This is a genomic window from Arthrobacter oryzae (assembly GCF_003634095.1).
Lineage (GTDB): Bacteria > Actinomycetota > Actinomycetes > Actinomycetales > Micrococcaceae > Arthrobacter > Arthrobacter oryzae.
The window spans coordinates 57,672-142,810 of the sequence record NZ_RBIR01000010.1 but is presented as its reverse complement, the minus strand read 5'-3'; the positions used below and the strand labels follow the sequence as shown (position 1 = coordinate 142,810).

General features: G+C 67.4%; 80 protein-coding genes, 1 tRNA gene and 2 riboswitches (1 of these 83 only partly in view). Of the genes, 56 read left to right on the top strand and 25 right to left on the bottom strand.

The features are described 5' to 3' along the window. Positions 1 to 448: 448 nt before the first annotated feature. The gene (locus C8D78_RS17770) at positions 449 to 949 is read left to right on the top strand and encodes an SRPBCC domain-containing protein (protein WP_120955190.1); all 501 of its coding nucleotides are present in this window, start codon (positions 449 to 451) and stop codon (positions 947 to 949) included. Between the two features lie 939 nt (positions 950 to 1,888). Here the strand turns inward: C8D78_RS17770 and C8D78_RS17765 are convergent. Next, positions 1,889 to 2,920, bottom strand: a complete 1,032-nt coding sequence (locus C8D78_RS17765) for a LacI family DNA-binding transcriptional regulator (RefSeq protein WP_120955189.1) — start codon at positions 2,918 to 2,920, stop codon at positions 1,889 to 1,891. Positions 2,921 to 2,922: 2 nt separating this feature from the next. After that, the gene (locus tag C8D78_RS17760; RefSeq protein WP_120955188.1) at positions 2,923 to 4,701 is read right to left on the bottom strand and encodes a glycoside hydrolase family 13 protein; all 1,779 of its coding nucleotides are present in this window, start codon (positions 4,699 to 4,701) and stop codon (positions 2,923 to 2,925) included. 338 nt (positions 4,702 to 5,039) lie between these two features. Between C8D78_RS17760 and C8D78_RS17755 the strand changes: the two genes are divergently transcribed. From C8D78_RS17755 to C8D78_RS17735, 5 genes are all read left to right on the top strand, one after another. Next, the gene (locus tag C8D78_RS17755; RefSeq protein ID WP_120955187.1) at positions 5,040 to 6,338 is read left to right on the top strand and encodes a sugar ABC transporter substrate-binding protein; all 1,299 of its coding nucleotides are present in this window, start codon (positions 5,040 to 5,042) and stop codon (positions 6,336 to 6,338) included. A 124-nt stretch (positions 6,339 to 6,462) separates the two neighbouring features. Then, a complete protein-coding gene (locus C8D78_RS17750) occupies positions 6,463 to 8,115 on the top strand; it encodes an ABC transporter permease subunit (RefSeq protein ID WP_120955186.1) in 1,653 nt (550 codons plus the stop codon). After that, the gene (locus C8D78_RS17745) at positions 8,112 to 9,098 is read left to right on the top strand and encodes a sugar ABC transporter permease (protein WP_244208468.1); all 987 of its coding nucleotides are present in this window, start codon (positions 8,112 to 8,114) and stop codon (positions 9,096 to 9,098) included. The genes C8D78_RS17750 and C8D78_RS17745 overlap by 4 nt, the downstream gene beginning before the upstream one ends. Positions 9,099 to 9,100: 2 nt before the next feature. Further along, a complete protein-coding gene (locus tag C8D78_RS17740; RefSeq protein WP_120955185.1) occupies positions 9,101 to 11,098 on the top strand; it encodes a glycoside hydrolase family 13 protein in 1,998 nt (665 codons plus the stop codon). 34 nt (positions 11,099 to 11,132) lie between these two features. Next, a complete protein-coding gene (locus C8D78_RS17735) occupies positions 11,133 to 12,503 on the top strand; it encodes an FAD-binding oxidoreductase (RefSeq protein ID WP_120955184.1) in 1,371 nt (456 codons plus the stop codon). A gap of 32 nt (positions 12,504 to 12,535) precedes the next feature. On the opposite strand, the gene C8D78_RS17730 is transcribed toward C8D78_RS17735, so the two are convergent. Further along, the gene (locus C8D78_RS17730; RefSeq protein WP_120955183.1) at positions 12,536 to 13,951 is read right to left on the bottom strand and encodes a DUF4032 domain-containing protein; all 1,416 of its coding nucleotides are present in this window, start codon (positions 13,949 to 13,951) and stop codon (positions 12,536 to 12,538) included. Positions 13,952 to 14,077: 126 nt separating this feature from the next. Next, positions 14,078 to 15,160, bottom strand: coding sequence for an ABC transporter ATP-binding protein (locus C8D78_RS17725; protein WP_120955182.1), 1,083 nt, complete (start codon positions 15,158 to 15,160; stop codon positions 14,078 to 14,080). A gap of 261 nt (positions 15,161 to 15,421) precedes the next feature. Between C8D78_RS17725 and C8D78_RS17720 the strand changes: the two genes are divergently transcribed. After that, positions 15,422 to 15,832, top strand: coding sequence for a VOC family protein (locus C8D78_RS17720; RefSeq protein WP_120955199.1), 411 nt, complete (start codon positions 15,422 to 15,424; stop codon positions 15,830 to 15,832). Positions 15,833 to 15,848: 16 nt separating this feature from the next. On the opposite strand, the gene otsB is transcribed toward C8D78_RS17720, so the two are convergent. Then, positions 15,849 to 16,667 (bottom strand): trehalose-phosphatase, encoded by an 819-nt coding sequence (gene otsB / locus C8D78_RS17715; RefSeq protein WP_120955181.1) that lies wholly within the window; start codon positions 16,665 to 16,667, stop codon positions 15,849 to 15,851. Continuing rightward, entirely contained in the window at positions 16,657 to 18,177 is a 1,521-nt protein-coding gene (locus tag C8D78_RS17710; protein ID WP_120955180.1) for an alpha,alpha-trehalose-phosphate synthase (UDP-forming), read from the bottom strand. Before C8D78_RS17710 ends, otsB begins: the two co-directional genes overlap by 11 nt. Positions 18,178 to 18,359: 182 nt before the next feature. Between C8D78_RS17710 and C8D78_RS17705 the strand changes: the two genes are divergently transcribed. Further along, positions 18,360 to 19,250: a DsbA family protein gene (locus tag C8D78_RS17705; RefSeq protein ID WP_120955179.1), complete on the top strand. Its 891-nt coding sequence runs from the start codon at positions 18,360 to 18,362 to the stop codon at positions 19,248 to 19,250. Between the two features lie 180 nt (positions 19,251 to 19,430). After that, positions 19,431 to 19,507: transfer RNA gene (locus C8D78_RS17700), tRNA-Thr, on the top strand. A gap of 141 nt (positions 19,508 to 19,648) precedes the next feature. Here C8D78_RS17700 and C8D78_RS17695 read toward each other — a convergent pair. From C8D78_RS17695 to C8D78_RS17685, 3 genes are read right to left on the bottom strand one after another with little or no spacing between them, the layout of a single operon-like run. Further along, positions 19,649 to 21,217 carry an APC family permease gene (locus C8D78_RS17695; RefSeq protein WP_120955178.1) on the bottom strand — a complete coding sequence of 523 codons (1,569 nt, stop codon included), beginning with the start codon at positions 21,215 to 21,217 and terminating at the stop codon, positions 19,649 to 19,651. Beyond that, the gene (locus C8D78_RS17690) at positions 21,214 to 22,257 is read right to left on the bottom strand and encodes an agmatine deiminase family protein (RefSeq protein WP_120955177.1); all 1,044 of its coding nucleotides are present in this window, start codon (positions 22,255 to 22,257) and stop codon (positions 21,214 to 21,216) included. Before C8D78_RS17690 ends, C8D78_RS17695 begins: the two co-directional genes overlap by 4 nt. Next, entirely contained in the window at positions 22,254 to 23,336 is a 1,083-nt protein-coding gene (locus C8D78_RS17685; protein ID WP_244208467.1) for a nitrilase-related carbon-nitrogen hydrolase, read from the bottom strand. Before C8D78_RS17685 ends, C8D78_RS17690 begins: the two co-directional genes overlap by 4 nt. Before the next feature lie 224 nt (positions 23,337 to 23,560). Here C8D78_RS17685 and C8D78_RS17680 point away from each other — a divergent pair, with 224 nt between their 5' ends. Next, positions 23,561 to 24,052, top strand: coding sequence for a GyrI-like domain-containing protein (locus tag C8D78_RS17680; RefSeq protein WP_244208466.1), 492 nt, complete (start codon positions 23,561 to 23,563; stop codon positions 24,050 to 24,052). 170 nt (positions 24,053 to 24,222) lie between these two features. After that, a complete protein-coding gene (locus C8D78_RS17675) occupies positions 24,223 to 24,528 on the top strand; it encodes a DUF4193 domain-containing protein (protein ID WP_120955175.1) in 306 nt (101 codons plus the stop codon). Between the two features lie 93 nt (positions 24,529 to 24,621). On the opposite strand, the gene fliW is transcribed toward C8D78_RS17675, so the two are convergent. From fliW to C8D78_RS17655, 4 genes are read right to left on the bottom strand one after another with little or no spacing between them, the layout of a single operon-like run. Continuing rightward, on the bottom strand, positions 24,622 to 25,026 hold the full coding sequence (gene fliW, locus C8D78_RS17670) for a flagellar assembly protein FliW (protein ID WP_120955174.1): 405 nt from the start codon (positions 25,024 to 25,026) through the stop codon (positions 24,622 to 24,624). Further along, positions 25,023 to 25,910: a flagellar hook-associated protein FlgL gene (gene flgL, locus C8D78_RS17665; protein WP_120955173.1), complete on the bottom strand. Its 888-nt coding sequence runs from the start codon at positions 25,908 to 25,910 to the stop codon at positions 25,023 to 25,025. The genes fliW and flgL overlap by 4 nt, the downstream gene beginning before the upstream one ends. Before the next feature lie 2 nt (positions 25,911 to 25,912). Beyond that, a complete protein-coding gene (gene flgK, locus C8D78_RS17660; protein WP_120955172.1) occupies positions 25,913 to 27,340 on the bottom strand; it encodes a flagellar hook-associated protein FlgK in 1,428 nt (475 codons plus the stop codon). 10 nt (positions 27,341 to 27,350) lie between these two features. Next, positions 27,351 to 27,839 (bottom strand): flagellar protein FlgN, encoded by a 489-nt coding sequence (locus tag C8D78_RS17655; RefSeq protein WP_120955171.1) that lies wholly within the window; start codon positions 27,837 to 27,839, stop codon positions 27,351 to 27,353. Between the two features lie 283 nt (positions 27,840 to 28,122). Between C8D78_RS17655 and C8D78_RS17650 the strand changes: the two genes are divergently transcribed. The 16 genes from C8D78_RS17650 (at position 28,123) to C8D78_RS17575 (ending at position 41,829) form a co-directional block, all read left to right on the top strand. Further along, entirely contained in the window at positions 28,123 to 28,986 is an 864-nt protein-coding gene (locus tag C8D78_RS17650; protein ID WP_120955170.1) for a flagellin N-terminal helical domain-containing protein, read from the top strand. Positions 28,987 to 29,182: 196 nt separating this feature from the next. Next, positions 29,183 to 30,511, top strand: a complete 1,329-nt coding sequence (gene fliD, locus C8D78_RS17645) for a flagellar filament capping protein FliD (RefSeq protein WP_120955169.1) — start codon at positions 29,183 to 29,185, stop codon at positions 30,509 to 30,511. Further along, positions 30,511 to 31,050 carry a flagellar export chaperone FliS gene (fliS, locus tag C8D78_RS17640; protein WP_120955168.1) on the top strand — a complete coding sequence of 180 codons (540 nt, stop codon included), beginning with the start codon at positions 30,511 to 30,513 and terminating at the stop codon, positions 31,048 to 31,050. The genes fliD and fliS overlap by 1 nt, the downstream gene beginning before the upstream one ends. Continuing rightward, on the top strand, positions 31,043 to 31,468 hold the full coding sequence (locus C8D78_RS17635) for a hypothetical protein (protein ID WP_147429637.1): 426 nt from the start codon (positions 31,043 to 31,045) through the stop codon (positions 31,466 to 31,468). Before fliS ends, C8D78_RS17635 begins: the two co-directional genes overlap by 8 nt. A 146-nt stretch (positions 31,469 to 31,614) precedes the next feature. Then, a complete protein-coding gene (gene flgB / locus C8D78_RS17630; RefSeq protein ID WP_120955166.1) occupies positions 31,615 to 31,956 on the top strand; it encodes a flagellar basal body rod protein FlgB in 342 nt (113 codons plus the stop codon). Continuing rightward, the gene (locus tag C8D78_RS17625; protein ID WP_120955165.1) at positions 31,956 to 32,348 is read left to right on the top strand and encodes a flagellar basal body rod protein FlgC; all 393 of its coding nucleotides are present in this window, start codon (positions 31,956 to 31,958) and stop codon (positions 32,346 to 32,348) included. Before flgB ends, C8D78_RS17625 begins: the two co-directional genes overlap by 1 nt. Next, complete coding sequence (gene fliE / locus C8D78_RS17620) at positions 32,348 to 32,653, top strand: flagellar hook-basal body complex protein FliE (protein ID WP_120955164.1); 306 nt, start codon at positions 32,348 to 32,350, stop codon at positions 32,651 to 32,653. The genes C8D78_RS17625 and fliE overlap by 1 nt, the downstream gene beginning before the upstream one ends. Next, positions 32,653 to 34,263 carry a flagellar basal-body MS-ring/collar protein FliF gene (fliF, locus tag C8D78_RS17615; protein ID WP_120955163.1) on the top strand — a complete coding sequence of 537 codons (1,611 nt, stop codon included), beginning with the start codon at positions 32,653 to 32,655 and terminating at the stop codon, positions 34,261 to 34,263. Before fliE ends, fliF begins: the two co-directional genes overlap by 1 nt. Beyond that, complete coding sequence (fliG, locus tag C8D78_RS17610) at positions 34,260 to 35,276, top strand: flagellar motor switch protein FliG (RefSeq protein ID WP_120955162.1); 1,017 nt, start codon at positions 34,260 to 34,262, stop codon at positions 35,274 to 35,276. The genes fliF and fliG overlap by 4 nt, the downstream gene beginning before the upstream one ends. Then, a complete protein-coding gene (locus C8D78_RS17605; protein ID WP_120955161.1) occupies positions 35,266 to 35,955 on the top strand; it encodes a FliH/SctL family protein in 690 nt (229 codons plus the stop codon). Before fliG ends, C8D78_RS17605 begins: the two co-directional genes overlap by 11 nt. Continuing rightward, the gene (locus tag C8D78_RS17600) at positions 35,952 to 37,280 is read left to right on the top strand and encodes a FliI/YscN family ATPase (RefSeq protein ID WP_120955160.1); all 1,329 of its coding nucleotides are present in this window, start codon (positions 35,952 to 35,954) and stop codon (positions 37,278 to 37,280) included. Before C8D78_RS17605 ends, C8D78_RS17600 begins: the two co-directional genes overlap by 4 nt. Continuing rightward, a complete protein-coding gene (locus C8D78_RS17595) occupies positions 37,277 to 37,711 on the top strand; it encodes a flagellar FliJ family protein (protein WP_120955159.1) in 435 nt (144 codons plus the stop codon). Before C8D78_RS17600 ends, C8D78_RS17595 begins: the two co-directional genes overlap by 4 nt. Beyond that, on the top strand, positions 37,708 to 38,472 hold the full coding sequence (locus C8D78_RS17590; RefSeq protein ID WP_120955158.1) for a C40 family peptidase: 765 nt from the start codon (positions 37,708 to 37,710) through the stop codon (positions 38,470 to 38,472). The genes C8D78_RS17595 and C8D78_RS17590 overlap by 4 nt, the downstream gene beginning before the upstream one ends. Continuing rightward, a complete protein-coding gene (locus C8D78_RS17585) occupies positions 38,469 to 40,139 on the top strand; it encodes a flagellar hook-length control protein FliK (protein ID WP_120955157.1) in 1,671 nt (556 codons plus the stop codon). The genes C8D78_RS17590 and C8D78_RS17585 overlap by 4 nt, the downstream gene beginning before the upstream one ends. Positions 40,140 to 40,157: 18 nt before the next feature. Then, positions 40,158 to 40,622 carry a flagellar hook assembly protein FlgD gene (locus C8D78_RS17580; protein WP_120955156.1) on the top strand — a complete coding sequence of 155 codons (465 nt, stop codon included), beginning with the start codon at positions 40,158 to 40,160 and terminating at the stop codon, positions 40,620 to 40,622. 31 nt (positions 40,623 to 40,653) lie between these two features. Then, a complete protein-coding gene (locus C8D78_RS17575) occupies positions 40,654 to 41,829 on the top strand; it encodes a flagellar hook protein FlgE (protein ID WP_120955155.1) in 1,176 nt (391 codons plus the stop codon). 105 nt (positions 41,830 to 41,934) lie between these two features. Here the strand turns inward: C8D78_RS17575 and C8D78_RS17570 are convergent, their stop codons facing one another. Next, on the bottom strand, positions 41,935 to 42,852 hold the full coding sequence (locus tag C8D78_RS17570) for a DUF559 domain-containing protein (RefSeq protein WP_120955198.1): 918 nt from the start codon (positions 42,850 to 42,852) through the stop codon (positions 41,935 to 41,937). Positions 42,853 to 43,012: 160 nt separating this feature from the next. Next, complete coding sequence (locus tag C8D78_RS17565) at positions 43,013 to 44,179, bottom strand: cytochrome P450 (RefSeq protein ID WP_120955154.1); 1,167 nt, start codon at positions 44,177 to 44,179, stop codon at positions 43,013 to 43,015. A gap of 296 nt (positions 44,180 to 44,475) precedes the next feature. Here C8D78_RS17565 and C8D78_RS17560 point away from each other — a divergent pair, with 296 nt between their 5' ends. The 13 genes from C8D78_RS17560 (at position 44,476) to C8D78_RS17500 (ending at position 55,434) form a co-directional block, all read left to right on the top strand. Beyond that, positions 44,476 to 44,787: a flagellar FlbD family protein gene (locus C8D78_RS17560; protein WP_120955153.1), complete on the top strand. Its 312-nt coding sequence runs from the start codon at positions 44,476 to 44,478 to the stop codon at positions 44,785 to 44,787. 2 nt (positions 44,788 to 44,789) lie between these two features. Further along, the gene (locus C8D78_RS17555; protein ID WP_120955152.1) at positions 44,790 to 45,608 is read left to right on the top strand and encodes a motility protein A; all 819 of its coding nucleotides are present in this window, start codon (positions 44,790 to 44,792) and stop codon (positions 45,606 to 45,608) included. Next, positions 45,605 to 46,429: an OmpA/MotB family protein gene (locus tag C8D78_RS17550; protein WP_120955151.1), complete on the top strand. Its 825-nt coding sequence runs from the start codon at positions 45,605 to 45,607 to the stop codon at positions 46,427 to 46,429. The genes C8D78_RS17555 and C8D78_RS17550 overlap by 4 nt, the downstream gene beginning before the upstream one ends. A gap of 109 nt (positions 46,430 to 46,538) precedes the next feature. Then, positions 46,539 to 47,435, top strand: coding sequence for a flagellar motor switch protein FliM (locus C8D78_RS17545; protein ID WP_244208464.1), 897 nt, complete (start codon positions 46,539 to 46,541; stop codon positions 47,433 to 47,435). Continuing rightward, on the top strand, positions 47,432 to 48,154 hold the full coding sequence (fliN, locus tag C8D78_RS17540) for a flagellar motor switch protein FliN (protein ID WP_120955149.1): 723 nt from the start codon (positions 47,432 to 47,434) through the stop codon (positions 48,152 to 48,154). Before C8D78_RS17545 ends, fliN begins: the two co-directional genes overlap by 4 nt. Then, positions 48,155 to 48,802: a flagellar biosynthetic protein FliO gene (gene fliO, locus C8D78_RS17535; protein ID WP_120955148.1), complete on the top strand. Its 648-nt coding sequence runs from the start codon at positions 48,155 to 48,157 to the stop codon at positions 48,800 to 48,802. Continuing rightward, positions 48,799 to 49,665, top strand: a complete 867-nt coding sequence (fliP, locus tag C8D78_RS17530; RefSeq protein ID WP_425266718.1) for a flagellar type III secretion system pore protein FliP — start codon at positions 48,799 to 48,801, stop codon at positions 49,663 to 49,665. Before fliO ends, fliP begins: the two co-directional genes overlap by 4 nt. Then, positions 49,662 to 49,937, top strand: a complete 276-nt coding sequence (gene fliQ / locus C8D78_RS17525; protein WP_120955147.1) for a flagellar biosynthesis protein FliQ — start codon at positions 49,662 to 49,664, stop codon at positions 49,935 to 49,937. The genes fliP and fliQ overlap by 4 nt, the downstream gene beginning before the upstream one ends. A gap of 1 nt (position 49,938) precedes the next feature. After that, positions 49,939 to 50,697: a flagellar biosynthetic protein FliR gene (locus C8D78_RS17520; RefSeq protein ID WP_120955146.1), complete on the top strand. Its 759-nt coding sequence runs from the start codon at positions 49,939 to 49,941 to the stop codon at positions 50,695 to 50,697. Further along, positions 50,697 to 51,782 carry an EscU/YscU/HrcU family type III secretion system export apparatus switch protein gene (locus C8D78_RS17515; protein ID WP_120955145.1) on the top strand — a complete coding sequence of 362 codons (1,086 nt, stop codon included), beginning with the start codon at positions 50,697 to 50,699 and terminating at the stop codon, positions 51,780 to 51,782. Before C8D78_RS17520 ends, C8D78_RS17515 begins: the two co-directional genes overlap by 1 nt. Positions 51,783 to 51,878: 96 nt before the next feature. Continuing rightward, positions 51,879 to 53,927, top strand: a complete 2,049-nt coding sequence (locus C8D78_RS17510) for a flagellar biosynthesis protein FlhA (RefSeq protein ID WP_120955144.1) — start codon at positions 51,879 to 51,881, stop codon at positions 53,925 to 53,927. After that, the gene (locus tag C8D78_RS17505; RefSeq protein ID WP_120955143.1) at positions 53,905 to 55,158 is read left to right on the top strand and encodes a hypothetical protein; all 1,254 of its coding nucleotides are present in this window, start codon (positions 53,905 to 53,907) and stop codon (positions 55,156 to 55,158) included. Before C8D78_RS17510 ends, C8D78_RS17505 begins: the two co-directional genes overlap by 23 nt. Before the next feature lie 9 nt (positions 55,159 to 55,167). Next, positions 55,168 to 55,434: a carbon storage regulator gene (locus tag C8D78_RS17500; RefSeq protein ID WP_120955142.1), complete on the top strand. Its 267-nt coding sequence runs from the start codon at positions 55,168 to 55,170 to the stop codon at positions 55,432 to 55,434. A 15-nt stretch (positions 55,435 to 55,449) separates the two neighbouring features. Here C8D78_RS17500 and flgN read toward each other — a convergent pair whose 3' ends face one another. Continuing rightward, positions 55,450 to 55,965, bottom strand: a complete 516-nt coding sequence (flgN, locus tag C8D78_RS17495; protein ID WP_167467948.1) for a flagellar export chaperone FlgN — start codon at positions 55,963 to 55,965, stop codon at positions 55,450 to 55,452. Positions 55,966 to 56,242: 277 nt separating this feature from the next. Here flgN and C8D78_RS17490 point away from each other — a divergent pair, with 277 nt between their 5' ends. Next, on the top strand, positions 56,243 to 57,052 hold the full coding sequence (locus C8D78_RS17490) for a sigma-70 family RNA polymerase sigma factor (RefSeq protein ID WP_120955140.1): 810 nt from the start codon (positions 56,243 to 56,245) through the stop codon (positions 57,050 to 57,052). Positions 57,053 to 57,217: 165 nt separating this feature from the next. Continuing rightward, positions 57,218 to 57,697, top strand: coding sequence for a Dps family protein (locus C8D78_RS17485; protein WP_120955139.1), 480 nt, complete (start codon positions 57,218 to 57,220; stop codon positions 57,695 to 57,697). 207 nt (positions 57,698 to 57,904) lie between these two features. Here the strand turns inward: C8D78_RS17485 and C8D78_RS17480 are convergent, their stop codons facing one another. Next, positions 57,905 to 59,515 carry an MFS transporter gene (locus C8D78_RS17480; RefSeq protein WP_120955138.1) on the bottom strand — a complete coding sequence of 537 codons (1,611 nt, stop codon included), beginning with the start codon at positions 59,513 to 59,515 and terminating at the stop codon, positions 57,905 to 57,907. Between the two features lie 67 nt (positions 59,516 to 59,582). Here C8D78_RS17480 and C8D78_RS17475 point away from each other — a divergent pair, with 67 nt between their 5' ends. The 6 genes from C8D78_RS17475 (at position 59,583) to C8D78_RS17450 (ending at position 68,594) form a co-directional block, all read left to right on the top strand. Next, on the top strand, positions 59,583 to 60,122 hold the full coding sequence (locus C8D78_RS17475) for a TetR/AcrR family transcriptional regulator (RefSeq protein WP_120955137.1): 540 nt from the start codon (positions 59,583 to 59,585) through the stop codon (positions 60,120 to 60,122). A gap of 289 nt (positions 60,123 to 60,411) precedes the next feature. Beyond that, positions 60,412 to 60,510, top strand: a riboswitch (glycine riboswitch). 1 nt (position 60,511) lies between these two features. Next, positions 60,512 to 60,622, top strand: a riboswitch (glycine riboswitch). 39 nt (positions 60,623 to 60,661) lie between these two features. Next, positions 60,662 to 63,559, top strand: a complete 2,898-nt coding sequence (gcvP, locus tag C8D78_RS17470) for an aminomethyl-transferring glycine dehydrogenase (RefSeq protein WP_208642000.1) — start codon at positions 60,662 to 60,664, stop codon at positions 63,557 to 63,559. A 12-nt stretch (positions 63,560 to 63,571) separates the two neighbouring features. Further along, positions 63,572 to 64,720: a glycine cleavage system aminomethyltransferase GcvT gene (gcvT, locus tag C8D78_RS17465; protein WP_120955136.1), complete on the top strand. Its 1,149-nt coding sequence runs from the start codon at positions 63,572 to 63,574 to the stop codon at positions 64,718 to 64,720. Between the two features lie 592 nt (positions 64,721 to 65,312). Further along, complete coding sequence (gene gcvH, locus C8D78_RS17460) at positions 65,313 to 65,696, top strand: glycine cleavage system protein GcvH (RefSeq protein ID WP_120955135.1); 384 nt, start codon at positions 65,313 to 65,315, stop codon at positions 65,694 to 65,696. After that, positions 65,693 to 67,021 (top strand): serine hydroxymethyltransferase, encoded by a 1,329-nt coding sequence (gene glyA, locus C8D78_RS17455; RefSeq protein ID WP_120955134.1) that lies wholly within the window; start codon positions 65,693 to 65,695, stop codon positions 67,019 to 67,021. Before gcvH ends, glyA begins: the two co-directional genes overlap by 4 nt. 160 nt (positions 67,022 to 67,181) lie before the next feature. Beyond that, positions 67,182 to 68,594: an L-serine ammonia-lyase gene (locus C8D78_RS17450; RefSeq protein ID WP_120955133.1), complete on the top strand. Its 1,413-nt coding sequence runs from the start codon at positions 67,182 to 67,184 to the stop codon at positions 68,592 to 68,594. Positions 68,595 to 68,639: 45 nt separating this feature from the next. On the opposite strand, the gene C8D78_RS17445 is transcribed toward C8D78_RS17450, so the two are convergent. Then, entirely contained in the window at positions 68,640 to 69,194 is a 555-nt protein-coding gene (locus C8D78_RS17445) for a TspO/MBR family protein (RefSeq protein WP_120955132.1), read from the bottom strand. 114 nt (positions 69,195 to 69,308) lie between these two features. On the opposite strand from C8D78_RS17445, the gene C8D78_RS17440 reads away from it, so the two are divergent. Both C8D78_RS17440 and C8D78_RS17435 read left to right on the top strand, forming a co-directional pair. Beyond that, entirely contained in the window at positions 69,309 to 70,382 is a 1,074-nt protein-coding gene (locus C8D78_RS17440; RefSeq protein ID WP_120955131.1) for a lipid II:glycine glycyltransferase FemX, read from the top strand. A 30-nt stretch (positions 70,383 to 70,412) separates the two neighbouring features. Continuing rightward, on the top strand, positions 70,413 to 71,909 hold the full coding sequence (locus C8D78_RS17435) for a threonine/serine exporter family protein (protein ID WP_120955130.1): 1,497 nt from the start codon (positions 70,413 to 70,415) through the stop codon (positions 71,907 to 71,909). 222 nt (positions 71,910 to 72,131) lie between these two features. Here the strand turns inward: C8D78_RS17435 and C8D78_RS17430 are convergent, their stop codons facing one another. Continuing rightward, a complete protein-coding gene (locus C8D78_RS17430; protein ID WP_120955129.1) occupies positions 72,132 to 72,971 on the bottom strand; it encodes a siderophore-interacting protein in 840 nt (279 codons plus the stop codon). 50 nt (positions 72,972 to 73,021) lie between these two features. After that, a complete protein-coding gene (locus tag C8D78_RS17425) occupies positions 73,022 to 73,804 on the bottom strand; it encodes a uracil-DNA glycosylase (protein ID WP_120955128.1) in 783 nt (260 codons plus the stop codon). 136 nt (positions 73,805 to 73,940) lie between these two features. Between C8D78_RS17425 and C8D78_RS17420 the strand changes: the two genes are divergently transcribed. From C8D78_RS17420 to C8D78_RS17395, 6 genes are all read left to right on the top strand, one after another. After that, positions 73,941 to 74,282 carry a DUF3263 domain-containing protein gene (locus tag C8D78_RS17420; RefSeq protein ID WP_120955195.1) on the top strand — a complete coding sequence of 114 codons (342 nt, stop codon included), beginning with the start codon at positions 73,941 to 73,943 and terminating at the stop codon, positions 74,280 to 74,282. A gap of 93 nt (positions 74,283 to 74,375) precedes the next feature. Continuing rightward, positions 74,376 to 74,993, top strand: a complete 618-nt coding sequence (locus tag C8D78_RS17415; RefSeq protein WP_120955127.1) for a LytR C-terminal domain-containing protein — start codon at positions 74,376 to 74,378, stop codon at positions 74,991 to 74,993. A gap of 158 nt (positions 74,994 to 75,151) precedes the next feature. After that, the gene (locus C8D78_RS17410) at positions 75,152 to 75,355 is read left to right on the top strand and encodes a cold-shock protein (RefSeq protein WP_147429635.1); all 204 of its coding nucleotides are present in this window, start codon (positions 75,152 to 75,154) and stop codon (positions 75,353 to 75,355) included. 17 nt (positions 75,356 to 75,372) lie between these two features. Then, positions 75,373 to 76,689 (top strand): ABC transporter substrate-binding protein, encoded by a 1,317-nt coding sequence (locus C8D78_RS17405; RefSeq protein WP_244208463.1) that lies wholly within the window; start codon positions 75,373 to 75,375, stop codon positions 76,687 to 76,689. Positions 76,690 to 76,984: 295 nt separating this feature from the next. Then, positions 76,985 to 78,622 carry a chaperonin GroEL gene (groL, locus tag C8D78_RS17400; RefSeq protein ID WP_120955124.1) on the top strand — a complete coding sequence of 546 codons (1,638 nt, stop codon included), beginning with the start codon at positions 76,985 to 76,987 and terminating at the stop codon, positions 78,620 to 78,622. Positions 78,623 to 78,884: 262 nt separating this feature from the next. Then, entirely contained in the window at positions 78,885 to 79,994 is a 1,110-nt protein-coding gene (locus C8D78_RS17395; RefSeq protein WP_120955123.1) for a ribonuclease HI family protein, read from the top strand. 13 nt (positions 79,995 to 80,007) lie between these two features. On the opposite strand, the gene C8D78_RS17390 is transcribed toward C8D78_RS17395, so the two are convergent. The 5 genes from C8D78_RS17390 to C8D78_RS17370 form a co-directional block, all read right to left on the bottom strand. Then, positions 80,008 to 80,295 carry a WXG100 family type VII secretion target gene (locus C8D78_RS17390; protein ID WP_120955122.1) on the bottom strand — a complete coding sequence of 96 codons (288 nt, stop codon included), beginning with the start codon at positions 80,293 to 80,295 and terminating at the stop codon, positions 80,008 to 80,010. Positions 80,296 to 80,485: 190 nt separating this feature from the next. Then, positions 80,486 to 81,952 carry a sensor histidine kinase gene (locus C8D78_RS17385; protein ID WP_120955121.1) on the bottom strand — a complete coding sequence of 489 codons (1,467 nt, stop codon included), beginning with the start codon at positions 81,950 to 81,952 and terminating at the stop codon, positions 80,486 to 80,488. Positions 81,953 to 81,954: 2 nt separating this feature from the next. Beyond that, complete coding sequence (locus C8D78_RS17380) at positions 81,955 to 82,665, bottom strand: response regulator transcription factor (protein WP_120955120.1); 711 nt, start codon at positions 82,663 to 82,665, stop codon at positions 81,955 to 81,957. Between the two features lie 118 nt (positions 82,666 to 82,783). Beyond that, the gene (locus tag C8D78_RS17375; RefSeq protein WP_120955119.1) at positions 82,784 to 84,430 is read right to left on the bottom strand and encodes a DNA repair helicase XPB; all 1,647 of its coding nucleotides are present in this window, start codon (positions 84,428 to 84,430) and stop codon (positions 82,784 to 82,786) included. Then, positions 84,427 to 85,139, bottom strand: partial view of a helicase-associated domain-containing protein gene (locus C8D78_RS17370; RefSeq protein WP_120955194.1) — the final stretch only. The gene runs 1,786 nt beyond the window's last position; only the last 713 of its 2,499 coding nucleotides appear in the window; its start codon lies beyond the right edge, outside the window; the stop codon is at positions 84,427 to 84,429. The genes C8D78_RS17375 and C8D78_RS17370 overlap by 4 nt, the downstream gene beginning before the upstream one ends.

The following is an 85,139-nucleotide window of genomic DNA, read 5'->3' as shown; positions in this document are numbered from 1 at the left end:
CACCCGGGAGGGTGTGGGAGAGTAGGTCACCGCCGGAACATCATTACACGGTCGAGGACCCCCAACCACGTTGGGGGTCCTCCCGCATTTAACCCCAAAACCACAAACCGGGCCGCCAGGCGCGCAGCCGCCACCGGCAACGACGGTGCGACGGACCCCGCCGGCCAGGTCCCGCAGCAGACCGGCCCGCGCCGGACCGGTCCGCGCCGGCCCCCCACGGCAGGGAAACCCGGCCGCGGACCCGGCCCATGATCAGACGGGAAGCCCGGCCGACGACGCCGGAAAGACCCGGCCATGGACCCGGGCCCAAGCCCCCGGCCGGGGCCGCGGTCCCGCCCGCTTGGCTGACCTAGCAGCGCGCCAGCCTCACGGGTAAGTGCAGCGGTCCCGCCTTTGTGGATTGCGCCCCGATGATCCGTCCGTTCTGGCGCGGGTAGAGTTGATGCCCATGGACAATCTCTTCAGCCACGCTCCTGCCGACCCTTCCGATGTTCCCGAAGCGGAAGCCTCGGATGCTTTGGAGCCGGTTGTCTTCACGGTCGTCGTCCCCGGCGCTGTTGCCCGGGCCTTCGTGGGTTTCACCGAGCATACGCACCTCTGGTGGCCTCTGGAGGATCACAGCGTCTATGGCGCAGGCTCTTACGTCGAATTCGAGGAGAACCTGATTCTGGAGACAGCTGATGACGGGAGGACCGCGACTTGGGGCTCCATTGATGACTGGCAGCCGCCGCTGTCCTTCCACGCCAGTTGGCACCCGGGGAGCTCCGCCGTGTGGTCAACGGAGCTCCGTGTAGCCTTCCGTGCAGTCGATGGCGGCACGGAGCTGCGCCTGGTGCACAGCGGCTGGGAGGGTGCCGAGGATCCGGCGGCCGCGCGGGCGGAGTATTTGGCAGGTTGGCCCGGTGTGCTGGATCGTTTCCTGCGCTTCATGGGCGGTGCCGGCGCCTGAGTCTGGGCCGGAGCGTGCGGCTGACCTTGCCCGGCCTGTGGCCCGCATCGCGGCGTTCCTTCCCAGTTGCTTGGAGGACCGGGGCGGAGAACGCGCGGGCTTCCCCGGCATTCCGGGCCCTTATGCGCGGGCGGCCGCGAATAGAGGCAAGAAACCGGGCAGGAATGCAGCCAAGGAGAGCCTAGCCAGCAATTTACGGACCCGGGCGCGGAACAGGACAGGAATGCGGCCAAGGAGAGCCTAGCCAGCATTTAACGGACCTGGGCGCGGAACAGGACAGGAATGCGGCCAAGGAGAGCCTAGCCAGCAATTAGCGGATCCAGACCAGGGGGCGCGGAACCCGCGGGCTGACCCGGCGTGCTGGATCGTCTCGTCCGCTTCATGGGCGGCGTCGGTGCCTGAGCCTGAGCTTGCCCGGCCTGTAGCCCGCATCGCGGCGTTCCTTCCCAGTTGCTTGGAGGACCGGGGCGCGGAACCCGCCGGCTTCCCGGCATTCCGGGCTGTTCTGCGCGGACGGCCGGCAATGGAGGCGCGGAACCGGGAAGGAACGCGGCCACGGAGAGCCTAGCCGGCAATTAACGGACCCCGGCGTGGGACCGGGCAGGAATGCAGCCAAGGAGAGCGCAGCCAGCAATTAACGGATCCGGACCAGGGGGCGCGGAACCCGCGGGCTGGCCCGGCGTGCTGGATCGTTTCGTGCGCTTCAGGGGCGTCGGTGCCTGAGCTTGCTTGGCCTGGGACCCGCATCGCGGCGTTCCTTCCCAGTTGCTTGGACGACCGGGGCGCCGACCCCGCGGGCTTCCCCGGCATTCCGGGCCCCTATGCGCGGACGCCCGGGCAATAAAGCGAGGAACCGGGCAGGAACGCGGCCACTGAGTGCCTAGCCAACAATTAACGGAACCGGGCAGGAACGCGGGGCGCGGAGAACGCAGCCAGCGATTAGCGGATCGGGGCGGCGTCCACCGGCGGAACAGCGGTGCTGGAACGGATTATGAAGCGGGTGGGGTATTCGGTGTCCGTGGCCGCGGGGTCGGAGCCGCCGTCGAGCCCCGCCAGCAGGCGCCGGACCGCCAGGGCGCCCTGGCCGCGCGCGTCCTGGTCGATCGTGGTCAGCCCGAAGACTTCGCCCAGCTCATGGCCGTCGATGCCGATGACTGAAAGGTCCTGCGGCACCCGAAGGCCGAAATCCCTGGCTGCGAGGATGGTCCCGATCGCCATCTCGTCGGAGGCGGCGAACACGGCCGTGGGGCGTTCGGGTGAGCTGCCGAGGAGCTGCCGGGCGCTGGCATAGGCGCCCTGGATGGTGAAATCTGCGGAGAGCTGCCACTCTGACCGGACGTCCAGCCCCGCCTCGCGCATGGCTTTCTTGAAGCCCGCCTGACGGGTTCCGGGCAGGCGGAAGTCCTTCTCGTAAGCGGCATCGCCGGTCATGTGCGCGATTCTGCTGTGGCCTAGCTGGATCAGGTGCCGGGCCGCTGCCTCGGCGATGCCCGAGTCGTTGATGCGGATGGTCGAAGCCCCCGGCAGCGGTCCGCCGATCCCGACGATCGGGCGGTGGATGGCCAGCAGCTGGGCAATCTCAGCCTCGGACAGCTCCAGGGAGACCGCGATCACGGCATCCACGCGCTTGCGCAGCAGGAAGTCGTTTAGAACGCTGTGCCGGCGCTCCTGCCCCTCGCTGACGTTGTACAACGTGAGGTCGTAGCCGGCGTCCAGCAACGTCGCCGAGACGCCTTCGACCACCGAGGAAAAGAACCAGCGGTGGACCGACGGGACAACGACACCAACGTTGTGATTGCGCCCGGAGGCCAAGCTGGAAGCGTGATAGGAGAGGACGAAACCCAGCTCTGCGGCGGCGGCCCGGGCGCGTTCGCGGCTGCGCGGGGAAACATTGCCCTTGCCACTCAAGGCGCGCGAAACGGTTGCTATGGAGAGGCCGGCCCGTTCCGCGACGTCCTTGATGCCGGGCATGCCTACCCCTCCGTGTCCTCAATGTAGATTTCAAGCCAAACAGTTTCACCTGAGCTTAACTGATCCCCGGCACTGGACATGTCCACGGCCGCGTAACCTGCGCCGGGTGACGTTGAGCTGCGCAGAAGTACCCGACCGGCAGGCATCTGCAGGGGTTCGGATCCGGTATTCAGCAGCACCAGCGTGGTGCCGTTGAGGAAGGCGATGCTCGTGTCCGTGCACAGGTCCTCGTACCAGGACAGCGATCCGCGGCCGAGTTCCAGCACGCGGCGCAGGTCCAGCATGCGCTTGTAGAGGCTCAGGTGCGACGACGGCGACGCGGCCTGCACGTCCCGGGCCAGCCGGGCGAAGCTCTCCGGCTGCGGCAGCCAGGGATCCTGCCCGTCGCCGAATCCCGCGTGGAGTTCGCCGGCCCGCCAGGGCAGGGGAACGCGGCAGCCGTCGCGGCCGAGCCGCGCGCCGCCGGTGCGGGCAAAGGTGGGGTCCTGACGCCGGTCGTCCGGGATGTCGATCCCGTCCGGGAGCCCGAGTTCCTCGCCCTGGTAGAGGTAAGCGCCGCCGGGAAGTCCCAGCATGAACATGGAGGCCGCGGCCGCACGGGACCGTCCCAGGTCCTCGTCCGGCTGCTGGTCCGCCGTGCCGATTCCGTCACCGTCGCGCGGCGCCTGCCCGTCGTATCCGAAGCGGGTGGCGTGGCGGACGACGTCGTGGTTGGACAGCACCCAGGTGCTGGGAGCGGCGACTGAGTCCAGCGCCGTCAGCGATTCGGTGATGACGCTGCGCATCCGGTGCACGTCAAGGCCGGCATGCAGATAAGGAAAGTTGAAGGCCTGGTGCATTTCGTCCGGGCGGACCCAGTCGGCGAGCCGGGGGAGCGGGTCCACGTTCGCCTCGGCGCAGAGGATCCGGTCCGGGCCGTACTCGGCCAGAATCCGCCGCCAGTGGCGGTAGATGTCATGCAGGGCAGGCTGGCCGAACATCGGAGCATCGTGGCCGGGGAAGCCGTCGCAGCTGTTGCCGTCCGCGCGGCCACCCCACTCCGGCAGGCCGGGGGCCTTTACCAGCGCGTGTGCCACGTCCACCCGGAAACCGGAGACCCCGCGGTCCAGCCAGAAGCGCAGGACCCGCTCGAATTCCTCATGGACGGCAAGGTTGTCCCAGTTGAAGTCCGGCTGGGAGGAGTCGAAGAGGTGCAGGTACCACTGGCCGGGCGCTCCGTCCGGTTCGGTGATCCGGGTCCAGGCCGACCCGCCGAAGTGGGACTGCCAGTTGTTGGGCGGCTCTTCGCCGAATGTTCCGCGGCCATCGCGGAAGATGAACATGTCCCGCTCCGGGCTGCCGGCCGGCGCTGCCAGGGCGGCCTGGAAGGCCTGATGCTGGTCTGAGCAGTGGTTGGGCACCAGGTCCACAATCATCCGCAGTCCCAGCCGCGTGGCCTCGGCAACCATGGCGTCGAAGTCGTTCAGCGTGCCGAACAGGGGGTCGACGTCGCAGTAGTCGCTGACGTCGTAGCCGGCATCGCGCTGCGGGGACCGGTAGAACGGGGAGAGCCAGACGGCGTCGATGTCGAGATCGGCAAGCCGGGGCAGCTCCGCGGTGATTCCGGCGAGATCCCCGATGCCGTCGCCGTTCAGGTCCCGGAACGAGCGCGGATAGACCTGGTAGATGACGGCCGAACGCCACCACCCGGGAACGTCGTCTGCGGCGTGCACCGGGGTCAGCGGACCCGTCAGGGGGCCGGCCTGCGCGGCGGGGGAGAAGAGAACTGTATCAACGGACATGCCGGTAATCGTAAGTCTCAATCACGAAAAATGAAAACGCTTCCAGTCACAATTGAACCGGAGGCTTCCACCAGCGATTGGACTATCCCCGGCCGCGCGTCCGGCTCACTTGCCGGACTCGGCGGCCAATGTCGCGCGGCGGGCAAGTGGCCGGGCGCGCCCTGCCCACAATCGGCATCTTCGCTACCCGCCGGTACGTTGACTTTTCAAAGCGGCACCCAGCGTGTACTTTGGAAGCGCTTGCAGCTGTGAGCCACATCACCGACGATGCCACCGGGCTCTGGAACGGACTTCCAGGGCCCTCTGCGTGGACGCAGGAATTTATGAAAGGGACACCAATGAAGGTGCAGAACACCCTCACGAACGGAACGAGCCGCCGCGTATTCACCGCGGGCGCGATTTCCGTAGTGGCCGCGCTGGCCCTCAGCGCGTGCGGCGGCGCCGCAGCCACCGCACCCGCCACCGCAACGGCCAAGCCTGACCTGAAGGCCTCCGGTGCCAGCACGATCACCATGTGGGTCGATGCCGAGCGCGCCCCCGCGCTGAAGGACATCACGGCCAAGTTCCAGACCGATACCGGCATCGCGGTCAAGCTCGTCGTGAAGGACTTCGCCGCTGTCCGCGACGACTTCATCACCCAGGTCCCGACCGGCAAGGGCCCGGACCTGATCGTCGGCCCGCACGACTGGGTCGGCAAGTTCGTCCAGAACGGCGTGATCGCGCCGGTGGAGCTCGGGGACAAGAAATCCGAGTTCCAGGACTCGTCCATCAAGGCCATGACCTACAACGGTTCCGTCTACGGCGTCCCGTACGCGATCGAGAACATCGCCCTGCTCCGCAACACGGACCTCGTGCCCCAGAGCGCAAAGACCTTGGACGAGGTCGTCGCCAACGGCAAAAAGGCCGTGGCTGACGGCAAGGCGAAGTTCCCGTTCCTCGTCGGCATGGATCCGAAGCAGGGCGATCCGTACCACCTCTACCCGCTGCAGGCTTCCATGGGCTCGCAGGTCTTCGGCAAGGCAGCCGACGGCGGCTACGACCCCAAGCAGCTCCTGATCGGCGACGCCTCCGGCGTCGCGTTTGCCAAGAAGCTGGCCGCCTGGGGCGACAAGGGCGAAAAGATCATCAACTCCAACATCACCGGTGACATCGCCAAGGAGAAGTTCCTCGCCGGCGAGTCCCCGTACTACCTGACCGGCCCGTGGAACGTGCCGGACGTGCAGAAGAAGGGCATCAAGTTCGCTGTTGACGAGCTGCCGACCACCGGCGACCAGCCGGCCCAGCCGTTCATCGGCGTCAACGGCTTCTTCATCAGCGCCAAGAGCGCCAACGCCCTGGCCACCAACGAGTTCGTCACCAACTACCTGACCTCCGAGGCAGCCCAGGACTCCATGTACAAGGCCGGCGGCCGCCCGCCGGCACTGAAGGCCTCCTTCGACAAGGCAGCAAGCGACCCGGTTGTCGCCGCCTTCGGCAAGATCGGCGCCAACGGCGTCCCGATGCCGGCCATTCCCGAAATGAGCGCCGTCTGGGCTGACTGGGGAGCCACCGAGCTCGCCCTGATCAAGGGCCAGGGCGACCCGGCCGCTGACTGGGCCAAGATGGCAGCCAGCATCAAGAGCAAAATCAAGGGTTAGTCCCCGCGCCGGTTCCTGACGCTTCCCTACGCGCCAGGAACCGGCAGCACCGGGCCGGGCGGCCGCCAGGCTGCCCGGCCCGTTCCTGCATCACCCCAGCTTCTCCCAAGGACCGTAGACAGCCATGTCAGATACCGAACTCCGCGAGGACACAGACCCCGCACAGTCGTCCGCCCTGGACGCCGCCCCCACACCCTCCGGCCGGTTGGCCGGCAGCGCCCGCCCACGGCGGAGCGGCCCCGAGGGGGTGAAGGGAACCATCGCCAAGATCGTGCTGCTGGGCCTCGTGGACGCCCTAGCTGTCTACGTCCTGATGATGCTTTTCCTGAGCCAGTCCTGGCTGGCGCTGGGAGTCTCCGCCGCCGTCGTGCTGGTGATCAACTGGATCTACCTGCGCAAGGGCGGCCTGCCCGCCAAGTACCTGGCCCCGGGCGTACTCTTCCTGCTGGTGTTCCAGGTCTTCGTGGTCATGTTCAGCGGCTACATCGCGTTCACCAACTACGGCGACGGCCACAACAGCACCAAGGACGACGCGATCGCCGCCATCCAGCTCACCGCCCAGAAACGGGTGCCCGACTCGCCGGCCTACAAGGCCGCCGTGCTCACCAAGGACAACACCTTCTACCTGCTCTTCACCGACCCGCAGGGCAAGGCATCGCTCGGGAACACCGAGACGCCGCTTGCGGAAGCCCCCGGCGCCGGCAAGGACTCCACCGGCAAGGCCAACGCCCTGGCCGGCTACCGGACCCTGAACTTCCAGGAGATCGTCGCCAACCAGCAGAGCATCCTGGACATGACCGTCCCGGTGTCAGCCAACCCGGCCGACGGCACGCTGCGCACCGCGGACGGCAGCAACGCATACCAGTTCAAGCCGTCGCTGAAGTACGACGCCGCAGCGGACACGTTCACGGACACCACCTCTGGCGCCGTCTACCGGGACAACGGGAAGGGCGCCTTTGCGGCGGATAACGGCGAGACGCTCTCCACCGGCTGGAAGATCGACGTCGGGATGGAAAACTTCGCCCGCGCCTTCACCGACCCCAGCCTGCGCGGCCCGCTGCTCGGCGTCATCCTCTGGACCTTCACCTTTGCCCTGGCATCCGTCGCGCTGACCTTCGCGCTGGGACTGTTCCTTGCCATCACGTTCAACCGCGAGGACCTCAAGGGCAAGAAGGTCTACCGGATCCTGATGATCCTGCCGTACGCATTCCCCGCCTTCCTCACCGGCCTGGTTTGGTCCGGCATCCTCAACCCGGAATTCGGCTGGCTCAACCAGAACCTGTTCGGCGGTGCCCCGATCGGCTGGCTCTCCGACCCCTTCCTGGCCAAGATCAGCGTGCTGGTGGTCAACCTCTGGCTGGGCTTCCCCTACATGTTCCTGGTCTGCACCGGCGCGCTCCAGTCGCTGCCCAGCGAACTGGACGAGGCCGCCCGGATGGACGGCGCTGGCCCCTGGCGGGTATTCCGCTCCATCAAGCTGCCGCTGCTGCTGGTCTCGATCGCGCCGCTGCTGATCTCCTCCTTCGCCTTCAACTTCAACAACTTCAACGTGATCTTCATGCTCACCGGCGGCGGCCCGCGGTTCGCGGACACCGACCGCGACATCGGGGCAACGGACATTCTGATCACCCTGGTTTACAAGGTGGCGTTCGGGCAGGGCACCGGCCGTGACTACGGCCTGGCCAGCGCATTGGCGATCATCATCTTCATCATCGTGGCCACTGTCTCGGCCATCAGTTTCAAGCAGACCAAGGCACTCGAGGAAGTGAACTCATGAACGGGTCAGCACCGCTCACCGCCGCTCCGGCGGACAAAACCCGGCAGGGTGGAGGGACCGGCATCGCCCCGGAAACCACCACCGGCGGGACCGACGTCGAATACCTGAAGTCGCTGCAGCGCCGGCGCCCGTTCGGTGTCTGGTTCAAGGACAAAGGATGGCGCCACCTGGTGGGGTGCATCGTGACGGTCTTCGCTGTCTTCCCGCTGCTCTACGTGCTCTCCGCAGCACTCAACTCCACCGGCACGCTGGTTGGCTCCAACGCGCTGTTCAGCAAGATCGACTTCGGCAACTTCACCGCTCTGTTCGATATGCCCTCGCGGCCCTTCGCCCGGTGGTTCGGCAACACCATGGTGGTGGGCGGCGTGACCTCGGCGGCCACGGTGTTCCTCGGGGCGATGGCCGCGTACGCCTTCTCCCGCATGCGCTTCACCGGCCGCCGCGTCGGCCTGCTGACCCTGCTGCTGCTGCAGATGTTCCCGCAGCTGCTCGCCGTCGTCGCCATCTTCCTGCTCCTGAGCGGCATCTCTGAGGTCATTCCAGCGCTCGGCCTGGGCAGCCAGCTGGGCCTGATCATGGTGTACCTCGGCGGAGCGCTGGGCGTGAACACCTACCTCATGTACGGCTTCTTCAACACCGTGCCGCAGTCCCTGGATGAGGCGGCGAAGATCGACGGCGCCAGCCACGCGCAGATCTTCTTCGGCATCATCATGCGGCTTGTCACGCCCATCCTGGCGGTGGTGGGCCTGCTGACCTTCATCGGCATCTCCGGCGAGTTCGTGATCGCCAGCGTGGTTCTCACGGACCCGGACAGCCAGACCCTCGCCGTCGGACTGTACTCCTTCGTCGCGCAGCAGCGTTCGGAGAACTGGGGCGTCTTCGCCGCCGGAGCGGTGCTGTCCGCCGTGCCCGTGATGGCCCTCTTCCTCTACCTGCAGCGCTACATCGTCAGCGGCCTCAGTGCGGGCGCGGTGAAGGGCTAGGCATGATCCTGCCAGGTAGCGCCGGCCCCCTGCCGCACCACGACGGCTCCGCGCTCCACGCGCCCCGGCATGTGGAACCGGGGGCGGAAGTCCGTCTGCGGCTCCGCGTGCCGGCCGTCTGGGGGCGGGCCGCCCGGGTGTGGCTCCGGTCCATCCACGACGGCGAACCCCGCTACGATCCCGCCAGTGACCTTGGGGAAGCCGACGGCTGGGTCTGGTGGGAGGCCGCCACGGTGGTGACCAACCCGGTGGCCCGGTACCGCTTCCTCCTGGAAGTCGCGGACGAAGCCGGCGGTGACGGCACCTTGCGGTATTGGAGCCTGAACGCGCAGGGACTGTTCGGCCGCGACGTGTCAGACTACGCCGACTTCCGGCTCACCACGTTCCGGCCCGCCCCCGAATGGCTGCGCCGGGGCACGATGTACCAGATCTTCCCGGACCGCTTCGCCCGCTCCGCGACGTCCAACGCGTCCCCGAATGGCGCGGTCCCGAAAGGTGCGGTCCCGGACTGGGCCGTGCCGTGCAGCTGGGACACCACCGAGGTGGAGGGCTCCGGCCCGCAGACCCCGTACCAGTATTACGGCGGGGACCTCCGGGGCATCACCGAGCGGCTGGACCACATTCAGGCGCTCGGGGCCGACGTCATCTACCTGACGCCGTTCTTCCCGGCCCGCTCCAACCACCGCTACGACGCCGCCACCTTCGCCTGCGTGGATCCGCTGCTGGGCGGGGACGAGGCCCTCGTGGACCTCGTCGAGGCCGCCCACGCCCGCGGCCTGCGGGTGATGGGCGATCTCACGGCCAACCACTCCGGCGATGCTCACGAATGGTTCCAGCGCGCCCTGGCGGACCCGGCCTCCGAGGAAGCCGGCTACTACTACTTCAACGCCGGCCACACGGAGTACGAGTCCTGGTACGGTGTCCGGTCGCTGCCCAAGTTCAACTGGGCATCGCCGGGCCTGCGCGAGAAGTTCGTCCTGGCTGACGATTCCCCAGTGGCGCGCTGGCTCCGGCCGCCCTTCAATCTGGACGGATGGCGGATCGACGTCGGCAACATGACCGGCCGGCTCGGCGGCACCGACCTCAACCATGACGTCGCACGGCTGATCGCGGACCGGGTCCGCTCAATCAACCCCCAGGCCGCGCTGCTCGCCGAGGCCACGAACGACGCCGCCCCCGACTTCAGCGGCGAGCACTGGCACGGCGCCATGACCTACTCCAACTTCACCCGCCCGCTGTGGTCCTGGCTGGCAGGGGCGGCGGGACAGGTCAATTTCTTCGGAACACCGCTGCCCGGGCCCAACCGGACGGCCGCCGAGGACTTCCTGGCCACACACCTGGACCTCGCTTCCGCGTTCAGCTGGGAAGTCCGGCAGCAGAACATGAACGCCCTGAACAGCCACGACACCGCGCGGGCGGCCACAGTCATGATCGACGGCGGCCAGCGGCTCGGCGCGCTGCTGATGTTCACCCTGCCGGGTGTTCCCGTGGTCTTCGCCGGCGACGAGTTCGGACTCAAGGGCGACAACGGGGAGTCGTCCCGGACGCCCATGCCCTGGAACGACCCCGGCCGGGTGCTCGCCGACCTGACCGCGGACTACGCTGCCCTCACCGCGCTGCGCCGGGAAGAGCCCGCACTGACCGGCGGCGGCGTGCGCTGGCTGTACGCCCGCGGGGACGTCCTGGCGTTCGTGCGCGAGACAGCGCAGAGCGCCGTGCTGGTGGTGGTGGCCCGGGCCGGAGCCGAGGCGGAGCTGGCTCCGGGAACCCTGTCCGAGACCCAGTTCGCGGCCCTGGCGGGGCGGCCCGCCTACGCGACGGGCGAGCTCGTTGCGGAGCTGAGCCCGGCGCCGGCCAGCCAGCCGGGGCCTTCGCCGGACGCCTCTGCCGGGCAGATCAGGGCGGATGTGCCCGCCCCATCCGCCCGGATCTGCACCCAAGGCCCCGCCGCCGCCGCGTGGGTGCTGCCCGGGACTCGACTGCCGGTGCCGCAGCCTTAGACTGGGAGCCGGATTCGACCGAACTGGAGACCGCATGCGCAGCATCATCGACGAGCTGACCACCGTCCTGGGCCCGGAGAAAATTGCCGCGGACCCCGCAACCCTGGCCACCTACGCTGTGGACCAGGCTCCAGTCCTGGACTATCAGCTCCCGCAGGCGGTGGTCCGCGCCGAATCGGTGGCAGACGTCCAGGCAACCGTGAGCGCCTGCGCCGCACGGGGGATCGCGGTCGTGGCGCGTGGGGCCGGCACCGGTGTTTCGGGCGGCGCCCACGCCAGCGAGGGCTGCGTGGTGCTCAGCCTCGAGCGGATGAACCGCATCCTGGATCTCAACCCGGATGACGAGACCGCCGTCGTGGAACCCGGCGTCATCAACGCGGACCTCAATGCCGCCGCCGCCGTGCACGGGCTGATGTACGCCCCGGATCCCGCAAGCTTCAAGATGTCCACCATCGGCGGCAATGTGGCTACCAACGCCGGCGGACTGCGGTGCGCGAAGTACGGGGTGACCCGGGACTCGGTGCTGGCCCTCGACGTCGTGCTCGCCGACGGTTCGCTCATCCACACCGGCCACCAGACCTTCAAGGGCGTCGCCGGTTACGACCTCACCGGGCTGTTCGTCGGCTCGGAAGGGACCCTGGGAATCGTGGTGGGAGTGACCGTGCGGCTGAAGTACCTGCCGCGCGAGGTGCACACCATCGCCGCCTTCTACCCGGACTTCCGCAGTGCCGCGGCCGGCGTCCTCGCCGTGGGCAGGGCCCGCGTGCAGCCGGCCATAATGGAACTGCTCGACGGCGGTTCACTCGCCCAGCTCGATGACATCCACGGCTCGGACCTGGCCGTGCGCGGGGCGTCCCTGCTGCTGATCCAGACCGACGGCTTCGGCGCGGCGGCGGAGGCCGCGGCCATCCGCCCCGTCCTCGCCGCGGGGGGAGCGGTGGTCAGCATGGAAGCCAGTGCGGAGGCCGAGCAGCTCGTCGAGCTGCGGCGCAACAGCCGCGGGACCGAGGTGGACGACGAATACCGGGTGGGCGAGGACGTGGCGGTGCCGCGCTCGCGGCTGGTGGACTACGTGGCCGAGCTGGAGGCCATGGCGGCGGAATACCGGGTCAAGCTCAAAGTCGTGGCCCATGCCGGCGACGGCAACCTGCACCCCACCTTCTGGATTGACCGGGTGGACAACACCGTGGACCCCGATGCCATGGAGCGCCTCGGCGCGGCCCTGGACAGGTCCATTGCCGTGGCGCTGGCCATGGGCGGCACCATCACCGGCGAACACGGGGTCGGCCAGTACAAGCTGCGCTGGCTGGGCCTGGAGCAGAAGGAACCGGTGCGCGAACTGCAGCGCCGGATCAAGGAGCTGTTTGACCCGGCCGGAATCCTGAACCCCGGAAAGGCGATTTAGCCCGCCCGTGCCACAACGCCCGGGCCTGCCGCTTAGTCGTCGACGTCCGGGTATTCGTCCTCGGATTCGTCGGCGCCGTAGCGTGATTCCTCGGTTTCGACCTCGAGGATTTTGAGCAGCCCCGTGTCCGGGTTGAGCATGATGGCCGCCTCGTCGCGGCGGTGGCGGAGCTCGTTGTCGATGTAGGACTGGACGGCCTCGGCCAACGGGATGTGCCGGTTCTCCTTCTCGGACATGTACCAGCGGTGTTCCAGGACCTCGTGCACCGCCTCGGCGGGCTCGAGCTTGCCTGAGAGATCGCGGGGGATGGCCCGCACGATCGGCTCGAAGATTTGGCTGACCCACAGGTGCGCGCTGTATTCCTCATCCATGGCCGGGTTGTTGTCCGCCCGGAAGGAGTCCATATCGTTCAGCAGCCGGCGGGCCTGGTTTTCTTGGGCGTCCAGTCCGGTGAGGCGCAACAGCCGGCGCTGGTGGTGCCCGGCGTCGACCACCTTCGGCTGGAGCTGGATCGTGGAGCCGTTCTGCGTGGTCTTGATGGCGTATTCCTCGACGTCGAACCCGAGTTCGTTGAGCCGCCGGATCCGGGCGGCCACCCGCCAGCGTTCGCCGATCTCAAACGACTCCTTCGCCGTCAGCTCGGTCCACAGCCGCCGGTAGCTGTCCATGATGAGCTCGCTGGTGGCCACAGGGTCGACCTTTTCCTCGATCAGGCCGCCGTCCAGAAGGTCCATGAGCTCCCCGGCGATGTTGACCCGGGCGATTTCGAGGTCGTACTCGCGCTGGCCGGTGGACAGATCCGGATAGAGCTCGCCGGTCTCGGCATCCACGAGGTAGGCGGCAAAGGCGCCGGCGTCGCGGCGGAACAAAGTGTTGGAGAGGGAAACATCGCCCCAGTAGAAGCCGATCAGGTGCAGCCGGACGAGCAGCAGCGCCTGGGCGTCGATAAGCCGGGTCAGGGTGTCCTTGCGGAGCATCTGGGAGAAGAGCGCACGGTAGGGCATGGAAAATTTCAGGTGCCGGGTGACTAGCACGGGGTTCAGCGGCCTGCCCTCGGGGGTGGCGCGCCCCGTGATGACGGCCACCGGCTCCACGCAGGGCACGTCCAGCCGGGCGAGTTTGCGGAGCATGTGGTATTCATGGCGGGCGACGTGCTCCGAGGTTTCCTTGATCGCAATGACCGATCCGCCAAGGTGGGCGAAGCGCACGATGTGCCGCGAGATGCCGCGCGGCAGTGCCGCCAAGTACTCTGCCGGCCAGTCCTCGAGGGCAATGTGCCAGGGCAGGTCGAGGAGTTCGGGCTCGGTGGCGGCGGCCGTGATGCTCAGCGAGCTGGCCAGGGAGGCCTTCTCGTCGTTGGCGCTGGCGGCCTCGAACCGAGGCAACTTCCCAATCTGACCGTAGTCGGTGGGCTCGTCGTGCCACTGGGCACTGTTTTCCTCGGTCATGGGTTTTCCTCGGTCATGGATCAATTCTGCCGTGTATGTGGGGCCGCGCCTAAAGCGGGGCAGTTAAAGCCCGACGGCGGCCCTCCAGTGGGGGAGGACCGCCGTCGGTTACAACCTAGCTGGGGCTCAGTCGCCGAGGCGCAGGCCCGTCTTGGTGTCGAACAGGTGCACGTGTCCGGACTGCGGGCGGACGTAGATGGATTCGCCCTTCATCGGGGGGCGGCGGCCATCGACGCGTGCCACGATGTCGTGGCTCTTGCCGTCCAGCGTGGTGTGGCCGTAGACGTAGGCGTCGGCGCCGAGTTCTTCGACGACGTCGACCTCAACCTGGAGGCCTTCGCCTGCGGCGACCTGCTCCAGGTCCTCCGGACGTGAGCCCAGGGTCACGGTCTGGCCGTGGGCCTCTTCGAGGACATCGCGCGGAACCGGGTAGACGGTCCCGCCGAACTGCACGCCGCCGTCGACGACCGGCAGTTCGAGCAGGTTCATGGCGGGGGAGCCGATGAAGCCGGCCACGAAGACGTTCTTCGGCTTGTCGTACAGGTTGCGCGGGGTGTCGACCTGCATCAGCAGCCCGTCCTTGAGCACGGCGACGCGGTCACCCATCGTCATGGCCTCGACCTGGTCGTGGGTCACGTAGACAGTGGTGACGCCAAGACGGCGGGTCAGTGACGCGATCTGGGTGCGGGTCTGAACGCGCAGCTTGGCGTCAAGGTTGGACAGCGGCTCGTCCATGAGGAAGACCTGCGGGTTACGCACGATTGCGCGGCCCATGGCAACACGCTGGCGCTGGCCGCCGGAGAGTGCCTTCGGCTTGCGGTCCAGGTACGGTTCGAGGTCCAGCAGCTTGGCGGCCTCACGGACGCGCTCGGCGCGCTCTTCCTTGCTGACGCCGGCGATCTTCAGCGCAAAGCCCATGTTGTCCGCCACGGTCATGTGCGGGTACAGGGCGTAGTTCTGGAACACCATGGCGATGTCGCGATCCTTCGGCGGAACGTCCGTGACGTCACGGTCGCCAATGAGGATGCGGCCGGAGTTGACGTCCTCAAGACCTGCGAGCATGCGCAGGGAGGTCGACTTTCCGCAGCCGGAGGGTCCAACGAGGACCAGGAATTCGCCATCGGCGATATCGATGTTGAGCTTGTCAACAGCGGGCTTATCGGTGCCCGGGTACAGGCGTGTTGCATTGTCAAAAGTAACTGTAGCCACAGTTATCAATCCCTTCACCGGCAGGTACGTGCCGGACGATCCGTAGTGAATGGTCTTTTTATGCAGTTGTTAATTCAGTTATCCGTCATCATGCGCATACTCCTCGGCCGAAGCCGAGGAGTATCCAGTGACGCCGCACGGTAGTTGTGCGCCACATCACAACCAGAGTATGTCAGATTTATGGCATTAGGGCCAAAAAGTTACGGATGTCACACGTGGGATCCGTCACATGGCGCCAGCGCGGCTATGTATGCTGTGCGCATGACGGCACTGCAGATCTATGTCAGTTTCCCCGGCACGGCACGTGAAGCACTTGGCTTCTACGCTGACGTCTTCGGCGGAGAGCTTGCCTTGTTCACGTACGAGCAGTTCAACCGCAGCGACGGACCGCCGGATGCCATTGCCCACGGGCAGCTCAACGGCGCAGTCGCTTTGGCGGGCTCGGATGCGGCAGCGGGTGAGAAAAGCGTCCGGTTCGAAGGCCTCATGCTCTCGCTGCTGGGGACCGCCGAACCGACAGTTCTCCACGAGTGGTTCGACAAGCTCGCCGTCGACGGCCGGGTGATCGACCCCCTTACCCCGAAGCCCTGGGGCGCGACAGATGGCCAGGTCGTCGACCGTCACGGACTGCACTGGTTGATCGGCTACGAACCGTCGGCCTCGCCGGGTTAGCCGGGGCGCGGGGTGGTTAGCCGTTGACGGCCTTCTTCCGCTCCCTCAGGAGGGCTTCGAGCAGTTCGCAGACATGAACGGGAGACTCCACCCGGAACTCGGCCCGGGTGAAATCAAGCCCCACTTTCACGCCGAGATCGCCCGGGAGGAGGCTGGCCAGGGCGTCCTCGTCGGTGGTGTCATCGCCGGCGAAGGCCACCGCGGTGGCCCCGGCGGCCTGCCGCAGGAAGGCAATGCCCTCACCCTTGGAGGCTTGGACCACGGAGGTCTCCAGGACGCGGTTGCCGGTCTTGAGGAACACACCGGGGCGGTCCTGCAGGACCGCCCGGGCCGCGGCGACGGCGTCCTCGGCTACGTCATCGGCCGCGAGCCGCGTGTGCAGGACGACGCCGGCCGGCTTGTCCTCCAGAAGCGTCCCGGGGGCCTGCTCCACGATCCCCGCGAGTTCCTTGCGGACCTCCGCCAGGAGTTCGCGCTGGGCGTCGTCGAGCATCAGCTGCGAGGAACCGGGCCCCATCCAGACTTCTGCGCCGTGGCTGCCGATCAGAAGCGTTTGCTCCGGCGGGGAGGCGACCGCCCGCAGGCTGTCCAGCGCCCGGCCGGAGATGAGCGCCGTCGTGGTCCGGGGAAGTTCCGTCAGCGCCGCGAAGGCGGCCGCGGAGCGCGGCAGCGCGCGGGCGTCGGCCGCGTGATCCACGAGCGGTGCCATGGTGCCGTCGAAGTCCATGGCCACGAGCAGCTGCTCGGTGCCCGCGACGCTCCGCACGGCCTCCAGCAGTTCGGGAGAGAGCGAGAGCGGCGCTGTGTCTGAATCGTTGGTGGTATCAGGAGTCATCGCGGATAACCTTTTCAGCAAGGGCGGCCAGGAAGTCAGAGGACCAAAGATCGACGTCGTGGTCCAGAATCTGTTTGCGCATGGCCCGCATGCGCCGGGACGCCTCGGCCGGCTGAATGTTGACCGCCCGCATGATGGTGTCTTTGAGGCCGTCGATGTCGTGCGGGTTCATCAGCAGGGCCTGCTTGAGCTGGTCCGCGGCGCCGGCAAATTCGCTGAGCACCAGCGCGCCGTCGTTGTTCGTCCGGGCGGTGACATATTCCTTGGCGACGAGGTTCATGCCGTCGCGCAGGGCCGTGACCAGCATGACGTCCGCGGCCAGATACAGCGCCACCATCTCCTCGATGGGGTAGCTGTGGTGCAGGTAGCGGACGGCGGTGCTCTCCATCGTGTCGAAGGTGCCGTTGATGTGACCGACGGTGCCCTCGACCTCCTCGCGGAGCAGGCGGTACTGTTCCACCCGTTCCCGGCTGGGGCTGGCCACCTGGATCAGGGTCGCGTCCTCGACCGTGACCTTGCCGTCCTGCAGCAGTTCCTCGTAGGCCTTGAGCCGGTGCCTGATGCCCTTGGTGTAGTCGAGGCGGTCGACGCCGAGCAGGATGGTCTTGGGGTTGCCGAGGTCCCGGCGGATCTGCTGTGCGCGCTCAATGACTTCCGGTTTCTTGGCCAGCTCGCTGATCTGTTTGACGTCGATGGAGATGGGGAACGCCTGGGCCCGGGCAATGTGGGTGGGTTCGCCATCGGCGCCCCGGACGTGGACCTGCTGCTGCTTGACGCTGGCACCCAGGAAGCGCCGGGCCGAGCGCATGAAGTTTCCGGCGTCGCTGCTGCGCTGGAAGCCGACCAGGTCCGCGCCGAGCAGGCCGTCGATGATCGCGCGGCGCCACGGGAGCTGGGCGAAGATCTCCGGCGGCGGGAACGGGATGTGGTTGAAGAACCCGATCTTCAGGTCCGGCCGGGCTTCCCGGAGCATCTTCGGGACCAGCTGAAGCTGGTAGTCCTGCACCCACACGGTGGCGCCCTCGGCCGCGTGGCGGATGGTGGCGTCGGCAAACCGGCGGTTCACCTTCCGGTATGAGTCCCACCAGGCGCGGTGGAACTCCGGCGGGGCGATCACGTCGTGGTACAGCGGCCACAGCGTGGCGTTGGAGAATCCCTCGTAAAAGAGTTCGATGTCCTCCGTGCTCAGCTGGACGGGGACGAGGTCAATGCCGCCGTGGCTGAAGGGCTTAACGGTCTCATCAGGTGCGCCGTGCCAGCCCACCCAGGCGCCGTCGGTCTTGGTCATCATGGGGGCCAGCGCAGTCACTAGTCCGCCGGGGGAGCGGCGCCAGCCGTCCTCGCAGCCGGTCTCGTCGGCGGAGCAGCGGTCAACGGGCAACCGGTTGGACACCACAATGAAGTCGAACTGATCCCCCGCCCCGGTGCCCTCTGCGGCGCCGTCCGTGGCTGTCAGTGCAGCTTTAGTAGTCTCGTGTGCGCCGTGGCTGGCGCGGTCTGTTGCTTCCATTGGTGCCCCCTTGGGGTCGCTCGTGGCTCTCCGTCAACCCTAGCCGCACGGAATCTTCCGGGCTATTCGTCCGTTGGGCAGGCTGAAGGGAAACTTGAAAGCGCAAGTTCTCGGGTTTCTCCCCTAAAATGATGAAGTTGCCACTGAGTGGACCGTCCCTGGCCGAACGACCCGAGGAACCAATGAGCCCCGCAAACGAACCCCGACAGTCTAAGGCAGAGCGCACTGCCGCGGCGCGCGAGAAAGCACGTGAGATCCGCGAGGCGCAGCTGAAGAAGGACAAGCGCAACAAGCTGCTGATCGGCTGGGGCATTGTTGCCGCCGTCGTCGCCATCATCGTGATCGTGGCCCTGGTTGTCACTTCAAACATCAAGAACAACGCCCCGGTTGCCGACGAGGGGCCCACCCCGGCCAACGGCAACATCCACGGCGGCGTCACCTTGCTGGCGAATAACGCGGTTGCCAAGACCGATCCCGCGACCGTGAAGATTTCCGACCTCCCGGCCGCTCCGGCCACCCCGCCGTCTCCGGTCACGGCACCGGGCGCTCAGGCCGAGGCCGGCAAGCCGGTCAAGGTGGTCCTCTATGTCGACTTCATCTGCCCCGTCTGCAAGAACTTCGAGGCTCAGTACAACGAGAGCCTCACCAAGCTTCGCAACGAGGGCAAGATCACGGTGGAATACCGCCCGCTCGGCTTCCTCGACAGCCGGTCCACCACCAACTACTCCTCGCGCGCGGCCAACGCCGCGGCCTGCGTGGTGAATGAATCCCCGGAGAAGTATTCGGCCTTCTTCGACCAGCTGTACGCGAAGCAGCCGGCTGAAGGCAGCGCCGGACTCTCCGATGCGGAGCTGAAGACGATGGCCACCGATGTCGGGGCCAAGAGCATTGACCAGTGCGTGGACAACAAGACGTACCGTCCATACGTGAAGCACACCACCCAGGAAGCGGCGGTGATCGGCGTGACCGGCACGCCCACCGTGTTTGTCGAAGGCAAGCAGTGGGGTGTCGGCGACAGCGCCCAGACCCCGTTCGACAAGTTCCTGCAGTCCGCGATCGACGCCAAGAAGTAAACCGCGCAGCATCCATGCCGTTGAAGGCCCCTGTCCTGGATTTTCCGGGGCAGGGGCCTTGCTGTTGCTGGCCCGCCGGCGTTCTTGCCACGGTTTTTACCACCGGCCATCCGTGGGCTAACCTTATCTAGCGTCCAGGCGCCGGCCATATTGTGGACGGGTGCCTGGCGGCACAGGAATGCCTCCTTAGCTCAGTTGGCCAGAGCACCGCTCTTGTAAAGCGGGGGTCGTCGGTTCGAGTCCGACAGGGGGCCCCACGAACCCCTCCGTTCCGGCGATTTTGCCGGGACGGAGGGGTTTTTTGTACCCAGGCATCGGAACGAATTTCCGGGCATAAAGACGTGCGGCCCTGCCCCCGGAATCCGGGAGCAGGGCCGCGCGGGCAACGAAACCGAGTGTTACTCCGGAACCACCAGGGCCGGGGTGTCCTTCCGGATGGTCTCACCGCGGAAGAAGCCCGGGTGCAGTTTCGCGGCGACCAGCATGATCACGAGCCCAAGGGCGAGGATGCCGATGCCCAGGATAAACACCAGGCCCACGCCGAAGACCTCCGAGCCGCTGCCGAATTCGGGCGCCCAGCTGTCCACTGCGGTCTGGAAGAAGACCACGGTGAGGACCAGGCCGCCCAGGACCGGGAACAGCAGCCGCATGAAGAAGTTGCGGACGCTGGAGAACAGGCTGTGCCGGAAGTACCAGGTGCAGGCGAACGCGGTCAGGCCGTAGTAGAAGCAGATCATCAGGCCCAGAGCCATGATGGTGTCGTTGAGGACGTTCTCGCTGACCACCTTCATGACGGCGTAGAAACCGCCGGAGATCACGCCGGCAATCACCGTGGCGAAGCCCGGGGACCCGAAGCGCTTGCTGACGGAGGCGAAGCGCGACGGCAGGGCGCCGTAGTGGCCCATCGCCAGCAGGCTGCGGGCGGGGGAAGCCATGGTGGACTGCAGCGAGGACGCGGTGCCTGAGAGCACGGCCAGCGACATGAGGATGGCCAGCGGACCCATGACCGGGGAGGCCAGTGCCGCGAAGATGTTCGACTGGTTGTCCGGGTTGTTCAGGCCGATGCCGTCGGCGCCGGTGCCGGCAACCATCATGGTGGCCACGATCGCGACGAGGTAGAGGGCCAGGACGGCGACCGCCGTCGTGGTTCCTGCCCGGCCCGCGGTGCCCTTGCCGCCCTTGGTTTCCTCGTTCACGGTGAGGCAGACGTCCCAGCCCCAGTAGACGAAGACGGCCAGTGACATGCCGGCGGCGAACTGCTCGAAGCTGCCGATCTTCATCGGGTTGAACCAGTCCCAGCTGAAGGCGATCGAGGTGCCCGCGTCACCCGAGGCGGCATGGGTGAGCGCCATGACGACGAAGATGCCCAGTACCAGCACCTGGAACCCGACCATGGTGTACTGCACGAGCTTGGTGGCGTGCAGGCCGCGGTAGCTGACCCACACGGCCAGGGCCACGAATACCAGGCACGTAATGATGTTCACGGCCGTGTTGGAGGTCAGGTTCGCGAGATCGGGGTTGTTGAATACCTGGGCCAGGAAGAGGTAGAAGAAGTCCACCGCGACGCCGGCGAGGTTGGACAGGACAATGATGTTGGCGGCCAGCAGCCCCCAGCCTCCCATCCAGCCGACGAACGGACCGAACGCCTTGGTGGCCCAGGTGAAGGTGGTGCCGCTGTCCGGGGAATCGGCGTTGAGCTCCCGGTAGGCGAAGGCCACCAGGATCATGGGGATGAACGCGACGATGAAGATCGCCGGCAGCTGCAGGCCGACGGCGCCGACGGCCGGTCCCAGCGAGCTGGTGAGGCTGTAGGCGGGTGCCACGGAGGAAATACCGAGGACCACGACGGCGAGCAGCCCCAGCTGGCCGCCCTTGAGCCCCTTGCCCGTGATTCCGTGTTTAGAACCGGCCGGATCGACGACGTCGTGCGTGATGGGGCCGTCTTTGCGGCCGATAGTCTGACTCATTGCTGACCTTTTTTCTGGGGGACGGACGGTTGCTGTTGGGTGATGCAGTGGATGCCGCCGCCGCGGGCGAAGAGCTCGCGGGCGTCGATGCCGACCACCGTTCGGCCGGGATAGGCGTCGCTGAGGATGCGCAACGCCTTCTCGTCCATCGGGTCGCCGAACGTGCACGCGATGACGCCGCCGTTGACCACCAGGTGGTTGATGTAGCTGTAGTCGACGAAGCCTTCCCCGTCGCTCAGGATCTCCGGGGCCGGGACCTCGATGATGTTCCATTCCCGGCCGGCCGCGTCCCGGGTGGTGGCGAGGTGGCTGATGATGTCCCGGCTGACCTCGAAGTCCGGGTGGGCCGGGTTCTGCTGGGAATGGACCAGCAGGGTGCCGGGGGAGGGGATGGCCGCGACGATGTCGACGTGGCCGCGGGTGCCGAACCGTTCCGAATCGCGCGTCAGCCCGCGGGGAAGCCAGACGACGTGGCTGGTGCCGAGGGTCCGGGCCAGTTCCGCCTCGACATCGGCCTTGGTGAGACCGGGGTTGCGGCCCGGATCCAGCTGCACGGTCTCGGTGACGAGGACCGTACCTTCACCGTCCACGTGAATTCCGCCGCCTTCGTTAACCAAGGGCGAGACGATGTGGCGGGCCCCCGAGCGCGCCGCGACCTCGGCCGCCACGAGCGAGTCCTTGTCCCAGGCCGCCCAGTCCTGGCCGCCCCAGCCGTTGAACACCCAGTCCACGGCGCCGAGCCGGCCGGCGTCGTCCAAGACGAACGTGGGGCCGATGTCCCGCATCCACGCGTCGTTCAGCGCGGCGGGAACCACCTCAATCTCCGGGCGGAGGTAGCGGGCGGCGGTCTGCGCATCGTCCGGTGCTACCAGCATGGTGACCGGTTCGAAATCCACGACGGCGTTCGCGACGGCGGCCCAGACGGAGCGGGCTGCGTGGGCCTCGTCCTCTGTCTCGCCCAGGGTGTAGCCGCCGGTGGGAAACGCCATCCATACGCGGTCCTGGGGCGCCGTCTCGGACGGCATCCGCCAGGTGCTCATGCGAAGGCCTCCTGTGCAGTGGATTTCTGTGCGGTGGACTTCTGTGAGGTGGACTCCTGTGCAGTGGTCTCGTCCGCGGGGGCGCCGAGCGGGGCGTCGGACCGCACCGGCTCGGTCAGCCGGGCATAGGTGTCCGGGCGGCGGGTGGCCAGGAAGGGGAAGAGCGTGAGCCAGTCCCGGCGCTGGTCCAGATCCAGGTCAGCGACGATCACGGCGGACTCATCCCGCGGCGCCTGGGCGAGGATCCGGCCGTAAGGATCGGAGATGAAGGAGGAGCCGTAGAAGTTCAGCGTGCCCTCGCTGCCGTAGCGGTTGGGGGCCACCATGAACAGCCCGTTGGCAATGCCGTTGCCCACAATGACCTGCTGCCACAAGGGCTGGGTGTCGAAGTCCGGGTGGTCCGGCTCGGAACCGATGGCGGTGGGGTAGACCAGGATTTCGGCTCCGCCAAGGGAGTAAATCCGCGCCAGCTCGGGGAACCACTCGTCCCAGCACGTGGGCATGCCCAGCCGTGCTCCGCCGAGTTCGGCCGGGGAGTGGACCTCGTAGGCGTCCTCGCCGTCGGGGCCCTGGCGGAAGAACTTGTCTTCGTAGTACCCGGCCGTGACCGGGATATGCAGCTTGTGGGTGCGTCCCAGGAGTTTTCCCTCGGGAGATACCAGGATGGCGGTGTTCAGGCCCAGGCCGTCATCGGAGCCGTCCGGGTTTTCCGCCTTCTGGTAGAGCGAGGCGTGGACGCAGATGCCGTGCCGGCGGGCGGCGTCGGCCGCGAAGCGGAACGTGGGGCCCGTGAAAAGGTCCTCGGCGATGTCCGAGGGCCGCGGGCGGGTGCTGCCGCCGTCGGTGTTGTTTTCCGGGGGCGTGTCGGCGGGATAGCGGGACAGCGTGAGCTCGGGCAGGAAGACGACAGTGGCTCCCAGCAGGGCGGCCCGAGCGATCCCTTCGTCCAGTTCGGCACGCAGCGCCGCGGCGTCAGGATGCCAGCGGTGCTGCACGACGCCGACCCGCAGCGCCGGACGGCTGGACGGCGACGTGCGGGCCAGGGAGGGCGGGGCGTCGAGGGAAGTGATTTCGATCATGGCTACTCCAGTGAGACGGGCGTCACATAAATGAACAGTGTTCATTTAGTATTGGGGTGATCGGCGTGCGGGGCAAGACCTAATATGAATAAAGTTCATTTATTTATTCGCTGCAGGTCTGTGTTGCCGCCCGGGCCCGCCCGCCTGGGCGCCCCCGGCACGCTCTCCTGGCGTGGGCCGTAAGGCCCTAGACCCGCTCATTGGCCACGGCAGAGTCTGGGCGTATGACTGAAGCGAACCCCGGAATGCCGGACATCAAGCCCGCTCAACTCAAGGAACAGCCGACGGCGGTGGTGCGCGAGACCGTCCCGATGCAGGCGCTGAGAGATTTCTTCGGCCGCGCCTTCGGCACCGTTATGGGTGCGGTGCAGGAGCAGCACGTCCAATTGGCCGGCCCCCCGTTCGCGCTGTATCGCGGAATGCCGACCGACGTCGTGGACGTTGAAGCAGGGTTCCCCCTCGCAGCGCCTTTCACGCACGCGGGCGGCGGGGCCACCAAGGTTGTCGCCGGGACCTTGCCCTCGGGCCGGGCGTATGAGGCGATGCACGTCGGCCCCTACGAATCGCTGCAGCAAACGTATGGAGCGATCGTGGCGCGGATGCAGGAGGACGGCGAAAGTCCGGGGGACGCGATGTGGGAGTACTACCTCACTGATCCCGGTGTCGAGCCGGACCCGGCGAAGTGGCAGACCCTGGTGGTCTGGCCGGTTGCGTAAAAAGCGTGAAAAGTATGACTTGATTGCCGCGATTTGCCGTTTTCATGTACCCGGGCGACGCATAGTGTCGCTTTGGCCACACTATTCTCCAACTCCATGCATAATGTCCTAAACTGCTTCACTGAGGTGCCTGAAATGGCGCTGCGCAGCAACGAAAGTGAACCCCCGCTATGGCTACCGATTACGACGCCCCACGCAACAAACCAGAAGAAGAATCTACCGCTGAGTCTCTGGAAGCCCTTCAGGCGTCCCGCGGAGGTGGCGCCCAGACTGCAGTGATCGACGTCGATGAGAACGACACGGCGGAGGGCATCGATCTTCCCGGGGCGGATCTGTCCGGCGAAGAGCTCACGGTCATTGTCGTCCCGGAGCAGTCCGATGAATTCACGTGTTCCTCCTGCTTCCTGGTCCGTCACAGGTCCCAGGTGGCCCGTGAAAAGAACGGCATGAAGTACTGCCGCGACTGCGAAGGCTAAAGACTCGCAGCTGATGGCGCACTAAGGCCACTTGAAGCGCCGGACCCGCGAGGGTGCCGGCGCTTCGCCGTTTCCGGCTTGCGGGGCGGCCCGTTAGAGCGAGTGGAGCTCGGCCCGCAGCGGGTAGTCCCTGCCGTCCAGGACCAACTGCGTGCAGCGGCCGGTGAAACGGTTGAGCACGATCGGCGCCATGAGGTTGACTGTGGTGGAGCCGGGAGCGTGGTTGAGCACGATCAGCACCTGGGGTGCTTCCCGCTCGTCGAGTCCGAGGGCGTCCAGCGAGGCGGCCGGAACTGGCGGAGCGTAGCTCGGCGCGAACACGGCGGCGTCGGCAAGGAACAACCGCACCGGTGTGGAGCCTGCTTCCAGTGCGTACAGTCCGGTTGCACCTTCGACGCTGCGCAGCGTGAAGTCGTGCAGCTCCTCGAAGCCCGGCATGGGGGCGGTGAACGTGAGCGGCAGGCTTGCGACGGGGGTGTCCATGACCGGGGTGCTCACCGCAGGAAGTCCATCAGGGTGGGCTGGAGAACCTTCGCCGTGGCGGCCAGGGCCACCTGATAGTTGGTCTCCTGCAGCTTCAGGTCCATGATCACGCCGCCAAGATCGGCCTTCTCGATTCCCGTCTTCTGTGCATCCAAGGAAGCCTCCAAGTCTGTATTAGCGTTGCCGGCGCGTTCCAATTGTGCCTGCCTTGTTCCAATTTCAGAACGGCCGTTGACGATGTTTTTGAAAGCAGCGTCGACCTGGCCGATCCGAGGCGTAGTGTCTGTCCCGGTACGGAGATCGGCTGCCATCTGACTGACCGTGTCAAACACCGATCCCGCACCGCTTCCGAAAATTGCTCCACCGTCGGCGTCGACCCGAACGGTTTGGGTGGCGCTGATGCGCCGCTCAACCGCGCTGATCCCAGCCCCGTTGAAGGTCGGCGGGACGGGGCCGCTGAAGGCCTCTACGGCGTCCGAGCTCCCGGCGAAGAGGTTGCGGCCCAGGTGCTTGGTGTTGGCGATCGAGACCAGGTCCTTGTTCAGGGAGTCCAATTCGTTGGCGATCGCGTCCTTGCCGGACTGCGGCAGGGAGGCGTTCCCGGCTTGAATGCTCAGATCCTTGATCCGCTGCATCACGTTGGTGGCCTGTTCCAACGCGGAATCGGCTGCGGTGAGCCAGGTGTTGCCGTCGTCGATGTTCCGGCCGTACTGGGCGTTGGCGGCGAGGAGGGAGCGGGTCTCCAGTGCCTGTGCTGTTGCAGCGGGATCGTCCGAGGGACGGGAGATCTTGTTGAGCGTGGTCGCTTTGTCCTGCAGCTCGGCCAGCTTGGACTGCTGGAACTGCAAGGTTCGCTGGGCGTTCGTGCTCATGGTCAGGTTTGTTACCCGGTTCAGCATGGCTACCTTCCTACCAGTCCGGTGCGGTTGATCAGGACGTCAAGGGCCTCATCGACGGCGGTCATGACGCGTGCCGCCGCCTGGTAGGCGTGCTGGTTGGTGAGCAGGCTGACGTTTTCCTCATCCAAGCTCACCGACGCCTGGGACGCCCGGCTGGTCAGCGCCGAGACCTGCGCCGCCGCGGTGAGGGACTCATGTTGCTGGGCGCCCCGTGATTGGACGCCGATGTTTGTGACGATGCCTGACCAGATCTTGTCCGGGGATCCCGCTCCGGTGCCGAGCTGTGAGATGCGGTCCGCGATGCCGGTGTCCAGGGCGCCCGAGTTGGGGAGCTTGATGGCAATGCCAGTGATGTCGGCGGGGCCCTTGATGCTGAGTGCGGCGGGACCGGCGCCGGTGGTGAAGAAGTCCTGCCCCGTCGCTCCAGGATTGCCGGCGGGGTCGTTGGGGAGTTGGCCGACCCTATGGACGGTGTTGACAATTCCCGCCAGTTTGGTCGCGAAGTCATTGTAGGACTCTGCCGCCTCGGCGATCGCTCCGCCGGATCCGCCTGAGGCGGGCGCCAGCACGGACAAAGCGCCTGCGATTTCGCCGCCGTCGATGGGAACGGCGACGCCGCTCCGATCTGTCCATTCAAGTTGTACGGGCGATCCCATTCGATCCGACGAGGATCCGGAAAGAGCCAGGACGCGGACTGAGCCGGCCGTCACCAGGGCGTTACCGCCGACAATGACATCGACCGTTCCGTCGGGCTGCTCCCGGACAGTGCCGCCGACGAGGCTGGCGATCTTGTCAGTGACCTTTGCGCGCGCATCGATCAGCTCGTTGGCCGATCCGCCGGCGGCGAGGGTGGAACGAATGGCGGTGTTGTATGAGGCCACCTGGGTGGCGGCGGCGTTGACCGCAGTCACTTTGTCCGAGGCCTGGGCGCGGACGCTGGTCCACTGGGAGTCGAGGGCCTGATAGCCGGAGGATATTTTGTCCGTCACGGAGTTCGCGGCGTTCAGGAGGAGCCCCTTCGGGCCGTCTTCCGAGGGCTGGTTGGCTGCGGCTTGCCAAGCGGACCAGAAGCCCTGCAAAGCCGTTGAGATGCCGTTTTCACCGGGTTCCTGCAGCACGCCTTCGATGCCCTGCAGCGCCGAGGAACGGGCACTCGCGTAGCCGGCCTGGGCGCCGGCCGAGCGGACGCTGCCGTCGAGGAAGCTGTTGCCGAGGCGTGCAATGGCGTCCACCGAAACGCCCTGACCGGGCTGCAATGCACCGCCGCTGAAGAGCCCGCGGGCAGGGGCGGCCAGCGAGGACTGCTCCACACGCTGACGGGTGTACCCCTCCGTGGCGGCATTGGCGATGTTCTGTCCTGCCACGTTCATGCCCTGCTGGGCGGCGGTCAGCCCACGGTACGCGGTGTTCAGGGCGCCGAAAGTGCTCATGGTCGCTTCCTTAGAATTCCTGGTCGAAGATGCGGGAACCGGCCGCTTGCCCGGTCCTGCCATGGGCGTCGTAGGTGCCGGCGGCAGCGGCGGGGTTGAGGTCGGCAAGCGACTCCTGCGTGGAGCGGACCGCGGTGCGCAGGTACTGCTCGTTGGAATCCCGAAGTTCCTTGATCAGGGCGGTCTGGCGGGTCAGCGCGGTCAGGTGCGCGTTGAGGACCTCGGCCCAGGCGCCCTCGGGGGCAGCGGCGGCAAGTTCGGCCAGGGAGGCATCGGTGGGGAGCCCCCAGACCTCGGCGACGACGGCGGCCTCGATGGTGCGGGCCAGGCTCGCCTGGGAGAGATGCGCCAGTACCTGTTCCACTTCCTTGGTCCCGTGGGGCAGCCAGCGGGACTTACCTGAGGTCAGCAGCAGTTGCTCCTCCTCAAGCTTGAAAGTCAGAACGTCCAGGAGTTCACGCTCCCGCCACAGCAGGGCTGAAAGTTCGTGGATGGCCATGGTCCGGACGGCTCCCTCATGAGTGTGAATGATGCGGTGCTGCCGAGGCGCCGAAAGCATCGTGCGGACGATGCGGCCTGCAGCAGGGTTCGTACAAACTATCGGCAGGATTTCCGCAGCCGTTAGCAGTAAAAAGACTGGTAGCAGGCGGAATTCGCCGCAGCGGAGTTCCGAAAAACATTTTTGGGATTTTTCCTTACCCATGAAACCTAAATGGCGATAACTACTCCTGAAGGCCCACGGATGGGCCATCGCTTACAGTCCCAATCACGGAGGAAATACCATGGGCTTCGTTATCAACAACAACCTTGCGGCAAACAACTCTTACCGCAACCTGAACTCCACCCAGACCGATCTCTCCAAGTCCCTGGAGAAGCTGTCCACCGGCCTGCGCATCAACCGCGCCGGCGATGACGCAGCAGGCCTGTCCATCTCGGAGGGCCTGAAGGCTCAGGTCACCGGCTCGGCCCAGGCCGCCCGCAACGCCCAGGACGGCATCTCGGTCATCCAGACCACTGAAGGCGCCCTGACCGAGGTTCACTCCATCCTGCAGCGTATGCGCGATCTTGCTGTCCAGGGTGCGAACGATACCAACAACGCCGACGCCCGTACCGCCATCAAGAACGAAGGCGACTCCCTGGGTAAGGAACTGGACCGCCTGACGCAGGGCACCAACTTCAACGGCATCGACCTGCTCAAGGGCACCGGCGGCACCGGCGTTTCCGCCACCGGCACCCTGAGCATCCAGGTTGGCACCGGTGGAACCGCCAACGACAAGATTGACGTCAAGGTTGGCGACGTGACCACAGCTGTGGGCGCGCTGTCCAGCGCAACGACCGCTGGCGACTTCCTCGTGGACACCGCAACCAACGCGCAGACCACGATCGGCAAGATCGACACCGCCATCAAGAACATCTCCGCACAGCGTGCCGACCTGGGTGCCAACCAGAACCGCCTGGAGCACACCATCAAGTCGCTGAACGTTGCCGGCGAGAACCTGCAGGCTGCCCAGTCGCGTATCGCCGACGTCGACATGGCTTCGGAAATGGTCAAGTTCACCAAGGCGAACATCCTGTCCCAGGCAGGCACCGCAATGCTCGCCCAGGCCAACCAGTCCAGCCAGGGCGTTCTCTCCCTCCTGCGCTAGGCCTGATCCGGCAGACCGGCAGTCATAGAGCCAGCCTGCCACCCTGATCGGACGAAGAGACACCCCCGATCACTGCGAAAGGGCCGGATGATGGCAAAACCATCGTCCGGCCCTTACGCGCAGCCAGTTAGACGCCGGCAAACGCACCACCATTTAGGTTCCAAACAGCAGGATTCGACAGCAAGGAGAGGCAGCGATGGGAATTTCACTCGACGGACTGGCCAGCGGGCTGGACACCACCGCGCTCATCAGCTCCATCATGCAGTCCGAAGCCCTGCCGCAGACCCTGCTCAAGAACAAGTCCTACGACGTCCAGACCATGGTGTCGGCCCTGCAGGGGCTCAATGGCAAGGTTGCCGCGCTCGCCACGCAGGCCACGGCCGCCGCCAAGCCCGGCGCCCTTGACCTCTACACCGCGACCACGAGCAGCGACAAGGTGGCCGCGACGACGAGCGCCGCGGCCAAACCGGGATCGCTCGACTTCCAGGTCACCCAGCTGGCCCAGACCCAGGTCACCGTCACCCCCAAGGTCAATGGCGTGACCGGCTGGCCCTACACCACCCTGACCATTAACACCGGCGGCGCCAACTACACCGTCACGCCGGCGTCCAGCAGCCTCGATGACCTGGTCTCCGCCGTCAACGCCTCCGGCTCCGGAGTCACCGCCAGCAAAGTCGATGTTGGCGGCGGCGACTTCCGGATCCAGTTCACCGCGGCCAAGTCCGGCAGCGCGGGCGCCTTCACCATCAGCGATGCCGGCACCACCTACACCGATGTCAAGGCAGCGCAGGACGCGCAGGTCTCCCTCTGGCCCGGCACCACTGCCGCGCAGACAGTGACCTCGTCCACGAATACCTTCACCAACCTGCTTCCCGGTGTCTCCATCACCGCCAAGGACGTCACCGCGGGGACTGCCACGCTGACGGTGGCGCGCGATGACGCCGGCATCACCAAGGTCGCCTCCGACCTGGTGGACGGGGTCAACGGCATCTTCGCGCTGGTTGCCAGCAGAACCGCCGTCACCACCAGCACCACGACCACCGGCACCACCACGTCTGCAGGCGTCTTCGCCGGTGACAGCACGGTCCGAACGGTGAACCAGGACATTCTCTCCGCCGCATCTTTGCCTGTGGGAACCCCGCCGCGGTCGCCCTCTGAAATCGGCATCAGCATCACAAAGACCGGCACGATGGAGTTCGACGCCACCAAGTTCGGTGCCGCACTGGCCGCCGATCCCGCCGGTACGGCAGCCAAAGTCCAGGAAATCGCCGGCCGCATCGCGTCCGCAGCCAGCGCGGCCTCGGACCCGTATTCGGGCACGCTGACCACCACAATCAAAGGCCAGCAGTCCGAGGTCAGTGACCTGGCCGACCAGATCAGCAACTGGGACACCCGGCTCGCAGACCGCCAAGCGACCCTGAAGAGCACCTATTCGGCTCTTGAAGTGGCAATGAGCAACATGAAGGCGCAACAAACCTGGCTGTCCTCGCAGCTCGCAGGCCTCTCCAGCGGGAGCGCCAAGTAATGATCAGCACACCCTTCGGCAGCGGCTACGGCACAGGTGGCTTCGGCGCCGCCCAGCGGAACCAGTACCTCGAAGACTCCGTCCTCTCGGCTCCGCCTGCGCGGCTCCTCACCATGCTCTACGACCGGCTCCTGCTGGACCTAGGCCGCGCGGAGACCGCACAGCAGGCCGCCAACTGGCCGGTCGCCTCGGAAAACCTCCTGCACGCGCAGGCGATCATCGCCGAACTCATCTCTTCCCTGAAGACCGACGCCTGGGATGGGGCCGACGGGCTGCTCGGGCTGTATAACTACGCCTTCACTGCCCTGGTCAACGCCAACATCCAGCGCGATCCCGCACTCACCCGCGAAGCTATCGAACTGCTGGAACCCCTGCGCCAGGCCTGGCACGAGGCTGCCGGCGCCGTGCCGGCGGCTGCCACCGCAGGTCCCAGAAGCGCCGCGGCTAGCCCCGCCGCAGCCTTCACCTCCGGCGTCCCGGGCGCCGGGGCATGGAACGCTCAGTCCGGAGCAGGCACAGGGAGCCTGGGTTTTGGGTAACCCAACCGATCTGGAACCGGACTTAGGGGGAACCGGACCCAACAATGCCGCATCACCCCTTCCCGGCACTATCCCGCAGGACACCACTTTGGCCGCGTGGCTGGCTGTCCTGGATGTTCTTGAAATGGCCGTCCAGGCCGCCGAGCGCACCCTGAAGGATCCTCTGGGACCGCTGTCCGTCCCCGCGGGAACCGTCGCGGAGCCCCGGCCGGAAAAACGCTGGTCACCGCCGTCTATGCCCGGGCAGTTGCCGGCGGCCGCACGGCGCCGTGCCGTAGCACTGGCTGAGGCCCAGGAACGCGTGTCCCGCCGGCTGGAAGAAGTCCGGCAGGACGTGGCACGTCAGCTCCAGGCGGTGTCCTCGGTGCCCGGCGTCGGAGCCCCGTCCCGTGCGATCTACCTCGACGTGAACGGCTGAAGTTCCCTCCGCTCAAATCTTTGGAAGAACTGTCGTATTTTCCCCTAACGCGGCGCTGAGCAGTGCCGATAACCACTGTAAGAGCACGGATCGCTCGTTTCCCGGCCACGGATCGGCCACCCCCCACCTTTCCCAGGCAGGACTCTGTGCTCGAATCCGTGACTTCCGCCGCCCTGGCCAGTGCCATGGACGGGCTGGCTTTGCGCCAGCGGACCATCGCGAACAACATCGCGAACGTCAACACACCGAACTACCACGCTAAGCGCGTCAGCTTTGAGGACGCCCTGGCCCAATCGGTGCAGGCCGGCGACGGCAGCGTCCAGGCAACGACGGCGGATTCCCTGGAGCCCACCCAGCTGAACGGCAACAACGTCAACCTGGACACCGAGACCCTGTCCAACATCGACACCGTGCTCCGGTTCCAGTTCGCCGCCCAGGCCGCCGGCAACGAGTTCACCGCTATTCGTGCCGCACTGAGGACCAGCTAATGACTTTCGACATGATCGGCATCGCCGGATCCGCCCTGACCGTCCACCGCAAGTGGCTCGACGCCGTCTCGGACAACCTCGCCAACATGAACAACGCCTCGGCCACGTCCGGGCCGGCCTTCCAGGCCCGCTACGTCGAGGCCGCAGCGGGCTCGGGGACCTCCGGCGTGTACGTCCAAGGCACCCAGCTCGGCAGCGCCGCGGGCCGGATCGTCTACCAGCCGGACCACCCGCTGGCCGACGCCAACGGCAACGTGAAGTACCCGGACATCGACATGGCCGAACAGATGGGCGCGCTCATCATCGCCCAGCGCGGCTACCAGGCCAATGCGCAGGTTGTGGACCGCGCCCGCGAAACCTACACGGCTGCCCTTCAGATTGGACGCTCCTAATGACTGTTGCCCCCATCGCCCCAGTCCAGGGTGTGCTGCCCACAAGCTACGTCGGCGGTACTTCGGCAGCCGCCGGCACGGACGGCTCCGCCTTTGCAACCTCACTCACCGGCGCCGTGGACAACCTCCAGCAGCTGCAGTCGACGTCGAACCAGCTGGCCGTCTCCGCGGTCACCGGGAACCTGGACGACATCCACAACGCCACGCTCGCCGCCACCCGCGCCCAGGTCACGCTGGAGCTCATGTCCACCATGCGCAACAAGGGCGTTGACGCCTTCAACGAGATCATGAGGATGCAGGCCTGATGCCGCCGCAGATAAACGTCTTCTTCCAGCGCTTCGGCGCGGGCCTGAAGAGCTTCACCGCCGGCCAGCGCACCCTGGCCGTGCTCGGTGCTGCCCTGCTGGTGGTGGGCATCGTGGCCCTGTCCGCCTGGCTCACCCGCCCCGCCCTGACCCCACTGTTCTCCGGCCTGAAAAGCACCGACGCCAGCGGAATCGTGGACCAGCTCAAAAAGGACAACGTCGCCTACGAGCTGAGCGACGGCGGCTCCACCATCCTCGTCCCGCAGGACAAGGTTTACGACGAGCGGCTCAAGGCGGCCTCCGCCGGCCTGCCGACGGCCGCAGCCACCGGCTACTCCCTGCTGGACAAAATGGGTGTGACATCCTCGGAATTCCAGCAGTCCGTCACCTACAAGCGCGCCCTCGAAGGCGAACTCGCCAGCACAATCGAAGCCATGGACGGCGTCAAGACCGCCGCCGTCCGCCTGGCCATCCCGGACAAGAGCGTCTTTGTGTCCAAGACTCCCGACACCACGGCCTCGGTCTTTATTGATACCGCCGCCGGAGCCACGCTCTCCAGCGACAAGGTGCAGGCAATCGTGCACCTCACCTCCGCCGCCATTGAAAACCTCAAACCGGACAACGTCTCGGTGGTCGACTCCCAGGGCAACGTGCTCTCCACAGTCGGCGGCGGGGCGACGGGTTCGACCTCCAAGCAGGCCTCCGATTACGAGAACCGCACGTCCGACGCCGTGAAGGCGGTCCTGGACCGCGTGGTGGGCCCGGGCAACTCCACCGTCGCGGTGGCCGCCGACGTCACCGGAGAATCCGCGCAGCAGAAGAGCGAGACCTTCTCCAACACCGCCGGCGCGTTGCCGCTCAGCGAGTCCTCCAAGACCGAGAAGTACACCGGAACCGGGGGAGGGGCCGCGGGTGTGCTGGGTCCGGACAACATCGCTGTCCCCAGCGGCACGAGCGGGAACGGCAACTTCGATTCCACCACCGCCACCAAGAACAATGCCGTCAACAAGGTCACCGAGGACCGGCTCATCCCGGCCGGGGCCGTGAAGCGGCAGACGATTTCCGTAGGGGTCAGCCAGGCCGCCGCCGGCGGCCTGAACCTCGCCTCGCTGAAGAACCTCGTCACCTCCGCAGCCGGCGTGGACACCACGCGGGGCGACGTCGTCACCGTTGAGGTGGTGCCGTTCAGCACTGCCGCGGCCGATAACGCCGCAAAAGCGCTCGCGGAGGCCCAGGCCAACGCCGAGGCGGAAAAGCAGGCCGCGTTCTTCTCCACCATCATCACCGCCGGCAGCATCCTGCTCGGCCTGCTGATTCTGGCGCTGGTGGTCACGATCATCCTGCGCCGCCGCCAGAAGCGCGAGCCTGTGGACCTTGGCGAACGCCTGGACCTGCAGATCATGCCGGTGGCCCCGCCGGTGGTGGCGCTTCCGCCCGCGCCCGAGACCTCGGCCATCCCCATCACGGCCCTGCCTCCGCTTCCGGGTCCGAGCACCGAACAGCTCGAGTCCGAGCGCCGCCGGGTCGAGATCGACAGCATGGTCGCCGCCAACCCGGAACGGGCCGCCGATTACCTGCGCAGCCTCATGGATGACAGGCAACCGGCATGAAACCGGCCGATACGCTCCTCACCGGCACCCAGCGGGCCGCCGTCGTCCTGATGCAGATGAGCCCCGAGAACGCCGCCAAGGTCATGGCCCAGCTCACGGACACCGAGGCGGAGGAGATTGCCGGCGAGATCGTCAAGCTCCGCAAGGTGGCTCCGGACGTCGCCGAGCAGATCATGAAGGACTTCCACCAGAGCGCGCTGACCAGCCCGCGCCAGGCCCGCGGCGGCCGGGAACTCGCCGAGGGCCTGCTGGAGGCATCCTTCGGCTCGGAAAGGGCTGCAGGACTCATGAACCGCCTGACGGTCAACATGGCCGGCAGGTCCTTCGAGTTCCTTGAGGACATCGAACCCGTGCAGATTCTGGCCCTGATCGACGGCGAACTGCCGCAGACCATCGCCCTGGTTCTCGCCCACCTCAGTCCGCGCAAGGCCTCGGCCGTGATGTCCGGGCTGCCCGGCACGCTGCGTGCCGACGTCGCCCTCAGCATCGCCACCATGGGTTCCGGCGCGCCCGAAGCGATCGGGATCGTCGCGGACACCCTCAAACTCCGCGGCGGCGCGGCCGTGTCCCAGCAGGCCTCCAAAGTGGTGGGCGGCATCCAGCCGCTGCTGGAGATCATCAACCGGACCGACGCCGGCACCGAACGGTCCGTACTGGACGGCCTGGACCTGCTCGATCCCGACCTCGCGGTGGAGATCCGGGCGCAGATGGTGACGTTCGACGACATCGTGAAACTGGAACGCCGCGACGTCCAGCTGGTGCTGCGCGGACTCGACGCCGCCGTCCTGGCAGTCGCCATGAAGGGTGCCTCCGAGCCGGTCCTGGAGACCATCACCACCAACGTCTCCGGGCGCAACCTGGAAATCCTCGAATCCGAGATCGCCGGGCTGGGCCCGCTGCGCGCCTCGCAGATCGAGGAGGCCCGTGCCGCGGTGGTCCGCTCCATCCGTGAGCTGGAGGCCGACGGCCAGATCACCATCCAGCGCGGGGACGAGGAAGACTATGTCTACTGACAGCGGCGCTGCCGCTGCCCCGGCCCGGATCGTCTTTCCCTCACTGCGGGGGAACGGCCCGGCCATGGACCAGGCCGGGTACACCGAGGGCCACGCCGCGGGCTACGCCGCCGGTGTGCGCGCCGCCGCGAAGGAACAGCGCCGCTGGCGGGACCGGATGGCGGCCGAGCAGGCTGCCTCGCTGGCCGCCGGACAGCAGGACCTGGACCGTGCCGTCCGCGCCCTCGCCGTGGCGCGGACCGACTTCGCGCACCGCAACGTCCAGGCCCTCCAGGACGCCGAAGAAATCCTGGCCCGCACGGCGTTGGAACTGGCCGAGGCCATCCTCGGTTACGAACTGGCCGAGGGGACGCGGACCGCACGCGCCGCCCTGGCCCGCGCGCTGACCGGAAACGACGCCGCCACGATGCTGGCCATCCGTCTCCACCCGGCGGACATCGACGTCCTCAGCCGGGAAGGGCAGGAATCGCCCGCCGGGCTGCCGCTGATGCCGGACCCCTCCCTGGGCCGCGGCGACGCGAAAGTGGAATACCAGCACGGCTGGTTCGACGCCAGCCTCCGCGGAGCACTGGACCGTGCGCGCACGGCGCTGCTGGGAGAGGCCGGGCAGGCCGACGTCGATCCCGCCGGAGACCCTGACGGCGGATCGTCCCGTGGCGCGTACCGGAGCCAGGCATGATCGCCGGGTGGCGCCCGAAGGGTGCCGACTATGCCGCCGCGCTGGCCGCCGCCGCCCCGCAACGGGTGGGCGTGGTCACCTCGGTCATCGGCCTGGGCCTTGAAGTGTCAGGACTGGACTGCGCGTTGGGCGACCTAGTAACGGTGGGGGAGCACCCCGGCCTTGACGCCGAGGTGGTCGCCGCGCTGGACGGCTCCGTGCGCTGCATGCCGCTCGGCCGGCTCGCCGGTGTGGCGGCCGGCGACCCCGTCCGCACCAAGGGCGGCGCCGTGCTGGTCCCCACCGGGCCTGGACTGTTCGGCCGGGTCCTGGACGGCCTGGGACGGCCGATCGACGGCAAGGGACCGCTGCTCAGCGGACCGCGCGTGGCGATCGACAACGAGGCCCCGAACGCCATGAAACGGGCCCGCATCGACACCCCGCTGCAGACCGGCGTACGCGTCCTGGACACCATGACGACGCTCGGCAAGGGCCAGCGCATGGGCCTGTTCGCCGGCTCCGGCGTCGGGAAATCCTCGCTGCTCTCGATGATCGCCCGCGGCACCGACGCCGAGGTCTCCGTCATTGCCCTCGTCGGCGAACGCGGCCGCGAAGTCCGGGAGTTCCTCGAGGACGACCTCGGCGCCGCCGGCCTGGCACGCTCCGTGGTGGTGGTGGCCACCTCCGACGAACCCGCCCTCATGCGCATGCGCGCGGCCTTCACCGCCACCCGGATCGCCGAGTCCTTCCGCGACCAGGGCCAGGACGTGGTCCTGATGATGGATTCGCTCACCCGCGTGGCCATGGCCCAGCGCGAGATCGGCCTTTCGGCCGGCGAGCCCCCCGCCACCCGCGGCTACCCGCCGTCGACCTTCTCGATCCTGGCCCGGCTGCTGGAACGCGCCGGCACCGCCGAGACCGGCTCCGTCACCGGCATCTACACAGTGCTCGTCGACGGCGACGACCACAACGAACCCATCGCCGACGCCGCCCGGTCCATCCTGGACGGCCACGTGGTGCTGGACCGCAAACTCGCCGTCACGGGGCACTTCCCCTCCGTGGACGTGCTCGGCTCCGTGTCCCGGGTGGCCACCAAGGTCAATTCCCGGCCCCACCTCGACGCCGCGGCCACCCTCCGCAGGGTCCTCGCGGCCCGCAAAGCGGCGCAGGACCTGATCGACGTCGGGGCCTACCAGGCCGGAACCAACCCGCTGGTGGACGCCGCCCTGAACCACGAGCACGAGGTCAGCGGATTCCTCCAGCAGCCGATGGACGAATCCACCGCCCATCCCGAGTCCTGGCAACGGCTCGGCCACCTTACTTCGATCCTGGGAGCAGCAGCATGAACCGCGAATTCTCTCTGGCAGGGCTCCTGCGGCTCCGCCAGCTCCAGCAGGACCAGGCGGCCACCGGGCTTGCGCGTGCGCGCTCACGCTCCAGTTCCGTCCGGGCCCGCGAGGCCTCCGCCCGCCGCGAGCTGGCTGCCACTGACGATCCCATCACCAGCTCCGCCTCCCTGCGCGCCGTCGCCGCCGCCCGGTCCTCCTCCCACAGCATGCTCGCGGACCTGCAGAACCTCACGCGTCTGGCCGAGGTGGACGAGTCCATCGCCCGCGCCGAGTTCATCGCTGCCCGCACACGGTCCGTCGGCCTGGAAAAACTGCAGGCCCGCCACGACGCCGAGGTCAGCTCCGCGGACCTTCGCGCCGAACAATCGGTTCTTGACGAGATCGCCTCGACTCTCTGGCACCGCGAAGACAGCCAGGTGAAGCCATGAGTATGACCGAGGCGATCGGCCGGATGCAGGGCATCCAATCAATGATCGCGGAACTCACGCGGCCGGCGGCCACGGAGACAAGTGCCGCGGCGGCCAAGGCATCGGCCGCGTCCTCGCTGGCCACTGCCACGGGCGCCGGCGACTCCTCATCCTTTACGCAGGCACTCGCCACGGCGCTGGGCGGCACCGGAACAGCTGGCGCCGCCTCTCTCACCGATAGCTCGGGGCTGGGTGCCTCGCTGGGATTGGGCAGCACGACGGCGGCCGGCGCCACTGGTCTCAGCGGCCTGGCCGGGCTCACCGGTGTGGGCGGGCTGACCGGCCTGGCTGGGCTCGCCGGGCTGACCGCCGCCCAGGCGCCGGGAACGATCCACACGGGCGCAGCCGCGACCGGCAACGACGTGGTGGCGGTGGCCAAGAAGTACATAGGCGTTCCCTACGTGTGGGGCGGCACCAATCCGGCCACCGGCATGGACTGCTCCGGCTTCACGCAGCGGGTCTTCAAAGACCTCGGTGTGGAGATTCCCCGTGTCGTGAGCGACCAAATGCGCCAAGGCACCCCGGTAGCCTCCCTTGCCGAGGCCAAGCCCGGAGACCTCCTGGTGAGCTTCGGCGGCAACCACATTTCCATCTACCTCGGAAACGGCAAGGCAATTGACGCGCCCGTACCCGGCAAGACCATCCAGATCCGCGACGCCTGGGAACAGCAGTCCAACCTGACGGCCATCAGGCGCATCGTTCCTGCCGGGGCGGCATCATGAAAGCCGGGGCATCGCTGGACTTTGCGGGTACGCCGGCTGCGGCCGCCCCCGGACGGGCCGCCCGGCAGGGCGCCGACCCGCGGCCCGGGCACGACCGTCCGGCCACTGCGCTCTTCGGCTCAGTCCTCAATGACGTCCAGGGTGCAGCGGGCAACGTCACCGCTGCAGGACCCAGGACCGCTGGAAAGCCGGGCCCCGGGAGGGCCAGTGCCGCCGGCGCCGTAACCGCCGACGCCGAACGGGCCGCCGGCGCCGCGAAGCCGGACCGTGACGGCGCGACGGACGGGGCTTCGGCAGCCGGCACTCCCGCGAACAGCGCAACAGCGGGGCGCCCTGCTGACGGGTCCGCGCCGGGGGCCGATGCTGCTGCAACCGGTTCCGCCAGCCTTGGACCCGCGCAGTATGCCCAGGCCCAGTTCGCCAACGTCCAGGTTGTCTCGTTCGCACAACTTGGTCAGGCAGCGCAGGCGGTTCAGGCGGGTCAAACAGCGCAATCGGGTCAGGCAGCACCGGCCGGTCAGGCAGCACAGCCGGTTCAGACTGCGCAGCAGGCCGGAGCTGTAACGCAGGCCGGAGCGGCAGCCCAGCCGGGAGCAACAGCGGTTGCGTCGGCCTCGGCCCGTCACGAGGGCTTCCCTGTCGCCGGACAGGCGGCCGCCTCCGCAACCGCGGCCGTTCTCCCCGCCGCGGTGCCTGCTTCGGCTGCGCAGGCTTCTGCCCCGGCAGCCGTGCCCGCCACTGCCGTGACCCCGCCGTCGGCCTCGTCGGTCACCGGCACCCCCGGGACTACTCCTGCGCCCGGTTCCGCCCCGGCGGTCAACGGTTCGCCGGCGGCTGCAGCCACGGCCTCCGGGCCGGCCGGCAACGGGCAGGCGGGTAACGGAACAGGCATCACGACGCCCGCTCCGGCCTCGCCCGGACAGATCCGGCGGACGGCCGTCAACGGCACGCCGCCGGCCGCCACGGCCGCCGGCGCAGTGGCTCAGGCCTCCGCTCCGGCGTCCGCCCAGGCGCACGCCGACGTCCAGACGGACCAGGTCCCGGCACGGGTGGCCACCACCGCCCAGCCGGCGTCGGCCGCTGTGCCGGCAATGGCCGCCCAGCCGCCTGCGGCCGCCGCCACCCAGCCCGTCTCCCAGCCCGCTGCCCCGCCGGCGCCCCATACCGAGGCACCCCTCCAGCCCCAGCTGGCCAAACCGCTCTTCACCCTGGTGGGGGCGGCACCTGGCCAGCACATCATGACCCTGAAGGTCAGCCCGGAGGATCTCGGCCCGCTGACTGTCCGGGCTCAGATCGACGCCGCGGGCGTCCGGATCGAACTTTTCGCCCCCGGGGACGCCGGACGGGAAGCGGTCCGCGGGATCCTGCCCGAACTCCGCAGGGAACTCGCGGACGCCGGCTTCGGTGCCAGCCTCGACGTGTCCGATCACAACGGGCCAGGAAATTTCGGCCAGAACGGGGGCAACAACGGCGCAGCCCAGGACCGGGCGGGCAGCAGCGGCCAGTTGGCCGCGGGCCGGGACCCCGGCGGTAACGGCCCGGGCGGCCGGAACGGGCCGGCCGATCAGCGGCCCGGACACCGCTGGGATGCGCTCGCCGACGACAACGCCATACGCACGGCCAGGATATTGAACGGCCCCCAGACCACCCTCGACATTCTTGTCTGACACGAAGGAACGCGACATATGACGATTCAGCCGATCGCATCCCAGCCGATCACACCGCAGACGGTCACCCCTCAGCCGGTCTCCGGCGCGGGGGCCACGACGGCAGCGTCCGCCGTCCGGACGCCCGTGCAGACCATGGATGCCAACGTGTTCATGACCCTGCTCGTGGCGCAGCTCAAGAACCAGAACCCGAGCGCGCCCATGGACACCAACCAGATGATGAGCCAGACCCTCCAGCTTTCCACGATGGAAAAAATGACCGAACTGACCAGCAACAGCAAGGAGGGCTTCTCCCTCCAGATGCGGACGGCGGCGGCCCAGTTGATCGGCCACTCCGTCGGGTACACGCTCGCGGACGGCACCACCGGAACCGGCGTCGCCACCGCGGTCTCCTATGCGGGTTCAGTCCCGTCAGTCAAGATCGGTGACCTCTCCGTTCCCCTCGACTCCATCACCGGGCTCACTGCTCCGGCCGCCCCCTAACCAGTTCTTCACCCGTAGAAAGGCAGTTCCCATGCTCCGCTCGCTGTACTCCGGAATCTCGGGCCTCCGCGCCCACCAGACCATGCTGGACGTCACCGGCAACAACATCGCCAACGTCAACACGGCCGGCTTCAAGTCCTCGACCACCCAGTTCCAGGACACCCTCTCGCAGATGACCCAGGGTGCCTCCGCCCCGCAGGGGCAGTCCGGCGGCAGCAACCCGGCCCAGATCGGCCTCGGCGTCCGCGTCGCCGGTGTCAGCACCAACTTCAGCCAGGGATCTTCGCAGAGCACCGGGCGCGCCACCGACATGATGATCTCCGGCGACGGCTTCTTCGTCACCAGCAAGGGCGGCCAGCAGCTGTTCACCCGCGCCGGGTCGTTCAACTTCGACGCCGCCAGCCAGCTGGTCAGCCCCGACGGCGGGATCCTCCAGGGCTGGACTGCCAAGAGCGGCGGTGCCATCGATACGGCCGGAGCAATCGGCGACATCACCCTGAACCCGAACAACATGGTCGCCACGGCGACGTCCAAGATCACGCTGGACGGCAACCTGCCCGGCGACGCGGCCGCCGGAACCACCTTCGACCGCGTCGTCAAGGTCTACGATGCTACCGGCGCGGCCCGCGACATGACTCTGACGTTCACGGCCAACGGCGGCAACAGCTGGAACATCGGGGGCACCGATGGAACCACCAGCGGCGGACCGATCACCCGGACGTTTACGAACGGCAAGCTCGACCCCGGGGCCGCACTGACCGTTGGCGGCATCGGCGTCGACCTTGCCCAGGTCTCCGCCTACGCCGGCATGAGCACCCTGACCGTCAGCGGCCAGAATGGCTCCGCTACCGGCAAGCTCGAGTCCTTCACCCTCGGTAACGACGGGTCCCTGATCGGCTCGTTCAGCAACGGCACCAAGCAGGTCCTTGCCAAGATTGCGCTGGCCAAGTTCACCAACCCCACCGGCCTGGAAAAGGCCGGGAGCTCCTCCTACGTGGCCACCGCCAACTCGGGCGGAGTCCAGCTGGGCGGCGCTGGCGATCCCGGCATCGGCACCCTGTCCGCCGGTTCCCTGGAAATGTCCAACGTGGACCTGTCGCAGGAATTCACCAACCTGATCGTTGCCCAGCGCGGATTCCAGGCGAACGCCCGCATCATCACCACCTCGGACGAGGTCCTGCAGGAACTGACCCAGCTGAAGCGTTAGTTCCCGGCGCCCACCCTCCGGGGTGCGCTCACCTCCACGTTGCTCTATCACGTATGGCTGTCATTCCGGCGGCGAGGCAACCCTACGTGATAGGGCAACGGGTGCTTAACGGGTGCGCAGGGCGATGCGGACCCTGCGCACCGCGCCCCGGAAACTATCGGCGAGATCGTCCGCGTTGAACTTTAAGTACCGCCATCCCGCAGCGTTGAAGACGTCGTCGCGGCGGTTGTCACGGGACTGCTGTTCGCGCGTGCGGTGGTGGGCGCCGTCGTACTGCATGGCTATGCGCTGTTCGCGGTAGCCCAGGTCTGCGGCCGGTGAATACGGGTCCTCCGGAACAATCCGCACCTGCAGCTCCGGCTCCGGGAGCCCGGCCGCGGTGAGCGCCAGCCGCAGAAACGTCTCCGGTGCAGAGTCGGCACCGGCGCGTATCAGCTCGGTCGCCTGACGGGCCTTCACGATCCCTTGAAGCTTCGGGTGACGCTTGAGCATCGCCCGGAGTTCCTCCCGCGTGGCCCACGGATTGGCGCGGATCTCCAGCCCCGGGCGCGGGTGACGCACCAGCTGGTCACCCACGGCCACCAGGTCTTCCAACGGCAGGATGCGGGCGAGGTCCAGCCACGTCCGCGCCGGGGTCGAAATGCGTATACCGTCCAGCAGCGTGACCTCGTCAGGGAAGGCAAGCACGGTGTGCCCCACCACGCCCTTTCGGCGGACCGGTGGCAGGTCGTGGGGCTTGCTGAGATGCAACTCCCGGCTTTGGCAAAACCACGCCGGAAGCCACAGCCCGTGGATGACCGCGGCAGTCAAATGCGAGATCCAGCCGCCTGGCGTCGCGGCCGAGAGCGCCGGTGCCAGGCTTCGGACCTCAAAGTCCCAGCCCACCGGGAGGTAGATCAACCGGCTGGCCGGGGCGACGTCGGATGCTCGGAGACGGGCCCGGCTCAGATTGGCGGCTCTCGCCTCGTGCACGGTGAACGGAGCAGTCGATAGATGGGCGGGCAAAGGCGCGGGCGGTCGCATGCGGACCATTTTTGCCGTAAATGCGTGATGCTGCTGAAGTTATCCACACCCTTCCGTTGCTCTGGCACGTATGGCTGTCATTCCGGCGGCGAAGCAACCCTACGTGATAGGGCAACGGGTGGTTAAGGGCAGATCAACCGGTGGGCCGGGGCGCCCGCCCTCAGGCAACCTGCCAGGTCACGGGGAGCTGCTTTACGCCGTAGACGATCGTGCTTTCCATCCGCTCCAGCTGCGCTTCGGGGTCCACGGCCAACCCGGGCAGGCGCGACAGCACGGCCTGCAGCGCGATCCTGGCCTCCAGCCGGGCCAAGGGAGCGCCGAGGCAGAAGTGGATGCCCTGCCCGAAGGCCAGGTGGCGGTTGGGTGAGCGTCCGACGTCGAACATGTCCGGGTCCGGGAACTGGTCCCCGTCGCGGTTCGCCGAGCCGATCCAGGCCACGACCGGGGATCCCGCCGGGATGGTCCGGTCCTGCAGCGTGGTGTCGACGGCGGTGATCCGGTACATGGACTGCACGGGCGAGCGGTAGCGCAGCACTTCTTCAATCGCGTGCGGGAGCCGGGCGGGCTCGGCGGTCAGCCGCTCCGCCGGTCCCGGCACTTCGGTGAAGCACAGCACCGCATTGCCGATCAGGTTGGTGGTGGTCTCGTTCCCGGCGACGAGCAGCAGGCTGCAGAAACCGAGCAGCTCGATCACGCTGAGTTTCTGCCCGTCGATCTCGGCGCCCAGGAGAGCGCTGATGAGGTCCTGGCCCGGCTGGCGGCGTCGCTGCTCGATCATGCCCATGAAGTACTCCGCCATTTCCCGGTGCGCGGCAGTGTGGCTGGATTCATCCGCGCCCGGACGGGTTTGGCTCACGATCACGTCAGACCATTGTTTGAACCGGTCCCGGTCCGCGGCCGGAATGCCCATGAGTTCCGCGATCACGATCACCGGCAGCGGATACGCCAGCTGTTCGATCAGGTCCGCCGTGCCCGCGGACACCACCGGGTCCAGTAACTCATCGGTGAGGGCAGAGATGCGCGGGGCGAGCGCTTCCACCGATCGCGGCGTGAAGGCCTGCGTCACGAGGGAACGCAACTGGCGGTGCCGGGGCGGATCCGTGTTGATCAGGCTGGCAGCGAAGAGCTGGCCTGTTTCGGACGGGTTGTCGCCGCCGATCCGGGAAGAAAACGTGGCGTGCTCGGACAGGACGCGCTGGACATCGTCGTAACGGAAGACGTGCCACACCCCGGTCTCCTGATCCTGGAAAACGGGATCACTGTGGCGCATGGCCTCATAGCGTGGAAAAGGGTTCAACGGCTGCTCAAGAGCGGGATATGGCACCATGGCTGGCCTTCCTGACGAGCCGGGCGGCCGCTAAATCCGGCGCTGGAGTAATGACACTGGACGGAAGGCACCCGGCGGTCGTCCAACGGGGCGGGCCGCTTGGCCCCGTCAGCCCACCCTAATACCGCACAGCAGGCTTGGGACAGGGGCGCAGGGGCTATCCCGGCATTCCGGGCCGATGCTGTTGTGCCGGCTAAGCGGCGGAGACGGACCTGGCCCCGCCGCCTAACGAAGACGCCCGTCCTGCCGACAGTACGGAGCAGAACACCACTCCCCTCACAGAGCAGAATCGGCCCATGATCGTCGTCACACGCCTCAACGGAACGCGCTTCGCGGTCAATCCGGACCTCATCGAGCGTATCCACGAGAGCCCGGATACGCACTTGGTGACGCTCGACGGCGCCGCCTACGTCGTGCTCGAAAGCCTCGCGGAAGTGGTTGAACTCATCGCCGACTACCGTGCTTACATCCTGAGCAAGGCCCGGGATTTTCCGGCCATCACCGGCTATCCGTTGAGCCTGGTCCGGACTGACACGTCCGACGACGACGGAGACTCCGACGACATCGACGGCGACGGCCCCACGGCCCCCGTGCAACCCAGAAAGTAATCATGGATCCCGCAACAGTCATCGGACTGCTCCTCGCCTTTGGCTCCGTTATCGCAATGGTGACCATGGAAGGCGGCAGTGTCACTTCGCTCCTGCTGCCGGCCCCCATGGTCCTGGTCTTCGGCGCCACCCTCGCCGTCGGGATCGCAGGCAACACCCTCAAAGACGTCATTCAGGCCTTCAAGGCCCTCCCCAAGATGTTCGCAGGCAAGACGTCCAAACCGCAGGACAGCATCGACCAGGTGGTCCGGTTCGCGGAAAAGGCGCGCAGCGAGGGTCTGCTTTCCCTGGAGGAAGAAGCGGCCAGCGTCAAGGATCCGTTCCTGACGCGCGCCCTGCAGAACATTGCCGACGGCACCGACGCCGAAGAGCTCCGGATGCTGATGGAGGATGAGATCGACTCCAAGTCCCGCAGCGACCATTCCAACTCGAAATTCTTCGCGAGCCTCGGCGGTTACGCCCCCACCGTCGGCATCATCGGCACCGTCGTCTCGCTGACCCACGTCCTGGAAAACCTCTCCACACCGGACGAACTCGGGCCCATGATTGCCTCAGCATTCGTCGCCACGCTCTGGGGCCTGCTGTCCGCCAACTTCCTCTGGCTTCCCTTCAGCGGCCGTCTGGCCAGGCTCTCTGAGCTGGACATCGAACGGATGACGCTTCTGATGGAGGGCATGTTGGCCGTTCAGGCCGGCGCCCAGCCCCTGCTGCTCGCCGAAAGGCTGCGTTCGATGGTTCCTGAACACCAGCTCAAGGCATCAGGCGGGGATAAGAAAGCCGCCGGCAAGGACAACTCCGACGCGCTTGACGAGGCCGCGTGAGTTCCAGGCGGCGCGGGCGGAAGAAACCGGAAGAACATCACGTCGACGAGCGCTGGATGGCGTCCTACATGGACATGGTCACCGTGCTGATGTGCATGTTCATTGTCCTGTACGCCATGTCCAGCGTGGACGCCAACAAGTTCGAAAAGCTCCGCAACTCCCTGGCCACGGGCTTCGGCGCGGTGTCGTCAAAGACGGTGGACACCGCATCGGGCACCGTGGTGCCGCCGGACCTCGTCGACAAAAACCTCGAGGCCTTCGCCGCCGTCAAGGGCGCGGCAACCACATCCCCGGAGAACATGGCCGCGGCGATCAAGGAAGTGGACCGGCTCAAGGCGCTGCAGGCGAAAATGCAGGCCGGGCTGGCCGTCGCCGGTCTGAGCGCCAACGTCGAGTTCCAGATCGACCAGCGCGGCCTGACGGTCAAGCTGGTCGGATCGCAGGCTTTCTTCGAACCCGACCGGCCCGAACTTACGTCCCGGGCCACTCACGTGCTGCAGATCATCTCGCCGGTGCTCAAACCGGCCGGGATGGAAATCATGATCGAGGGCCACGCCGCCAACGGCATCACGGCCTATCCGTCCACGTGGGAATTGTCCTCGGCGCGAGCCGTCAACGTCCTGCGATACATGGTGGACCGGGGCGGCATTGTCCCCGGAACCATCGGCGCCGTGGCGTTCGGCTCGGCCCGCCAGGTCAATGACGACTCAACCCCGGCGCTGATGGAGCGGAACCGCCGGGTGGACATCGTGGTCCTGTCCGACAAGCCCGACGTCATCCGCGCCCTGATTCCGGAAGCGCTGAAGCTGAGCAAGAAATAGACAGTCTGCCTGCTGTTCTTGCTCACTGTTTCTTGCCTGATGCGGGTTGCGCCGTATTGCCTGCCGCTTACTGCTTACGACGGCGGACCGCTTGCCGATAGTGGCAACCGTGAGTGTTCTGGATGAGCGGGAAGTGGCACGGGAGCGGACCGTTAGCGTCTATGACTTCCGCCGTCCGGCGACGCTCGCCCGCGAACACAGCCGGGTGCTGGAGCTCGCCTTCGAAACCTTCGCCCGCCAGTGGGGAACCCAGCTGACCGCCAAGGTCCGGGTCAAGTCCGTGGTGCGCCTCGAAGACGTCAGCATGCTCAGCTACGACGAATACGCGGCCTCACTGCCCGCCGTCACTGCCATGGTGCTGTGCACCGTGGAGGCCCACGATTCCAAACTGGTGGTGCAGTTCCCCGGACCGGCCGCCCTCGGCTGGGTCAACCGCATGCTCGGTGCCTCGAACGACTCGCCCATGCCGGACCGGAAGTTCACCCAGATTGAGCAGGCCCTGATCAAGGGCCTCATGGACGAGGCCCTCGAAGACCTCGGTTACTCCCTCGGCCCGCTGCTGAGCGAGGCCGTCCGGGTGGACACGATCCAGTACAACTCCCAGTTCGCCCAGGCCGCGGCGCCGAGCGAACTGATGATTGTCGCCTCCTTCACCATGAGCGTCGGCGACGTCAACGCCCCCGCCACGCTGGCTGTCCCGGCCGCCATCCTGCTGGGACGGCTCAAGAAGGTCAACCCGACCGACACGCGCGGCGACGCAGCGGCGCGGGTCAGCGCCCAGCTGGAACAGGTGCCGGTGGAACTGTCGGTGCGGCTCTCGACGTCGTTTGTCACCCCCAGCGAGATCCTGGGACTCGCGGTCGGCGACGTCCTGACCCTGCCGCACCTGGAAAACCGGCCCTTTGACCTCACCCTGGACGGAACCCGGCTGGCCACGGCCGCCCCGGCCCGCAACGGCTCCCGCGCGGCCGCAGTCATTGTCACAATCGAGGAGAACCAACGATGAGCATCACCCTGACCAAGCACGAATTGTCGGCGGAGCGGCTCGTCGAGGAACTGCCGAGCCCGGTGGCCTTGAAGGTCGTCGCCCTGGTGCCTGCCCGGGCCGCGGCCGCCTACGCCCGCCAGGCGGTCACCGCAACGTTCGTTGGGGCGGTCACCGCCGATCTCGCGCTGATGCTCAGCGACCGCACCTTCCTGGACGAGGCTGCCGGGGCAGGGACCCAGCTTGGACACGTGTCCGTGACGGACGTGCTGCGTCCGGCCATGGAAAGCGCCAGCTCGGTCTTCGGCGCCGGCGTCCTGTCCGATCTGCGTGAATCCGACGTCTCCGGGCTTCTCTCGGACCCCGACACGGCGGTCTTTGAACTCTCCGACGGCGTCAACGCCGCGGCCTGGTTCGCTGTCCGGCTCCGTGAACACGGCAACAACCACGACCGTGCCGGGGACGTGTTCGCCGGCGGAGACACCGTGGCCGGCCGGCTCGGCCGCATCAACAACATCGAGATGGCCCTGACCGTGGAGATCGGACGCACCCGGATGTCGGTCCGCGACGTGCTCTCACTGGAACCGGGAAAGATCATCGAACTGGACCGCTCCGCCGGCGCCCCGGCCGACGTCCTGCTCAACGGCAGGCTGATCGCGCACGGCGAAGTTGTGGTCCTGGACCAGGACTACGCAGTGCGGATTACCCGCATCCTCGACGTCGCCGAGGGGCTCAGCTGAATGGATGCACTGATCCTCGGGCTGCGGGTAGTCGTGGCCCTGGGCGCGGTGCTGGGCCTCATGTGGCTCCTGCAGCGCAGGCTGGGCAAGGGCACGGGACGGCGCCGGGCTGACCGCGCCCTGACCATCGTCAGCCGGCAGAGCCTCGGACAAAAAGCGTCCGTCGTGGTGGTCGACGCCGCCGGGCAGCGCTTCCTGCTGGGCGTCACCGAACACGCAGTGAACGTTCTGCACACCGGGGACATCCCGCCCGAACCCGAAGAAGCCCCGGTACCCGGCATCAGCCGAAGCCTCGGGGATTTCGCCCGGATTCTGGCGGAGGCCACGCCATTGGTCGGCAACCACTTCAGCAGCCAGCCGGCTGGCCACTCCATCGAGGGCCGGTCAGCTGATGCTTCGTCTGCTCATGCGTCGTCTGCTGATGACACGGACGGCCGCGTAGACCCCGTGGGTGACGCTGCCGTCGCGTCCCGGGACCTGCCGTCGTCGCGCCGCAGCTCCCTTCACCGGGGCTCGCAGGCCCGCGGGCCCGCCGGCCGGGGGAGCGCCACCGGAGCCTCGGCCCATCCGCCCCTGCACGGGTCCATCCTTGCCGGCTCCACGTGGAAGCAGGCCGCGGCCGCTCTCAGGAGCGGACGCCGCAATTGATTCCCGCCCTCCCCGCCAGCCCGGCACGCTTGAGTCCCGCCGGCGCCAGATCCCTCCGGCTCCTGGCCGTGGGGCTCGCCGCCGTGCTGCTGGCGCTCCTGCTGCTGTGGCTGAATGCCTCGGCAGGGCACGCAGCGCCCGTCGATCCGGCCCCGCCGGTGCCGCCGACGGATCCGGCCAGCCCCGGCACGGGGAACGTCAACATCCAGATCAACGGGATGGACGGCAAACCTTCCTCCGCCGTCCTGACCCTGATCGGGATCACGCTGCTGGCCGTCGCGCCCTCGCTGCTGCTGATGATGACCTCCTTCACCAAGATCTTCGTGGTCCTGGCGATGACCCGCAACGCGCTCTCGCTGCCGTCCATCCCGCCAAACCAGGTGCTGGCAGGGCTGGCGTTGTTCCTCTCGATCTTCGTCATGTGGCCCGTCATCAACGAGATGAACAACCTCGGAATCCAGCCCTACCTCAACGGCAAACTGGACTTCAATGGTGCGGTCAGTGCCGCGTCCGGACCGTTGCAGCACTTCATGCTCGCCCACACGCGGGAAGAGGACATCGCCCTGATGACCCGCGCCGCCGGCGCCGAGAACCCGGCCACGCCTGAGGCCGTCCCGCTGCAGACCCTCATCCCGGCGTTCATGGTCTCCGAACTCCGCGCGGCGTTCATCATCGGCTTCGTCATCTTCATCCCGTTCCTCGTCATCGACCTCGTGGTGTCCGCGGCATTGATGTCAATGGGCATGATGATGCTGCCGCCGGTCATGATCTCGCTGCCCTTCAAGATCCTCCTTTTCGTCCTGGTGGACGGCTGGGGCCTGATCATCACGGCGCTCGTCCAAAGCTATGCGGGGACCGGATGAACACCAACGCCGTCCTGGACATCTGCCTCCAGGCCATGATCGTGGCCGCGAAGCTCGCCGCGCCCGTGCTGCTCACCGCGCTGGTGGTGGGCCTCGCCATCTCGCTGGTGCAGTCCGTCACGCAGCTGCAGGAAGCCACCCTGTCCTTCGTGCCGAAGGCCGCCGCGGTGGCTGTGGCCCTGATCGTCTGCGGGCACTGGATGATTTCGGAGATGGTCGGGTTCACGAACGACCTCTTCGCAAAAATACCGTCCCTGCTCGGAGGCCTGTGAGGTGGGCATCCCCATCGACCCGACCTGGCTGGAAGTCCTGCTGCTGGCCACGGTCCGGATGACCGCTTTCCTGATCGTGGCACCGCCCTTCTCGCACCAGGCCTTTCCGGGGCGCGTGAAGGCCATGCTGGGATTGGGCCTGGGGCTGGCAGTGACGCAGCGCATGGTTGGCGGCTACACGCCCCGCGATACCGCGGCATTCCTCACCGGCGTGGTCCTGGAGCTCGTGACCGGGCTTGTCCTGGGTTTCCTGGTCTTGGTGATCTTCTCCGCCATCCAGTCCGCCGGCAGCCTGGTTGACCTTTTCAGCGGGTTCCAGATGGCCCAGGCGTTTGACCCCCAAATGATGGTCAACGGCGCACAGTTCACCCGGCTCATGCAGATGGCGGCGTTGGCCCTGCTGTTCGCCTCCGACGGCTACCAGCTGGTCATCACGGGCCTCACCGGCAGCTTCACGGCGCTGCCCCTGGCCGGCGGAATAGACCTGGCCCAGCCGGTGCAAGCCATCATCACCGCGGTGTCCGGCATGTTCCTCGCTGCGGTGCAGATCGCCGGTCCGCTCCTGGTGGTGTTGTTCCTCGCCGACGTCGGCCTGGGCCTGCTGACCCGCGTGGCGCCGGCACTCAACGCGTTCTCGCTGGGCTTCCCGCTCAAGATCTTCCTGACCCTCTCGCTGGCCGGCTTCATGTTCCTGGCCCTGCCGCGGATCGTTTCGAGCCTCGCCGGACAAGCGGCCAAAGCAGTGCTGGGGGTGGGCTGATGGCGGATTCACAGGAGAAGACCGAGCAGGCCACTGACAAGCGGATGAAGGAGGTCCGCTCCAAGGGCCAGCTCTCGCGCTCCCAAGACCTCACCGCCTGGCTCGGCGTCGGCGCCGCCGCGCTGATGTTGCCCAGCACGGTCAGCCGGGCCGCCAACGCCGCTACGGACCAGCTCTTCACCGTCCGCGGCATTGTTTCCGCGCCCGATCCCGGCAAAGCCGTCCAAGCCATGGAGAACGGATTCGCCTCCATTGCCGGGATCGTCGGGCCCCTGCTGATTGTGGTGTTTGTGGCGGTCCTCGCCGGCTCCGCCCTCCAGGGCGGTGTCCACCTCAAGAAATTCCGGCTCGAGTTCGGCCACTTCAACCCGCTCAGCGGGATCAAGCGGATTTTCGGCGCCCAGGCGTGGTGGGGCGGCCTCAAGGCGCTGCTGAAGGTCAGCGTGGTGGGACTGGTCCTCTACACGGTCGTGCAGGGGCTGATCCCGGTGCTGCTGACCGCGGGGGGGCTCCCCGTCGCCGGTGTCACGGCCGCCGCCGGCGGCGGCATCGCCTCCCTCGTCCAGTTCGCTGTCGCCGCCGGAATCATCCTCGCCGTGGCGGACTTCTTCGTGGTGATGCGGCGCAACCGCAAGAAGACCCGCATGTCCAAGAAGGAAGTCCAGGACGAGAACAAAAGCAGCGAGGGCGACCCGATCATCCGGTCCCAGCGCCGGGCACGCCAGATGGCCATGAGCCGGAACCGCATGATCGCCGCGATCGGGGACGCCGACGTCGTCCTGGTCAACCCCACGCACGTGGCCGTGGCCCTCAAATACGAGCCCGGCAAGTCCGCCCCCCGCGTGGTGGCGAAAGGCGCCGGGCACGTGGCCGCCAGGATCAGGGAAGAGGCAGAGCAGAAGAACGTGCCCATGGTCCAGGACATCCCCCTGACCAGGGCCCTTCACGGGGCCTGCGAGCTGGGGGACGAGATCCCGGTGGACTTCTACCGGGCGGTGGCCGGAGTCCTGGCATTCGTCATGGCCCTGAAGTCCCGCGGCGCCGCCGCCGGGATGCACCGCATGAGCACGGCGGCCGCCTTATGAGACAGACCGTATGAAACACACGGCGAAACACCGGACGCGCGGCGTAAGGCACGGCGTGAAAACTTTGGGAATCAGCGTCTGTGAAAGGACCGCACCATGAACAACAGGCTGAACCGGCTGGTGGTGCCCATCGGCATCGTGGGGATCGTGCTGCTGCTGGTGGTTCCCGTGCCCGCGCCGCTCCTGGACTTCCTCATTGTCTGCAACATCCTGCTGGCACTGCTGGTCCTGCTGACCAGCATGTTCGTGAAGAAGCCGCTGGACTTCTCCGTGTTCCCGTCCCTGCTGCTGGTGGCCACGCTGTTCCGGCTGGGACTCAACGTCGCCTCCACCCGTCTGGTCCTGGGCAACGGCTACGCCGGGCAGGTCATCGACGCCTTCGGCAAGGTGACAGTCGGCGGTTCCATGATCATTGGCGCGGTGGTGTTCCTGATCCTCGTGGTCATCCAGTTCGTCGTCGTCACCAAGGGTGCCGAGCGCGTGGCCGAAGTGGGCGCACGCTTCACCCTCGACGCCATGCCCGGCAAGCAGATGGCGATCGACGCCGACCTCAACGCGGGACTCCTGACCGACACCCAGGCCCGGGAACGGCGGGCCGAGGTCTCCGCCGAGGCCGACTTCTACGGCGCTATGGACGGTGCCTCGAAGTTCGTCAAGGGCGACGCCATCGCGGGCATCATCATTATCATCATCAACTTCGTCGGCGGCATCGCCATCGGCATGATCCAGCGCGGCCTGGACGTCGGTGACGCCCTGAACACCTATGGGCTGCTGACCATGGGCGACGGGCTCGTCACGCAGATCCCAGCGCTGCTCATGGCCGTCTCCACCGGCATGATCGTGACCCGGTCCAACGCCGAGTCGGACATGGGCCGGACGGCCTCCACCCAGCTGATGCAGTCGCCCAACGCGCTCATGATCGCCGGCGTCGCCGCCCTCGCCATGGCACTGATCCCCGGCATGCCGCCCGTCCCGTTCATTCTCGTCGGTGCCGGACTGATCCTTGCCTCCCGACGCACCGCGGCCACCCAGCAGCGGGAAGAGACGGCCCGGGAGGCCGCGTCGACCGCGCTGAACTTCCCGGAGATGGATCCCAACGACAAGCTCATGGAGGACATGCGCATCCATCCGGTGGAGATCCTACTGGCACCGGACCTGGTGGACATGGTCTCCGGCGCCTCCGACGACCTCCTGGCCCGGGTCCGGTCCCTCCGGCACAAGATCGCCATGGAACTGGGCCTGGTCATCCCGCCGGTGCGCACGAGGGACAGCGTGGACCTGCCGCCGGCCACGTATTCCATCCGAATCGCGGGCGTGGAAGCCGGACGCGGCACGGCCCCCGGCGGCCAGATGCTCGCCTTGGGCGAGAACCTGGATTCGCTCCCCGGCCCGGCGATGATCGAGCCCGTGTTCGGGCTCGCGGGGAAGTGGATCCCGGGGGAGATGCGCCACAACGCCGAAATGACCGGCGCCACGGTGATCGACCGGGTATCCGTCCTGGTCACCCACCTGTCGTCGATCGTCTCCGCGAACGCGGCCCGGCTGCTCTCCCGCGAAGATGTCCGCGTGCTGACCGAGGGCGTGCGGAAGCAAAGCCCGTCCGCCGTCGACGAGCTCACGCCGGCGCTGCTCTCGCTCGCCGAGCTGCAGCGCGTCCTTCAGGGCCTGCTGGACGAGCAGGTGCCCATCAACGACCTTCCCCGGATCTACGAGGCCCTCACGCTCCGCGCCAAAATTTCCACGGACCCGGAGTCGCTCGTCGAAGCGGCCCGGCAGGCCCTCGGTCCTGCCCTCACTGCCAAATTCATGGACGGCCCCGTGCTCAACGTCATCATGATCGACCCCGTCCTGGAACAGCACATGCTCGAGGACATGCGACCCGCCGAAGGAGGCAGCCAGATCGTCATGGGGCAGGACCGCCTCGACGCCGTGCTGCGCTCCGTCGGCTCCGCCGTGGACGCGGCGGCCGCCGCGAACCGCCAGGCCGTGCTCGTGTGCGCCCCGGCTCTCCGGCCCGCCATCCACCGCCTCCTCGGCTCGCAGCCGGGCTCCGTACCCGTGCTGTCCTACCGCGAGGTGACCTCCGCCAATGTCCGGATCGAAACAGTAGGAGTCGTGCGCCATGCCGAACCGCTATCGGCTTAAGGGAGCCTCGCTCGAGGAGATCCGCCACAAGGCGGAAAAGCAGTACGGTCCCGCAGCCCGGATCGTGTCCGCCGAACGGGTCATCAGCCCCGGAATCGCCGGGCTCTTCGCCCAGGACCGCTACGAGGCCGTGGTTGAGGTCCTGCCCAAACATGAGGTGGTCACCGGCGAAGTAGTGCCCGACGCCGACATCCTGGCAGCGGCCGAAGCCGGCACCGCCGCCACGGGGCCCTCCGCGGCGAGTGCGGGACCCTCCACGGGGACCACGGCAGGGGCCACTGCAGGGACCGACGAGAGGACGAACGGCGGGGGGAGGAACGGCGAGGCAAAAAACGGCGCAGGGAAGACCGCAGCCGGGGGCCCGTCCCATCAGCTGCACGGCTCGGCCATCGCCGCCCTGCTGGAAGAGGCGGACGCCGCTGAGCTGGGCCTGCACCGGCCGGCCGGTTCCGGCGTCTCCACCGAGTCGCGGGACTTCGCCGAACTGCTGGAGCAGCTGGGCGCCGGGCTCCGGACCGCGGCAGCGCCCGCCGCTGTCCCCGTTGAACGGCCTGCCTCCCGTCCAATGCCCGCTGCCTCAGCGCCCCCTGCCTCAACTCCTGCTGCCTCAACGCCTGCAGCCACTGATCCCGGCGCCGCAGTGCGTGGGAACACCGCCGTTGGTGGGCGGGACGCCGAGGCCACGCCGCCGGCGGGCGTCGTGCCGGCACCGCTGACCGGCGTCGGCGATCTCGTGGTTCTGGTGGGGCTGGGAGAGGACGCCATGGACGCCGCCCTGGCAATGTCCACGGCCGCAGGCGGTGCCGATGTGCGCACCGCCGGTGAGCTCTCCGCCTACGGCCACCTGCACGTGGACGGACGCCAGAGCGCCACGGCCGCACGCGCTCACGCGGTGGTCAGCGAACGCACGGTCTTGGTGGCGTTCGGACTCGGCAGGGCCCGGAACACCCTGGCCCGGGTGCAGTCCGTCGCCGCGCTTTCGGCAGACCAGGTCTGGGTTGTGGTCGATGCGGGACGCAAGCACCAGGACACGTCGCGCTGGGTCGGCGTGCTCGCGGCTCAGCTCAACGTGACCGCCGTGGCCGTGGTCGGCGCCTCGGAGACCGGGTCCCCGGAAACGGTTAACGGCTTGGGACTGCCCGTGGGCTGGATCGACGGGCGCCCCGCCGGACCGGAACCGACGCGGCAGAACCGGCGGGATTCGTCCGATGCTCCCCGCGGCGAAGGGTAGATTGAGAAGATGCTGGTACTTACACGCAAGCCGGGCGAACAGATCATGATCGGCGACGGCATCGTCATCACGGTTCTGGAAGGCCGCGGTGACGGTGTGCGGATAGGCATTGAGGCGCCTAGGGGAGTTCCCATCCAGCGCCGGGAAGTCATTGAAGCCATCGCGGCGGCAAACCTCGCGGCTGCAGCGGCCGGACCCGACGCCGAGGACGCGCTGCGCGGACTCATGCCGCCGACCGCACCACCTGCAGGTCCCGCCGCTCCCGCCGCGGGCTAGGGACCGGGCGCCGGATCAGTCCTGTTCCACGCCCAGATACTGCGCCAGGATGGGCTGGGACGTACGACTGAGCACGGCCAAGGACCGCTCCACATTCCCGGCAGCGGTCAGCTGATCCAGCACTGCGGCAGGTCCCGCCGGTCCCGAGCGTCCCGGCGGGGGAACGGCCCGCAGCGCCTCTTCGTTCGCGCGGGAGGCCTGGCCCAGCCGGGCAAGCAGCCCGCGCAGGGCCTCCAGATGATCGCGCAGGATCTCAGGCCAAGGCCCGGCAGGTGCGGCCGAAATCAGTTCGACGAGCGTGGTTTGCGCCGGCAGGCCCCATTCAGCGGCCACGGCGGCAGATTCGACACTCCGGGCCAAGGCCTCGAAGCGCAGACGGTCCAGCACGGTTTCAACTTCGGAGGCCATGAAGTTCAGCCACTCCACGTTCCCGGCCTGGACGTGCAGACGCTGCGTTTCCAGCCTGAACAGGAGCAATTCCAGCTGCCGCCGCTCCTGCCAGAGTGCCGCGGAGAGATCACCTGCGCTCATGGGCCCCATTCTCTTCCGCCCCCGAATCACAGCCCCGGGGCGGCTCCCGCATTTTTCGCCAAGCTTTTCCCTGAGGGTACACGCAGAATCTGGATCAGGTGATAAGTTTCCTCCATGGGCGCTGCGCCCCATTCTCGAACCCCCTCATCGAGCGTCGAACCATCGAACGCTGACTCCGGTGCGGGGAGCTCGGTTTCGTTTTGGGTGCGGCTCTCGGCGTTTTAAGGGTCTCGACCCTTCGGATCCGGTCTCATGGGGGGACACAGTATTGAATCGCGTGGAACGCAACGAGATGGTCACGCAGCACCTTCCGCTGGTGGGGTATCTCGTCTCAGATTTGTGCTCGAAAGCGTCACACCTTTCTCGCGATGATTTGGCCTCAGCCGGTGCTATTGCCCTGATCACTTCGGCCGATTCGTTCGATCCCGGCCTCGGCGTGCCGTTTGGCGCTTTCGCGCGCCGGCGCATCCTTGGCGCCTTCGCGGATGAGATGCGGGCCAGCGACTGGGCCACCCGTTCCGCCCGTCGGCGGATCAAAGAAACCATGTCCGTGCAGGAAACGCTGTCGTCCGCCCTTGGCCGTACCCCCAACGTGGACGAGATCGCCTCCGCCCTCGGCGTCCAGCAGAGCGTGGTGGAGGCCGCCCTTGCGGATGCTTCCCGGACGCTGACGCCCCTCGACGAGGCCGTGGTGGACACCCTGGCCGCCGAAACCCTCTCCCCGGAGCACTCCGTGCTCGCGGACGAGCGGCTTCAGTACCTCCGGGCCGCTGTGAAGTCCCTCCCGGACCGGATGCGCTATGTTGTCGAAGAAATCTACTTCGGCGACCGGACGGTCAAGGACCTGGCCGCGGAACTTGGGTCCACGCATGCCGCCGTGTCCCAGCAACGTTCGGAGGCCATCAGGCTCATGCGGGACGGGCTGACCGCACACTACGCCGACGACCCCGGCCAGCCGTTCGAGCCGCAGTCCAGGATTACGCCGCGGCGCCGCAACGACTACCTGACGCAGCTTTCACAGTCCACATCCGGCGGTATCACCCGATCTGCCTTCCCCGAGGGGCCCGTCCTCAACGAGGCCGTCTAGAACACCCGGATCGGTTAGTCAGCTTACTTAGTAAGCTGACCGAGAAATTCCTCCCTGAACCCTCGCGGCCCGTCACTGCCCTGCGGTAGCGTCGGAAACACCGGCCGGTGCGCCAGGAATTGGCGTGCCAGGCCCGCACGGTAACGGTTCTACCCAGGAGGATGCATGAAAGCAACACCTACACTGACGGCCAACCTGCAGGCAGTCCTAGTGGACCTGATCGAGCTTCACGTGCAGGGCAAGCAGGCTCACTGGAACATCGTCGGGACCAACTTTCGGGATCTCCACCTCCAGTTGGACGAGATCATCGACGCCGCCCGGGGATTCGCGGACGACCTCGCCGAGCGAATGCGGGCCCTGCACGCACTGCCGGACGGCCGGAGCTCCACGGTTTCCAAGTCCACCGCACTCGCCGAGTTCCCTGCGGGCCTGATCAACACGAAGGACGCCATTGAGCGGATCGTCGCGGCCCTCGAGGCGGCCGTCGGCACCATGCGCAAGGTCCATGACGAAGTGGACGAGGAAGACCCCACCACCGCTGACCTGCTGCACGCGTTTATCGCCAAGTTTGAGCAGTACGCCTGGATGGTCAATGCCGAGACCATGCGGGCCAACGCCAGCGTAACCACGCCGGACAGCAAGTAGGGCCCGGAAACGGGCTGCGCGGCCAAGCCTTAAAGAGCGGCCAGCCCTTAGAGCGGGGCCAGGCCTTAAAGCCAGCGTCCGGCGCCGGGATTCCCCCCGGCGCCGGACGCTGGTCGTTTAAGCCCGGGCTTCGTTTCCGCCTTTTATGCGGTCTATCACGGCATTGCCGGGAAGCGGCAGGTTATCTGCGTCGTCCCCGCCTGAGCGTTACCTGGCCTTCGGCACCGTCCGGAGCACGACGGCGGCCAGGACGCAGGCCCCGGACATCAGGACCAGCGCAATGGCAGCCGTGACGTGGACGCCGGAATCGAAGGCAGTGCGCGCGGCCGCCGTCACTGCCTCCGCCAAAGGAGCGGGAAGCATCCGGGCAAGCTCCACCGCGCCGGCGAGGGTTTCACCGGCCTGGCTGGTGGCCGCGGCGGGGACCATCCCGGACACCCCCTCAGGGAGCCTGAGATTGCCCTGGTAAGAGGCGGTCAGGATGGAACCAAGGATCGCCGTGCCCAGCAGTGACCCCACCTCGTAGCCCGTCTCGGAAATAGCGGCGGCGGCACCCGCCTTGTCCGCCGGCGCCGCGCCCAGGATCAGGTCGTTGGAGATTGTCTCGGCCGCACCCACGCCCAGGCAAAGAACCAGGAGGGCGGCCAGGAGCAGCGAGGGGCCGTGGCTGTGGTCCCCGAACGCCACCATGAAATAGCCGGCTGCGCTCAACAGCAGGCCGCCGGCCACCACGAAGCCGGGCCGCACCCTGCGCACCAGGGGGACCACCAGCAGGCCCGCGACGACGGTGGCGATCAGGGCAGGGACCATGGCGACGCCGGAGGCCGAAGGGGACTGGCCCTCCAGCAATTGAAGATGCTGGGCCAGGAACAAGATGAATCCGTTGAACGAGAACAGCGCCAGGACGTTGGCGATGATGGCCGTGCTGAAGATCCGGTTGCCGAAGAGACTGACATCGAGCATGGGCGCCGTCCCGTGGCCCCTCTTGTGGGCGGGACTGTGGCCTGGATTGTGGCTTCGGGCCAGGTTGCGCTGACGCCTGATGAAGACATAGCCCATGATCAGGCCGACGCCGATGCTCGCAAAGGCCTCCGGGGCGGGCCCGTGGGTGGCGAGTGCCTTGATCCCGTAAACAATGGGCACCATGACCAGCAGGGACAGGATGATGCTGGGCACGTCGACACGGCCGGGGCTTGGATCGCGGGATTCCGGGATCAGTAGCGGCCCGAGCAGCATCAAGGGCAGGATGATCGGCACTGCGACCAGCAGGACGGCGCCCCACCAGAAGTGTTCCACCAGCCAGCCGCCGGCAATGGGGCCGAGAGCGGCGCCCCCGGAGAATCCGGCGGCCCAGATCGCCACCGCCAGCCTGCGCCGGTTGGGCTCCGGGAAGATGTTGCGGATCAGGGAGAGCGTGGACGGCATCAGCATGGCGCCAAAGAGGCCTAGCCCGGCACGGCCTGCGATCAGCCATTCGGCGCTCGGAGCGAACGCCGTCGCGGCTGAAACTGCGGCGAAGCCGGCGCTGCCGACGAAGAGCAGCCGGCGCCGGCCGATCCTGTCGCCCAGGCTGCCCATCGCGACCAGCAGCCCGGCCAGGACCAGCGGATAGGCGTCGATGATCCAAAGCAGTTGGACGCCGGAGGCGGACAGGCTGCGGGCGATGGCCGGCAGGGCGAACGTTAGGGCGGTATTGTCCACGGCCACGAGCAGGACGGGGAACATCAGCAGGGCCAGCGCTACCCAATCACGCCAGGGCGCCTGGGGCCGGGAGGCCGCCGGCCTGCTGGTGACTGTGGTGATCGATGGGATGCTCATGGGTTTAACTGTACCGTCTGGACGGTATAGTTAAGAAATGCGGAGGCGGGCAGGCATGATGGGAGGCATGCCCAGGAAACCCGTGGCCCGCGAGGCCGTTCTCGACGCCTTCGAATCCCTGCTCATTGAAGTGGGTGAGCGCGCCGCGACGCTGGACGCCGTCGCGCGGCGGGCAGGCGTGTCCAAGGGCGGCCTGCTCTACCATTTCCCGACCAAGGAGGCGATGATCGCCGTGCTGTTGGAACGGCTGGACCGGCTTCTGGCGGCGGACGTTGCGGCCATGGCGGCGGCTCCGGAAGGTGCGGCGGCCTATTTCATCAAGTCATCCGTCTGGGCGGACACGCCCATGGACCGGGTCTTCGTAGCGGCCACCCGCCTGGCCGAGGTGGCGCATCAGGAAACCCAGCGCCGCTTCGCCGCCGGCCAGGCCAGCTGGCTGGAGCTGCTGGCGGCCGACGTCGGGCCCGCCATGGCGAAGGCGGTTCTCTATATGGGGGATGGGCTCTACTTCAACGCCATGCTGGGCCGCGGCCCGGCCGGTCCGCCTGCCGAAATCGAGGCCGACGTCGAAAGTCTCCTGGCCGCCGTCGAGAAGCTGCGCCGCTGACGGCACCCCGGCACTAGCGCCCACCCCGCCCTGCCGAAGTCGCCGGAGGAGTGCGAATTCGCCGGAGGAATGCGGCGACCCCGCACGCTTCCGGCGAAGTCGGCGCAGGGTTTCCCCCGGGCGGCGACCCCGGGGTGGCGACCCCGCACCCGTAACCTGGCCCCGAGGGCGGGCGGCAGTTTGCGGTCGCGTCCCCGGCATAGGAGAATAGGAGCTGTGACTGTTGTCACCCCCGATTGAACATGTGCCGACTGAACATATTCGGTCGGACGCCAACTGAATACGCCTTCGATCTGCGGCGGGAGAGTCCTGCAAGTAGGTACAAGCAGGCGCCGTAGGAGCAAATCCTCCCCAGGAATCTCTCAGGCCCATGTACCGCCGCGGCAAGGCACCTCTGGAAAGTAGCAGGCGCGCCCCAGGCGCGCTGTGCTCACCGACGGTGCAAGCGCGGCCACGCACGGCTGCGCGGAAACTCTCAGGTCCAATACAGAGCGGGGAGGAACCCGAATCAATGTGGCGTACCCTGCGCCGCCTGAGTTATGGAGTTCCTTGTGACTGTTACCCCAGCCTCCACGTCCTTCGTTGACCGGCACATCGGCGCGCGCCGCCAAGCCGACGTCGACGCCATGCTGAAGGCTGTCGGCTACGACACCGTCGACGCCCTGGTGGACACTGCCGTGCCGAAGGACATCCGGCAGGACTCCGACCTTGCGCTCGCCGCAGCCCTCAGCGAGGTGGAAGTTCTCGCCGAGCTGCGCAAGCTGGCCGCGAAGAACAAGACCGCCGTCCAGATGATCGGGCAGGGCTACTACGACACGCTCACCCCGCCGGTGATCCGCCGCAACATCCTCGAGGCCCCGGCCTGGTACACCGCGTACACGCCCTACCAGCCGGAAATCTCCCAGGGCCGGCTCGAGGCCCTGCTGAACTTCCAGACCATGGTCCAGGACCTCGTCGGCCTGCCGATCGCCAACGCTTCCCTGCTGGACGAAGCCACCGCCGTCGCCGAGGCCGTCCTGATGATGCGCCGGGCCAACAAGAACAAGACCGCCCACGACGGCAAGACCGTCCTCGACGCCGACTGCCTCCCGCAGACCATCGCGATCGTCAAGGGCCGTGCCGAGGCCCTCGGCTTCGAGGTGGAGGTCGCGGACCTCTCCAAGGGCCTGCCCGACGGCGTCATCAACGGCGTCGTCCTGCAGCAGCCCGGCGTCTCCGGCCGGGTGTTCGACCACACCGCAGTGATCGCCGAGGCCAAGGACCGCGGCGCCCTCGTGACCGTGGCGGCCGACCTTCTCTCGCTGACCCTCATCACGCCTCCGGGCGAGCAGGGCGCGGACATCGCGGTCGGCTCCGCCCAGCGCTTCGGCGTCCCGCTGTTCTTCGGCGGCCCGCACGCTGCCTACATGGCCGTCCAGAAGGGCCTCGAGCGCTCCATGCCGGGCCGCCTCGTGGGCGTCTCGAAGGACAACGCCGGCGTTCCCGCGTACCGCCTGGCCCTGCAGACCCGCGAGCAGCACATCCGCCGCGAGAAGGCCACATCCAACATCTGCACCGCCCAGGCCCTGCTGGCCATTGTGGCTTCCTTCTACGCCGTCTACCACGGCCCCGACGGGCTGAAGGCAATCGCCCAGTCGGTCCACGTGCACGCCAAGACCATCGCCGCCGCCCTGAAGGCCGCCGGCCTTGAGGTGCTGCACACGTCCTTCTTCGACACCATCACCGTCTCCGTGCCGGGCCGGGCAGCAGAGATCATCGCGGCCGCCGACGCCAAGGGCGTCAACCTGCGCGCCATCGATGCCGACACCGTCGGCATTTCTGCCGATGAGGCCACCACCGTGGAAATCGTTGCCGACGTCATCGCCGCGTTTGGCGCGTCCGTGACCGACTCCACTGAAGGGTTCGGCCTGGACCCCGCGGTCGAGCGCACCTCGGACTTCCTTCAGCACCCGGTGTTCAACACGCACCGTTCCGAAACGCAGCTGCTGCGCTACATCCGCCGCCTCTCGGACCGCGACTTGGCGCTGGACCGCACCATGATCCCGCTGGGTTCGTGCACCATGAAGCTGAACGCCACGGCCGAGATGGAAGCCATCTCCTGGCCGGAGTTCGCCTCCATCCACCCCTTCGCCCCGGAGTCCCAGACCGCCGGCTGGCGCGAACTGATCGAGGACCTCGAAGCCCAGCTGACCGAGATCACCGGCTACGACCAGGTCTCCATCCAGCCGAACGCCGGTTCCCAGGGCGAGCTCGCCGGTCTCCTGGCCATCCGCGGTTACCACCACTCGCGCGGTGACGAGCAGCGGAACGTCTGCCTCATCCCGGCCTCCGCGCACGGCACGAACGCAGCCTCGGCCGTGCTCGCCGGCATGAAGGTCGTCGTAGTGGCCACCGCCTCGGACGGCACAATTGACCACACGGACCTCACTGCCAAGATCGAGGCCAACAAGGACGCCCTGTCCTGCATCATGATCACCTACCCCTCCACCCACGGGGTGTTCGACGCCGACGTCCGCGAGGTCTGCGACGCGATCCACGACGCCGGCGGCCAGGTCTACATCGACGGGGCCAACCTCAACGCCCTCGTCGGCCTGGCCCAGCCGGGCCAGTTCGGCGGCGACGTCTCGCACCTGAACCTGCACAAGACCTTCTGCATCCCGCACGGCGGCGGCGGACCCGGCGTCGGCCCGGTCGCTGCCAAGGCCCACCTTGCACCGTTCATGCCGGGCAACGCAGCCGATCCGGCCAACGGCGCCGACGGAACCCCGATCTCCGCCTCCCGCTACGGCTCCGCCGGCGTCCTGCCGATCTCCTGGGCCTACGTGAAGCTCATGGGCGGCCGGGGCCTGACCGAGGCCACCAAGTCGGCGCTGCTCGCGGCGAACTACATCGCGGCCCGCCTAAACGACTCCTTCCCGGTGCTCTACACCGGCGAGGGCGGCCTCGTGGCCCACGAATGCATCCTGGACCTGCGCGAACTCACGGCCAAGACCGGCGTGACTGCCGAGGACGTGGCCAAGCGCCTGATCGACTACGGCTTCCACGCCCCCACGCTCGCGTTCCCGGTGGCCGGCACCTTGATGGTGGAGCCGACCGAGTCCGAGGACCTGGGCGAGATCGACCGTTTCATCACGGCCATGATCGCCATCCGCGCCGAGATCGACCAGGTGGCCCACGGCGACTTCACCGTGGAGCACAGCCCGCTGCGCAACGCCCCGCACACCGCCGCCGCCGTCATCAGCACCGACTGGACCCGCGAGTACCCGCGCGAGCAGGCCGTCTTCCCGGTCCACACGCTCCGGCAGGACAAGTACTTCCCGCCGGTCGGCCGGATCGACGGCGCCGCCGGTGACCGGAACCTGATCTGCTCGTGCCCTCCCCTCGAAGCCTTCGAGGACCACTCCGACGACTCCGCCAACTCCGGCTCAAACAAGTAAGGACAGCCAACGATGACTGAGAATTACACGGCACTTTACGAGGAGCACAAGAAGCTCGGCGCCTCCTTCACGGACTTCGGCGGCTGGCAGATGCCCCTGAAGTACAGCTCCGAACTCGCCGAGCACCACGCCGTCCGCAAGTCCGCGGGCTTGTTCGACCTCTCCCACATGGGCGAAGTCTGGGTCACCGGCCCCGACGCCGCAGCCTTCCTCGACTACGCGCTGGTCGGCAAGATCTCCGCCATGGCGATCGGCAAGGCCAAGTACTCGCTGATCTGCAATGAGGACGGCGGCATCATCGACGACCTCATCACCTACCGGCGCGGCGAGCAGAAGTTCCTCGTGGTCCCCAACGCGGGCAACGCCAAGGTCGTGGCAGGTGCCTTGGCTGAGCGGGCTGGTTCTGCCCAAGAAGGCGGGTTCAACGTCACCGTCCAGGACGCCTCCGCCGACACGTCGCTGATCGCGGTCCAGGGCCCCAAGGCGGAGGCCATCCTGCTGCGCCTCGTCCCCGCCGCGCAGCACGAACTCGTCACCGGCCTGAAGTACTACGCCGCCGTGGACGTCCCCTTCATGTTCGGCGGCGCCAGCCAGGACCTCCTGCTGGCCCGCACGGGCTACACCGGTGAAGACGGCTTCGAGATCTTCGTCGCGAACGACGACGCCGCCGCCCTCTGGCAGGCGCTCGTCGCCATCGCCGAAGACGGCGAGCTGACCCCCGCCGGGCTCGCATCCCGCGATTCGCTCCGCCTCGAGGCCGGCATGCCGCTCTACGGCAATGAGCTCTCGCTCGAAGGCGATCCGTTCGCCGCCGGCCTGGGCCCCGTCGTCGCGCTGTCCAAGGAAGGCGACTTCATCGGCAAAGCCGCCCTGGCCGCCAAGAAGGAAGCCGGCGCCGGTGCCACGACGGGCCGCAAGCTCGTCGGACTCAAGGGCCTCGGACGCCGGGCCGGCCGCGGCCACTACCCGGTCCTCAAGGACGGCAACGTCGTTGGCGAAGTCACCTCCGGCCAGCCTTCACCCACCCTGGGTTACCCGGTTGCCATGGCCTACGTCGACGTCGCGCTCACCGAGCCCGGCACGGCCCTGGACATCGACCTGCGCGGCAAGGCCGAGCCCTTCGAAGTGGTCGCACTGCCGTTCTACAAGCGCCAAAAATAGCCCGACAAGTACCTCCGCGGACCAGCCGCTTCAGCGGTTCCCGGTTCCGGGGCTGGCTGGCCCCAGTTTTCACGCGTGCTCGCTCGTTCCTCGCTTAGACGCACGCTTTCGAAAACCGCGGCCAGCCAGCCCCTCGGGGGCACGTCACATTGGAGACGTCACGCCACATCCGGACCGACGGGAACCGGCGCCTTCGAACACCAAGGGTGCTGGGGGATGAGCCGCCTACCGCGGCTCGGCTTGTTCCAACGGGTGGCACATCAAGCTCGAGCATTGGGGGGTGAGCTTGATGACACCTTTGAAGCCAAGAAGCAGCCCGGCCCCAGAAGATTCGAACGGCCACGGTTTCTTTCCGGAGAACTGGTGGCCCGTCCGAAACTGTTGGCCAGCGGAACTGAACTAACCGAAAGCGGCGGGTGAGGGGATTCCGGAAGCGTGCGTCTAAGGGAGCGTCGCGTCCGCCCAGCGGGCGCCTTCGCGACCGAGCACGCGGAGGAATTCGGTTTCCGGCCGCGTAACCCGGCCACGGTCAGTACGTAACCCAGCCACAATAGATTTAGCACCAAGACCACACGAGACTTAGGAAAAACACATGGCAAAAGTTGCCCCTGAACTGCAGTACTCCGACGAGCACGAGTGGGTTGCGCGGGAGGCCGGGAACGTCGTGTCCATCGGCATCTCCGCCGTCGCCACGGACGCCCTCGGCGACATCGTCTATGTGGACCTGCCCGAGGTCGGTTCCGCGGTGACCGCGGGGGAGACCTGCGGCGAGGTCGAATCCACCAAGTCCGTCTCGGACCTGTACGCCCCCGTTACGGGCGAGGTCACCGAAACCAACCCCGCCGTCGTCGACGATCCCTCGCTGATCAACAGCGACCCGTACGGTGCCGGCTGGCTCTTCAAGGTCGCCGCCGAATCGGACGGCCCGCTGCTCTCCGCGCAGGACTACGCATCCAAGAACGGCGGCGAGCTGTGAGCGCGGCTGGAACAAGCACAGCGACAGGGTTCGAGCAGGTCGTCTCCGCGAGCCTGGACGCGGACCTGTCCGCGTTGGACCCGGAGATCGCCGCGAAGATCGACGCCGAGCTCACCCGCCAGCGCGACGGCCTGGAAATGATCGCCTCGGAGAACCACACCGCCAAGGCCGTCATGCAGGCTCAGGGCTCTGTGCTGACCAACAAGTACGCCGAGGGCTACCCGGGCAAGCGCTACTACGGCGGTTGCGAGCACGTTGACGTGATCGAACAGCTCGCCATCGACCGGGTCAAGGCCTTGTTCGGCGCCGAGTACGCCAACGTCCAGCCGCACTCCGGCGCGCAGGCCAACGCCTCCGTCATGCACGCCCTAATCCGTCCGGGCGACACCATCATGGGCCTGAACCTGGCCCACGGCGGGCACCTCACCCACGGCATGAAGATCAACTTCTCCGGCCGGCTCTACAACGTCATCCCGTACCAGGTCCGTGAAGAGGACCACCGGATCGACATGGCCGAGGTCGAACGCCTCGCCCAGGAGCACAAGCCCCAGCTGATCGTTTCCGGCTGGTCCGCGTACGCCCGGCAGCTGGACTTCGCCGAGTTCCGCCGCATCGCCGACTCCGTGGGCGCCTACCTCATGGTGGACATGGCCCACTTCGCCGGCCTCGTGGCCGCAGGGCTGCACCCGAGCCCGGTCCCGCACGCCCACGTCACCACCTCCACCACGCACAAGACCCTCGCCGGTCCGCGCGGCGGCATCATCCTCTCCAACGACGCGGACATCGCCAAGAAGATCAACTCGGCCGTGTTCCCGGGACAGCAGGGTGGCCCGCTGGAGCACGTCATCGCCGGCAAGGCCGTCGCCTTCAAGATCGCCGCGTCCCCGGAGTTCAAGGAACGCCAGGAGCGTGTCCTGGCCGGCGCGAGGATCCTCGCCGACCGCCTGGTCCAGCCGGACGTCACCGCCAAGGGGATCAACGTGATCTCCGGCGGCACCGACGTGCACCTGGTCCTCGTGGACCTGCGCAACTGCGAGCTCAACGGGCAGGAAGCCGAGGACCGGCTCGCGGCGATCGACATCACCGTGAACCGCAACGCCGTCCCGTTTGATCCGCGCCCGCCCATGGTCACCTCGGGGTTGCGGATCGGCACCCCGGCCCTGGCCACCCGCGGCTTCGGCGAAGCGGCCTTTGCCGAGGTTGCGGACATCATCGCCGAGGCTTTGATCGCCGACGCCGGTGCGGACCTTTCCGGGCTCCGCTCCCGGGTGGAGGCCCTCGCCGCCGCCCACCCGCTCTACCCCTCGGTTGATAACCTCGCCTAAGCGACGTATCACTGAAAGTAGACACGACGCCGGGCGGGCCGCGGCCAGAAGCCGCCGCCCGGCGTCGTGCATCAGGCAGGACTGCCGCCTACCGGCGGCCGCACCGCCCACCGGCAAGACCCTCTGCCGGGCCACAGCAAGACCTAGTTAGGAACCGACAATGGCTGTTGGAGTCTTCGACCTCTTTTCCATCGGAATAGGGCCATCCAGCTCGCACACCGTGGGCCCCATGCGGGCCGCCGCCGTCTTCGCCGAAGAGCTCAAGGCCTCCGGCGACCTCCAGCAGGTGGCGTCGCTGCGGGTTGACCTCTACGGATCCCTCGCCGCCACAGGCCACGGCCACGGCACCATGACGGCCATCCTGCTCGGACTCGAGGGCTTCCACCCCGAGCTGATCCTCCCCGAGGAAGTGGAGGAACGGCTGGCCACCATCGCCGAGACCGGCACCCTGCAGCTGGCCGGAGCGGTGCCGCTGCCGTACGGCGTGAAGGACATGGTCCTGCGCCCCCTGACCATCCTGCCCCGGCACACCAACGGGATGACCTTCACGGTCTCCGACGCCGAGGGCGAAACCCTGCACAGCGCCACGTTCTTCTCCGTCGGCGGCGGCTTCATTGTCCGCGAAGGCGAGGAGGACGCCGCGCTGAAGGAACTCGACGAGTCGAAGAAGGAACTTCCCCTGCCCTTCCGCACTGCCGCGGAGTTGCTGGGCCGCTGCCAGTCCAAGGGCTTGTCGATCGGCGAAATCATGTTCGTCAACGAGCGCGCCTCCCGCACCGAGGAGGAGATCCGGGAGGGTCTCCTGCACATCTACTCGGTCATGGAAGGCTGCGTGGACGTCAGCCTCAAACGCGAGGGCCTGCTCCCCGGCGGGCTGAAGGTCCGCCGCCGCGCGCCGGACTGGCACGAGCGCCTCATGAAGGAAACCCGCGGCCAGGACCCCGACTACCGGGACCCGAAGTACTGGCAGGAATGGGTCAACCTGATCGCCCTGGCCGTGAACGAGGAAAACGCCTCGGGCGGCCGCGTGGTCACCGCCCCCACCAACGGCGCCGCGGGCATCATCCCCGCCGTCCTCTACTACGCCCTGCACTTCGCCCCCGGCATGGACAAGGCAACCCAGCAGGACCGCGACGACGTCGTGGTGAAATTCCTGCTGACCGCGGCCGCCATTGGCGTGCTCTACAAGGAGCAGGCCTCGATCTCCGGAGCGGAAGTCGGCTGCCAGGGCGAAGTAGGCTCGGCGTCGTCGATGGCCGCCGCCGGCCTGGCAGAAGTCATGGGCGGCACGCCCCAACAAGTCGAGAACGCCGCGGAAATCGCAATGGAGCACAACCTCGGCCTGACCTGCGATCCCATCGGCGGCCTCGTCCAGATCCCCTGCATCGAACGCAACGCGATCGCCGCGGCGAAGGCCATCAACGCCGCCAAGATGGCTTTGTGGGGCGACGGATCGCACCGGGTCTCCCTGGACGAGGTCATTGTGACCATGCGCGAGACCGGCAAGGACATGAGCTCCAAGTACAAGGAAACCGCGATGGGCGGCCTCGCCGTGAACGTGGTGGAGTGCTAGGAAGCTAGCTGGGCCGGGGTGCGCCAGCCTCAATTGTCGCCAGCCTCAATTGTGCAGCGCGGCCCACAAATTCAGCGACGAGGCGAACACGATCCAGGACAGGTAGGGCAGCATCAGCAGCCCGGCCGCCCGGCTGATGGGCCCAAAGAGCACCACGGTGACGGCCACCGCCACGGCCAGGGCCACGATGATTCCGAACGCGATCCACAGCGCCGGCGTCCCGATCACCGGGTACAGGGCAAAGAACGCCGGGGTCCACAGCAGGTTCAGCACCAGCTGGACCCCGTACGCCGTCAGGGCCGTCATGGACCCTGCGGCGCGGCTGCGCCAGACCAGCCATGCCGCGACGGCCATCGCAATGTACAGGACCGTCCAGACCGGACCGAACACCCAGTTCGGCGGGGACCAGGGGGCCTTGTCCGCGGTGGCGTACCAGCCGTTGACGTGGTTGGCGGTGGCCAGGCCGCCGAGCGCGGCAACGAGCGCCGACGCGCCGAGGAACAGAACCAGTGCCATCACCTGCGAGCCGCCGCCGGCACGCCGCGAGCGGCGGCCGGGCGACCCGGGACGGCCTTCCAGCGGTTGCTGCTGCGCCTGCATGAGACCAGCGTAGCCGTCCTGGCCGGACCGGCGGCAGGGTACGGACCGATAGACTTGGGGCTGCATGTCCGCATGCCGCCGAAGCTCGTACCGCAATGATTGGATACCGCACCCTTGCGAGAATTCACTGCCCGCTTTGCCTCTGCCGACGAGGTAGCCAACTGGGATGCGCACGTCACCGCGAACCCCAATGGCGGCAACCTCCTGCAGTCCGAAGCGTTCGCCGAGGTCAAGCAGCACTTTGGCTGGAAGCCCCTGCACCTCGTGTACGAGACCGCGGATTACACCAGCTACAACCTGGTCCTGGAGAAGTCCTTTCCGCTGCTCGGCAAGCTCTGGTACCTGATCAAGGGCCCCGATGTGGCGTCCGTCGAGGACATCCCCGGGATCACCGCCGCGAACGCGGACTTCGTGAAAAGGGCCAGGCTGGGCGTCTTCGCGATCAAGATCGAGCCGGATATCATCCTGTCCGACGACGCCACCCGCGTCCTCGAGTCGGCGGGACTGGTCAAGACCCACAACCTGCAGCCGAACGACTCCACGGCGCTTCTGGACATTGCGCCGGAGGAAAACCAGCTGCTGCGCAACCTCCACTCCCGCGGCCGCAATGCCGTGCGCCGCGCCATCCGCGAGGGCGTCGAGGTCTGCAACGCGGAGCCCTCGGAAGAGAACTTCCAGGCCATGTACGCGCTGATGACCACCACCGTGGAGGCCAAATCCCAGGTCCGCGTCCGCGAGTATGAGTATTACCGCCAGTTCTGGACCAACTTCCTGGCCCGGGACCAGGGAAGGCTGCTCTTCGTGTACGAAAACGGCGTGCCCTCGGTCGGCGCGTTCGTGATCAACTACGGCCGCAAGGGAACGTACAAGGACGGCGGCTCACTGCAGAAGCGCAGCCAGTACGGCGACTCGCACCTCGTGCAGTGGACGGCGATCAACCAGCTCAAGGACCTCGGCTGCACCGAGTACGACTTCTGCGGGACCCCGCCGAGCGACCAGCTCAAGGACACATCGAACCCCTTCCACGGGCTGGGCCTGTTCAAGACCAGCTTCAGCAAGACCGTGACCGACTTCGTCGGCTGCTACGACCAGGTCCTCAGCCCGCTGAAATACAAGGCCTGGATGGCGGCCGGGGAGCGCGTGGCACGCCAGCTCTACACCCGGCGTACGGGCCAGCAGTTTTATTAGACCAGCGGCATGGACAATGAGGAGGCCGGAATGAACAAGCAACCCGACGGCCACCGCAGGCCGCCCACGGATGGTCTACCACGGACCGAACCGATGTCGCCCATGCAGGTGCGCCAGAACGTGGCCGCCAAACGCATGCTCCGGAGGCTGGTGCAGGGTGAAAACCCGCCGACGGCGCCGCTGAGCATCGTGGACCGGCTCGCCGGCAGCCCCTACGCCAATCCGATGATCCAGGTCGGCGGGGTGGACGCCTCAGCCCGCAAGACCATCGACTTCGCCCTGAAACTGGCGGAATCCATGTTCCGGTACGGCGCCGGGGCCCTTGAGGTCGAGACCAGCATCATCGCCATCACCGCCGCGCTGGGGCTCAAGCACATCGAGGTGGACATCACCAACCAGTCGGTGGCCATCAACTACGCCCCGAAGGACCAGACGCCCATTTCCTTGCTGCGCGTCGTACGGTCCTGGACCAACAACTACGCGGGTCTCTCACAAGTCCACCAGCTGGTGACGGACATCGTCGCCGGCGGCGTCGGCCGCGAGGAAGCCGTGCGCCGGCTCGAGGACATCACCCGCAGCGCCAAGCCCTTCCCGCGGTGGATGGTCACCGTGGCCTTCGGCGTGTTCTCCGCCGTCTTCGTCGGCGTCCTCGGCGGAGGACTGGGCGCCTCGCTTGTAGCCTTCGCCTCCAACCTGCTCGTCAGCCTGTTGGCCCGCCAGTTGGGCCGCTGGCGAACCCCGGACTTCTTCATCACCGCAGCCTGTTCCTTCCTGGTGACCATCATCGCCCTGCTGCTGTGGCGGTTCGGCAGCCCGGTAGGGGTGCAGATAGCGCCCGCGATCGTGGTGGTGGGCGGGATCCTGCTGCTCTTGCCGACCGGACGGCTCGTGTCCTCTGTACAGGATGCGATCAACGGCTTCCCTGTCACGGCGGCCGGCCGGTTCCTGTCCACCATGCTGACCTTCGGGGCCCTCGTGGCCGGCATCGCCGTCGGTTTCGTCGTGGGGGACATGACCGGCATGGAACCCATCAACGTCACTGAAACATTCCCACCCAGGTATGACTTATGGGTGATCGTTCTCCTGATCGCCATTGCGGTGCTGATGATCGGCATCACCGAACAGACCAGCCTGAAACTACTGCTCCCGACGGCGGCCGTCGGGGTGGTTGGCTATCTGGTTCTGATCGGCGGCGACGCGCTGGGCATCGGATCGCGCTTCGCGCCGGCCCTCGCCGCCGTGGTGATCGGCCTCCTGGCCCGGGTGGTGGCGCTCCGGATGGGCGCTCCACAGCTGGTGGTGGCCGTCCCGGCGGCCTTGATCCTGCTTCCAGGCCTTACCATATTCCGGTCCATGTATGTATTGACCATCGAGGAATCGCAGATTCTCACGGGTGCCGGTGGAATGCTCAACGCCGGGGCCATCGTGCTGGGCGTCGCCGCCGGGATCGTGCTCGGTGACACGCTGGCGCGGCCCCTGACGCGAAGCCTTGCCAGCAACGAGCGGCGCCGGGCCCGCCGCCGGTAGGTCCTCCGGTCGTTGCTCCGGTAGTTCCCCCAAAGGGGCCCGTCCGGCTGCCCGGAGGCGCCGGGTTTCCCCACTTTTGCGGGGACCCGGCGGCGTGTCAGCGCGCCGCGCCGGCGTCTCCCGGCGTCGTGGGGCCAAAGGTGGGGAAACTCGGCGGCGGCCCTAGATCCTGCGGCGTCAGGTCTTGCCGTATTAGATCCTGCGGCACTAGACCTTGCCGTATTAGATCTTGCCGATGGGGAGCTTCTTCTCCGCCTGGAACGCGTCCTCCACGCGGCCCTTGGCCCAATAGCCGGAGAGCGAAACCTGGGCCCGCTCCAGCGCCCGCTGCCCGAAGAAGACCTCGCGGAGGCCCTTCATGTAACCCCGCTCGCCGTGGGCAAAGACCTGTACACGGCCCTCGGGCCACTCGGCGTCGCGAACGGCCGCGACGAGCAGTTCGGCTTCGCCGGCGGGGACGCCGCGGCGCAGCACCCAGCGCAGCTCGATGCCGGCGGGGCCGGCGAGCGGCTGGATGTCGGCGTCGCTGTCCACCTCGAGAATGGCCAGGCCGCGGGCATCCTGTGGCAGGGATTCGATCGCTGCGCCAATGGCCGGCAGCGCTGATTCATCACCGGCGAACAGGTACCAGTCCGCCGCCGGGTCCGGGTTGTAGCCGCCGCCCGGGCCCGTGAACGTCAGGCGGTCGCCCGGTTGGGCGGCGGCCGCCCAAGGGCCGGCGAGGCCCTCGTCGCCGTGGATGACGAAGTCGATGGCGAGCTCCCGGGCCGCCACATCCACCCAGCGGACCGTGTAGGTCCGGGTGAACGGCCACTGGCTGCGCGGCATGGATTCCCGGATGGCCCACAGGTCCAACGGGTCCGGGTATTCGATCCCGGGCTGCGGGAAAACGATCTTGACGTACCGGTCCACGTAGTCGTTGTTGACGTATCCGTCGAAGCCCGGACCGCCTGCGATGATCCGCACCATGTGCGGGGAAAGCTGTTCCCGGCGCAGGACCGTCAGGTCGGTCTGGGGCCGGGAGTTTCTGTTGGCGGTGGTGGCGGCGGGGGCGGAAGTCATGCTGCTAAGCCTAACGAAGAACCCCGCCCGGGAACCGTGCCCGGGGACTGTTACGGCAGCGGGGGCAGTTCCCAGTCGATTGTCCCGTCGCCCTGCTCCTGCAGCAGGGCGTTGGTGCGGCTGAAGGGCCGGGACCCGAAGAAGCCGCGTGAGGCCGAGAGCGGGCTGGGGTGCGCGCTGGCAATCACGGCGGCCGGCCCGAGCAGGGGACGCACGGACTCGGCATCCTTCCCCCACAGGATCACCACGAGGGGAACCGGTCCGGAGCCGTCCGCGGACGCACGGTTCGCCACTGCCCGGATTGCCGCCGTCGTGACGGCCTCCCATCCCTTGTTCCGGTGCGACCCCGCCGCGCCGGCCCGGACACTGAGGACCCTGTTGAGCAGCAGGACGCCCTGGTCCGCCCAGCGGCTAAGGTCCCCGTGGACGCGCGGCGGGAAGCCGAGATCGGCCTGAAGTTCCTTGTAGATGTTTGCGAGGCTGCGGGGGATCGGCCGGGTGGCGCCGTCCACGGCGAAGGACAGCCCCACGGCGTGCCCCGGCGTCGGATAGGGATCCTGGCCCACTATGAGGACCCGGACGGCGGCCAGCGGCTGCCGGAACGCCCGCAGCACGTTCGACGGCGACGGCAGCACCTCATGGCCGGCCGACACCTCACTGGCGAGGAAGGCCAGGGCTCCGCGCAGCTCCGGCTCCACCGGGGCCAGCGCCTGCGCCCAGTCCGAAGCGACCAGCTCACCGAGCGGCCGTCGCGCCAGGTCCACAAAGCTGGTGCTGTCAGCGGCTGAGGGCCCCAGCTCGAACAGGGCATCGGAATCAAACACAGGCCCCATTCTTCCGCAGTTTCTCTCGCACCCGGGGTCCGCTCCGGCACCCGGCCGAATGACAACTCTGTCATTCGGCCGTAGCATGGGACTGAATTTTGACCGGATCCAGCCAGTCTTTTCGGAAATCAACCAGGAGTGTGTCGTGGCCGAAACAGCGCAAGAACACGCGCTCGCGGGGGATGCCGCCGGATTTTCCCCAGACAGCGTGGGCATGGGCGGGACATCCGCAGATTCGCCGCTGAACGCCCGCGACCAGCAGATACTGGCGCTCGAGCGGCAGTGGTGGAAGTACGCAGGGGCCAAGGAACAGGCCATCCGCGAGCTGTTCGATCTTTCCGCCACGCACTATTACCAGATCCTCAACGCCCTCATCGATACCGAGGACGCCCTGGCCCACGATCCAATGCTCGTCAAGAGATTGCGTAGACTACGTACATCACGCCAACGTGCCCGCACCGCCCGCCGACTGGGAACAGATTCGTAGAGTCGCGTCACTCGCAGCCGGATCCGCAAATCCAGTTGCGTCCCCTTCCGGCCTCGGGCACCCGTATGACATCAGCAAGGACGTCGTTTAACCATGACCAAATACGCTCGGGATGAATTTGATCGGGTCCCGGAGACCTCAGCCCGGCAGGGTGTGCACCGGACAGTAGCGGAATCGCGCCGCCGGAGCCTGGCGCCCATCCTGGCGGCGGGCTGCGTAGCCCTGGCCATCGGACTCGTGGCATTCCTGATCCTGCCAAAGCTCGGCTTCTCGGCAGGCCAGGCCGCGGCCGTAACGGCCGGGAGCAGCACGCACGCCGCAGGCACGGCGAGCCCCAGCCCCGCCGCTCCGAGCCCCGCGCAGAAAACTCCCACGGCGGCCGGCACCGCACCGGCGGCATCGCCGTCGGCGACGCCGAGTGCCACCGCCGCCGCTGTGGACAAGACGCAGCCGGTGACCGTCTACAACGGGACCACCACCTCCGGCCTCGCCACCAGGGTCGGCGGCACCGTCAGCTCGGCAGGCTGGATCCTGGGCGGGACGGGCAACTGGAGCGGCGCCCCGCAGCAATCGTCGGTGATTTTCTACCGCGGCGCGGACCAGAAAGGCAACGCGGCGGCGCTCGGAGAGCTCCTCGGCATCAGCACCCTCGTTGAGTCCGCCGAGTTCAACATGCCCCTCGTCGTCGTGATCGGACCCGGCTTCCAGTAACCCGATCCGGTTACGCCTCAATAACTATTCACCGGCGGCCCTGCCCGCCGGCGGCGTTCCTGAGGGACGCTGTGGGTACAGTATCTGCGAAATTCTCTTCGCATTCGCGGCACACATTGAGGTGGGCCGCACGCAAGCTAGCTGAAAGTGTGGACGCCATGGCTCAGGGAACCGTCAAATGGTTCAACGCCGAAAAGGGCTACGGGTTCATCACCGTAGACGGTTCCGAAGACGATGTCTTCGTGCACTGGTCCGCGATCGTCGGGGAAGGCTACCGCGCCCTGGACGAGGGCCAGCGGGTGGAACTTGAAATCGGCGAGGGCGAAAAGGGCCCGCAGGCCGAAAACGTCCGGCCCGCCTAGTGGCGCCCCTTTCGATCATGAACGTTGCGGGGACCATGTCCCTCCGCCCGTCGGGATCGTTCCGGCTTGGCCGCGCCGTCGGCGTGGCAGCAGCAACGGCCCTGGCACTGACCGGCTGCCTCGGACCCGCGGGGAGCGCCCGCGTGGCCAGCGCTGACGCCAGCGGTGACGGCACCCTGCGCATCGGCCTGATCCTGGACAACACGGGGGCCCAGAGTTTCCTCAACGCCCCCCAGCTCGCGGCCGCAAAGCTGGCCGTCAAAGAGATCAACGCCGCCGGCGGCCACAAAGGCAAGCCCGTGGAGCTGCTGCCGGAAACCATCAGCACGGACACCGCGGCCCAGGCCAAGGCGCTGGTGGCCGCCAAGGCCGACGTCGTGATTGGTCCGACCGATTCCAGCCGCGCCCCCGCCGCCATCGATGTGCTGGCCAACGCCAAGATTGCCGTCATCTCGCCGGCCAACACTGCCGGCGCGCTCAGCGACTATAAGAGCGGCGGCTACTATTTCCGTACCTCACCGGCAGACACCGCCCAGGCGTCAGTCCTCGCCAAGCTGGCCAAGGACGGCGGCGCCAAAACCCTGGCGGTGCTGCACGAGAAGGACGACTACGGCAAGAATGTCGCCGCCGCTGTCGCGGCCGCGGCCAAACAGGCCGGGATGGAAGCCGTGGCGGACGAGGGGTTCACCTCCGGGCAGGCGCAGCAGGCGGTCGGCGCCGTGAAGGCCGCGAACCCCGATGCCGTGGTCCTGATCTCACGCGAAGGTGCCCAGGGCGCCATCGCCGAGCTGAACAACGCCGGCCTTGCCGGCAAGAAACTCGTCCTCAGCGACGGGGCGGTCAGCAAGTACGGCTCCGGACTGGGCGCGCGGGCGCTCGACGGCGCGCGCGGAATCCTGCCCGGCGTGTTCCCCTCCGCCGCATTCCAGACGAACCTCGTAGCCGTTGATCCCGGCCTGAAGGACATGGTGTTCGCCGCGGAGACCTACGACGCCGTTAACCTGGCCGCCGTCGCCGCCGCAGCGGCGGAGGACGACGCCGGGACCTCCATCGCGGCGTCGCTCGTGGACGTCTCCGGCGGAACCGCCGCCGGAGGCGGTCAGCCAGCCGCCCAGACCGCCAGCCAGGGCCCCCGGCAGACCTGCACGACCTACAAGGGCTGCGTCGATGCCCTCCACGCCGGGCGGCGCCCGGACTATGACGGACAGTCCGGCCGGATCAACTTCGATTCCCGCGGCGACATCACGCAGGCGAACTACATCGTCTACACCTATGGCGGGGACAATCAGTACACGATGACCGGCACAGAAGTAGCCAGCAGCAACGGCGGCTGATCGCTCGTAGCGTATTGGGCCCGCGTGGCGGGCGGTTCGGGCAGGCCACTGCTTGCACTCTCCCCGGGGGAGTGCTAATTATTGAGTTAGCACTCCAGCGCACTGACTGCTAACACGACGCCCGGTCCGCCCGGCCGCGAAGTGAGGCGGCCGGTCCAGGAGCTAAAGAAACACCTTGCTGGGGTGAGATCCCGGACCCAGCGGCATACAGAGGCCGCCGGGTAGGGGTCGTCCGTCGCGGGCACCGCAGCGAAGGTTCATTCTTAACGACTGTCCCGAAAGGACTACTGCCGTTATGGCCAAGATCATTGCATTTGATGAAGAGGCACGCCGCGGTCTTGAGCGGGGCCTGAACATCCTCGCCGACGCCGTCAAGGTCACCCTCGGCCCGCGGGGACGCAACGTCGTCCTCGAAAAGAAGTGGGGCGCCCCCACGATCACCAACGATGGTGTTTCCATCGCCAAGGAGATCGAGCTGGACGATCCTTACGAGAAGATCGGCGCCGAGCTGGTCAAGGAAGTTGCCAAGAAGACGGATGACGTCGCTGGCGACGGCACCACCACGGCCACCGTGCTGGCCCAGGCCCTGGTCAAGGAAGGCCTGCGCAACGTCGCGGCCGGCGCTGACCCGCTGTCCCTCAAGCGTGGCATCGAGAAGGCTGTTGAAGCCGTCACCCGCGAGCTCCTGGCCTCCGCCAAGGAAATCGAGACCAAGGAAGAGATCGCCGCCACCGCGTCCATCTCTGCTGGCGACAACGAGATCGGCGCCCTGATCGCCGAAGCTCTCGACAAGGTCGGCAAGGAAGGCGTCATCACGGTCGAGGAGTCGAACACGTTCGGCCTCGAGCTGGAGCTCACCGAAGGCATGCGCTTCGACAAGGGCTACATCTCCGCTTACTTCGTCACCGACGCCGAGCGCCAGGAAACGGTCCTTGAGGATCCCTACATCCTGATCGTTAACTCCAAGATCTCCAACGTCAAGGAACTGGTTGCAGTCCTCGAAAAGGTCATGCAGTCCAACAAGCCGCTGCTGATCATTGCCGAAGACATCGAGGGCGAGGCCCTGGCCACCCTGATCGTCAACAAGATCCGCGGCACCTTCAAGTCCGTTGCCGTCAAGGCTCCGGGCTTCGGCGACCGCCGCAAGGCGCAGCTGGCCGACATCGCCATCCTCACCGGTGGCCAGGTCATCTCCGAGGAAGTCGGCCTCAAGCTTGAGACCGCCGGACTCGAACTCCTCGGCAAGGCCCGCAAGGTTGTTGTCACCAAGGATGAGACCACGATCGTTGAGGGTGCAGGCGACGCCGACCAGATCGCCGGCCGCGTGTCCCAGATCCGCGCCGAGATCGAAAACTCGGATTCCGACTACGACCGCGAGAAGCTGCAGGAGCGCCTGGCCAAGCTGGCCGGTGGCGTTGCAGTCATCAAGGCCGGAGCCGCAACCGAGGTTGAGCTCAAGGAGCGCAAGCACCGCATTGAGGACGCCGTCCGCAACGCAAAGGCTGCTGTTGAAGAGGGCATCGTCGCCGGCGGTGGCGTTGCCCTGATCCAGGCCGGTGCCAAGGCATTCGCGAACCTGCAGCTCTCCGGTGACGAAGCGACCGGTGCGAACATCGTCCGCGTCGCCATCGACGCCCCGCTGAAGCAGATCGCCTTCAACGCCGGCCTCGAGCCCGGCGTCGTGGTGGACAAGGTTCGCGGCCTGCCCGCAGGCCACGGCCTCAACGCCGCCACCGGCGAGTACGTGGACCTGCTGGCTGCCGGGATCAACGACCCGGTCAAGGTAACCCGCTCTGCCCTGCAGAACGCGGCTTCCATCGCCGGCCTGTTCCTCACCACCGAGGCCGTTGTGGCCGACAAGCCCGAGAAGGCCGGTGCCCCGATGGGCGGCGGCGACGACATGGGCGGCATGGGCGGCATGGGCGGTTTCTAACCACCCGGCTTCCAGCCATCTGAACGAATCGTTCAACGACGGCGGTCCCACCTTCGGGTGGGGCCGCCGTCGGCCGTTAAGCCCGTTTCCCGCCCTCAACCCAGACGCTTCTTGGGCTGTTGCCAGCGTTCGCGGGAACGCCCTCCCGCCCTGACGCGGTGGGGGAAGGCCGGCGGTTGAGGACGGCGGTTTGGGACGGCGGTTTGGGGCCGGAAGCGGGGCCGGGTCGGCGGGTGTCAGCAGGGTCTGGCAGGATAGGTCAGTGACGATTACAGCAGCGGCCGACGGTTCGGCTTTAGGAAATCCCGGCCCTGCCGGCTGGGCCTGGTACGTGAATGACGACTGCTGGCGGGCTGGCGGGTGGCCCCACGGCACCAACAACCAGGGCGAACTGATGGCGGTGCTGGACCTGTTCCGGGCCACCGCGCATATGCCCGCCGAAGACCTGCTGATCCTCTGCGACAGCCAGTACGTCATCAACGCCGTGACCAAGTGGATGCCGGGCTGGAAGCGCAAAGGCTGGCGCAAGGCAGACGGCAAGCCCGTCCTGAACGTTGACCTGCTCAAAGATATTGACCGGGAACTCGTAGGCCGAAAGTACACCTTTGAATGGGTGCGGGGCCATGCAGGGCACGAGCTCAACGAAGCCGCCGACGACCGCGCCAGGGCGGCAGCCACGGCATACCAGCAAGGCGTAGCCGTCCGGCAGGGCCCCGGGTTCGGGACCCCGGAGGGAGCCACTGAGGCAGCCCCGGAGGGCGCGCCTGCGCAGGCCGGCCCGACCGACTCAACGGCGCCCCGCACGGCCGCGCGTCAGGCCGCCCGCCCTGCAACGGACTCCGCGCCGCCGCAAGCCCCGCGAACAACCCCGCCGCAGGCGGCTCCGTCGTTCGCCGGCCAGCAGGAACTCTTTGGCGCGCCGGGCCCCGTGGGCGAAGCTGGCCCGTTCGGAAGGCCCGGTGTCTTCGACGAACCGGACCTCTTCAGCGAACTCGACGAAGAACAGGCCGGGGCCGGGGCCCCGGCGGACATCAGCCCCGAGAGCGTCGTCGAGTCCCTTGAGCGTGAACTGCTCCGCCCGGAAACCCGGGCGGACCTGGGGCGCACCGGCGTCCTGCTTCACCCGGATTTCACCGAAATCGGCAGTTCCGGCCGGATCTGGACCCGTGACGCCATGCTGATGGCCCTGGAAGACAATCCGGGCGGACCCACGGAGCTGGAGCTGTTGGGCGCGGACCGGCTGGGCGAGCAGACCATACTCCTGACCTACCGCACCCGGAACCGCGCGGGATCAGCCCTGCGCAGCTCCCTGTGGGTCCTGGAAGGCGCGCAATGGCGTCTGCGTTTCCACCAGGGCACGCCCGAGGCCTGAAGCCCGGTGCCGCTCACATAAAGCGCTGGGCGTTGCCCAGCTCTGCCTGGGCGTAGGTGGCAGCCGCGGAATTCAGCGCCAGATTGATCGACGCCAGCGACGCCTCGACCCTGCCCTGGGTCAGCGTCCACTCGGCGACGAGGCTCTGGAAGTTTGTCGCCGCGGAGCCGCGCCAGCTGCCCTGTAGCTCGTCCAGCCCGCGCTTCATGGCGTGGACGTCCGCACTGATGCGCTCCACCGTGGCCTGGACGTTGGCGGATTTCAGCTGGAGGAGTTCCGTGTCGACGGAGATGATGCTCATGGCAGTGCCCTCTCGAATGTTCGGGAGGCAGCAGGGGCCCGCAGCGGAACCTATGCCGCGGACGGCGCCGGGAAAATCGGAGCGTGCGCGTCTGAAGCCGCGGCCTGCGGGGAGCGTCTGCCTCATCCGGAGTTGCCGGACACCTCGAGCGTAGGGGGACGGCGGGCGGTGCGGACACCGCCGTCGGCTCCTATGTGGACATCTTTTCCGCGGACAATTCCATGGCATCTTCGTCCAGGTACGGGATGCTGACCACCAGGGTGGCCCCGCCGCCGTCGGTCTTCCCGACCCGCACGGACCCGGAATGCGCGCCGACAATGGCGGCCACGATCGCCAGGCCAAGACCGCTGCCGCCGGTTTCCCTCGTCCTGGAGGTGTCCGCCCGGTAGAAGCGCTCGAAGATCCGGGCCGCTTCGTCGTCCGGTACACCGGGCCCGTGGTCCCGGACCTCGATCACGGACTGCCGTGCGCCGTCCGGAGCCGTCCGGACGCCGACGCCGATTTCGATGGGGGTTCCCTCCGGCGTGTAGCGCAGGGCATTGCCGACCAGGTTGCTGACCACTTGGCGCAGCTTGGCTTCATCGCCCAGCACCGGAGCGGCGGCGGGGGCCGCGTCGTCCAGGCCGGTGAGGGTGATGGTGCGGCTGCGGTCGGTCGCCTGGGTGTCCACCACCGCGTCGTTGGCCAGCAGCAGGAGGTCCGCCGGCTTCTGCTGCAACGGGCGTTGCTCATCGATCCTCGCGAGCAGCAGCAGATCCTCCACCATGGCGCCCATGCGCTTGGCCTCGCTCTCGATCCGTCCCATCGCGGTGGCCACGTCCTCCGGGGTGGACAGCGCACCGTGCCGGTAGAGCTCGGAGAACCCCCGAATGGTCACCAGCGGGGTGCGCAGTTCGTGGGAGGCGTCGGCGGCGAAGCGCCGCATCCGTTCCTCGGACGCCATCCGGGCGGCGAACGCCGTCTCGATGTGCGCCAGCATGGCGTTGAGCGAGCTCCCGAGCCGGCCCACCTCGGTGCCCGGGTTCTCCACCTCCACGCGCCGGGACAAATCCCCCGCAGCGATCGCGGCGGCCGTCTTTTCCACCCGGGCCAGCGGCCGGAAGGACCGCGAGACGGTCCACGTGGCGATGAAGAACGCCAGCACGAGGGTGAGCAGTCCGACTCCCACCACTACCAGGGCGGCGTGTTCCATGACGGAGTCGACGGGGTCCAGGGGAAGGCCGATCACGACGACGGCGCTGTGCTGGTTGTTGTCCACGACGTTGACCGCCACGACCCTCCAGTTGCCGCCTTCGGAACCGCGCACCTGGAAGGGGACCTGCTGGCGCTCGCGGGCCTCAACCGCGGAAATGGTATTGATGGCCGGGTGGGAGTCCTTGTCACCGCCGAAGACCCAGGGTTTCGCGCCCGGGCTGAAGAGCATCAGGGAGTAGTCGGTGGGAACGTTGGATGTGGTTTCCTGCAGCTGGGTGAAGGACTGCTGCTGGCGTGCGGAATCGACGGCGGCCCGGAGTTTGTCGTCCACCTGGCCCTGCAGGAAGCTGTGCAGCAGGGTCAGCGTGCCAGCACCCGTGGCGGTGAGGGCGACCAGCATGAGGGCCATCATGATGGCCACGAGCTGCGACCGCAGTGAGGCCGACTTCCAGCGGAGCAGCAAGGTCAGCGCTTCTCCGCTGTCCGCAGAACGTAGCCGACGCCGCGCTTGGTCTGGATCAGCGCCGGGGCGTCGGGATCGATATCCACCTTGCGGCGCAGGTAGGAGATGTAGGACTCCACGATCGAGGCGTCACCGTTGAAGTCGTACTCCCACACGTGGTCCAGGATCTGGGCCTTGGACAGGACCCGGTTCGGGTTGAGCATCAGGTAGCGCAGGAGCTTGAACTCCGTGGGGGACAGCTCGATCACGGTGCCGCCGCGGCGGACCTCGTGCGCGTCGTCGTCGAGCTGCAGGTCATCGACCCGGATCACGGCGTCGTCGTCGATCTGGGGCTGCGTGCGCCGGAGGACCGCCCGGATGCGGGCCACCACCTCGTCGAGGCTGAAAGGCTTGGTGACGTAGTCGTCGCCGCCCACGGTCAGGCCGGTGACTTTGTCCTCGGTGTCATCCTTGGCCGTCAGGAACAGGACCGGGAAGTGTTTGCCGGCGGCGCGGAGGCGGCGCGTGACGGTGAACCCGTCCATGTCCGGGAGCATGACGTCCAGGACGGCCAGGTCCGGGGCGTGCAGCTCGGCGGCGGCCAGGGCCTCGCGTCCGGTGCCGGCTGAGACAACTTCAAAGCCTGCGAAGCGCAGGGATGTCGACAGCAGCTCGCGGATGTTCGGTTCATCATCGACGACGAGCAGCTTGGCTTCTGGACCGTTGTTCTTCATGCTCCCATGATGCTCCCAGACTCTGAGAGTTTTCTGAGTGAAAGTTGGGTGTTGGGTGGGCGGCGCCGGAGGGCTCGTGCCGGCTGAGGGCGGTGTCGGCTGGAGGCGTGCCGGCCGCTTAGCTGGTGGTGCCGACATCCTTGGCATCCATGATCCGGTAGGCATAGCCCTGCTCGGCGAGGAAGCGCTGCCGCTTGGCCGCGAAATCCTGATCCAGGGTGTCCCGGGCCACGAGGGAGTAGAACCGGGCGGCGCGGCCGTCCTTCTTGGGCCGCAGCAGCCGGCCCAGCCGCTGGGCCTCCTCCTGCCGGGAGCCGAAGGACCCTGAGACCTGGATCGCGACCGACGCCTCCGGCAGGTCAATGGAGAAGTTGGCCACCTTGGACACCACCAGGGTCTGTACCTCCCCGGCCCGGAAGGCTGCAAAGAGCCGCTGGCGTTCCTTGACCGACGTATCGCCCTTGATCACGGGTGCGTTGAGGCGCTCGCCGATCTCGTCGAGCTGGTCAATGTACTGTCCGATCACCAGCAGCTGTTCGCCCGCGTGTTCGGCCACCAGCTCCTCCACCACCCGGGTCTTCGTCTCGGACGTGGCGCACAGACGGTACTTGTCCGCGTCCTCGGCCATGGCGTAGGCCACCCGTTCGTCCCGGGGCAGGTCCACCCGGACCTCCACGCAGTCGGCGGGCGCAATATAGCCCTGGCTTTCGATGTCCTTCCACGGGGCGTCGTAGCGCTTCGGGCCGATCAGGCTGAAGACCTCGCCCTCCCGGCCGTCCTCCCGAACCAGGGTGGCCGTGAGCCCCAGCCGGCGCCGGGCCTGGAGATCCGCCGTCATCCGGAAGATCGGTGCCGGGAGCAGGTGGACCTCGTCGTAGATGATCAGGCCCCAGTCGTTACCATCCACAAGCTCCAGGTGCGGATACAGCCCGCCGCGCTTGGTGGTCAGGACCTGGTACGTGGCGATTGTGACCGGACGGACCTCCTTGACGGAGCCGGAGTACTCGCCGATCTCCTCCTCGGTCAGCGATGTGCGTTTGAGGAGCTCGTCCTTCCACTGCCGCGCCGAGACGGTGTTGGTCACCAGGATCAGCGTGGTGGTCGAGCTTGTGGCCATGGCGGCGGCGCCGACCAGGGTTTTGCCGGCGCCGCAGGGGAGCACGACGACGCCGCTGCCGCCGGCCCAGAAGTTCTCCGCCGCCAGGTGCTGGTAGGGCCTGAGCTTCCAGCCGGTTTCGTTGAGCATGATGGGGTGCGGCGTGCCGTCAACGTAGCCTGCCAGGTCCTCCGCCGGCCAGCCGATTTTGAGCAGCAGTTGCTTGAGCTGGCCGCGCTGGGAGGAGTGCACCACCACCGTCTCGCCGTCGATCCGCGGCCCGAGCAGCGGGGCGATCTTCTTGGCGCGGCTGACCTCTTCCAGCACCGGGTAGTCGGACGTGCGCATGACCAGACCATGCTGCGGGTCCTTTTCCAGCCGGAGGCGGCCGTACCGGGACATGGTTTCTTCGACGTCGATCAACAGGGAGTGCGGAACCGGGAACCGGGAATACTTCAGGACGGTGTCCAGCACCTTTTCGGCGTCCAAACCGGCGGCCCGGGCGTTCCACAGCCCCAGCGGCGTCAACCGGTAGCTGTGCACGTGCTCAGGCGCCCGTTCCAGTTCGGCGAACGCCGCGATGGCGTGCCGGGCCTCTGTGGCAAGGTGGTGGTCAACCTCCAGCAGGATGGTCTTGTCACTCTGGACGATCAGGGGTCCGTCATTCACTGGAACAGTTCCTCTGTAGCTTCTACGTCGATAATCCGGTGGATGGACAGTACGCGTTCGATCTCCTTGTCCGGATCGAACACCCGCACACGGCCGCCGTTCACAGCTACCGGAACAACGGTCTCGCGGCTGGCATTCCCCATGCTGTCCACGACATTCATGACCACCCGCTGCTTGAGGCGGATCGCCTTCAGCAGGGTCTCCAGCCCCAGCTGGGTCGCTTCCTCGCTGCCCGGGGCAGCCGCTGGGGGATGACCGCCTGCCGTGCCCGGTGCCAGTGCCTCGTTATTGCGCAGCACCGCCAGCTGGGCGTCGATGTCGGCCTCCGGCGGGGCGGTGCGAGGGGCGGTGTAGACCGGCCGGCCGCTGCCGGTGGCCGGCGTGGTGCGGCGCAGGCGGACGACGCCGGCGGCCGCGTCCTCCAGGACGGGGGAGAGGCCGAGGCCTTTGAGCGCCTGGGCGGTGTCCCGCGGCGCGGCGTGCGAGATGACCACGGTAGGCGCGATGCGCACCAGCCCGAGTCCGGATGCGGCCGGGGCGTTGAGGAGGTCCAGCAGGGCAGCCTCGTCGTCGCTTTGGATGAAGCTGGCCGCGGCCCCGACGCGGAGCCGGGAGTGGCGGGCGGCGGTGTCCTCGATGAGGTACTGGAGGGGCTGCGGGATGGCGGTGGCTGAATGCTGGCGCAGGAAGTCCAGCATGGCCGCGGCAT

What these genes read in the sequence shown, in the direction of transcription:
- fliQ (WP_120955147.1), top strand. Translation starts at nt 49,662, where the DNA reads ATGAACACCAACGCCGTCCTGGACATCTGCCTCCAGGCCATGATCGTG.
- gcvH (WP_120955135.1), top strand. Translation starts at nt 65,313, where the DNA reads ATGGCAAAAGTTGCCCCTGAACTGCAGTACTCCGACGAGCACGAGTGG.
- C8D78_RS17650 (WP_120955170.1), top strand. Translation starts at nt 28,123, where the DNA reads ATGGGCTTCGTTATCAACAACAACCTTGCGGCAAACAACTCTTACCGC.
- C8D78_RS17405 (WP_244208463.1), top strand. Translation starts at nt 75,373, where the DNA reads ATGAACGTTGCGGGGACCATGTCCCTCCGCCCGTCGGGATCGTTCCGG.
- C8D78_RS17600 (WP_120955160.1), top strand. Translation starts at nt 35,952, where the DNA reads ATGATCGCCGGGTGGCGCCCGAAGGGTGCCGACTATGCCGCCGCGCTG.
- C8D78_RS17560 (WP_120955153.1), top strand. Translation starts at nt 44,476, where the DNA reads ATGATCGTCGTCACACGCCTCAACGGAACGCGCTTCGCGGTCAATCCG.
- C8D78_RS17765 (WP_120955189.1), bottom strand. Translation starts at nt 2,920, where the DNA reads ATGCCCGGCATCAAGGACGTCGCGGAACGGGCCGGCCTCTCCATAGCA.
- C8D78_RS17510 (WP_120955144.1), top strand. Translation starts at nt 51,879, where the DNA reads ATGAACAACAGGCTGAACCGGCTGGTGGTGCCCATCGGCATCGTGGGG.
- C8D78_RS17555 (WP_120955152.1), top strand. Translation starts at nt 44,790, where the DNA reads ATGGATCCCGCAACAGTCATCGGACTGCTCCTCGCCTTTGGCTCCGTT.
- C8D78_RS17590 (WP_120955158.1), top strand. Translation starts at nt 37,708, where the DNA reads ATGAGTATGACCGAGGCGATCGGCCGGATGCAGGGCATCCAATCAATG.
- fliF (WP_120955163.1), top strand. Translation starts at nt 32,653, where the DNA reads ATGCCGCCGCAGATAAACGTCTTCTTCCAGCGCTTCGGCGCGGGCCTG.
- gcvP (WP_208642000.1), top strand. Translation starts at nt 60,662, where the DNA reads ATGGAGTTCCTTGTGACTGTTACCCCAGCCTCCACGTCCTTCGTTGAC.
- C8D78_RS17475 (WP_120955137.1), top strand. Translation starts at nt 59,583, where the DNA reads ATGCCCAGGAAACCCGTGGCCCGCGAGGCCGTTCTCGACGCCTTCGAA.
- fliG (WP_120955162.1), top strand. Translation starts at nt 34,260, where the DNA reads ATGAAACCGGCCGATACGCTCCTCACCGGCACCCAGCGGGCCGCCGTC.
- C8D78_RS17690 (WP_120955177.1), bottom strand. Translation starts at nt 22,257, where the DNA reads ATGAGCACCTGGCGGATGCCGTCCGAGACGGCGCCCCAGGACCGCGTA.
- C8D78_RS17705 (WP_120955179.1), top strand. Translation starts at nt 18,360, where the DNA reads ATGAGCCCCGCAAACGAACCCCGACAGTCTAAGGCAGAGCGCACTGCC.
- fliO (WP_120955148.1), top strand. Translation starts at nt 48,155, where the DNA reads ATGGATGCACTGATCCTCGGGCTGCGGGTAGTCGTGGCCCTGGGCGCG.
- C8D78_RS17450 (WP_120955133.1), top strand. Translation starts at nt 67,182, where the DNA reads ATGGCTGTTGGAGTCTTCGACCTCTTTTCCATCGGAATAGGGCCATCC.
- C8D78_RS17625 (WP_120955165.1), top strand. Translation starts at nt 31,956, where the DNA reads ATGACTTTCGACATGATCGGCATCGCCGGATCCGCCCTGACCGTCCAC.
- C8D78_RS17755 (WP_120955187.1), top strand. Translation starts at nt 5,040, where the DNA reads ATGAAGGTGCAGAACACCCTCACGAACGGAACGAGCCGCCGCGTATTC.
- C8D78_RS17500 (WP_120955142.1), top strand. Translation starts at nt 55,168, where the DNA reads ATGCTGGTACTTACACGCAAGCCGGGCGAACAGATCATGATCGGCGAC.
- C8D78_RS17745 (WP_244208468.1), top strand. Translation starts at nt 8,112, where the DNA reads ATGAACGGGTCAGCACCGCTCACCGCCGCTCCGGCGGACAAAACCCGG.
- flgL (WP_120955173.1), bottom strand. Translation starts at nt 25,910, where the DNA reads ATGCTGAACCGGGTAACAAACCTGACCATGAGCACGAACGCCCAGCGA.
- C8D78_RS17735 (WP_120955184.1), top strand. Translation starts at nt 11,133, where the DNA reads ATGCGCAGCATCATCGACGAGCTGACCACCGTCCTGGGCCCGGAGAAA.
- fliD (WP_120955169.1), top strand. Translation starts at nt 29,183, where the DNA reads ATGGGAATTTCACTCGACGGACTGGCCAGCGGGCTGGACACCACCGCG.
- C8D78_RS17720 (WP_120955199.1), top strand. Translation starts at nt 15,422, where the DNA reads ATGACGGCACTGCAGATCTATGTCAGTTTCCCCGGCACGGCACGTGAA.
- C8D78_RS17445 (WP_120955132.1), bottom strand. Translation starts at nt 69,194, where the DNA reads ATGCAGGCGCAGCAGCAACCGCTGGAAGGCCGTCCCGGGTCGCCCGGC.
- C8D78_RS17585 (WP_120955157.1), top strand. Translation starts at nt 38,469, where the DNA reads ATGAAAGCCGGGGCATCGCTGGACTTTGCGGGTACGCCGGCTGCGGCC.
- C8D78_RS17415 (WP_120955127.1), top strand. Translation starts at nt 74,376, where the DNA reads ATGACCAAATACGCTCGGGATGAATTTGATCGGGTCCCGGAGACCTCA.
- C8D78_RS17730 (WP_120955183.1), bottom strand. Translation starts at nt 13,951, where the DNA reads ATGACCGAGGAAAACAGTGCCCAGTGGCACGACGAGCCCACCGACTAC.
- C8D78_RS17435 (WP_120955130.1), top strand. Translation starts at nt 70,413, where the DNA reads ATGAACAAGCAACCCGACGGCCACCGCAGGCCGCCCACGGATGGTCTA.
- C8D78_RS17675 (WP_120955175.1), top strand. Translation starts at nt 24,223, where the DNA reads ATGGCTACCGATTACGACGCCCCACGCAACAAACCAGAAGAAGAATCT.
- C8D78_RS17410 (WP_147429635.1), top strand. Translation starts at nt 75,152, where the DNA reads ATGGCTCAGGGAACCGTCAAATGGTTCAACGCCGAAAAGGGCTACGGG.
- C8D78_RS17505 (WP_120955143.1), top strand. Translation starts at nt 53,905, where the DNA reads ATGCCGAACCGCTATCGGCTTAAGGGAGCCTCGCTCGAGGAGATCCGC.
- flgK (WP_120955172.1), bottom strand. Translation starts at nt 27,340, where the DNA reads ATGAGCACTTTCGGCGCCCTGAACACCGCGTACCGTGGGCTGACCGCC.
- gcvT (WP_120955136.1), top strand. Translation starts at nt 63,572, where the DNA reads ATGACTGAGAATTACACGGCACTTTACGAGGAGCACAAGAAGCTCGGC.
- C8D78_RS17750 (WP_120955186.1), top strand. Translation starts at nt 6,463, where the DNA reads ATGTCAGATACCGAACTCCGCGAGGACACAGACCCCGCACAGTCGTCC.
- C8D78_RS17685 (WP_244208467.1), bottom strand. Translation starts at nt 23,336, where the DNA reads ATGATCGAAATCACTTCCCTCGACGCCCCGCCCTCCCTGGCCCGCACG.
- C8D78_RS17605 (WP_120955161.1), top strand. Translation starts at nt 35,266, where the DNA reads ATGTCTACTGACAGCGGCGCTGCCGCTGCCCCGGCCCGGATCGTCTTT.
- C8D78_RS17390 (WP_120955122.1), bottom strand. Translation starts at nt 80,295, where the DNA reads ATGAGCATCATCTCCGTCGACACGGAACTCCTCCAGCTGAAATCCGCC.
- C8D78_RS17760 (WP_120955188.1), bottom strand. Translation starts at nt 4,701, where the DNA reads ATGTCCGTTGATACAGTTCTCTTCTCCCCCGCCGCGCAGGCCGGCCCC.
- C8D78_RS17680 (WP_244208466.1), top strand. Translation starts at nt 23,561, where the DNA reads ATGACTGAAGCGAACCCCGGAATGCCGGACATCAAGCCCGCTCAACTC.
- C8D78_RS17655 (WP_120955171.1), bottom strand. Translation starts at nt 27,839, where the DNA reads ATGGCCATCCACGAACTTTCAGCCCTGCTGTGGCGGGAGCGTGAACTC.
- fliS (WP_120955168.1), top strand. Translation starts at nt 30,511, where the DNA reads ATGATCAGCACACCCTTCGGCAGCGGCTACGGCACAGGTGGCTTCGGC.
- C8D78_RS17485 (WP_120955139.1), top strand. Translation starts at nt 57,218, where the DNA reads ATGAAAGCAACACCTACACTGACGGCCAACCTGCAGGCAGTCCTAGTG.
- C8D78_RS17380 (WP_120955120.1), bottom strand. Translation starts at nt 82,665, where the DNA reads ATGAAGAACAACGGTCCAGAAGCCAAGCTGCTCGTCGTCGATGATGAA.
- C8D78_RS17740 (WP_120955185.1), top strand. Translation starts at nt 9,101, where the DNA reads ATGATCCTGCCAGGTAGCGCCGGCCCCCTGCCGCACCACGACGGCTCC.
- fliN (WP_120955149.1), top strand. Translation starts at nt 47,432, where the DNA reads ATGAGCATCACCCTGACCAAGCACGAATTGTCGGCGGAGCGGCTCGTC.
- C8D78_RS17425 (WP_120955128.1), bottom strand. Translation starts at nt 73,804, where the DNA reads ATGGGGCCTGTGTTTGATTCCGATGCCCTGTTCGAGCTGGGGCCCTCA.
- C8D78_RS17575 (WP_120955155.1), top strand. Translation starts at nt 40,654, where the DNA reads ATGCTCCGCTCGCTGTACTCCGGAATCTCGGGCCTCCGCGCCCACCAG.
- C8D78_RS17565 (WP_120955154.1), bottom strand. Translation starts at nt 44,179, where the DNA reads ATGGTGCCATATCCCGCTCTTGAGCAGCCGTTGAACCCTTTTCCACGC.
- C8D78_RS17515 (WP_120955145.1), top strand. Translation starts at nt 50,697, where the DNA reads ATGGCGGATTCACAGGAGAAGACCGAGCAGGCCACTGACAAGCGGATG.
- C8D78_RS17430 (WP_120955129.1), bottom strand. Translation starts at nt 72,971, where the DNA reads ATGACTTCCGCCCCCGCCGCCACCACCGCCAACAGAAACTCCCGGCCC.
- C8D78_RS17710 (WP_120955180.1), bottom strand. Translation starts at nt 18,177, where the DNA reads ATGGAAGCAACAGACCGCGCCAGCCACGGCGCACACGAGACTACTAAA.
- C8D78_RS17770 (WP_120955190.1), top strand. Translation starts at nt 449, where the DNA reads ATGGACAATCTCTTCAGCCACGCTCCTGCCGACCCTTCCGATGTTCCC.
- fliE (WP_120955164.1), top strand. Translation starts at nt 32,348, where the DNA reads ATGACTGTTGCCCCCATCGCCCCAGTCCAGGGTGTGCTGCCCACAAGC.
- C8D78_RS17595 (WP_120955159.1), top strand. Translation starts at nt 37,277, where the DNA reads ATGAACCGCGAATTCTCTCTGGCAGGGCTCCTGCGGCTCCGCCAGCTC.
- C8D78_RS17580 (WP_120955156.1), top strand. Translation starts at nt 40,158, where the DNA reads ATGACGATTCAGCCGATCGCATCCCAGCCGATCACACCGCAGACGGTC.
- C8D78_RS17480 (WP_120955138.1), bottom strand. Translation starts at nt 59,515, where the DNA reads ATGAGCATCCCATCGATCACCACAGTCACCAGCAGGCCGGCGGCCTCC.
- groL (WP_120955124.1), top strand. Translation starts at nt 76,985, where the DNA reads ATGGCCAAGATCATTGCATTTGATGAAGAGGCACGCCGCGGTCTTGAG.
- C8D78_RS17695 (WP_120955178.1), bottom strand. Translation starts at nt 21,217, where the DNA reads ATGAGTCAGACTATCGGCCGCAAAGACGGCCCCATCACGCACGACGTC.
- flgN (WP_167467948.1), bottom strand. Translation starts at nt 55,965, where the DNA reads ATGAGCGCAGGTGATCTCTCCGCGGCACTCTGGCAGGAGCGGCGGCAG.
- C8D78_RS17570 (WP_120955198.1), bottom strand. Translation starts at nt 42,852, where the DNA reads ATGCGACCGCCCGCGCCTTTGCCCGCCCATCTATCGACTGCTCCGTTC.
- otsB (WP_120955181.1), bottom strand. Translation starts at nt 16,667, where the DNA reads ATGACTCCTGATACCACCAACGATTCAGACACAGCGCCGCTCTCGCTC.